69 protein-coding genes, 1 tRNA gene and 5 pseudogenes (2 of these 75 running past the window's edge) are annotated in these 115,343 nt (G+C 71.7%); 38 read left to right on the top strand and 37 right to left on the bottom strand.

The window, feature by feature from the left end; all coding sequences use genetic code 11:
- The 3 genes in view from BKA14_RS00975 to BKA14_RS00965 are tightly spaced (at most 29 nt apart) and all read right to left on the bottom strand, a layout consistent with a single transcriptional unit that may run on beyond the window.
- A protein-coding gene (locus tag BKA14_RS00975; RefSeq protein ID WP_184956479.1) for an OmpL47-type beta-barrel domain-containing protein crosses the window boundary here: on the bottom strand, nucleotides 1-394 show its start. It extends 1,094 nt beyond the left edge of the window; only the first 394 of its 1,488 coding nucleotides appear in the window; the start codon lies at nucleotides 392-394; the stop codon falls past the left edge of the window.
- Nucleotides 395-423: 29 nt separating this feature from the next.
- Nucleotides 424-4,323 carry a ThuA domain-containing protein gene (locus BKA14_RS00970; protein ID WP_239092840.1) on the bottom strand — a complete coding sequence of 1,300 codons (3,900 nt, stop codon included), beginning with the start codon at nucleotides 4,321-4,323 and terminating at the stop codon, nucleotides 424-426.
- Nucleotides 4,320-5,444: a multicopper oxidase domain-containing protein gene (locus BKA14_RS00965; protein ID WP_239092838.1), complete on the bottom strand. Its 1,125-nt coding sequence runs from the start codon at nucleotides 5,442-5,444 to the stop codon at nucleotides 4,320-4,322. Before BKA14_RS00965 ends, BKA14_RS00970 begins: the two co-directional genes overlap by 4 nt.
- Before the next feature lie 375 nt (nucleotides 5,445-5,819).
- Between BKA14_RS00965 and BKA14_RS00960 the strand changes: the two genes are divergently transcribed.
- From BKA14_RS00960 to BKA14_RS00930, 7 genes are all read left to right on the top strand, one after another.
- Entirely contained in the window at nucleotides 5,820-9,059 is a 3,240-nt protein-coding gene (locus tag BKA14_RS00960) for a GH92 family glycosyl hydrolase (RefSeq protein WP_184949049.1), read from the top strand.
- A gap of 307 nt (nucleotides 9,060-9,366) precedes the next feature.
- The gene (locus BKA14_RS00955) at nucleotides 9,367-9,534 is read left to right on the top strand and encodes a hypothetical protein (protein ID WP_184949048.1); all 168 of its coding nucleotides are present in this window, start codon (nucleotides 9,367-9,369) and stop codon (nucleotides 9,532-9,534) included.
- Nucleotides 9,515-10,348, top strand: coding sequence for a class I SAM-dependent methyltransferase (locus tag BKA14_RS00950; protein ID WP_203722296.1), 834 nt, complete (start codon nucleotides 9,515-9,517; stop codon nucleotides 10,346-10,348). Before BKA14_RS00955 ends, BKA14_RS00950 begins: the two co-directional genes overlap by 20 nt.
- Before the next feature lie 123 nt (nucleotides 10,349-10,471).
- On the top strand, nucleotides 10,472-11,971 hold the full coding sequence (locus tag BKA14_RS00945; protein WP_184949047.1) for a S8 family serine peptidase: 1,500 nt from the start codon (nucleotides 10,472-10,474) through the stop codon (nucleotides 11,969-11,971).
- Nucleotides 11,857-14,544, top strand: a complete 2,688-nt coding sequence (locus BKA14_RS00940) for a putative bifunctional diguanylate cyclase/phosphodiesterase (RefSeq protein ID WP_311776097.1) — start codon at nucleotides 11,857-11,859, stop codon at nucleotides 14,542-14,544. The genes BKA14_RS00945 and BKA14_RS00940 overlap by 115 nt, the downstream gene beginning before the upstream one ends.
- A 152-nt stretch (nucleotides 14,545-14,696) precedes the next feature.
- Nucleotides 14,697-17,021 (top strand): glycoside hydrolase family 31 protein, encoded by a 2,325-nt coding sequence (locus BKA14_RS00935; RefSeq protein WP_203722295.1) that lies wholly within the window; start codon nucleotides 14,697-14,699, stop codon nucleotides 17,019-17,021.
- Entirely contained in the window at nucleotides 17,021-19,753 is a 2,733-nt protein-coding gene (locus BKA14_RS00930) for an alpha-amylase family glycosyl hydrolase (protein WP_184949046.1), read from the top strand. The genes BKA14_RS00935 and BKA14_RS00930 overlap by 1 nt, the downstream gene beginning before the upstream one ends.
- 99 nt (nucleotides 19,754-19,852) lie before the next feature.
- On the opposite strand, the gene BKA14_RS00925 is transcribed toward BKA14_RS00930, so the two are convergent.
- The 8 genes from BKA14_RS00925 to BKA14_RS00890 all read right to left on the bottom strand — a co-directional run bounded on the left by BKA14_RS00925 (nucleotide 19,853) and on the right by BKA14_RS00890 (nucleotide 25,284).
- The gene (locus BKA14_RS00925; protein WP_184949045.1) at nucleotides 19,853-20,239 is read right to left on the bottom strand and encodes an Atu4866 domain-containing protein; all 387 of its coding nucleotides are present in this window, start codon (nucleotides 20,237-20,239) and stop codon (nucleotides 19,853-19,855) included.
- Between the two features lie 9 nt (nucleotides 20,240-20,248).
- Entirely contained in the window at nucleotides 20,249-20,428 is a 180-nt protein-coding gene (locus BKA14_RS44855; RefSeq protein WP_308441434.1) for a hypothetical protein, read from the bottom strand.
- Nucleotides 20,429-20,494: 66 nt separating this feature from the next.
- Nucleotides 20,495-21,043, bottom strand: a complete 549-nt coding sequence (locus tag BKA14_RS00915) for a hypothetical protein (RefSeq protein WP_184949044.1) — start codon at nucleotides 21,041-21,043, stop codon at nucleotides 20,495-20,497.
- 147 nt (nucleotides 21,044-21,190) lie between these two features.
- On the bottom strand, nucleotides 21,191-22,177 hold the full coding sequence (locus BKA14_RS00910) for a MerR family transcriptional regulator (protein WP_184949043.1): 987 nt from the start codon (nucleotides 22,175-22,177) through the stop codon (nucleotides 21,191-21,193).
- A complete protein-coding gene (locus BKA14_RS00905; RefSeq protein WP_184949042.1) occupies nucleotides 22,164-22,799 on the bottom strand; it encodes a HEAT repeat domain-containing protein in 636 nt (211 codons plus the stop codon). Before BKA14_RS00905 ends, BKA14_RS00910 begins: the two co-directional genes overlap by 14 nt.
- Nucleotides 22,800-22,888: 89 nt before the next feature.
- Nucleotides 22,889-23,665, bottom strand: coding sequence for an amino acid ABC transporter ATP-binding protein (locus tag BKA14_RS00900; protein WP_184949041.1), 777 nt, complete (start codon nucleotides 23,663-23,665; stop codon nucleotides 22,889-22,891).
- Nucleotides 23,666-23,670: 5 nt separating this feature from the next.
- Nucleotides 23,671-24,432, bottom strand: a complete 762-nt coding sequence (locus BKA14_RS00895; protein WP_239092836.1) for an amino acid ABC transporter permease — start codon at nucleotides 24,430-24,432, stop codon at nucleotides 23,671-23,673.
- 36 nt (nucleotides 24,433-24,468) lie between these two features.
- Nucleotides 24,469-25,284, bottom strand: coding sequence for a transporter substrate-binding domain-containing protein (locus BKA14_RS00890; protein ID WP_184949039.1), 816 nt, complete (start codon nucleotides 25,282-25,284; stop codon nucleotides 24,469-24,471).
- A gap of 287 nt (nucleotides 25,285-25,571) precedes the next feature.
- On the opposite strand from BKA14_RS00890, the gene BKA14_RS00885 reads away from it, so the two are divergent.
- The 5 genes from BKA14_RS00885 (at nucleotide 25,572) to BKA14_RS00865 (ending at nucleotide 33,987) form a co-directional block, all read left to right on the top strand.
- A complete protein-coding gene (locus BKA14_RS00885) occupies nucleotides 25,572-27,158 on the top strand; it encodes a lysyl oxidase family protein (RefSeq protein WP_184949038.1) in 1,587 nt (528 codons plus the stop codon).
- Between the two features lie 153 nt (nucleotides 27,159-27,311).
- Nucleotides 27,312-30,122 carry an ATP-binding protein gene (locus BKA14_RS00880; RefSeq protein WP_184949037.1) on the top strand — a complete coding sequence of 937 codons (2,811 nt, stop codon included), beginning with the start codon at nucleotides 27,312-27,314 and terminating at the stop codon, nucleotides 30,120-30,122.
- Between the two features lie 25 nt (nucleotides 30,123-30,147).
- The gene (locus tag BKA14_RS00875) at nucleotides 30,148-32,622 is read left to right on the top strand and encodes a caspase family protein (RefSeq protein ID WP_184949036.1); all 2,475 of its coding nucleotides are present in this window, start codon (nucleotides 30,148-30,150) and stop codon (nucleotides 32,620-32,622) included.
- Nucleotides 32,619-32,843 carry a hypothetical protein gene (locus BKA14_RS00870; protein WP_184949035.1) on the top strand — a complete coding sequence of 75 codons (225 nt, stop codon included), beginning with the start codon at nucleotides 32,619-32,621 and terminating at the stop codon, nucleotides 32,841-32,843. The genes BKA14_RS00875 and BKA14_RS00870 overlap by 4 nt, the downstream gene beginning before the upstream one ends.
- A 142-nt stretch (nucleotides 32,844-32,985) precedes the next feature.
- Entirely contained in the window at nucleotides 32,986-33,987 is a 1,002-nt protein-coding gene (locus BKA14_RS00865) for a hypothetical protein (RefSeq protein WP_184949034.1), read from the top strand.
- A gap of 46 nt (nucleotides 33,988-34,033) precedes the next feature.
- Here BKA14_RS00865 and BKA14_RS00860 read toward each other — a convergent pair whose 3' ends face one another.
- From BKA14_RS00860 to BKA14_RS45790, 4 genes and pseudogenes are all read right to left on the bottom strand, one after another.
- Nucleotides 34,034-35,575, bottom strand: coding sequence for a PIN-like domain-containing protein (locus tag BKA14_RS00860; protein WP_184949033.1), 1,542 nt, complete (start codon nucleotides 35,573-35,575; stop codon nucleotides 34,034-34,036).
- Nucleotides 35,572-37,500, bottom strand: a complete 1,929-nt coding sequence (locus BKA14_RS00855; RefSeq protein ID WP_184949032.1) for a GmrSD restriction endonuclease domain-containing protein — start codon at nucleotides 37,498-37,500, stop codon at nucleotides 35,572-35,574. Before BKA14_RS00855 ends, BKA14_RS00860 begins: the two co-directional genes overlap by 4 nt.
- Nucleotides 37,501-37,593: 93 nt before the next feature.
- Complete coding sequence (locus tag BKA14_RS00850) at nucleotides 37,594-37,899, bottom strand: putative quinol monooxygenase (protein ID WP_184949031.1); 306 nt, start codon at nucleotides 37,897-37,899, stop codon at nucleotides 37,594-37,596.
- Nucleotides 37,900-37,938: 39 nt separating this feature from the next.
- Nucleotides 37,939-38,983 (bottom strand): annotated as a pseudogene (locus tag BKA14_RS45790) (family 43 glycosylhydrolase); the annotation flags it as partial.
- 268 nt (nucleotides 38,984-39,251) lie between these two features.
- Between BKA14_RS45790 and BKA14_RS00840 the strand changes: the two are divergent.
- Genes BKA14_RS00840 through BKA14_RS00815 form a run of 6 tightly spaced genes read left to right on the top strand, consistent with a single transcriptional unit; the run spans nucleotide 39,252 to nucleotide 43,997 of the window.
- A complete protein-coding gene (locus BKA14_RS00840) occupies nucleotides 39,252-40,073 on the top strand; it encodes a vWA domain-containing protein (protein WP_184949030.1) in 822 nt (273 codons plus the stop codon).
- A 17-nt stretch (nucleotides 40,074-40,090) separates the two neighbouring features.
- Nucleotides 40,091-40,870 (top strand): PilN family protein, encoded by a 780-nt coding sequence (locus BKA14_RS00835; protein WP_184949029.1) that lies wholly within the window; start codon nucleotides 40,091-40,093, stop codon nucleotides 40,868-40,870.
- Between the two features lie 2 nt (nucleotides 40,871-40,872).
- Nucleotides 40,873-41,517, top strand: a complete 645-nt coding sequence (locus BKA14_RS00830) for a hypothetical protein (protein WP_184949028.1) — start codon at nucleotides 40,873-40,875, stop codon at nucleotides 41,515-41,517.
- A complete protein-coding gene (locus BKA14_RS00825) occupies nucleotides 41,507-42,325 on the top strand; it encodes a hypothetical protein (RefSeq protein ID WP_184949027.1) in 819 nt (272 codons plus the stop codon). The genes BKA14_RS00830 and BKA14_RS00825 overlap by 11 nt, the downstream gene beginning before the upstream one ends.
- Before the next feature lie 32 nt (nucleotides 42,326-42,357).
- Nucleotides 42,358-43,488, top strand: a complete 1,131-nt coding sequence (locus tag BKA14_RS00820; RefSeq protein WP_184949026.1) for an OmpA family protein — start codon at nucleotides 42,358-42,360, stop codon at nucleotides 43,486-43,488.
- Nucleotides 43,489-43,493: 5 nt separating this feature from the next.
- Nucleotides 43,494-43,997: a hypothetical protein gene (locus BKA14_RS00815; protein WP_184949025.1), complete on the top strand. Its 504-nt coding sequence runs from the start codon at nucleotides 43,494-43,496 to the stop codon at nucleotides 43,995-43,997.
- Between the two features lie 31 nt (nucleotides 43,998-44,028).
- Here BKA14_RS00815 and BKA14_RS00810 read toward each other — a convergent pair whose 3' ends face one another.
- Nucleotides 44,029-48,498: a tetratricopeptide repeat protein gene (locus BKA14_RS00810; RefSeq protein WP_184949024.1), complete on the bottom strand. Its 4,470-nt coding sequence runs from the start codon at nucleotides 48,496-48,498 to the stop codon at nucleotides 44,029-44,031.
- A 136-nt stretch (nucleotides 48,499-48,634) separates the two neighbouring features.
- On the opposite strand from BKA14_RS00810, the gene BKA14_RS00805 reads away from it, so the two are divergent.
- Nucleotides 48,635-51,202, top strand: coding sequence for a M48 family metalloprotease (locus BKA14_RS00805; RefSeq protein WP_184949023.1), 2,568 nt, complete (start codon nucleotides 48,635-48,637; stop codon nucleotides 51,200-51,202).
- Here BKA14_RS00805 and BKA14_RS00800 read toward each other — a convergent pair.
- The 5 genes from BKA14_RS00800 to aztB all read right to left on the bottom strand — a co-directional run bounded on the left by BKA14_RS00800 (nucleotide 51,195) and on the right by aztB (nucleotide 57,190).
- Nucleotides 51,195-51,914, bottom strand: coding sequence for a hypothetical protein (locus tag BKA14_RS00800; protein WP_184949022.1), 720 nt, complete (start codon nucleotides 51,912-51,914; stop codon nucleotides 51,195-51,197). The genes BKA14_RS00805 and BKA14_RS00800 overlap by 8 nt on opposite strands.
- A gap of 68 nt (nucleotides 51,915-51,982) precedes the next feature.
- Nucleotides 51,983-53,134 carry a zinc metallochaperone AztD gene (aztD, locus tag BKA14_RS00795; protein WP_239092834.1) on the bottom strand — a complete coding sequence of 384 codons (1,152 nt, stop codon included), beginning with the start codon at nucleotides 53,132-53,134 and terminating at the stop codon, nucleotides 51,983-51,985.
- Nucleotides 53,135-53,187: 53 nt separating this feature from the next.
- Complete coding sequence (gene aztC, locus BKA14_RS00790; RefSeq protein WP_184949020.1) at nucleotides 53,188-54,081, bottom strand: zinc ABC transporter substrate-binding protein AztC; 894 nt, start codon at nucleotides 54,079-54,081, stop codon at nucleotides 53,188-53,190.
- Nucleotides 54,078-55,205, bottom strand: coding sequence for a hypothetical protein (locus BKA14_RS00785; RefSeq protein ID WP_239092832.1), 1,128 nt, complete (start codon nucleotides 55,203-55,205; stop codon nucleotides 54,078-54,080). Before BKA14_RS00785 ends, aztC begins: the two co-directional genes overlap by 4 nt.
- A gap of 290 nt (nucleotides 55,206-55,495) precedes the next feature.
- Nucleotides 55,496-57,190 (bottom strand): zinc ABC transporter permease AztB, encoded by a 1,695-nt coding sequence (aztB, locus tag BKA14_RS43455; protein ID WP_260416344.1) that lies wholly within the window; start codon nucleotides 57,188-57,190, stop codon nucleotides 55,496-55,498.
- 51 nt (nucleotides 57,191-57,241) lie between these two features.
- On the opposite strand from aztB, the gene aztA reads away from it, so the two are divergent.
- From aztA to BKA14_RS00755, 5 genes are all read left to right on the top strand, one after another.
- Nucleotides 57,242-57,847, top strand: coding sequence for a zinc ABC transporter ATP-binding protein AztA (aztA, locus tag BKA14_RS00775; protein ID WP_239092829.1), 606 nt, complete (start codon nucleotides 57,242-57,244; stop codon nucleotides 57,845-57,847).
- 190 nt (nucleotides 57,848-58,037) lie between these two features.
- Nucleotides 58,038-58,739, top strand: a complete 702-nt coding sequence (locus BKA14_RS00770; RefSeq protein WP_184949017.1) for a class I SAM-dependent methyltransferase — start codon at nucleotides 58,038-58,040, stop codon at nucleotides 58,737-58,739.
- 91 nt (nucleotides 58,740-58,830) lie between these two features.
- Entirely contained in the window at nucleotides 58,831-59,544 is a 714-nt protein-coding gene (locus tag BKA14_RS00765; RefSeq protein WP_184949016.1) for a hypothetical protein, read from the top strand.
- A gap of 55 nt (nucleotides 59,545-59,599) precedes the next feature.
- Nucleotides 59,600-59,731: transfer RNA gene (locus BKA14_RS00760), tRNA-OTHER, on the top strand.
- Nucleotides 59,732-59,761: 30 nt separating this feature from the next.
- Nucleotides 59,762-61,921 (top strand): TerD family protein, encoded by a 2,160-nt coding sequence (locus BKA14_RS00755; RefSeq protein ID WP_184949015.1) that lies wholly within the window; start codon nucleotides 59,762-59,764, stop codon nucleotides 61,919-61,921.
- Between the two features lie 136 nt (nucleotides 61,922-62,057).
- Here the strand turns inward: BKA14_RS00755 and BKA14_RS43450 are convergent.
- The 3 genes and pseudogenes from BKA14_RS43450 to BKA14_RS00745 form a co-directional block, all read right to left on the bottom strand.
- Nucleotides 62,058-62,732 (bottom strand): annotated as a pseudogene (locus BKA14_RS43450) (M28 family metallopeptidase); the annotation flags it as partial.
- A 69-nt stretch (nucleotides 62,733-62,801) separates the two neighbouring features.
- Nucleotides 62,802-63,506: pseudogene (locus BKA14_RS43445) on the bottom strand (PA domain-containing protein); the annotation flags it as partial.
- Between the two features lie 110 nt (nucleotides 63,507-63,616).
- Nucleotides 63,617-63,811 (bottom strand): hypothetical protein, encoded by a 195-nt coding sequence (locus tag BKA14_RS00745; RefSeq protein ID WP_184949013.1) that lies wholly within the window; start codon nucleotides 63,809-63,811, stop codon nucleotides 63,617-63,619.
- A gap of 84 nt (nucleotides 63,812-63,895) precedes the next feature.
- Here BKA14_RS00745 and BKA14_RS00740 point away from each other — a divergent pair, with 84 nt between their 5' ends.
- The 10 genes from BKA14_RS00740 to BKA14_RS00695 all read left to right on the top strand — a co-directional run bounded on the left by BKA14_RS00740 (nucleotide 63,896) and on the right by BKA14_RS00695 (nucleotide 74,925).
- Complete coding sequence (locus BKA14_RS00740) at nucleotides 63,896-64,585, top strand: LppX_LprAFG lipoprotein (protein ID WP_184949012.1); 690 nt, start codon at nucleotides 63,896-63,898, stop codon at nucleotides 64,583-64,585.
- A complete protein-coding gene (locus BKA14_RS00735) occupies nucleotides 64,575-66,110 on the top strand; it encodes an MFS transporter (protein ID WP_203722289.1) in 1,536 nt (511 codons plus the stop codon). The genes BKA14_RS00740 and BKA14_RS00735 overlap by 11 nt, the downstream gene beginning before the upstream one ends.
- A gap of 647 nt (nucleotides 66,111-66,757) precedes the next feature.
- The gene (locus BKA14_RS00730) at nucleotides 66,758-67,906 is read left to right on the top strand and encodes a sensor histidine kinase (RefSeq protein WP_239092828.1); all 1,149 of its coding nucleotides are present in this window, start codon (nucleotides 66,758-66,760) and stop codon (nucleotides 67,904-67,906) included.
- Nucleotides 67,903-68,568 (top strand): response regulator transcription factor, encoded by a 666-nt coding sequence (locus BKA14_RS00725; protein WP_184949011.1) that lies wholly within the window; start codon nucleotides 67,903-67,905, stop codon nucleotides 68,566-68,568. The genes BKA14_RS00730 and BKA14_RS00725 overlap by 4 nt, the downstream gene beginning before the upstream one ends.
- Nucleotides 68,569-68,578: 10 nt before the next feature.
- Nucleotides 68,579-70,123, top strand: coding sequence for an MFS transporter (locus BKA14_RS00720; protein WP_239092826.1), 1,545 nt, complete (start codon nucleotides 68,579-68,581; stop codon nucleotides 70,121-70,123).
- 106 nt (nucleotides 70,124-70,229) lie between these two features.
- Entirely contained in the window at nucleotides 70,230-71,294 is a 1,065-nt protein-coding gene (locus BKA14_RS00715; RefSeq protein ID WP_184949010.1) for a S1 family peptidase, read from the top strand.
- Between the two features lie 150 nt (nucleotides 71,295-71,444).
- Nucleotides 71,445-72,341 (top strand): ABC transporter ATP-binding protein, encoded by an 897-nt coding sequence (locus tag BKA14_RS00710; protein ID WP_184949009.1) that lies wholly within the window; start codon nucleotides 71,445-71,447, stop codon nucleotides 72,339-72,341.
- Nucleotides 72,338-73,087 (top strand): ABC transporter permease, encoded by a 750-nt coding sequence (locus BKA14_RS00705; RefSeq protein ID WP_184949008.1) that lies wholly within the window; start codon nucleotides 72,338-72,340, stop codon nucleotides 73,085-73,087. The genes BKA14_RS00710 and BKA14_RS00705 overlap by 4 nt, the downstream gene beginning before the upstream one ends.
- A 24-nt stretch (nucleotides 73,088-73,111) precedes the next feature.
- Nucleotides 73,112-74,272 (top strand): sensor histidine kinase, encoded by a 1,161-nt coding sequence (locus BKA14_RS00700; protein WP_184949007.1) that lies wholly within the window; start codon nucleotides 73,112-73,114, stop codon nucleotides 74,270-74,272.
- Nucleotides 74,269-74,925, top strand: a complete 657-nt coding sequence (locus BKA14_RS00695) for a response regulator (RefSeq protein WP_184949006.1) — start codon at nucleotides 74,269-74,271, stop codon at nucleotides 74,923-74,925. The genes BKA14_RS00700 and BKA14_RS00695 overlap by 4 nt, the downstream gene beginning before the upstream one ends.
- Nucleotides 74,926-75,021: 96 nt before the next feature.
- On the opposite strand, the pseudogene BKA14_RS00690 reads toward BKA14_RS00695, so the two are convergent.
- Nucleotides 75,022-75,621, bottom strand: a pseudogene (locus BKA14_RS00690) (substrate-binding domain-containing protein); the annotation flags it as partial.
- Nucleotides 75,622-76,058: 437 nt separating this feature from the next.
- Here BKA14_RS00690 and BKA14_RS00685 point away from each other — a divergent pair.
- Nucleotides 76,059-76,517: a MarR family winged helix-turn-helix transcriptional regulator gene (locus BKA14_RS00685; RefSeq protein WP_203722287.1), complete on the top strand. Its 459-nt coding sequence runs from the start codon at nucleotides 76,059-76,061 to the stop codon at nucleotides 76,515-76,517.
- Here the strand turns inward: BKA14_RS00685 and BKA14_RS00680 are convergent.
- Together BKA14_RS00680 and BKA14_RS00675 are read right to left on the bottom strand one after the other, a co-directional pair.
- Nucleotides 76,463-77,968, bottom strand: a complete 1,506-nt coding sequence (locus BKA14_RS00680) for a MutS-related protein (RefSeq protein ID WP_184949005.1) — start codon at nucleotides 77,966-77,968, stop codon at nucleotides 76,463-76,465. The two genes, BKA14_RS00685 and BKA14_RS00680, sit on opposite strands and share 55 nt — an antisense overlap.
- Nucleotides 77,965-79,500 carry a MutS-related protein gene (locus tag BKA14_RS00675; protein ID WP_184949004.1) on the bottom strand — a complete coding sequence of 512 codons (1,536 nt, stop codon included), beginning with the start codon at nucleotides 79,498-79,500 and terminating at the stop codon, nucleotides 77,965-77,967. Before BKA14_RS00675 ends, BKA14_RS00680 begins: the two co-directional genes overlap by 4 nt.
- A gap of 100 nt (nucleotides 79,501-79,600) precedes the next feature.
- On the opposite strand from BKA14_RS00675, the gene BKA14_RS00670 reads away from it, so the two are divergent.
- Nucleotides 79,601-80,359, top strand: coding sequence for a MerR family transcriptional regulator (locus BKA14_RS00670; protein WP_203722285.1), 759 nt, complete (start codon nucleotides 79,601-79,603; stop codon nucleotides 80,357-80,359).
- A gap of 208 nt (nucleotides 80,360-80,567) precedes the next feature.
- On the opposite strand, the gene BKA14_RS00665 is transcribed toward BKA14_RS00670, so the two are convergent.
- Together BKA14_RS00665 and BKA14_RS00660 are read right to left on the bottom strand one after the other, a co-directional pair.
- Entirely contained in the window at nucleotides 80,568-80,966 is a 399-nt protein-coding gene (locus BKA14_RS00665) for a nuclear transport factor 2 family protein (protein WP_184949003.1), read from the bottom strand.
- Nucleotides 80,963-81,385, bottom strand: coding sequence for a cupin domain-containing protein (locus tag BKA14_RS00660; RefSeq protein WP_184949002.1), 423 nt, complete (start codon nucleotides 81,383-81,385; stop codon nucleotides 80,963-80,965). The genes BKA14_RS00665 and BKA14_RS00660 overlap by 4 nt, the downstream gene beginning before the upstream one ends.
- 159 nt (nucleotides 81,386-81,544) lie before the next feature.
- Here BKA14_RS00660 and BKA14_RS44840 point away from each other — a divergent pair, with 159 nt between their 5' ends.
- Nucleotides 81,545-84,259, top strand: a complete 2,715-nt coding sequence (locus BKA14_RS44840) for an ATP-binding protein (protein WP_184949001.1) — start codon at nucleotides 81,545-81,547, stop codon at nucleotides 84,257-84,259.
- Between the two features lie 172 nt (nucleotides 84,260-84,431).
- Here the strand turns inward: BKA14_RS44840 and BKA14_RS00650 are convergent, their stop codons facing one another.
- Both BKA14_RS00650 and BKA14_RS00645 read right to left on the bottom strand, forming a co-directional pair.
- Complete coding sequence (locus BKA14_RS00650) at nucleotides 84,432-85,193, bottom strand: thioesterase II family protein (protein ID WP_184949000.1); 762 nt, start codon at nucleotides 85,191-85,193, stop codon at nucleotides 84,432-84,434.
- Nucleotides 85,194-85,198: 5 nt separating this feature from the next.
- Nucleotides 85,199-85,393: a hypothetical protein gene (locus BKA14_RS00645; RefSeq protein WP_184948999.1), complete on the bottom strand. Its 195-nt coding sequence runs from the start codon at nucleotides 85,391-85,393 to the stop codon at nucleotides 85,199-85,201.
- Between the two features lie 171 nt (nucleotides 85,394-85,564).
- Here BKA14_RS00645 and BKA14_RS00640 point away from each other — a divergent pair, with 171 nt between their 5' ends.
- Complete coding sequence (locus BKA14_RS00640) at nucleotides 85,565-86,203, top strand: response regulator (protein ID WP_184948998.1); 639 nt, start codon at nucleotides 85,565-85,567, stop codon at nucleotides 86,201-86,203.
- A gap of 7 nt (nucleotides 86,204-86,210) precedes the next feature.
- Here BKA14_RS00640 and BKA14_RS00635 read toward each other — a convergent pair whose 3' ends face one another.
- The 6 genes and pseudogenes from BKA14_RS00635 to BKA14_RS00575 form a co-directional block, all read right to left on the bottom strand.
- The gene (locus BKA14_RS00635; RefSeq protein WP_184948997.1) at nucleotides 86,211-87,284 is read right to left on the bottom strand and encodes an HAD-IIIC family phosphatase; all 1,074 of its coding nucleotides are present in this window, start codon (nucleotides 87,282-87,284) and stop codon (nucleotides 86,211-86,213) included.
- A 9-nt stretch (nucleotides 87,285-87,293) separates the two neighbouring features.
- Entirely contained in the window at nucleotides 87,294-88,412 is a 1,119-nt protein-coding gene (locus BKA14_RS00630; RefSeq protein ID WP_184948996.1) for an acyl-CoA dehydrogenase family protein, read from the bottom strand.
- Complete coding sequence (locus BKA14_RS00625; RefSeq protein ID WP_184948995.1) at nucleotides 88,409-88,669, bottom strand: acyl carrier protein; 261 nt, start codon at nucleotides 88,667-88,669, stop codon at nucleotides 88,409-88,411. The genes BKA14_RS00630 and BKA14_RS00625 overlap by 4 nt, the downstream gene beginning before the upstream one ends.
- Nucleotides 88,669-89,556, bottom strand: a complete 888-nt coding sequence (locus BKA14_RS00620; protein ID WP_184948994.1) for a 3-hydroxyacyl-CoA dehydrogenase family protein — start codon at nucleotides 89,554-89,556, stop codon at nucleotides 88,669-88,671. The genes BKA14_RS00625 and BKA14_RS00620 overlap by 1 nt, the downstream gene beginning before the upstream one ends.
- Nucleotides 89,549-99,262 (bottom strand): annotated as a pseudogene (locus BKA14_RS43050) (SDR family NAD(P)-dependent oxidoreductase); the annotation flags it as partial. The pseudogene BKA14_RS43050 and the gene BKA14_RS00620, both read right to left, overlap by 8 nt.
- Before the next feature lie 164 nt (nucleotides 99,263-99,426).
- On the bottom strand, nucleotides 99,427-115,343 hold the 3' portion of the coding sequence (locus tag BKA14_RS00575; RefSeq protein ID WP_184948993.1) for a type I polyketide synthase. 6,499 nt of this gene lie beyond the right edge of the window; only the last 15,917 of its 22,416 coding nucleotides appear in the window; the start codon falls outside the window, past its right edge; its stop codon occupies nucleotides 99,427-99,429.

Genomic DNA, 115,343 nt, shown 5'->3' with positions numbered 1-115,343 from the left:
TCACCGTGGGCGGCGTCGTGTCGGGGTCGGGGCCGGGCCCGTCGGTGACCACGAACTCGCCGACCATCGTGCTGTGCCCCGGGATCGAGCAGAAGTACCGGTACCGGCCCGGGGTCAGCGTCACCGTGGCCTCGTGCCGCCCATTGCCGGCGTCGAACGGGTTGGCCAGGATGTTCAGGCTGACGTCGTGGTTGTAGCCCTCGGTCGACGTGTCGAAGGTCAGCGTGTGCGGCATGCCGGTCGTGTTGCCGGTGGCCGCGCTGTTCTCGAACACGATGGTGGTCGCGCCGGCCGTCGCCGTGGTCGGCGCCGACTTGTAGGCGGTGATCCCGTCGTCGGCCGTCCAGGTCAGGGTGCCGGCCGCGTACGCCGGGGCGGCCGGGGCCAGCAGCATCAGGGACGCCAGGATGAGAAGAAGCCGTTTCACAGGGCACGCACCCGGATGTCACGGAACTCGGCGATGTCGGCGTCGCCGTGGTTCTGCAGACCGATCAGCCCTTCCAGGAACTGCCGCTGGTCGGTCGGCGGGTCACCGGCCCGCGAGGACTGCTTGCCGGGCGTGTTGTCGAACTCGTTGATGACGACTCCGTTCCGAATGATCGTGTAGTGCTGGCCGACGACCTTGATCTCGTACCGGTTCCACACGTTCTTCGCCGTGGGCCGCGCGGCGCTCAGCGGGTTCGGGTCGAAGTTGTAGATCGAGCCGGTCTTCTGCGGCTCACCGGTCTCGCCGTCGTAGATCTGGATCTCGTGGCCGCAGTAGATGGCCACCCAGGCCTGCGAGGTGCGGGCCGAGCCGACGGTGCTGCAACCCTCGGGCCGCTGCTCGAGCGGGATCCGGGGGTCGGGGAAGCGGGTGAAGACGCCGGTGTTGGCGCGGCCGTCGCCGGGTGCGACGTCCTTGAACTGCAGCGTCAGCGAGAAGTCCCGGAACGGCTTGGTGTAGTACAGCATTCCGAGCCCGCCGCTGGGCCGCAGCGACCCGTCCGGCGTGATCGCGAACTGCCCGGTCGGCGCCTGCGCCCAGTCCTGCAGCGACTCCGGCGTGCCGTTGAAGATCGAGACGTAGCCGGTGTGCCCCTCGGTGCCGATCTTCGAGGACGCCGCCGCCCGGGTCAGGGCACCCGCCTCACGGTCGCTCACAAGACCCTTGAGCGACGCGGTCACCGCGGAGACGTGCCTGACGAACGCGTCGTGGGTCGACCAGGTGCTCTCGTCGTCGATCAGGTCGTCGATCGTGCAGCCCTCGCCGACGACCCGGTTGGCCACGCCGGTGTCCACGTCGTCCAGCCGTACGGTGGCCGAAGGGTCGGCGACGACGCAGCCCACGGTAACCGTGGTCGTCACGGTCGAGGTCGTGCCGCCCGCGTAGGTCACCACCAGCGTCGCCGTGTACTTGCCGACCTTGGCGTACGTGTGCGTCGGGTTGGCCTCGGTCGAGGTGCCGCCGTCGCCGAACGTCCACTTGTACGACAACCCGCCCGAGCGGGAACCGTTGAACGCGATCGTCAGCGGCTTGTTCTGCACCGCCGTCGACGTCGCGGCCGGCGCCGGGGTGGGCGCCCCACCGGAGTAGGTGATCCGGATCAGCTTCTGGTTGGGGTGCAGGCTGAAGAAGCCACCCGCGTAGTCGAGCATGTAGAGCGCGCCGTCCGGCCCGAACTTGGCGTCCATCCACGACTGCAGCTGGTTGGCTCCGCCGCCGGCCGGGATGAGGGCTCGCAGCGACTCGCCGAACGCCGGCGGCTTACCCGGCTCGGTGACGGTGACCGCGACCCGGTTGGCCGCGTTCGACTGGTCCCCGATGAGCCACTTGTCGTTCCAGTACGACGGCCACGCCACGGTCGACTTGGGGTCGACCAGGTCGCGGTGGTACGTCGGGCCCGACATCACGGCCTGGCCGCCGCCGCGCAGGTACGGCTGCGTGTACGTCGCGTCCGCGGCCTTGTACGTCGGGATGTCGCTGCCCTCGCGCTTCGGGAAAACCGGGCCGCCACCGTCGGGCGAGTACCAGATCATGTTGTCCTTGATCGGCGGCAGGTCGGTCAGGCCGGTGTTGCGCGGCGACTCGTTCTTCGGGGCGTCGCAGTCGTACCAGCCGGTGAGCACCTTGGCGTCGGTGTTGCTGCGGTCCCGGTACGGCTGCCGGTTGCCCATGCAGTACGGCCAGCCGTGGTTGCCCGCCTCGGTGATGATCGTGGCAGTCTCGTACTTGGCCGGGCCCAGCTCGGGGTTCGGCGAACCCGCGTCCGGTCCGACCCAGCCCGCGGTCAGCCACTGCTTCTTCTCGTCGATCTGCAGCCGGGCGATGTTGCGCACGCCCATCACGTAGATCTCCGGGCGGGTCTTCGCCGTCCCCGGCGGGAACAGGTTGCCCGACGGGATCGTGTAGGTGCCGTCCGCCTCCGGGTGAATACGGATGATCTTGCCGTTGAGGTCGTTCGTGTTGCCGGCCGTGCGGCGGGCGTCCTGGAACGACGTGCCCGCGTACTCGGCCGTCCAGTTGTTGCCGGAGTAGCCGTCCGAGCCCTGCGACGAGTTGCTGTCACCGGAACCGACGTACAGGTTGCCGTCGTCGTCGAACGCCATGCCACCACCCGCGTGGCAGCAGCTGTGGATCTGCACCGGCCACTTCAGCAGGTCCTTGCGGGTGCCCTGGTCGATGGTCTGGTTCGCGGCGGAGTAGGTGAACCGGGAGACCGTCCGCTGACCGATGCGCTTCTCGCGGTCGATCGACTCGTGCGGCATCCAGTAGACGTACAGGTGGCCGTTCTGCGCGAACGAGGGGTCGGGCACGATGCCGAGCAGCCCCTCCTCGTTCTTCTGCAGCTCGTCGCCGCTGCCCCGGTTGCCCATGACCTTCAAAGTGGTCAGCAGCTTGACTTGCTTGGTGGCCGGGTCGTAGGAGTGGATCGTGCCGCAGCCCAGGCCCACGTTGGGGTCGGTCCACGGGACGACGGGCCCGGTCGGGCAGGCCGCCTTGCCGACGTAGAACACCGTGCCGTCGGGCGCGATGGTCAGACCGTGCGGCTCGCCGATCTGGTCGAGCTGGCCGGTCTGGTTGGCCGCCGTGAGCCTCTCGACCTTGTAGTTCGAGGCGATCGTGGCCTGGCAGTCGCCGCGCGTGATGCCGCTGGTCCAGCCGAGTGCGCCGGTCAGGTGCTTGCGGAAGGCTTCCTCTCCGTACGAGCCCTCGGTGTGGCCCATGCCGGTGTAGAAGGAACGCCCGCCGTCGTAGTCACGGCACCACGAGATCGGGTGGAACGGGCCGTTGGCGCCCAGGCCCGGGTTGTAGTGCCGCTCCTCGACCTGGGCCAGGGTGTGCACCTGCCCGATCGGGTTCGTCTCCCAGTTGTACCAGCGGTCCTCGCGCGTCACGGTCAGCGGCAGGCCCGCGGTGGCGGGGTGCTGCCGGTCCAGGATGTCGACCACCGAGCGGGCCACCGCGGGCGGGGCCGGTGTCTCGGTGGTGCCGGTGAACAGCCGCAGGTCGGCCAGCTGGGTCAGCGGCTCGCCACTGTTGGCGGTGATGTTCAGCCGGTAGAACTTGTACTCGCCCGGGGTCGCCACGTCGAAGCGGCGGATCTGGAACCGGTCCGGGAACGTCTGTCCCGCGCGGGAGTCCACGTCGGTCCAGGCCTGCCCGTCGGCCGAGCCCTGCAGCTTCCAGTCCTTCGGGTCGCGCCCCGACGAGTCGTTGGCCGACGTCAGCGCGTACGCGGTGATCCGGGTCGGCGCGGCCAGCTCGAAGCGGGCCCAGCCGGTCGGCGTGCGCACCAGCCACTTGGTGTTGGCGTCACCGTCGATGAGCTTGGGCGCGGTCTCGTTGGGCGGGTTCTCGCCGCTGGCGGTGACCGCGGCGACCGGGTGGGCCACGGGGATCGCGCCGGCCGGGCGGGTGCCGATCAGGCCGGTGAACCAGGTCGAGTCGAGCTGGGCCCGGGCCGCGTCGCCGATGCCGAGGAATCCGCCGCCCGCGTTGACGAAGCTTTTCAGAGCGGTTTCCTGTACGCCGGTGAGCGTCACACCGTCGGCCGAGAGATACACGACGGCCCGGTACCGGGCCAGGCTGCTCGCGCTGAAGACTGCGGGATCGGTGCTGGCCGTGGCCTCGAGGCCCTGCGCGGTGGCCAGCTCCTGGATGGTCTGGGTCGCCTTGACCACCGGGTCCTGCTGGGCCGCGGCGGCGCCCGAGAAGACGAGCACGCCCGGCTTGGCCGGAGCGGCCGCGGCCGCCTGCTGGGCCGCGGCGTCTCGTGGTGGCGCGACTCCGATGGTCAGTACCGCGGCCAACCCCATGGCGGCGGCTTGTCTCAGCCTCATGAGCCAGTCCCTCCGTGGACGTGCGTTTGCGCTGATGCTTTGGCGGCGGCCGCGTGCTGGTGGCCGTTGAAGCGGTCGATCGCCTCCTGGGCGCCGGGCGGCATGGTGCCGTCGGCGTTGCGGACGAGGAAGATGCCGGCCATGCCGGTGTCCGAGTGGGACTGCACGTGGCAGTGGTACATCCACGCGCCGGGTCCCACGGAGTCGCCGGCCAGCACCTGGAAGCCGAACGAGTTGCCCGGGTTGAGGTCCTTGTTGTCGACGACGGGGCTGGGGTCGGACGGGCCTTCGAGATATCCCGTACGGTTGTCGGCCCAGCGGTGGGCGTGCAGGTGGAACGTGTGGAAGAAGTTGCCGTGGCCGATGGCGAGCCACTCGACACGCTGACCCAGGTTGGCCTCGAACATCGGCGTGTTCGGGGCGACCTTGTTGTTGATCTGCAGGTCGTTGAACACGACGGTGAACTGTTTGTCGGGCAGGATGTCGCCGCGCCGCCGCACGATCAGGGCGCCGTACAGGCCCTTGATGAGGCCCGCGGTCCCGTGGTCGGTGCCCATCGCGTGGTCGTGGTAGTGCCAGTAGCCGGCGCTGCCGGGCAGGAACCGCCGGCCGCTGGTGGCGGTCATCTCGTGCGAGCGCCACACGTACTTGCGGGTCTCGCCGGGGGCGTTGAACGAGTTGTTGAACGGCGCCCCGTCCGAGTCGGTGCTGTAGTCGACACCGTGCGGGTGGATCGAGAGCCGCTGGTTGGTCGTGTTGACCAGGGTGATCTCGAGCGTGTCGCCCTCGTACATCTCGAGGACCGGCCCGGGGATGGTCGCGGTGTCGGGGGTCAGGCCGTAGCCGAACTGGTTGCCGGGCAACGCGACGGCGTAGATCGTGATCCGCTTGGTGACGCCCTCGGCGGCCTGGGCCGGTTCGGACCGGGTCGTCGTCGCGACCGCGACCGCGCCGCCGGTGACACCGAGGACGCCCGCGGCCGCGAGCAGGGAGCGCCGGCGCAGCTGCTGCGGCTCGCCGCCCCCCTCGGCCGTTCGGCCGCCTGCGAGGTCATCGCGGTTCAATGTCATGCCCCGGCCCCACCTGCGCAGGGCCCGGCCGACAACGTTGTCATCGTTCATTCGCGTCCTCCCGCGCCGCCGGCCACGAAGGACCGGGACGCCCACGTCTGAAGAAGAGCGGGCAGGTGCGGACCCGGTCGGGGATCGCGCCCCGCCTGCCAAGGCACAGCACCGCTACGCCCGGACCGGGGCCGCCACCCAGCCGCCCGTGCGCGTGTTACGGACTTTTCTCAGAAGAATCAAAACTTCGGTCTGATGTGAGCAACTTATGACTCACATCGATGAAAGTAAAGGTTCCGGCGACGAAAGTGGACGATCGGAGCCGGTCGATCCCTATTCATTGACGCAGGTCCATGGCCGTGTTTACTATCCCGAAACTTGACAACGTTGTCACGGACCCCACCCGTGATCAGCATGCGAACGGCAGGTCACGCCATGCGCCCACGCCTCCTCCCCTGGCTCGCCACCCTCCTGCTGACCGCCGGCCTGGGCCTGACGGTCGCCGCCCCGCCGGCCGTCGCGGCCCCGGGCGACTTCGTGACCGGCTTCGAGACCGGCGATCCCGCACCCACCTGGCAGAACAGCGTCGAGAGCAGCGCCGGCGTCGGCGGCTACTGCTGCGGCCTGCCCGGCATGGAGAGCGCCCCGCGCAGCGAGACCGCGCACACCGGCGCCGCCGCGCTGATGTATTCGGGCAACGACACGAGCTCCACCGCGTCGTACTCGTACAACCGGCTCTTCGACGTCGACCTCCCCGTCACCGCGGCGACCACGCTGTCGTACTGGCTCTATCCGCAGTCCGGCGGCCACCTCGACGTCGCCGTCGATCTGGTCTTCACCGACGGCAGCCGCCTGCGCGACACGGGCGCGGTCGATCAGAACGGCGTCCGGCTGCACCCCGCGTACCAGGGGAACGGGTCCGTCCTCGGTTTCGACCGGTGGAACTTCGTGAGCTCGGCCATCGGGCAGTGGGCGGCGGGCAGGACGGTCGACCGGATCCTGATCGGCTACGACCAGCCGGCCAACACGGGCACGTTCCGGGGCTACCTCGACGATCTGGCCGTCACCGCCGACGTCCCCGCCACCCGCCTGTCCGATCTGGTCGACACCCGCCGCGGCTCGAACTCCGACGTCAGCTATTCGCGCGGCAACACGTTCCCGGGCACGACCGTGCCCAACGGCTTCAACTTCTGGACGCCCGTCACGAACGGCAACAGCGACAGCTGGCTCTACCAGTACAACGCGACAACCGTGCAGGGCTTCGCCGTCAGCCACGAACCCAGCCCCTGGATCGGCGACTATGCCCAGTTGCAGGTGATGCCGACGACCGGGTCCATCAAGACGACACCTGACGCGCGCAAATCCACGTTCAGCCACGGCAACGAGGTGGCCCGGGCGCACTACTACAAGACCCGGCTCGACACGTACGGGATCACGGCCGAGATGAGCCCCACCGACCACGCCGGCGTGATGCGCTTCCAGTACCCGGCCGGATCGGAGTCGGTCATCGTGTTCGACACCATCGACAAGGTGGGTGGGTCGATCACGGTCAATGCGGGCGCCCGCACGATCACCGGCTACCTCGACCACAAGGGGCCACGGCTGTATTTCTCGGCCACCGTGGACAAGGCCATCACCGCGACCGGCACCGTGAGCGGGCAGGGTGTGACGAGCTGGATCCGGTTCGCCACCGCGGCCGACGAGCAGGTGACGCTGAAAATGGCCACCTCGTACATCAGCGTCGCGCAGGCCACGGCCAACCTGTCGCAGGAGGTGGGGGCGAAAAGCTTCGATTCCGTACGCGAGGAGGCCGCGGCGCTCTGGGACTCCACACTCGGCAAGGTGCGCATCGACGGCGCCACGACCGACCGGCTGGTGACGTTCTACTCGAACATGTATCGAGCCTTCATGTACCCGAACAACATGTCGGAGACAGTGAACGGCGTGCGACGCTATTTCAGCCCGTACGACAACCAGGTGCACGACGGGCAGATGTACGTGAACAACGGCTTCTGGGACACGGCCCGGGCGGTCTGGCCGCTCTACACGCTGCTCTCCCCCACCCGTACGGGCGAAATGCTCGACGGATTCGTCAACGCCTACAAGAACGGCGGCTGGACACCCCGCTGGTCCGGCCCCGGCTACATCGACATCATGGTCGGCACCAACCAGGACCTGGCCTTCGCCGACGCGTACGTGAAGGGCGTGCGGAACTTCGACTACCGGGCCGCGTACGCCTCGATGGTGAAGAACGCAGCGGTCTACTCGTCGTCGGGGTCGCGCGGGCGCAAGGGTATCGAGGTGTCCACGTTCAAGCGGTACGTGCCCACCGACGTACGGGGAGAATCGGCCTCGTGGACGCTGGAGGACGCCAACAACAACTTCGGCCTCGCGCAGCTGGGTAAGGCGCTCGGATTCACCGAGGACGCCGCTTACTTCGAGAACCGGGCCCTCGACTACGCCAACCTGTATTCGGCGTCGACCGGGTTCTTCCGCGGCAAGCAGTCCAACGGCTCCTGGCGTACGGCGGACTCGGCCTTCAAACCGAACGAATGGGGCTACGAATTCACCGAGGGCGCGCCCTGGCACTACGTGACGCCGGCCCCGCAGGACCCGCAGGGAATGGCCAACCTGTACGGCGGGCGGGCCCAGCTGTCGGCGAAAATCGACTCGGTCCTCGCCGCCTCCCGCGAGTACCTGCCCGGCTCCTACGGCGGTGTCATCCACGAGATGCGCGAGGCCTACGACACCAACATGGGCCAATACGCCCACCCCAACGAGCCGATTCACCACATGCTCTACATGTACAACTACGCCGGCACGCCGGCGAAGACCCAGAATCGCGTACGGGATGTGCTGACCAAGCTTTACGGTTCCGGCGCGGGCAACGGCGGCGGCTATCTCGGCGACGAGGACAACGGTCAGATGTCGGCCTGGTACGTGTTCAGCGCGCTCGGTTTCTATCCGGCCCGGATGGGCAGCACCGACTACACGATCGGTGCTCCCCTGCACCCCTCGGCCACTGTCTCACTGGAGAACGGCCGCACCTTCACGGTTTCGGCGCCCGGGGTCAGCGACACGAACCGCTACATCCAGAGCGCCACGCTCAACGGCGTCCCGTACTCGAAGAACTACCTGACCCACGCCGATCTGCAGGCCGGCGGCACGCTCGCCTTCGTGATGGGCCCGTCGCCGTCCTCGTGGGGCACGGGCGCGAGCGACATCCCGCCCTCGCTGACCACCGGCACCGCGGCACCCCGCCCGCTCACCGACCGGGCGACCGGCGGCACGGTCACCGCCACCGGCGAGAACGCGCCCACCGAGACCGCGGCCAAGCTGGTCGACGACACGTCCCTGACGAAGTGGCTGACGTTCGCGAACACGGCCACGCTCGAATACCGCCTGCCCACCGCGGCCGCCGTCAAGCAGTACACCCTCACGTCGGCCGAGGACGTCCCCGAACGCGACCCCCGCAGCTGGGCGCTGCAAGGCTCCAACGACGGCACCACCTGGACCACGGTCGACACCCGGGCCGGCCTCGACTTCGCCGACCGGCGGCAGACGCGAGCCTTCGTCATCCCCAACACCACTGCCTACTCCCGCTACCGCCTGCAGATCACCGCCAACCACGGCGCCGCCGCCACCCAACTGGCCGAGTGGGAGCTGCTCGCCTGAGTGGCCGGAACCGGTTTCTGTGCTACGTTCTCGGAGGTCATTTCTTTCCAGTTCCGTCGACATCTTGTCGTCGTACGGACCGGAAAGACGCAGGGCTGCGAAAACGACGAGCTGACGGCAGATCAGCTCGCATGTCGGTTCCGATCGAGACGGCGCAGCCGCTCATCCGTCGTGCCGCTGCGGCACCGGCCGAGGCCAGTCGACCACCCACTCCGATCCACGCCCGCAGACGGCGTGCGATCCCCCGTTTCACCCGGTGGGCGCGAGGGAACACGGTCCGCGCCACACCGTTCGAGGAAGGCCCCACATGCCTGTCACCCCCACCCAGTTCCTCGCCCCGCGTCCCGCGGACGACGAACAGTCCGCCCCGCACACCGCCGACCGCGGCGAGGCGGCCATGCGGCAGCTGCGCGACCCGTTCGCGGTGGACACCGAGCCCCGCCACCCCGGCCACCGTGACCCCCACCCCGCCTGACCCCGGATACGGCGGCGCCGCCCGCTGGAACGGCCCCTCCGGTCAGGCCTGGGTCGAGACGCAGGCACTGATGGACGGGATGTACCGGCCGCTGGAGGAGCTGCTGGTGGACGCCGTGAGCGCCCGGCGGCCCACGCGCGTGCTCGACGTCGGCTGCGGCACCGGCGCCACGACGGTCGCCCTGGCGGCGCGCCTCGGACCCGGCGCCGCATGCGTGGGCGCCGACATCTCCGAGCCCATGCTGGAGGCCGCCCGGGCCCGCGGCGGCAGGGCGACGTTCCTCCGCGCCGACGTGCAGGAGCACGAGTTCGCCCCGGACACTTTCGACGCCGTCATGTCGCGCTTCGGGGTCATGTTCTTCGACGACCCCGTCCGCGCCTTCGCCAACCTGCGCCGCGCCGCCACTGCCGACGCGTCGCTGACGTTCGTGGCGTGGCGGAGCATCGAGGAGAACCCGTTCATGACGGCCGCCGAGCAAGCCGCCGCACCCCTGCTGCCCGCCATGCCCCCACGCCGGCCCACCGGCCCGGGCCAGTTCGGCCTGGCCGACGGCCCCCGCACCCACGGCATCCTCGCCGCCGCGGGCTGGACCGACATCAGCGTCGAGCCCCTCGACGTCCGGTGCACGTTCGCCGAAACCGACCTGATCGGCTACTTCACCCGGCTCGGCCCGGTCGGCCTGGCCCTGCCCGCCGTCGACGCCGAGACCCGCGCTCAGGTCATCGAGACGGTCCGGCCCGCGTTCGACCCCTACGTGCACGGCGCGGACGTACGCTTCACCGCCGCCTGCTGGCTGGTGACCGCGCGGGCCTGAGGCCTGCTCGCTGACGGGGACGGCTCTGTCGGCTCCGTCACGCGCGGATTTCTCTTCAGGCCGGCACCACCCGGCCGATGGAGTCGCTCAGCATCGAGAGACAGCGGGGTGGCCATGGGCCGGATGAGGAAGAGCAGCGCCTGGACGATGGCGCTGGCGCTCGGGGTCGGTTCGCTCGGCGGCGGAGCAGTCCCCGCCGCGGCGGCCGGACCGTCGAGCCGGTGGGCGAGCTGGCTGGGGTCGGCGGCCACCGTGCAGGCGACCACCCTCAAGCAGGTTCGCGCGATGATCGGGGCGGACACCGGCGCCGCGGCCACGCTGACCGGCAAGGGTGTCGGCGTCGCCCTGATCGACACGGGAGTGGCCCCGGTCAGCGGGCTGCCCGCCGCGCAGATCGTCAACGGCCCCGACCTGTCGATGGAGTCGCAGGCATCCGACTTGCGCTACCTCGACACGTTCGGGCACGGCACCCACATGGCCGGGATCATCGTCGGCAACGACACGGCCACCGGCACCAAGGGGCTCGCGCCGGGCGCCAAGCTCACCTCGATCAAGGTCGGCACCGCCAACGGGGCCGTGGACGTCACCCAGGTCATCGCGGCCGTGGACTGGGTCGTCAAGCACCGCAACGACGACCCGGCCAACCCGATCAAGGTCATCAACCTGTCGTACGGCTCCGGCGGCACGCCGAACACCTGGAACGATCCGCTCGGGTTCGCGGTGGAGAAGGCCTGGCAGGCCGGCATCGTCGTGGTCGCCGCGGCCGGCAACGACGGCAACGGCGCCGGTTCCCTGGCCAACCCGGCGTCGGACGACTACGTCCTCACGGTCGGCGCGGCCGACACCAAGGGCACCGTCAGCGCGGCCGACGACCAGCTGACCACGTTCACCAACCTGGGCGTCGGCGGCAAGCAGATCAACGTGCTCGCGCCCGGCGTCTCCATCCTGTCGTTGCGCGACCCCGGCTCGTACATCGACACCTACAACCCGGGTGCCCGCTCGGGCGAAACCCTGTTCCGGGGCAGCGGCACCTCGCAGGCGGCCGCGGTCACCTCGGCCGCCGTGGCCCTGCTGCTGCAGGCGAAGCCGTCCGCGACCCCCGACCAGATCAAGAACTGGCTGGTGAAGGGGTCGGTGCGGGTGCCCAACGGGCTCGCCGCCACCCTGGGGCTGCAGGAGATCAGTGTGAACGGCGCGTTGGCCCGCACCACCGTCGTGACCCCGGCCCAGGCCTGGACGCGCTCCAACGGCGCCGGCACGCTCGACAACTCCCGCGGCGACAGCCGGCTGATGATGGACAACGCGCCGCTGTCGGGCCAGCGCAGCGTCTGGGGCAACCTGCCCGGCACCACCTGGGCGGCCCGCAGCGCGAGCGGCACCTCCTGGGCGGGCGGCGTCTGGATGGGCAACCGGCTCGCCGGTGACGGCTGGACCGGTACCTCGTGGGCGTCCCGCACCTGGGCTGCGGCGGCCTGGTCGGACAGCGCGCCGTGGAGCGCGAACTCGGCGTGGAACGACTCGTCGTGGACCGGCCGCCGGTGGACCGGCCGGTCGTGGACGGCCGGGACGTGGTCGGGCCGTTCCTGGTCGAGCGACGACTGGTCGTCGGCCTCCTGGAGTTAGATCGGATCAGCCGGCCGGGACGGGATGCTCATTCCGTCCCGGCCGCTGCCGATGGGGAGGAGGCGGGCGAGCGACGAGGAGATCCGCCGATGACGGGTGTGTGGCGGCTGTCCGCGGCCGGCCGCACCGGCCTGCTCACGGCCGGTCTCACGCTCTTCACGACCCTGGTCGTGGTCATCCTGCTGCGTCAGCACCCGTGGGCCTCCGGGCAGAGCTGGCCGCAGCTGGCCGCCATCGCGATGCTGTTCGCCGTCACCGAACGGTTCACCGTCACCTTCCCGGTGCGGCGAGGGTCCCACACGATCAGCCTCAGTGAGATCCCCCTGGTGCTGGGCCTGGTCACGATGGCTCCGGCCGTGCTGGTGCTGGTGCGGGTGATCGGCGGCATCGCGGGCCTGACCGTGTTGAGCGGCCAGCGCGGCACCAAACTGGCCTTCAACACGGCCCTGTACGGCACCCAGGCCGCAGCCGCGGGACTGCTGTTCCACGTGCTCGCCGGTTCGGCCGATCCGCTGGGCCCGCGCGGCTGGCTGAGCTGTTTCGTGGCGACGCTGGCCGCCGACCTCATCTCCGTCGTCCTGATCAGCGCCGTGATCGCCTTGCACGACGACACCGAGGAGTGGCGCCGGTTGCTGAGCGCCGATCTGCGCAACGTCCTGCAACTCCCGCTGGTGGTCGTGACCACGACGCTCGGCCTGATCACCGCGATCGTGATCCGCGATCAGCTCGCCGCCGCGGTGCTGCTGGGCATCCTGGCCTTCGCCGTCTACCTGGTCTTCCGGCGTTACTCCCAGCAGACCCAGGGGCACGCGCAGGTGGAGGCGCTCTACCGCTTCACCCGGGCGGTCGGCGATGCCCACGACGCCACCGCGGTGACCCACGAGGTGCTGAGTCAGGTCCGCGATCTGGTCCGGGCCGAGACGGCGGAACTGATCGTGCCCGGTGACCACAGCCGTACCCGCATGTCGCTCACCGGCGAGCGCACGTACGAGACACGCACCGACGTGCCGGCGGACGCATGGTGGGAACCGGCCGTTCGCGGCGAGTCGATCATGCTGCCGGGCGGCCCGGACGACGCGATGGCCGCGCCCGTGCCCCTGGGCGCCACCGGGGCGGTGCTGGCCGTCACGCGGAGCCTGCCCGACATCGAGACGTTCGGCGGCGATCATTTGCGGCTGCTGGAAGCGCTGGCCGGGCACGCCGGCGTCGCGCTGACCAACGCCCAGCTGGTGCAGCAGCTCAGCCACAGCGCCCTGCACGACGCCCTGACCGGCCTGCCCAACCGCCGCAAGCTGCTCGCCGACCTCGGAGAGGCGCTGCGGGACCACCGCGACGCGGCCCTGCAGGTGGGTGTGGTCCTGCTGGATCTGGACCGGTTCAAGGAGATCAACGACGCCCTCGGGCACACGATCGGCGACGACGTTCTGCGCGAGGTCGGTCATCGGATCCAGGCCCGGCTGGGCGACCGGGCCCGCGTGGCCCGGCTCGGCGGCGACGAGTTCGGCCTGATCACCGCGGCGACCTCGGAGGCGGGCGTCCTGGCCCTGGCGGCCGAACTGCACGAGATGCTCGAGGAGCCGACCGCGGTGTCCGGCCTCGCCCTGCACACCCAGGCCGGCATCGGGGTGTGCCTCGCGCCGCGGCACGGCACCGACCCGGACCGGCTGCTGCAGCGCGCCGACGTCGCGATGTACGTGGCCAAGCAGGCCCGTGCGGGTGTGCACGTCTACGCTCCCGAGGACGACCAGGACACTCCACGACGGCTGGCCCTGCTGACCGACTTGCGCCTCGCCGTCGAGCAGAACCTCGTCCAGGCGGCCTATCAGCCCAAGATCGACGCGACGACCGGACAGGTGATCGGCGCCGAGGCGTTAGCGCGGTGGTCGCGGTCCGACGGTCCCGTACGCCCCGACGAGTTCATCCCGCTGGCCGAGCGCACCGGCCTCATCGCACCCCTGACCGAGCACATGCTCGACTCGGCCCTCACCGCGTGCGCCTCCTGGCGGCGAGCCGGCCATCAGCTGTCGGTGGCGGTCAACCTGTCACCCCAGATGCTCAGCGACCACACGGTGCTCCTCGACGTGGTCGAGCGGGCCCTGAGCCGCCACGACGTGCCCGCCACGGCCCTCACCCTGGAGATCACCGAGAGCGGCCTCATCGCCGACCCCACCGCCGGCGTACGGGTCCTGCACGCGCTGCGCGGCCTGGGTGTGCGCCTGTCGGTCGACGACTTCGGCACCGGCCAGTCGTCGCTGAGCCGGCTGACCGAGCTCCCGGTGCAAGAGCTCAAGATCGACAAGAGTTTCGTCGACGACCTCCCGCATCACCGCGGCAAACAGGCGGTGATCGCGGCCGCCCAGCAGCTGGGCCACGCCCTCGGCCTGCACGTGGTGGTCGAGGGCGTCGAAACCCGGGCCGAGTTCGACCACGTGCGCGACCTGGGCTGCGACTCGGTTCAGGGCTACTACGTCGCCCGGCCGCTGTCCTCGGAGGACTTCTCCGCCTGGCTGGCGTCCTGGCCCGAGACCCCGGCGGCGGGGCTGATCCTCACCGGCTCACGCCGGCCGCGCTGATCGACAGGATCGAACGGGTTCCCCGCCCACCGCCTCACCTTCCCGTTGCTGCTCGTGGCCGTGGCACCGATGCTGGTCACATCTTTCGATCAGCCGGCGTGCCGGCGGCGGCGCTGTTCAAGGCGCCCAGAGTCTCGAGGAGGTGAACCGACGTGACAGTTCGTCGGTGGCGCGAGGTCGGCCGGCGGCTTGCCGGCGGTCCGGTGATGCGTCCCGTAGCCGACCCGCGGGCCGTGGTCCAGGGTGATCGTTACCGGATCACCGTGCTGACCGACGGCCTGGTCCGCCTCGAATACGCCGGCGACGGTGTCTTCGAGGACCGCGCGTCCACGTTCGCCGTCCACCGCGAGCTGCCCGTGCCCGAGTTCCGGGTGCTCGACGGCGAGCACGAGCTCGAGGTGGTCACGTCGCGCTTCCGGCTCACGTACGACCGGGGGCCGTTCACCACCAGCGGGCTGAGCCTGGCGGTGGGCGGCGGCATCAGCAACTACCACTCGGTCTGGCGCTACGGGCAGGCCCCGGAGGACCTCGGAGGTACGGCCCGCACCCTGGACAACGCGGACGGGGCGATCCCCCTCGAACCGGGAGTCGTCTCGCGTACGGGCTATGCGGTGGTCGACGACTCGCGGTCGTTCCTCTTCGACGCCGAGGGCTGGGTCAGCGCCGACAACGTCAACCGCATCGACCTGTACGTGTTCGCGTACGGTCACGACTACGCGGAGGCACTGCGGGCGTTCTACGCCGTCTCCGGGCCGCAACCGGTCGTGCCCCGGTGGGCGCTGGGCAACTGGTGGAGCCGGTTCCACGCCTACTCCGACCAGGAATACCTGGCCCTGCTCGACCGGTTCCGCGACGAGGGGCTGCCGTTCTCGGTCGGCGTGATCGACATGGACTGGCACCTGACCGACGTGGACCCCCGGTACGGCAGCGGCTGGACGGGCTACACCTGGAACCGCTCGCTGTTCCCCGAGCCCGCGGAGTTCCTCGAGCGGGTGCACGACCGGGGGTTGCGCGTCACGCTCAACGTGCATCCGGCCGACGGCGTACGGGCGTACGAGGACGCCTATCCGGCCATGGCCGCGGCACTCGGCCGGGACCCGTCCACGGGCGAGCCGATCGCCTTCGACGTCACCGACCGGCGCTTCCTGACCGCCTACTTCGAGGTGCTGCACCGCGGGCTGGAGGCCGACGGGGTCGACTTCTGGTGGCTGGACTGGCAGTCCGGGCCGCACTCGCGGGTGGCCGGCATCGACCCGCTGTGGATGCTCAACCACTTCCACTTCCTCGACAACGGGTCGCTGACCTTCTCCCGGTACGCCGGGCCGGGCAGTCACCGCTACCCGGTGGGTTTCTCCGGCGACGCCGTCATCTCGTGGGCCTCGCTCGCCTTCCAGCCCCACTTCACGGCGACCGCGGCCAACATCGGGTACGGCTGGTGGAGTCACGACATCGGCGGGCACCTGGACGGCGTCCGCGACGACGAGCTGGCCACGCGGTGGGTGCAGTTCGGCTGCTTCTCGCCGATCCTGCGGCTGCACTCGACCCGCAACCCGTTCATCCACAAGGAGCCGTGGGCGTTCCCGTCGCCGGCGCGCGAGGTCATGACGGACTTCCTGCGGCTGCGGCACCGGCTCGTGCCGTACCTGCACACGATGAACGCGCAGGCCGGGCTGCCGCTGGTGCTGCCCATGTACTACCGGGCCCCCGCCACCGAGGCGGCGTACGAGGTTCCGAACCAGTACCAGTTCGGCTCGTCGCTGGTCGTTGCGGCCATCACCGCGCCCGCTGACCGCGCCACGGGTCTGGGCCGGGTCAGGGCGTGGCTGCCCGCGGGCACGTGGGTCGACGTGCTGACCGACCTCGTCTACGACGGCGACCGCACCCTCTATCTGCACCGCGACCTGAGCACCATCCCCGTGCTGGCCACGAGCGGGGCCATCGTGCCGCTGGACGGCGAGGCCGGGCCGGGCAACGACCCGGTCGAGCCCGCACACCTCGAGGTGCTGGTCGTGGCGGGTGCGGACGGCTCGTTCGACCTGATCGAGGACTCGGGCGTGACGCCGCTGCGCTGGCGGCAGGACGCCGGGGAGTTCGCGGCCGGGCCCGGACCGGCCGGCCGCACCTGGACAACCACCTTTCCGGCACTCACCGGCGTCGATCCGGTGGCGACCGTGGACGACCTGCCAGTCCCGGCGGAGATTCACCGCGGTGAAACTCGAACATCGATTACGGTACGAGACGTGCCTGCTACGGCCACGTTACGCATCACCGTCGGCGCCCGGCCCGGCCTGCGCCGCAACGACGTCCGCGGGTTGATCTTCGCGCTGCTCGACCGGGCGCAGATCGAGTACGCGACCAAGACCCGGGTGCTCGAGGCCGTCGAGTCGGCCCGGCCGCTGACGGTCCTGCAGTCCTTCGACCTGGACGACACCCTGCTCACCGCCCTCGGTGAGATCCTGCTCTCCCAGGAGAATTGATGTTCAGAAGACTTTCCTCAGCTCTCGTGGCCGTGCTGGCCGGCGGGATGATCAGCGCGCCCGCCGCCGCGTCCGGTGGCGGGCTGCCCGGCCGGCACTCCCTGCGGGCCCCGGTCACCGACGAGAACTTCTACTTCGTCATGGCCGACCGCTTCGACAACGGCAACACCGCTAACGACCAGGGCGGCCTCGGCGCCGACCCGCTGGTCTCGGGGTTCGACCCGGCCAAGAAGGGTTTCTACAACGGCGGCGACCTGGCCGGGCTGCTGCGCCGCATCGACTACATCAAAGGCCTGGGCACGACGTCGATCTGGCTCACGCCCAGCTTCAAGAACAAAGCCGTGCAGCTGGAGGACGGCCCGTCGGCCGGCTACCACGGCTACTGGATCACCGACTTCACCCAGATCGACCCCCACCTGGGCAGCAACGCCGAGCTCAAGTCGCTGATCGACGCGGCCCACCAGCGGGGAATGAAGGTCTACTTCGACATCATCACCAACCACACCGCCGACGTCATCGGCTACGAGTCGGGGGCGCGTCAGCCGTACGTCGCCAAGGACGTCGCGCCGTACAAGACGGCCTCGGGGCGCCCGTTCGACGACCGCGACTACGCGGGCAAGGCAACCTTCCCGAAGCTCGACCCGGCCGTGTCGTTCCCGTACCGGCCGGTGCTGGACGAGGCCGAGAAGAACCTCAAGGTGCCGGCCTGGCTCAACGACACCACGCTCTACCACAACCGGGGTGACACCACGTTCGCCGGCGAGAACTCGCTGTACGGCGACTTCTTCGGCCTGGACGACCTGTTCACCGAACACCCGCGCGTCGTCAACGGCATGATCGACGTCTACAAGCGGTGGATCGGTGACTTCGGCGTCGACGGCTTCCGGATCGACACCATGAAGCACGTCAACGACGAGTTCTGGCAGAAGTTCGGGCCGGAGGTGCTGTCCTACGCCCGTCAGCAGGGCAAATCCGAGTTCTTCATGTTCGGCGAGGTCTTCGACACCTCGAAGAGCTACACGTCGCAGTTCACCACCCGCAACAAGATGCAGGCGGTGCTCGACTTCCCGTTCCAGGAAGCGGCCCGCAACTACGCCTCCAAGGGACAGTCGGCGGCCGCGCTGGGGCAGTTCTTCGCCGGCGACGACTGGTACACCGACGCCGACTCCAACGTCTACCAGCTGCCCACGTTCCTCGGTAACCACGACATGGGCCGGATCGGCAGCTTCGTGCAGGCCGACAACCCGGGCGCCGGTGACGCCGTGTGGCTGGCCCGCGACCGGCTCGCCCACGAGCTGATGTACTTCGCACGCGGCAACCCGGTCGTCTACTACGGCGACGAGCAGGGCTTCACCGGCCCCGGCGGCGACCAGGACGCCCGCCAGACCATGTTCGCCAGCCGCGTGCCGGAGTATCTGGACGACGACCTGATCGGCACCGCGGCCACGCACAGTCAGGACAACTTCGTCACCGGCCATCCCCTGTACGCGGGGATCTCCGCCCTGGCCGCGCTGACCTCCCGATATCCGACGCTGCGGGACGGCGCGCATCAGCACCGGTACGCCGCCTCCGGTCCCGGCATCTACGCGTTCTCGCGCACCGGCCAGCGCGAGTTCGTGGTCGCCCTGAACAACAGCACGTCGGCTCAGACAGCGGCCGTACCCACCTACATCGCCCGGGGAAGCTTCTCTCGCATCTACGGCACCGGGCCGGCCACGGCCACATCGGCCGCCGACCGCACGCTCACCGTGACCGTGCCGCCGTTGTCGGCCGTCGTCTACGCCTCGGCGGGCCGGATCCCCGCCTCGCCGGCCGCCCCGGGCGTGTCGCTGGCCGCGCCGGCTCCCTCGGCCGAGTCGCGGGGCCGCATGCAGGTCTCGGCCACGCTTTCGAACGCCTCGTTCGCCGAGGTCACGTTCTACGCCCGTACGGGGAAGGGTGGTTGGACGCCGATCGGCACCGACGACAACGCGCCCTACCGGGTGTTCCACGACGTCTCCGGTCTGCGCGCCGGAACGCGGGTGGAGTACAAGGCCGTCGTGCTCGACAACGCCGGGCACTCCCGCGCCAGCTCGGCCCGCGACGCCCGCGTGCCGGCGCCGTCGCTGACCATCGAGGCCCCGGCCGAGAACGCCAACGTGCGCGGCCGGATCGAAGTGCGGGCGGTGGCCGACCCCGAGCGGGCCGGCCACGTGGTCCGCTTCCAGCGCAGCATCGCCGGCGGCGCCTGGACGACCATCGGCCGCGACGAATCGTCCCCGGCGTACACGGTGTTCGACGACCTGGCCCCGCTCAACCTGGCCGCGGGCACCCAGATCCGCTACCGGGCCGTGCTCAGCGACCCCGAAGTGGTGAGCCCGATCCGCACGGTCCGCTACGCCGGTCCCCCGCTGACCACGGCCACGGTGCACTACTACCGCCCGGCCGGCGACTACACCGGCTGGGGCCTGCACCTGTGGGGCGACGCCGTCGACCCGGCCGTGCAGGCCCAGATCGCGTGGGACAAGCCGTGGCCGGTCACCCGCGTCGAGGGCGGCTGGGCCACCTACGAGATCCCGCTGGCCGACGACACCAAGCCGGTCAACTTCATCATGCACCTGCCCAACGGCGACACCGTCCCGGCAACCCGCGAACCGGGCGGCGACCGCACCTTCACCCCGATCGACAACCCGCAGATCTGGCTCAAACAGGGCGACCCCGCCGTCTACACCGCCGCTCCCCCGACCAGCTGACCGCCGCGGGGTGACAGCCGCAACGACACACTGTCCGGCTGTCACCCCGTGGCTCGCAGATCGCCCGATCCGTCGTGCGGGTGGCTGCTAGGAGACGGTCTACCGTGAGGACTCTGCTGACGCCGTGCCGGGGCTTCCGGCGGCCCCACTGACCGCGTTTCGATGGGCCTCGCTTCCCTCGCGGTAGAACAGGTAACCGCCGTGATGGAGAACGTCGCCCTCGAAGCGGCCGTCGGCGGTGAAGCCGGAGTCGTCCCAGTAGTCGATGTGGTTGCCGTTCACCTCGTAGCGGCCCGTGTAGGCGCTGGCCCTGGTGCCGCGGGCCTCGTCGTAGCGGTTGTCCGGCAGCAGCTCCTGCCTGATGTGGTTGTCGGCGGTGACCCACATCCCCACGTACGGGTGGGTCCGGCCGGCCGGTGCGGTCTTGCTCGCGGCCAGCACCCCGGCGGTCGCGAGCAGCAGGGACGTGATCAGGAATTTGCGCATGCCCCCACGCTAGGTTCGCTCGCGCCCGCCGTTCAGGGTGTGCCGCACCCACCCAGTCAGCCCGAATGTGGCTGCCCGGGCCGGCGGGCTCAGCTCCTCGACCAGCTCGGCCAGGGTCTCCGGGCCGCGTGAGTTGCTGAGCACGACGGGGGAACCCGCCGCGACGACCAGCCGGGCCGAACCGGGCACCCGGGCCGCAGCAGAACTCGGCCGGCTGCGGTCCCGAGTGGCCGCCCGGAGGGAGAGCCGTCGTGGTCAGCCGGTCAGCCGGGCCAGGAAGCCCTTCTTGACCTCGCTCGCCCGTTGCTGCTCGCCGGCCAGCGAACTGACGACGATCAGCGCGCCCGTCAGCACCGGGACCACCCACTGCAACGCGGAAAGCTGCCGCTGCGCCTTCGAGACCTTCTCCGGAGTGCTGGCGGCGGGTTCGGTGCCGGCCAGCACGGGCACCGACTCCTGCTCGGCCACCTTACGACCGAGCAGCCGGCTGTACCCGGTCACGGCCAGCGCCGCCGCGGTCAGGCCCGTCTTGGCCAGCGCGGTCGAACCGGCCCCGCTCTGCACCGCCAGCCGTGACCGATTGCCGACGAGCTCGCCGACGCTGCCGACCAGGTGCGCGCCGATCGCCGCCGCGTTGACCGGCGTCCACTTGTTCCAGCCCGTGTTCGCCACACGTCCGCTGCCGTTCGCGGTGTCCGCCTCCGCGGACGCCGGGTTGAGGGCGACGGCGTTGGCCAGGGTGCCACCGAACCAGGCGGCCAGGCCGACGTCGTGCAACGAACGGGACAAGGTGTCTTTCGCCAAGGGGTCCTCCGTAACTCGTTTCCGACCCGCCCCGGCTACCCGGCCGCAGCGCGGCTACACCGCCCGAAGAGGTTCTCTCACCAGGTCTTTTGTTGAGCAGCAGCAGGTCACGCGCGGCCGGGTACGACCGGGCAGCGGCGTGCCGGGTCAACGCGGGGGCATCGTGAGGAAGGCCGTGGCGATCAGGGCCACCGAGTTGTCCTCGTCGCGGGCCAGCCGCCGCAGCAGGTCCTCGGTGCCGGGGATCTCGACCAGCGCCTGAGCCAGCCGGATCCGCACCGGGGCGTCCGCCTCCAACTCGGCGGTCAGCGCGTCGACGATCTCGCCGGCGTGGCCGTGCTCACGGGCCAGGATCGCCAGCGCCTCGGCCGCGTCGACGTCCTTCACCCCTTCGACGATCATCGTCACGAGCACGGGGACGGCCGCCGCCACTCCACGCGGGGCCAGAGCCAGAGCGGCGTTTCCCCGTACGAGGGAATCGTCGTCACCCAGGGCGTCGGCCAGCACGGCCGTGGCCTCGTCGCCGGGCAGACCGGCCACCGCGAGCACCGCGCGCCGCCGCACGTCGACGTGGCCGGACCGGACGCCCGCGGCCACCGACGGCAGCCCGTCCGCCCCGGCCCGGGCCAACGCCCAGCGCAGTGCGCCCGCCACGTTGGGGTCGGACTCGGTCAGCACCGCCCCGGCCAGCAACTCGACCGGCACCGGCACGTCCTCGGCCGGGGCCAGCACGGCCTGCTGGCGACGGGCCGCGTCGGACGAGCCCAGCCCGTGCATGAGCTCGACGATGCGGAGCACATCGGGCCAGCCCTCGGGCCGCGTGGCGTCGACCGCGCGCAGCCGCTGCAGCAGCTCCTGCTCGCGGTCGAGCCGTTCCTGCGTCCAGCGGATCAGGTCACCGACCAGCGCGGCCGGGGTGAACCCGGGATCCTCCAGCGCCCGGGCGATCTGCTTGAGCGACAACCCCAGCGACCGCAGGCTCTCCACGTGGAAGATCCGGCGGATGTCCTCCCCGGAGTACTCGCGGTAGTTGCCCACGGTGCGACCGGTCGGGCGCACCAGCCCGAGCCGGTCGTAGTGCCGCAGCATCCGCGTGCTCACCCCGGAGCGGCGGGCGACCTCACCGATCAGCATGCTGCGGGCCCAGCGCGACGATCCGCTTGGCCTCCTCGATCGCGGCGTCGAAGCCCGCCTCGGGGTCGCGCAGCAGCATCTCGGTGGCGCGAGCGTGCGCCTGCATCCCGGGGTCGGCCCGGACCCGCCGCAGCACCGGCACAACGACCTCGCCGCCCAGCGCGACCAGCGCGCGGCTCAGGCTGAGCTGCACGTTCCGGTCGCCCCGGCCGAGTTGTGCCGCCAGTTCCACCGCCAGCCCCTCCTGTTCGCCGTCGGGCACGAGCGCGACCGCCGTGCGCCACGCCGCCCGGGCCACCTCGTCATCGGGGTCGCGCAGCAGAGACGGGGTGAGCGCGGGCCAGGCCCGGCCGTCACCGACCTTGGACAGCGTATGCAACGCCTGGCTGCGGGCCTGCGCGACGGACGAACCGAGCTCGGCGACCAGCCGGGGCACGGTGAGCTCGGCCGGCAGCCGGGTCAGGGCCCAGGTCAGCATGTCGCGCACGAAGAAGTCGGGCTCGACGGCGCACCGGGCCACCAGCGCCTCCAGCAGCCCGGGGTCGGCCCTGGTGCCGACGGCCAGGGCCGCTTGCAGCCGCACGGACGACTCCTGGGCGCTCAGCGCAGAGACAAGGGTCATGGGAACCACCTCCAGCACCCCAGTGAAGACCTTGTCACAGTGTCAAGGTCAAGCCCGGGACGAGCTGGCTCGTACGGCGGATCCGGCGCTCAGTCCTTGGGGTGGGCGCCGATCTCCGTCTCGCTGACCCGGGTCGGTTCGAGCACGCGGTGCAGGAACTCGCGGGTGCGCTCCTCGCGGGGGCGGCCGAACACCTGGGCCGGCGGGCCCTGCTCGACGATCACGCCGGCGTCCATGAAGACCACCCGCGAGGCGACCTCCCGCGCGAACGCCATCTCGTGCGTGACCACCAGCATGGTCATGCCGTCGGCGGCCAGGCCCCGCATCACCGCGAGCACCTCGCCCACCAGTTCCGGGTCGAGCGCGCTGGTCGGCTCGTCGAACAGCATCAGCCGCGGATCCATGGCCAGCGCGCGGGCGATCGCGACGCGCTGCTGCTGACCACCGGAGAGCTGGGCCGGATAGGCGTCGGCCTTCTCGGACAGCCCGACCCGCTCCAGGTTCTCCGACGCGATCCGGTCGGCCTCGGCCCGGCCGCGCTTGAGCACGCGGCGCTGCGCGATCGTCACGTTCTCCCGTACGGTCAGATGGCCGAACAGGTTGAACTGCTGGAACACCATGCCGATGCCGCGCCGGACGGCGTCGATGTCGACGTCGGGGTCGGTCACCTCCGCCCCGGCCACCCGGATCCTGCCCGAGGTGGGCACCTCCAGCAGATTGACGCAGCGCAGCAGGGTCGACTTGCCGGAACCGGACGGGCCGATCACGCAGACCACCTCGCCCGGCTCGACGGACAGGTCGATGCCGCGCAGCACCTCCAGCCGGCCGAACGACTTGCGCAGACCGTCGATCTCGATCGTGGACATGCCGGTCACCTCTCCCTCGCCGCCCGGCGTTCCAGCCCCCGCACGACCTGGGACAGCGGAAGCGTGATGACCAGGTAGAGCAGCCCGGCCACGACCAGCGGGGTCGGGTTGACCCGCTGGTTGAGCGCGTCGCCGGCGAACTTGGTGAGCTCGATCGTCGACGACGTGACCCCCAGGACGTACACGAGGGAAGTGTCCTTGGTGAGCAGGATGATCTCGTTGGTCAACGGCGGGATCACGATGCGGAACGCCTGCGGCAGCACGATCGAGACCATCGCCCGCGCGTGCGACATGCCCAGCGTCCGGGCGGCCTCGAGCTGACCCTTGGGGACGGCTTGGATGCCCGCGCGCAGGGTCTCGGCCATGTAGGCGGCCGCGGTCAGGCCCAGCCCGACGGTGACCGAGCCGTAGACGCCACCCGGGATCTCACGGTCGGGAAAGGCCAGCGGCACGCCGTAGCCGACCATGAACAGCACCAGCAGGGCGGGCAGGCCGCGGAAGAGCTCGATGTAAGCGGTGGCGAACCAGCGGTACGGCAGGATCGACGACAACCGCATCAGGGCCAGGGCCAGCCCCACGGTCAGGCCGAAGGCGAAGGCGAGCAGCGTGTACGCGATCGTGTTGCGCAACGCGACAGTGATCGCCTCGGGGAACATGCTCCGGGCGACGTCGGACCGGAAGAACGCGTCGGACAGCCGGCCCCAGTCGGCGGCCGCGACCACGCCGACGATGACCAGGGCGAAGACGACATAGCCGGCGACGCGCAAGAGGCGTCGCCGGCGCCGTGGGGTCAGTTTCATGTGTTACGCGGCCGGCTTCTCGCCGATCCACTCCGCGTAGATCTTGTCGTACGTGCCGTCGGTGCGCGACGCCGAGATGGCGTCGTTGACCGCCTTGAGCAGCTCGGCGTTGCCCTTCTTGACGGCGAAACCGTACTGCTCGCCGGTGTCGAAGCCGGCCGTGACGACCGCCTTGCCCGGGTTGGCCTTGATGTAGTCGTTCCACACCGGCAGGTCGCCGACCGCCGCCGCCACCTGGTTGGTGGCCAGCGCCTGCTGCAGCGCGGCCAGGTCCTTGTAGGCCACCACCTCGAGGTCCAGGCTCTTCTCCTTGACCTGCGCCTTGATGTAGTCGTCGCCGGTGGTGCCGCCCTGCACGCCGATCCGCTTGCCCTTGAGCTCCTCCAGCGTCTTGACCTCTTTGCCGGGCAGCGTGTTGAGGGCCTGGGTGGCGTCGAAGTACGGGTCGGAGAAGTCGAGCACCTGCTTGCGCTCGTCGGTGATGGTCATGCCGGCCGCGGCCACGTCGCACTTGCCGGAGTTGAGGTCGGCGCCCGACTTGATGCCCTCGAACGGGGTGTCCACGATTTCCTGCGTGACGCTGAGCTTCTTGGCGACCAGGTCGATCAGCGCGACGTCGAACCCGACCACCTTGCCGGCGGCGTCCTTGGACTGGAACGGCGCGTACGGCAGGTGGGTGCAGGTGACGAGCGCGCCCGACTTGATCAGCTTGACGCCACCCTCGGTGGTGGTGCTCGTGTCGTCCTTGGCGCAGCCCGCGACGGCGCCGATCGCGAGCAGCGCCACGGCCGCCAGCCGGGCATGCTTGGCCAGGTTCATGCGTCTCTCCCCAAATCCCCGCGTGAGTCAGGACATGCTATTCCATTGCGTTCCCTCCCTATAGGCGACCGTACCGATAGGTGATCAAGGTCAAGCCGTCCACGCATCAGGCAGTCGGCGCATCTGACTTTCGGCTGATTTTTCGGCGGTGACCGTCTCGGCCGGAGGTGGGAACTTCTCCCGGGTTCGTGCCATCGCACAGAAACCTCACAGGATCCATACATCTCGACTCTTAGATGTGTCGGCAGCGGCCGCTCCACCGGTGGCCGCCCGACCGGAAGGACCCCATGACGGATCCGCTGAAGAAGCGACGCCGCCGCTCCCGCCTGATGACGTACGGCGCGGTGGCCGTGGCGCTCGGGCTGACCGCGGCCGGAGTGAGCGTGGCCCAGGCCGCAGCCACTCCGCCCACGCTGTCGTTCGTCGCCGCCACTTCCAAGGTGACCGCCGAGCGGTACAACTACGACGGCGAGATCTACTTCTCGTTCGACCTGGGCCTGCACGTGATCGCGGGCAAGGACCCGCTGGAGATCTGGGCCAAGCGCACCGGCTACGACAAGCCGATCGTGGCCGAGCGGACCGTGGTCAAGAACGGCAAGAAGACGAAGGTCGCGCTGCCGGCCGGGATGGTCACCGACTTCTCCGGCCTCAAGGACTTCACCACCATCAGCATCGCCGACCAGGCGGGCCGGGTGGTCACCGAGTACAAGACCTCCTTCTGCGGCAACACGTGGTCGTCCGGGCGCACCCGGCCCGACGCCCCCGCGGCGAACCCGTACCCGACCAGCTGCGGTGACTACAACCCGTTCACGCTGGGCGCCGTCTGGGGCGTGCAGGCGGGCTGGGACGCCGCCGTCGCCGACCAGCCGCGGCTCGCCGACGGACAGGAGTTCGACCTGCCGGTCGGCGAGTACACCGCCACCGCCACCGTCAACCCGGTCTACCGGGAGCTGTTCGGCATCCCCCAGAACCAGGCCACCGCCAAGGTCGAGGTGTCAGTGGTGGACGCCGAGACCGACCGGGCCGGCCTGGCCCGCGCGAAGGCGGCCGACGCCCGGGTGGCCGCGGTCGAGAAGCCGGACGAGCACTCGATCCACACCGCCGAGGGCGACGCCAAGCGGCAGGTCTCCGCGTACGTGCCCGAGCTGCGCGCGCCCGCGAAGCGCCCGACGCCGCTCAAGGCGACCCCGAAGGGTGGTCCGCGCCCCGACCTGCGGTCGCTGCCGGCGTGGGAGATCTCGCTGTCCACCGAGGACGGCAAGACGTACGTGAACTTCGGCGCCACGGTCTGGAACGCGGGCACGTCGCCGCTGCTGGTCGACGGTTTCCGCCGTACGGGAACCGATCTGATGGACGCGTACCAGTACTTCTTCGACGCCAAGGGCAACCAGGTGGGCAGCCGGCCGGCGGGCACGATGGAGTGGGACCCGCGGGAGGGCCACCTGCACTGGCACTTCACCGACTTCGCGCAGTACAACCTGCTCGACTCGACCCAGAAGCTGGCCGTGCGCAGCGGCAAGGAAGCGTTCTGCCTGGCCAACACCGACGCGGTCGACTTCACGATCCCGAACGCCAAGTGGCGGCCGGAGAACACCGACCTGTCGACGTCGTGCGGCGCCAACACCGTGATCGCCGTACGGGAGGTCCTCGACATCGGCAACGGCGACACCTACAGCCAGTACCGGCCGGGTCAGTCGTTCGAGATCACCGACCTGCCCAACGGCACCTACTACATCCAGACGCTGGCCAACCCGGAGAACAAGCTGGCCGAGCTGGACACCACCAACAACTCGTCGCTGCGGCAGATCATCCTCGGCGGCACCCCCGACAAGCGCACCCTGACCGTGCCCCCGGTCCACGGCATCAAGGGCTGACGTGAGCCGGCGCCCCGGTTCCTCCGCCAGGGGCCGGGGCGCCTCCGTAAGCGGAACGCATCGCCCGAAGCGACAGATCCGGTGACCGAGGGCGGTCCGGCCGTCGGCTGAGCGGTGGTTCAGGCGGCGCGCCGATTGCGCCATCGTGTGTCCATGCCCGACCGATCACCGGACCCGGCTGACTTCGTCGGCCGCGGGGCCGAGCTGAAGATGCTGGCCGAGCGCCTCGACCGGGTGCGGCAGGGCGCGGCCGCCACGGTGCTGATCGGCGGGGACGCCGGCATCGGCAAGAGCCGGCTGCTGAGCCGGTTCGCGGCCGACGCGCGCGAGGCGGGGGCGCGGGTGCTGACCGGCGCGTGCGAGGAGCACTTCGGTGACCCCATGCCGTACGGGCCGTTGCTGGAGATCCTGGAGGACTACAGCCGCGAGTTCGGGACCGGCGACGAGGCCTACCGCCGGTTGACCGGCTTCTTCGACCGCGGCGACCACATCTCCGGCCCGCAACAGGTGTTCGTCAACGTGCGGCGGATGCTGGAGGCCGTGGGCGAGCCGCTCGTGCTCATCATCGAGGACCTGCACTGGGCCGACCCGTCCACCCTCGATCTCGTGCGGCACCTGGCCCAGGCCCGGGCCGAGGGGCGCCGCCTGCTGCTGGTGTGCAGCCACCGCACGGCCGGTCCAGGCCCCGCCGACCCGCTGGGGCAGCTGCTGGCCAGCGCGAACTTCACCCGGCGGGTCGAGCGCGCCGAACTCGGCCCGTTCACCCTGGCCGAGGTGCGCGCGCTGCTCGACGACGGGCTGGACCCGGCGCTGATCGAACGGTGCCGCAAATGGTCGGAAGGCAACCCCTTCTACGCCGAGCAGCTGATCGCGTCGGGCGCGCTGAGCAGCCCCGAGAGCGTGCAGTTGTCGGCCGACCTGCAGTCGGTGCTGCTGGCCCGGGTCAACGATCTCAGCGCCGACGCGCTGCGGGTGCTGCGGGCCGCCGCGGTGGCCGGCCGCACGGTTAGCCGGCGACTGCTGCGCCTGGTCAGCAAGCTGGAGCCGGACGCGCTGGGCGCGTCGGTGCAGGAGTGCTTCAACCGGCAGATGCTGATCACCGGACGCGACGAGGACACGTACCGCTTCCGGCACGCGCTGTTGCGCGAGGCCGTCTACACCGCGACCGTCCGCGACATCCGTGTCGACCTGCACACCGCGATGGCCCGCGCGCTGTCCGGCGACGCGAGCCTGAGCCTGGCCGAAGGGTCGGCAGCGGCCGAACTGGCCCTCCACTGGTATCAGGCGGGCAGCTGGCCGGAGGCGTTCGCGTCGGCCGTGCGGGCGGGCGACGAGGCCATGCGCACCTTCGCCTTCACGTCGGCCGAGGTGCAGTTCGACCGGGCCCTCACGCTGTGGTCACGGGTCGCCGATCCGGGCGTGCCCCGCGTACGGCTGCTGGTCGCGGCGGCCGAGGCGGCCCGCTGGTCGGGTGGCGCCGACCGGGCCCTGAACCGCATCGAGGCGGCCATCGCCGAGGCCGGCCCCGACCGGCCCGACCTGATGGAGCGGCAGGCCACCTATCTGTGGGAGACGGGCCGCCGCCAGGAGGCGGAGCTGGTCTACCGCGCGGCGGCCGGGCTGCTCGACGGGTCACCGGCGTCGGCCGTCAAGGCACGGGTCCTGGCGGCTGTGGCGCTGGCCCAGCTGCACGCCGGGAAGTACGCCGAGGGCAAGGAGACGGCCGAAGGCGCGTTGCGGGTGGCGATCGAGGCGGGGGCGCGGGCCGAGGAGGGCCGGGCCCGCAACGTCTCCGGGCTCGCGCACGGCATGCTGGGCAACGTCGGCGAGGGCGTCGAACGGCTCAACCAGGCCATCACGATCGCCCGCGCCGAGAACCACCTGGAGGACCTGCTGCGGGCCTACGCCAACCTGGGCCTCATCCTGGAGACCGCCGGCGACCTGCGGGAAGCGGCCGAGGCGTCACAGACCGGCCTGGCCGAGGCGCGCAAGCTCGAACTCGGCAACACCACCCAGGCCATGATCCTGGCCAACAACGCCGGCGTAGCCCTGGTCATGCTGGGCGAATGGGACGCCGCGGAGACGATCCTGGCCGAGATGCTGCTGGACCGGTCGCCCGCCGAGAGCGTCTATCCGCGGCTGACCCTGGCCGAGGTCAAGGTGGCCCGCGGCGACTACGACCGGGCCCGTGAGCTGCTGGCCTCGATCGAGACGGTGGAGAACGGCGACCCCCGGTTCCTGGGCCCGCTGCACACCATCCGGGCCCTGCTCGCGCTCGGCTCCGGCGACCTGCCCGAGGCCGGACGCGAGGTCGCGCGGGGCGTAGCCGCCCTGCACGACGGGGAGAACAGCCTGGAACGGCTGCGGCTGTGCGCGGTGGGCCTGCGCTGCGCGGCCGACCTCGCCCGCAGCGACCGCAAGCTGGCCATGCAGGTCGGGGATCAGCTGGCCCGTGAGGGTTTCGAGGCCCGGCCGGCCGAGTCCACGCCGGAGACCGACCAGCTCGTCCGGCTGTGCCAGGCCGAACGGCAACGGCTGCGGGGCACCGGCACGGCCCTGATGTGGCAGCAGGTGGCCGAGGGCTGGGACCGGCTGGACCGGCCCTACGAGGCCGCCTACGCCCGCCTGCGCCAGGCCGCGGCCACCGGCGGCACCCGCGAGCCGCTGCTGGCGGCGCACCGGGAGGCCACCCGGCTGGGCGCGGAGCCCCTGCTGGCCGACGTGGTGCGGCTGGCCCGGGAGTTCCGCCTCGACTTGGCCGACCGGCCCTACGGGCTGACCGAGGCCGAGTTCGAGACCCTGCGGCTGCTCTACGACGGCGCCGACGCGGCCGGGATCGCCCGGGCCCGCGGGGTCTCCCAGCGCACCTCGGAAACCCAGATCCGCCGCGTCTACCAGAAGATGGATGTCCACAGCCAGGCACAGGCCATGGCCAAGGCGCGCGCGGACAACCTCTTCCCGTAGGCCGTCCCGTCCGTCAGAGGCAGGCATGACGCGAAAAGCCCTCCTGATCGGCTCCCAGACGAACGGCCTGGCCGGTGTGCTCAACGACGTCGAGGCGATGGCCGCGGCCCTGGAACCGCGGGGGTTCCACGTCACGCGGCTGGTCACGCCGGCCGCCACCCGCGAGGCCGTCCTCGACGCGTACGAGAAACTCATCGTGGACGCCCGCCCGGACGACGCGTTCGTCCTCTACTACAGCGGGCACGGCGGGCGGGCCCGGGCCGAGGACGGGCCCGGCCTGCCGTTCATCGTGCCCGACGACTTCGACGACACCGGCGACTTCCGGGGCATCACCGGCGTCGAACTGTCGATCCGGCTGGCCCGGCTGACCGAGGTGGCGGGCAACGCCACAGTTGTGCTCGACTGCTGCCACGCCGCGCACATGTCACGGCAGACCGAGATGCGGGTCAAGGCGCTGCTGCGGTCGCCGGAGGGCCAACTCGGCTACGACAAGGTCCGGCAGCACAACGCCCGCGTGGTGGCCGGTCTGCGAAGCGACCCGCGGTCGTTGATCAGCAACCCCTACGCCGTACGGGTGGTGGCCTGCTCGCCGTCCGAGTCGGCCTGGGAGACCACCAACCGCGACGGCGTCGAGATGGGGCTGCTCACCGACGCGCTGACCCGGGCCCTGCGCGGCCACCAGGGTCTGCGGGTGAGCTGGTCCACCCTGATCGACGCGGTCCGCCGGGAGGTGCAGGACTTGCAACCGGTGCAGCGGCCCGAGGCGGAGGGCCCGTCGGCGCGGGCCCTGTTCGAGACGGCCGACCTCGACGTGCTCAGCTCGCTGCCCGTGGTGGCCGTGACCCCCGACCGGATCCAGCTGCTCGGCGCGCCACTGCTCGGGGTCGAGCCGCACGACGAGTTCACGATCATGCCGGCCGCGGCGACGGGACCGCAAGACGGGCCCGCGCTCGGCACCGCCACGGTGACCAGCGTCCAGCCGACCTCGGCGACCGCGCGCCTGCAGCCGGCCCACCCCGACCGGGACCTGCCCGCCGACGCCCGCGCGCACCGCACCCGGGCCGCCGCCTCCGCGCTGCCGGTGCGGCTGCCCCTCGGCCACCCGGCGGCCGCCGAACTGACCCGGGCCATCGACCTGCGCCCGCTGCTGCGGCCCGACCCCGCGGCGGAGGTCGCCGTGGTCGCCGACGAGCAGGGCCGCCTGGTGGTGCACGACAAAGTGGGCCCGCTGCACCAGCCCTACCCCGCGACCGCGGTCGGGATCAGCACGATCATGGGTAACCTGCAGCGCATCGCCCAGGCCACCGCCGTACGGCGGCTCGCCGGTGACCCCGGGAAACCGCTGACGCACGACGTGCGGGTCGAGTGGGGGCGGGTGCGCGACGGGCGCGAGGAGCCGCTTCAGCCGGCCGGGTCGCTGCTGTTCGCGGACGACGACGAGCGCATCTACATCCGGCTGCGCAACGCCGGCGACCGGGCGATGTTCGTCTCGCTGCTCGACGTCGGCATCGCCGCGCGGATCGAACCGCTCACCGCGGCCGACCCCGGCGGCATCCGGCTGGCCGCGGGCGAGACCTACACGTACGGGTGGGACGACGACCGGCAAGTGCTCACCGGAGTCAGCGTGACCTGGCCCGACGGCATCGGGAAGGACGTCCCCCGGCCCGAGACGGTGCTGGTGCTGATCAGCGACGGGCCGGTCGACGTGGGGGTGCTGCGCCAGCAGGGCGTACGCTCGGCCGCCGCCCCGGAGTCCCCGCTGGAACGGGTGCTCGGCCAGATCGCCACCGGCGCCACCCGCGAGATCGGCGACGCCACCGCGTCCCGGGTCCGCTACGCCGTCGTGCCCATCGACTTCGTGGTCAGCCCGACCCCGCCACCCCGAGCCGAGACCGCGCCGTTCCTCGTCGACGACCGGCCCCAACAGCCCGTACGGCTGCTGTCGGCGCGCGGCGCGGCCCCGGGCCGGGTCGCCGTGCGCATCGGCGAGCTGATCGTGCACCGCAACCGGGCGCTGGGCAGCGCCGACATCCGGGTCGACGCGATGGTGCTGACCAACGGCACCGGCGGCGCCCCCGCCTACCACGCCGAGACGATGCGGTTCAGCAACGTGCACGACGGTGAGCGGCTGCCGCTCGACAACGCGCTGATCTACCACGGGCCCGCGGTCGACTTCCTCGACATCGCCGTGTGGGTCTCCCGCGACACCACCGGCAGCCTGGCCCTCAGCGCGCTGCTGGAACAGCGACTGACCAGCGGAGACCTCCAGGCCGCGGTCGTGGCCGTGCCCGTGCCGCAGGCCGCGGTGGCGGTGGCGGTGGCCGGGGCCACGGCGATGCTCGTCAACACGGCGTACGAGCTGCTGCTGGGCGTGGTCGGCCGCAGCGTCGGGCTCTACCGCACCTCGCTGCTGGCCCAGGAACAGTTCGGCCTCGGACGCCACCAGCGGCACCCCCAGGATTTCTCGTTCACCTTTTCGATCGAAGGAGTAGACGCATGACCAAGAAGCTCATCCTCGACGGCCGGGAATGGGGCATCGCCGACGCGGACGCCGACGGGGTGGCCCGCCTCGTGCGCGACGCGATGCTCAACCGCATCCCGGTCGAGCTGACCGTGTACGACGCCGACGAGAACGCGGTGACCTTGTTCCTCAACGGCGCAGCCACCCCGAGCGTGGTGCTCGACCTCAACGCGGGGCCCCGGCCCAGCCAGATGTCCTGATCAGACCCCTCGTACGTACGCGGCCGGCCCTCCCGCCGGCCGCGTACGTATTTCTGCGCAAGCGGCTCGCGACATCCGTATTCGATCTCCGCCGATCCCCATGCTCTGGGGCAGACGCCGAGATCGGATCAGAGGAGTTGTCGTGGCCGCTTCACGCTCGTCCCTGGAGGTCCGCCTGCTGGCCGGCCAGGGCCGCCTCACTGAGGAGTTCCGGACCGCGACCCTCGAGCGGCAGCGCTACCTGCGGGAGGGTGCCGGCGAGATCGTCCTGCCGCTGCTCTTCCTACGCGTCACCCGGCCGCTGGAGCACCGGCGCGGCCACTACCGCTGCGCCCGCGGGCTGAGCGGGCTGACCGCCGAATGCCTGGACCGCTTCCACCACGACCTCGACGCTGTGATCGACCACCTGTTCGCCCGGGCCGGCCGCACGCCCATCGGCAGTCTCGAAGCGTGGCTGACCGCCCGCCTGCACGCGGCCATGGTGGACGGCTACCGCCGGCGCCGGGGTGCGCTGGGCGCCGCCCAGCGCCCCCGCGTGCCGGCCTGGCTCGCCCTGGCCCTCGGCCACGACCGCTGGCTGTGCGAACTGGCCGTGGCGATCCTCGAGTGGGCCGGCACCGAAGCGACGGCGGGGTTCTCGCTGTGGCCCCTCACGTCGTGGGCCGACCGGCGGGCCACCCGCACCGGCGACCACACAGCGGGCGAGGCCGTCGTGGCCCGTGAGGTGGAGTTGGTGCTGGCCGCGATGCGCCGCCGCCCCACCTGGTTCGACAAGAACGTGGAACGCCCGCTGGGCCGCAAACAGGCGCCGGTCTGGACCCCCTCACGCAGTGCCGACGGCACCCACGCCGAGCCCGACCCGGTCGTCGCCGAGCCCCACGAGCGCGCCGACGCCCGGCTGAGCGAGTTCGCGGCCCGCGCCGTCGAACTCATCGTCAGGCGTCTCGCACGCGGCGAGGACCCGGCCACGGTCGTCTTCGAGGTGCTGCACACCGTGTTCGGCGACCCGTCCGCCGCGAGCGACCTGGACCAGCCCCCGGGCGCCGGCGAGAGCGGCCCGGACCAGGTGATCAGCCTGATCAACGACCCCGAGCACTTCGAACGAATCGTCGCCCGGGTGCTGGCAGTCGTATCGGCGGCCTGACCTATGGTCTCAGCTCCTTTCGGGCGAAGAGCCGCGACGCCCCGGTTCAGCGGCGGATGAAAAGGAGGCGCTCCGCGGCCAGGCTGACCTTGCTCGCCTTGAAGCCGGCCGCCGCGATGGCCTTGCCCAGCGAGTTCTGCGCCGAATACCAGTAGGGCAGATAGAGGCGGGCGGACGGGGCGAGCGGAGCGCCGACGATCTGCTCGACCTCTCCGAATGACAGGGTGACGGGTCCGTCCGGGGCCTGGTCGAGCAGCCAGCGGGTCAGCGGAGAGTACTTCGTACCGCCGATGCGTATGGCGTCCGTCTCCACCTCGGCCTCGTCGGACGCCTCCTCGATGATCCCCACCACCTCGGCCGGGACCCGCAGCGAAGTCAGCCGGGCGTCGTCGCGGTACACCGACGTCAGCATCGGCGTCACCGGCCCCGGAAGAATCCCTTCGCTTTCGAGATCGGCGGTGATCCGGGCGGTCGGCCGGGTGAAGCCGCGCAGCATGCGCTCGTCGTCGTACCCGCACAGCTGGTAGACCGCGTCCCGGGTGATCGTCCCGCCCAGGCGCGCGGCCTCGCCGATGACCGAGACCAGATCTCGCCGGCCCTCCCGCCCCAGCCTCGACAACAGCTCATCGACCGCCCGTGGCGTCCAGGACACCACCTCGGCCTGCGGGAACTCGCGGTCGGCGTCGTCCGGAGAGCTCGGATCGATCTGGACGTCGAGAGCCGAGGATCGCTTGAGCAGGTCGCTGGGCCGCAGCAGGAACAGGCGGCGCCCGCCGCTGAGCCTGTGGAACTCCTCGGTCATCTCCTGCCGGGGACCGATCGGCACTCCGCGGTTACGCCACCACCAATCCTCCTTCTCGTCGCCCGTGACGATGATGAGGTCCAGGCCGCGGCGTACGGCCTCCCGAACAGATTGCCAATACACGAGGAAGTCGCCGGCCGCACCCTCGGGAAGCTGGTCGGCTTTGCCCAGATCGAGGTAGCCCGGCGGAACCTGCTCCTCCGCCCGGGCCTGACCCTGGGCCACTAACGCGTTCCACTCCTCGTCCGGCGGCCTCGGCAGGACTCTGCCGGCCACCAGGGTGTTCAGCCGGCTCAGCACCCGGTCGTCGACGGCCGGGGTGGCCGCATGGACGTGTGCCGGTTCGGCTGCGTTCACCGCCTCGGTGAGGCGTGCGAAAACCTCTGTGACCTCGTCGCGCAGGCGCTGCAGCTCCGCATCACCCAACGCAACCTGCTTGGCCCACCCGTTGAGGGCCTGAGACGCCGAGGCCGCGCTCTTGACCAGTGCGTCCCGCACGTCCTTGGTCGCCTTCTCCGGGTTGCCGATGACGCCGAGGCGGTTGCGGTGGAACTCGCGCATGCTCTGGTGCGGCACGACCAGCCGGTCGCCGATCCGCTCGAAAACGGCCAACAGGTCCGTAGTGGTCTGGGCGTTGTAACGATAGAGGTTGAGCAGAACGTTCGCATCGATGGCGACCAGCGCGGACGTCAGCGCCGACTCCACTTCGCCGGCCGCCACGACCCGATAGCCCTCGAACCCGTCGAAGAGGCCGACCATGACCACGTCCAGCTGAGACGAGGTCATGCCGCGTTCTCCTCGTTGCGACGGTTGACGTAGCCCCGCAAAGCATCGATGGACGTGAAGACCTGATAGCCGAGCTCGGCCATCCGGGCGAAGTCGCTTCCGGCGTCCAGCTCCAGCACGACCGGACCGCCCTGACCAGGCTGAAGTCCGGCCGGCCAATAGGCCTCGGCGATCGCGAGCACCTTCGAGGTCTCGGGGTCGGAGATCTCGGCGTCCAGGTCTGGCGAAACACAGCCGAGCTCGGCCAGGTCAGCGATGAGCTCCTTGACCAGGCGGGCACGGTCGTCGTCCTCGACGTCCTCGTCGACCGCGACTGCCAGCAACGGCTGCCCTTCCGTCGCGGCCCGGACCCCGTCGCGAAGCTCGGCGAGGAAGTTGTTGGCCGCGCCGGCCAGCAGATCCCGCCGGGCGGCCAAGAAGTCCCGATAATTCTCGATTTTCCAGAGTTCGCGGTCCATGGGGATCCACTGCGACTCCAGCACACCGGGGTGCTTCGCGGCGACCTCAGCGAAGTAGTCCGACGGGGTTCGCTTGCCGATCGCCAGGTTGGTCTGCTGCGTCAGGAAACAGAAGTTCGCGACGGCGTTGACTTCGGCGCGGTCGTAGCCGTGCTTGTACAGCACTGCCTTGGGGAAGATGTGGTGCACCTGCAGGGAGGACAGGTTGCCGAGCATCTCGCTCTTCAAGGCGAGGCCGGAGCCGAAGTCACGCGCGCCCAGCACCCGGGTCAGCAGGTAGAGCAGTGGGTAGAAGCGCGAGCCGCGGCCGAAGCCCTCGAAATCCTCGCCCTCGATGGTCAGATCTCCGCCGCGCCATCGGGTCAGGTTGGCAATGAGCCCGTCGATGCCGCCGCGGCCCAAGGCCTCGTAGTCCTGGGTGAGGACCGTCTCGGTGGACCCCGCGAAGCGGCCCCACAAGGCGGACTGCACATACCAGAACAGCATCTTGTCGCGCTCTGCGGCGTCCTCGAACGCCCCGCCCTTGAGGTGGAGGAAACGCGAAACCACGGGAAAGGCGTACCGGCCCATAAGAACTCGATTGTGGTCCAACCCGAGCCGCCCGGACACGGCGTCGAGGAACGTCCCGATGTGCTTGCCGGAACTGGACAGCGAACCGGCGAACTTGTCCGAAGTGATGCCCTCGAGCGCATCGAACTGGGCCCGGCCGGTCGCGACGGCGTTGACATTGCGCAGAAGCCAGTCGAGATTGAAATCGAATCCGGCGAGCTTCCAGGCGCCCAGGTGGCTGCGCATCGTCGCGCGTGCCTCAGGCCAGTCGGCACAGATCTTGGCCAGCGCGAGGTCACCCTTCGACAGCTTGGTGCCGCCGGAGTTGACCTTGTTGAAGATCTCGACGACCGCGTCGATGCCTTTGTCAGCGCCGGTGATCTTCTCCTGGTGGAACTGACGTTCGAGAATCATCCGGAGCCGGCTCAGCCGTGCGATGTAGTCGGCGAACCGCGGCATGATCGACGGCTCCGAGTTCAGGATGGTGATCTGTTTCTCGAGGCCGTCCACGAACAGCGAAGTGACATCGATCCACCGCACATCACCGTGCATCTTGACCGGCGCGTAGAACTCGAAGGTCTCGTCCTCGACGTGGAAGCGCAGACCGCGAAAGGCCGAGGCGTCACCCTCGAAGAAGGCCGGCTCGTGGCCGCGAATGATGCCGTACAGCGAGGTGATGCGCTGCTGTCCGTCCAGCAGAAGCAGCTTGACTCCGCCGGCTTTGGTCTCCGCGCCCCGCACCGACCCTGGATCGGTCTCAGCCTCCCAGACGAGGAGAGCGCCGACCGGATAGCCCAGATACAACGACCGCATCAAGCCACGGACCTGATCACGGTTCCAGACGTATCCGCGTTGGAACTCCGGCAGGAGCATCGTTCCCGAGTCGATCTGGTTGAGGATGGCGCTCAGCTGGCTCACGGCCGCAGCTTAGGCAGGAGCCAGGCGGAACGCCTCGGGCGATCGGTCATCTATCCAGAAAGGCTCCGAGGTGCGCACCTCCCGAAATGGGGGTCAAGCCCGCGTCACGAGTGGGCCGCCCTCGAGGAACTCGACTCGTGTGCCGGTGAGCAGCGGCTCCTTCGCGTCGTGGAAGCGCTTGACATGGTCGGCGTCCTCGTGGGCCTGGAAGGCCTCACGGTCTCGATACACCTCGTAGAAGACTCGGGCCGGCGGCTCCCCCGCCACGGCGTGGGTGGCGTAGGTGAGCGTGCCCGGCTCGTGCTCCTCGATCGCCCTCACCACCTCGGCGGTCAGCTCGTCGAACCGTTCGGCCGCGGCGAGATCACGACAGTCGAACCTGACTACCAGTGCGAACATGCCTCGACTCTACGAGGCAGGGGCCATTGCTGGTTTGGGGCCGCTGCCGCAGGTGTACTGGATGACTTTGGCGCCGTCGGCGGTGGACGCGGTGGCCACGTCGAGCACCTTGCCACTGCCCCGGCCGGTGATCCGGTAGTAGGTGGGGGGGGTTGCCGGTGACCGTGCCCGCGGCGGCGTCGATCGCGATCGCGGGGGCCCAGGTCAGCGACATCAACGTGGTCGCGGGGAAGCTGATCGGCAGCCACACCTAGCGGGAGTCGTTGACCGGGCCCGACCAGGCGCCGGCCCAGCGGTCGCCCATGTAGAGGTACGCGCTGCCGACGTCGGTCCAGCCCCGCCAGGGGCCGCCGATACTGGTGGTGGTGGCGTACTCGGCTTGGTTGGGGGTTCCAGCCGGAGGTGCCCGAGGTGAGCATGAAGTAGACGCCGTTGCGTTTGAACGGCGCCGGGGCCTCCCGCGTGCCGTTGTCCCAGAAGTCGCCGACCAGCGCCGCGACCTGCCGGTAGTCGCTGGTCAGGCGATAGATCCGCAGGTCTTGATTCTCGTCGGCGGCCGAGATCATGTACGCGGTGCCACCCTTCTCGTACAGGGTGATGTCCCGCGACATGTGCTGGCGAGCGGCCGGAAGCCGCCGTGGAACATGTACGGGCCGTCGACCGTGCTCGTCGAGGCAACCGCCGCCCGCGCCTTACCGCAGTCGGTGTCGTTTTCCTTGTGTATCCACATCACGTACCGCCCGGTGACCGCGTTGTAGCCGACCTTGGGTCGGTCGATCTGGGCGTGGCCCAGCTCGGCGGCCGACGACGAGGTCAGCACGTCGGTGCGGAACTCCCACGTACGCTGGCCGGCGGAACGGTAGACGGAGACGGCCCGGAACGTGTCGTCGGCGTTGCGGTTCTCGCCGAACCAATACCAGTACGAGCCGGCCTCGAGCACCCCGCCGCCGTGCGCGTGCACCCCCGGCGCCACTCGTGTCGGTGAATGAATCCCGTTCGCGATCGTCACCGGCGCCGCCTGCACTGGCGCCGGGACCGACGCCACGACCAGCGCCGCCACCACAGTTGCCACGACGCTCCGCATGGCAAATCCATTAGATGTACGCCAAAGTCTGGCTATATCGGCCGTGTCGCGGCCCGGGTGGTCCTGTTGGTGATCCACCTCGGACGGTCGGCTGTCATCCGGGGAAGCCGATCGGCTGAGTTGAGCCGTCCGCCAGTACATGGCGTGGTCGCAGAACCCGCGATTTCCGCCGTCAGCACCGGAAAAAGGGCGTGATCACGCCATGAAAACGACAGATAACACCAGGACACTCAAACCGGACGGTTTACTGCCACTTGCCGGAGAGGCCATGACCCAGCGCGATGCCGATCTCAGAAAAAGCGTCTTTTCCCGTACGGCGATGGGGCGCGGCCCCTATGTGGCCCGTCCGCCGTACGTGATGCCGCGGTGGTTGCGCCGCGTCCTGCTCGGCCTCCTCGCCCTGCTGCTGGTGCTGCTCGCGCTCGTCGCCTGTCACGAGGAGCAGAAGCCCGAGACCCTGGCGCGCTCGAAGCTGACCGGTGCCCGGCTCACCACCGGCCCGATCTGCCTGGAGGAGGCGGTCGACGTCTCGTCCTCGATGCTCGCGTACACCGCGCAACGCGAACGGGCCGAGCGTGAGCTGTTCGGCTTCGCCAAGCGCGAGCTGCAGCCGACCGACTCGCTGACCACGGCGTTCTTCTCGGGCTCGGCCAAGGTGACGTTGCCGCCGACCAGTCTGCAGTCGCTGACCGCGCCGGCCCCGCCGCCGGGCGCCCTGGAGAACGGCACGCTGCTCACCCCGGCCGTGGTCGAGCTGGTCAAGTCGCGCTTGGTCAACCCGCAGCCGTGTGCCTCCCGGGCGCTGGTGATGATCACCGACGCCGAGCTGGGTGACGACCTGCCCCAGCTCGAGGCGGCCATCTACGCCGCCAGCTACACCCGTATCTACGCCGTGTCTCCGATCGGGGGACGCGGGTCGCTCAACGGGGGCCTCCTCGGGGCGATCAGCGTCTATGAGTTCCACGGCGGCGGCACTGCGGGGCGCATCGCGTCGGTGCTCGACGACGCCCGCCCGCTCGACGTGATCTTCGGCGACATCCTGGCCGACCTTACCGGTCAGCGCCTGACCAAAACCGAATCCGACTCCTAGAGAAGGTCATCTTCGCCATGAGCAAGAAAGAGGTGGAGCGGCGCAGCCGGCGCTGGACGCGACGCTCCGAGAAGCCCATCCGGTACGGTCCGCTGGCCCGCTGCGCCGACTGGTGGTGTGCGACCCGCGACGCCCGCAAGGGCCTGCCCGAGCTGCCCGCCGATGACCGCCGCACTCCGGACGCCGACATTCCCACCGGCACGCCGCACATGTCGTTCCTCGGGCAGCAGGGCATCGAGCGCAAGGCCAAGGAGTGGATCGTCTACCAGTCCGAGGTGGCCGACCCGATGGCCCATCGCAGCGACCTGGCGGCCCGGCACAAGGCCCTACGGGACGAGCTGGTGCTGGCCGAGCAGCGGTTCACGGCCCTCGATGAGGGTGCGCCCGACACCGGCAAGGTCGCCGGCGAGGACCGGACCGATCCCGGGGTCGCCGCCCAGCGCCGGGCCAAGGCGCACGCCGCCAAACGCGACGAGGCGAAGGCCAAGGTGGACCGGCTCACCGCGGAGCTCAACCGGATGAGCGCGGAGATCGCGCAGCTCGACGAGCAGATCGCTATTCAGAAGGAGATTCACGAACGGCGGGCCGACATCATCGAGGCCCACATCCGGCGCCGTCGGGCCGCGTACGAGACCCGGCTGGTCCGCAAGCACCCGCAGGGCCTGTTCCTCAACCGGCTGCTGCGCCCGGACTGGCCCGCCGTTCCCGACTGGGCCACCGCCGCGTCGGCCCGGATCCCCCGGACTCGCTCGGGTGACCTGCGGCCGGTTCTGGCCGCCCGGGACGAGGAGGGCTGATCGTGAGACGCATTCCCGGCTTCGGCCGCCGCCCGTACAGCTCCGGCAAGCGCGGCCGGGCCACGTTCGCGGGTCCGCCCACCCATCCGCTCGACCTGGTCAAGCCGCCCGACTACGAACTGGACGAGAGCTGGCGTGACGAGACCAAGACCGAGGTGGGCCGGCTGATCGACTCGCTCAAGCCGAACGCGCTCGACGCCGGCACCCGCGAGGTCGTGCACAACTTCATCAACGCGCGGGTGCTGCGCTCGCTGAAGGAGATCGAGTCGCTGCGGGCCGAGCGCCGGGCGATCGCGCGGGTGCTGGTCGGCATGGCCAACGAGGAGGTCTCGCGGCGGCTGCCCGGCTACGAGGTGGATTTCGCTCGCGTGTCGCACGCCCGGACGGCTGTGGCCGATGCCTACGAGAAGCTGACCGGCCGCTCGGCCGAGGAGTTCCTGGCGGCGGCTCCGGAACGGGCCGGTGGCCGGCCTCTGCACTCGACCGTCGGCGGCATCGACCTGCACCTGGACGACCCGCTGACCTGGTTGGAGAAGACCCGCGGCAAGCCCCGCAAGCAGGGCGCGCTGCGCGATCCGGACATGGATCTGCCCGCCGACCCCGACATGCCATCGCCTGAGCCCGAGGGAAACCGAGATGGAGACTGACACCACTGAGCCCAACCGCTGGTCCTATCAGGGATCGGCTGACCTCGGCGGCGCGACCGTGGGCGACCTGGCTCACAAGGGCGCCTTGCTGATGGCAGCCGCGGCCGACGCGGCCGCCTTCAGCGCAGTCGTATCGCTGATCATGAGTGACCACCAGCTGTGGGAGGTCTGGCTGATCGTCCTCGGCCTCACGGTGATCGCGTTGGCGCTGGCCCACTTCGCCGGCCGGATCGCCCGCGACGATGCGGCCGCTCACGGCAGGGTGCGCTGGCATGTCGTGCTGGTCTGCGGTATTCCGTGGCTGTTGCTCGGACTGGCCGCCGTATGGGTCCGCATGCGGATCGCCCCCAATACCGGCGGCCTGCTGAACGGCTCCTCGGGCCAGGTCGACAACAGGATGCCCAACGCGCTGTTGTTCCTCGTCCTTTACGTCGCCTCCGGGATGGTGGCCGGTATCGGTGAGTTCCTCACCCGCAACCCGCTGCGCAACGCCTACCGCAACCTGATGAAGACCTATCAGAAGGCCCAGCGCAAGCTCGCGAGGACACAGCCGCCGTTCGAGCGGGCGATGTTCGTCCGCGAGATCCACCGCGCGTCCTTCGAGGAGGACGACGAGGTGCTGCTGAACGCCAAGTTCGATCGGCTCGCGTACGGCGAGGAACTCAAGCAGTACGCCCAGATCACGATCGCCGCCCACCTGCAGGACCCCTCGGCCACCGACGGCATGACCGAGGCCGACTGGCGCCGCTCGCGCCTGCATGTGGTGCGCGACGACCCCGACAAGCAGCAGCCGGGCGCCGCCGCATGAACCCCTTCCGATCGCACAAAGGTGAACCGACCATGCGTTTCTCATCCGCCGGGCGCGCCCTGCTGGCCGCGGCGCTGTTGGCCACTGTCGCGGCCTGCGCCGAAGACAAGCCCGCCCCGTCCTGCCCTACCCAGGCCCAGCCCGGGCTGGCCGTCGCGGTCGGCGCCCGTGCCAACAGTCCCCAGCCGGCGCTCCCGAAGCAGGTCGAGGATTACCTGACGAGCGACGGGAACGTCAAGGGCGTCACGGTCGTCCGCGTCGACGGCGCGCCCAGCATCGCCTGTGGGCTCTCGTTCCAGGCCAAAGCGAAGAACGACACGGCGAAGAAGCAGGAGAAGCACGACTTCGGCCAGCTGGCCGTCGCGCAGATGCGGGCCGTACGATCCGAGCGCCCGGAGGCGGATCCGCTGGGCGCCCTGACCCTGGCCGCCGATTCCGCCGGGCCGGGCGGCCTCGTGGTGCTGGCCGACTCGGGGCTGCAGACGAAGGCGCCGCTCGACTTCCGCACCGAGGCGCTGCTGTTCCTGTCGCCCGACAAGATCGTCGAGCAGCTGCGCGCGAGCAACCTGCTGCCCGACACCGCCGGCAAGCGGGTCGTGCTGTCCGGCATCGGCTATGCCGCCGATCCGCAGAAGCAGCCGCACCCGGGCCTGCAACGCCGGCTCGTGGCCATCTGGACGGCCATCGCCAAGGCCGGCGGCAGCACCGACGTCCAGGTGGCCGAGCAGGCGAACACCGGCGCCGCGCTCACCGACAAGCCCGCGGTCAGCCCGGTCGCCCTGCCCGAGCCCGACCCCGTGACCGCCGCCTGCGGCTCGGTGATCGAACTCCCGGACGGCGGCGCGGTGGGCTTCCAGCCCGACCAGGCGGTCTACCGCGAACCCGCCCGGGCGCGGTCCACCCTGGTCACGGTGGCCGAGTTCCTCGACGAGAATCCGGCCGCGGACGCGTCGGCGACCGGGACCATCGCCCACTACGGCGCCGACGTGAAGGACGCCGGGCTGGCCCTGGACCGGGCCCGGACCGTCACCGGGACCCTGCGCGAGCTGGGCGTCAGCCCGGACCAGCTGACCGCCCACGGCGGCGGCTGGGGACCGTACGAGGGCACCGGCGACGCCGTCGATCAGCGCAACCGGCGCGTCGTCCTGCAGATCAGCTGCTGATGGCGATGCGACCGCCACGCAGCGTCCTGGCCCTGAGCGAGGAGATCATCGAGGACCGCACGCCACAGGACGTGCCGATCTTGTCCGTGGTGACGCAGGCCTTCTATGAGGTGCCGGCGGTACGGCGCAAGATGGCCGCGACGGTGGAGGCGGTCTACCGGATGCAGTCACCGACCGCCTTCGACGCCGCCGGCGGCTCGCTCGCACTGCAGCTGACCGTGGTCCTGCTGAACGGCGTGGCCGCGGACGCCTTCGATGACGCCACCGCCCAGCGGGGCCGGGTGGTGGCGGACTGGCTGGCCCGGCGCCGGTTGTCGTGGCGGCTGCGCCGGTGCCGGGCCGCCCAGGGCGCAGACACCCCGGTCCCGGTCGTCTCCCCGGATCTCGCGGCACAGATCGCCGGGCACGCCCGGCGGCTGGCGCACCGGTGCGGCCTGAACGGGCCCGAGGCCGAGGCGTACGCCGACCGCCTGGTCAGCGTCCTGACCCCGGCGCCTCTTCCGGAATGACTTTACGACGGCCGATGACTCACAACCGGCCTTACGGAGCCGGCCTGAGGAGAGCAGTGCCGGTGTCGTCGCCGGTCAGGGCCAGCATCACCGGCAGCACCGCGGGGTGCCGCCGGGCCACGGCCGCGCCCGCACGCAGCAGGTCGGCCACCGGGCCGGGGCGCCCGGCCAGGTTTGCGACGTCCGGCGCCAGGCCGGTGACCGCTTGCCCCACCGCCCGGTAGAAGTCGGCCGCCAGCCGCCCGCCGCCGGTGGCCGCCACGGCCGCGAGCACCTCGGCCACCGGTCCGATCGTGAGGTCGTCCTCGGCGCCGTCCAGCAACCGGACGAGGGTCGTCTCCGGGTCGGGCCGGTCGAGTGCGAGCAGGACAGGGCCGTGGGCCTCCCGGTCGGCCAGGTCCAGAACGGCGGCGCTGAGGGCGTCCCGGGTCGCGACGAGCGTACGGCCGGCCGGGTCGAGCAGGCCCGCGCGTTCCGCCTCGAGCAGCGCCCGCTTGCCGGCCGGGCTCGCGGCGACGAACCGCTCGGCCAGGTCACGGCTACGGCGGGCGCGACCGGCGGCGGCGATCCCGACGGCGGCGGCCTCGGCGCGCAGGCCGGCCATCTCTTCAGCCTCCTCGGGGGACAAGGCCCACATCGCCTCGCGCACGGCGAGGTCCGCCTCCGCGGCCAGCAGCCCGGGGTGCGCCTCCAGGACGGCCGACGAGCCGTCGAGCAGCCACTCGGTGGCCTGAGCGACCAGGCCGGCGTCGACCGTCAGCCAGCCGGGTGCGGGCTCGCCCCAGGCCCGGTCGAACGCGTCCGGGTCCGGCGCGCGATGCCGGCGGCCCTGCTCGTGCAGCACCGCGGTGCCGGCTCGGTCAAGACCCGGCCGTCCGGCCACGGCGGCGAGCCATTCAGCGGCCCGCAGGTCGCCCGGCTCGGCCGCCGACGCGCGGCTCAGCAACCCCCGTACGGGATCCCGATCGATCAGCCGCGCCCACAGGTCGCGCGCCGTCGCGTCTCCGCCCACCCGCTCGTACGCGGTCAGGGCCGCCGCGACGTCCTCGGCACCTCGGTCGATCGCTTCGCTCAGGGCCGTGGCCGCGGCGCCGGTCTGCCCCAGCCGCAGGTGGGCCTGCCCGGCCGCCGCCAGCGCGTCGGCCCGCACCGGCGAAGCCGAGCCGAGATCGGCGGCTTCCCGCGCCACGCTCAGCGCCCGCGCGGGCTGGTCAGCCTGCAGGCAGGCCCAGGCGAGACGGATCAGGGCCGGTCCGATCGCCGCGGGCGACCCGAGTTCCCGGTGCCGTTCAACCGCCTCGGCGGCCGTCTCGACCGCGGACCGGCTCCACCCATCCAGGTAGATCGCGGTCAGCCTGTCCAGGGCCGCCGCCAGACTGTCCAGGCCGACCGGACCGCGTGCGAGCCGGCGCCGCAGCCCGGCCGCCTCCTCCAGACCGGCGGTCGCGGCGTCGATCCGCCCGCAGTCGTGTTGGGCGACGGCCAGGTTGGTCAGCGCCGCGGCCAGCGCGGCCCGCCGGTCGGGCCGCTCGGCCACCGCCGCCCGCAGCAACGCGACCGCCTTCTCGGCGGCGGGCAGGGCGTGGCGGGGCCGGCCCCGCCGGCGGCGGATCGTCGCGAGCGCCGACCAGGCGTCGGCCCGGGTGTCGTCGGCGCCCACGGCCCGCTGGGCCAGCGTCTCGGCCTCGTCCAGATCGCCGTCGGCCCGCCGGCACGACGCCAGCCGCAGCAGCGCGTCGGCCCGGGCGGCCCGGCCGGACGCGCCGGGCACGGTTGCCAGCAGCTCAACGGCCTGCCGCGCGGCCGTTGTGGCGGGCGCGCCCGAAAGGGTGGCGCTGAGCAACGTGAGGGCCCGGCCCCAGTGCGGCCGGAAAGCGGGTTCCCGGGCCGCCACAGCCCTCAGCAGCGTCACCGCCTCCCGGGCCGGGGCGACCGCGGCGGCGGCCTGCCCGAGCGCCAGGTGACACTCGGCCAGCGCGGTCAGAGCGACGGCGAGCCGGGGCCGCGCCGCCGGGTCGACACCGGCGGCGGCCCGGCTGAGCCGCACCGCTTCCTCCGCGGCGGCGTGCGCCTCGCCCTGCCGGTCCAGCTGCCGCAGGCACTCGCTCAGCCCGCCCAGCGCGCTCGCCAGCCCGGCCTCGGCACCCGGACTCGACCGGTAGAGCCGCACCGCCTCGCGGACGGACTCGTGAGCGGAACCGATGTCGCCCGCCCGCCGCTGCGCGATCCCCACGTTGGTGAGGGTCATCGCGACCTCGGCGTGGTAGGCCGCGGTGCGGCCGGCCAGCTCCCGGAAGAGGCCGGCCGCCTCTGTCCCGGCGGCCACGGCGTCCGCGGCCGGCCCGGCCTCGGCCCGGCACACAGCCAGGTTGGTGAGGGCGCCGGCGAGATCGGCGGCCGACATCGGATCGTCGGAGCGCAGCCCTCGGAAGAGGGTGACCGCGCGGCTAGCCGCCTCGGCCGCCGGCTCCGGGCGGCCGGCGTCACGGTAGGTCACGGCCAGGTTGTCGAGCGCCGTGGCCAGGGCGTGCGGCTGCTCGGGCAGCGCGGAGGACAGGCGCACGGCGGCCTCCGCATGGGGGATGGCGGCGGTTCGGCGTCCCGCGGAGCGCAGCCGCGCCGCCCAGCCTGCCTCGGCCAGGGCCGCCCGCGAGCGCAGCGCGGGCGTCGACGAGGCCAGGTCGTGCAGCCGGCCGACCGCCAGGTCCCCCGCGTCGATCGCGTGCCGCCAGGCGTGGTCCCACAGGTAACCGGGCTCGGTGCCGGGTATGCCGCCCTCAAGGACCGCGCGGTAGCGTTCGAGGAGGGCCACCGCCACCGTCACCGCACGCGCCTCGCCGCCTTCGGACCCGTACGCGCCGAGTTCCCCGGCCAGCGTCTCGTGAGCCAGGCGATAAGCCACGACCCCGGCCGTACGGTCCTGGACCACGAGGTGCCCGAGCTGTCCGAGCAGCCATAGCAGGTCGTCACGGTCGACGGTGAGGCCGGCCGGCGCGGTGGCCGCGGCCACGACGATCCACTCCTGCTCCCCGAAGCCGGCGCCGTAGGACCACGCCAGCGTGGCCAGCAGGTGCCGTGCGAGCCCGCCGGGAGTCAGCCCGGGCGGCAGGGGCACCCGGTGCTCGGGCGGCTCGGCCGTGTCAAGGTCGGCCGCCAGCAGCGCATGCACCGATGCGGGCAGGTCGTGGCCGGCCCGCAGCTGCTCGGTCAGCCGGTGGGCCAGCAGGAACGTGGGTGCCCCGGCCGTCACCTCATCGGTCAGCCGGGCCGCTGCCCCGGGCTCCATCACTTCGGCCAGCCGTCCCAGCACGTACGCCCGCAGGTCCGCCCCGGCCTCAGCCACCTGCTCCGGCGCTTCGAGGTCGAGCAGCGCGACCGGATCGAGGACGGCGACGAGGTAGCCGATGTCCCGGGTGCCGACGATGACGCGGGCCCGGGTGGCCAGCGGGATCAGCACCTGTTCGGCGATCGCGCGGCTGTGCTCGCCGGCCTCGTCGAGCCCGTCCACCACGATCACCGGACACCCGGAGACCGGCAGCTGCCCTCGGATTTGATCGGGGGTGCGGCCGCGCGCGTCGACGAACACAGCCGCGGCCCGGCCCGCCGCGTGGGTCAGGATCGCCGTCTTACCCGAGGCGGGCGGCCCGGTCAGGACCCGCAGTCCCGGCTGGTCGGAGCCGGCCCACGACCGCACCACCTGGACGGCGCTCGCCCGGCCGATCAGGGTGCCGCGGTCACCGGCGACGATCCGGTCGACCGGGCGGGCCGGCTCACGCACAGCCGCGTCGTAGCTGGGATTGCGCAGCAGGCTCGCGGGCAGGCCGACCCGGGCGAAGAGCACGCGCTGAACCGGCCGGCCGTCGCGGCTCGGGGGCATGGCGACCTGCATCGCGTTGCCGATCGCGTCGCCGGTGACGTAGGCACCCGACCAGAACAGCCGCTGCGCCGGGTCGGTGGATCCCCGTCTCAGCACCCGGTGCAGGTGCCGGCCGAACAGACCGTCCACCGCGGATTCGCCGGGGCCGGCCGAGGCGAGCATCCCGGCCCACGGTTGCCCGCCCGCCCGCTCCTGGCTGAAGACCAGGGCCGCGGTCTGCAACGCCTTGAACGCGCCGGCGCCGGCGAAGCAGACGTCGATGATGCAGAGCAGCTGGCTGGTGCCGGACGCGGCGATGCTCAGCACCAGTTCGGAGAGCGGCAGGCCGGTACCCGGATGCCCGTCGCTCTCCGTCGTCAGCAGCCGGACCTCACCGTTGAAGACCTGACCGTGCCCGCTCCAGGCGAGAATGACCGGCTGCGCGCTGCCGGCCAGCCTGACCTGTTCGAGCAGCGCCCGCACGTCGTCGGCGGCCGGATCACCAAGGACCGTGCCGTCGACCTGGTCGGCCAGCAGCTCGTGCAGGCGTTCGGTCTCCCATCGGGCCGCCGGGAGCCGCCCGTGGCCGTGGCGGTAGTTCTCCACCCCGATCCCGACGAAACGCGGCCGCAGCCATGTGGACATTCCCGCCTCCGCTGCCTCGCCGGGCACCGATCGTCGCACGCTCGGCAGCCCGATCGAGGGACTGGGCGGCGGTTCCGTCCGAAGAGCTGAACCGTTCCGGGCCGCCGATCCCCGCGGCCGCAATAGCTTGTCCTACGTGTCCACGTCGCGCCTCGATCCGCTGTCCCTGCCCCCAGCCACCACCGGGCGTTTCCTGCTGCTCGGCGCGACCGGTGTGGCGGCGTCGGTGCAGGTCTACGGGTGGCTGGTGGCCCAGCTGTCCACGGTGAGCGTCGCCCCTGCGCGCTGCGTCGAAGCGGCCCGGCAGGTCACCGGTGCCCTGCCGCCGCACGACCTGATCGACTGGTATGCCGCATGCGAGGTGTGGGCGCAGGTCCGCGAGGCGCGTTTCGTGGTCCTGATGATCCTCGTCCTCGCCGCGGTCACGACGGCCATCTACCTCGCCGTGCCGGTGTGGGCGCGGCGCAGCATGATCCCGTTGCGGCGGTACGCCGGCGATCCCGTGCTCGGCCCGGTCGTGGCGCGGATCGAGCACCTCGCCGGTCCCCGCGTCCGTGTCTACGTGTCGGTTGCCGCGGGCGGGGGCGTGGACCGGGCGTTCGGGCGGTTCGGCCGCTACTCGATCGTGCTCGACAGCAGCCGCCTGGCCCAGGCTGCCCGCGCCCCCGCCCATCCGGCGCTGCTCAGCGTGTTGCGGCACGAACTGGCCCACCTGCGCAACCGCGACGTCGATCTCACCGGCCTCACGGTCGCGGTGTGGTGGGGTTTCCTCGTCGCAGTCGTGCTGCTCCCCTTGGCGTACGTGGCCTTCTCGGCGCCCGCGGCCGTCGGCGGCCTGTCCTGGCGGCTCGGTGTGCTGCTCTTTTTGTTCTGGCTGCTGCGCGCCTCGGTGCTGCGGGTCCGCGAGTTCTACGCTGACGTCTCCTCGGACGCCGGGGACGACCTGGTGCGCACGCTGCACGCGGCGCCGGGGCCGCACACGGGGTCGCGAGTCCGCGGCTGGTTCCGCTTCCACCCGTACGTGGCCGACCGGATCGCCATGCTGCGCGGCACCGACCGGTTGTTCGAGCTCGCCCCCGGGGTCGCGGCCGCCGTGGGCGCGCTCGTCGGCCTCGGCTATCCCCCGGCCCGCTACCTGGCCGGGTTGCTGCTGCCGGATCACGCCTACCTGCCCGGCTGGATCTGCGGACTGGTCTTCGGCTCGTTCGCGGCCACCGTGTTGGCCGGCGGGATGTGGCGGGCCGCGTTGTGGGCCGCCGCCGCGCCCGGCCGCAGCGTCCGGGTGTGGCCGTCCGCGCTCGCTTTCACGGCAGCGCTGGTGGGCGGGGTTGTGCTCACACCCGACCGGCCCGACACCGGCTCGTTCGGGTCGGTCGTCCTGGCCGCGCCGGGGGTCGCGGCCGTGGTGGGCCTCGCCCTGCTGGCGCTGATCTGGGTCTTCCTGCGCTGGACGCTGTTCTGCGCGGCCAGCCGGCTGCCGGTCGCCGGCAGGCCGCGGCGGGCCTACCGGTTCGGCGTGTTCCAAGCCGCGTTGGTGCTAGGCGTGTGGCTGACCGCCTGGTTCCACGTCGGCGACGTGCTGCCGACCGTGAGGGCCGGTGGAACCGTCCAGCTCGTCCTGGCCGCCTCGGTCCTGTTCGACCCGCTGATCGCGCTGTCGATGCTGTGGGTGTTCTGGTATCCCCTGGCCACCTGGCGGCCCCGTCGGCGCGTCCCGGTCTGGCGCGATCCCGCCGACCGCAGTCCGGTCCCCGGCGTACGCACCCCGCTCGGTCCGGTGCATTTGGCCGCGGCGGGCATCCTGACCGCGTACGGCGTAGCCCTGCTCCCCTTCTACCCGAGGCTGCGCACCGCGTTGGAGGCGCGGATGGACGATCTCACCCCGTCCGTCTCCGAACTGTTGCCCAGCACCCTGATCCTGGTGCTCCCCGCGCTGCTGGCGGCGATCGGCGGGCTGTACTTCCTCGGGCTGGCGACCGGCGGGCGGGGCCGGCTGGAACGCGCGGTGACCGCGGCCGGAGCGACCGTGCTGCCCATCGCGGCCGGTTTGCTGGTGTTGATGCTGCTCCACATCAGCCGAGCCTCGCCACGGGCCCGGGGCCTGCTGGAGCTTCTGGCCGGGCTGGCGCTGGGCGGCGGCTCGGCGGACGAGGACCGGCCCGCCTACGCCGCGCTGGGCCTGATGGTCCTGCTGCTCTGCGGTCTGCTGCTGGTGATCGGTCTGCCCGCGGCCGCAATGGGCAGCCTGGTGCGGTCGTTGCGACCGGGCGAGCCGGCGCGGCCTGCTCCGGACCGCCCGGCCTGGGCCGCGGCTCTGTTGCTGCTGCCGATGGTGCTGCTCGGCGGCGGGGTCACCTGGTTCGGCGCGACCGAATGGCGGGTGCCCGACACCGTCGTCTCCCCAGAGGCGATCGACGTCGGGCGGGTCGAGCTGGTTCTGGCCGAGCCGTGGCCGATGGACGTCGTCCTGGGCGAGGCGTGCGGCCGGATGGTGCACCTGGACCTGAGCCCGGCCACGGCCAGTGGTGGCTTCGACATCGTGCTGGCCCGGGCCGCCGCGAGCGCCCGCTCGGCGGCCGACCCGGCCCTGAGGGCCATGGGCGAGGGCGCCGTCGAGGCCTTGCGTCACGAACAACTGCGGCGGGCCCAGCTCGACGTGACCGCCGCCCTGCGCTACTGCGTCACTGCGTTGAACCTCAGCTGAGTCCGGCGCGGGCCTTGGCCACGGCGGCCTGCATCATCTTCTCGGTGACGGCGACGTCGGGTGAGGTCATCTGCATCAGGCTGAGCAGCACGACCAGGTTGCCGGCGCGCGCGGTGACCAGGTGGGCGTAGAGGGCGGCGCCGGCACCGGGCACGGTGGCCGTCATCCGATAGGAGACGGTGTCGTCACCGACGCGGGCCAGGGTCAGGTCGTCGATCGTGACCTTCATTGTGATGCCACCGGCCATCTGCCCGTCGAACTGGTGGCAGTTCTTCTTCACCGTACGCAGCCGGTCCATCAGGGCGGCGGCCCGCGCCGGTTCGGTGACGGTGATCGTCTCCACGACGAACGGCCCGACGGCCCCGCCCTGGTAGACCTGATGAGCACTCACCGCGCCGGTGTCCTCGGTGGCTTCGGCGCAATTGAGCAGGCTGGTGTTCATGCCGGTGGCCGGGTTGTTACCGGCCATCGCCGGGTTGACCGAGTAGCCGTCGCCCAGCTCGGCCGGGGTGAGCAGGGCAGCCGACACGGCGTTCCGGCCGGCCGGCCCGGTCGACGCGCCGCCGGACGATGCGGCGGGTGAGGCGGCGGGCGTGGCCGGGACGGCGGCCGACGGGATGGGGATTGGCGGCGGGTCGGAGCAGGCGGCGGTCAGGGCGACCACCACGAAAACCTGAACAATTCTCGACAGGGCGCGCAAAATGTCCTCCAAGGCCAGAAAGCTAGGCCAAGGGTGACAACGCGCTAGCCGGACTGCATCCTCCGACCCGGCGCCTCTTCTCAGTGGCCGGCCACCACCCCGCTGATCTCGTTCGGGACGCCGTCGACCGTGGCCGATGCGGTGATCTCGCCGCTGGTCAGGTTGAGCTGGTGGACCTTCCGGGCGGCGGGCTCGGTCACGTACGCGACGTCGCCGCGGACGAACAGTGCCGGGCGGGGCTGCTGCCAGTCGACGGGCTCCTGCCACGCCGCGACGACCGGCCACGACTTCGTGATCTTCGCGGTGGCCGGGTCGATGACGTGCAGCTTGCCGTCGGTGCCGAGGATCAGACCCTCGCCGCCGGGGCCGCGGTTGAGCGAGCGGAAGCTGTAGCTCACCCCGGACGGCATCGGCACGACCCGGAGCTTCGCGGTGGCCGTGTCGATCAGCGAGAAGTGGGTGGGGTTCTCCAGCTCGGCGTCGGGCTCGACCTTGTAGTCGCCGAGCAGCACCGGGGAGGCGTCGCTGCCCGCCTGGTTGCCGATCCGGCTGTACTCGCGCTCGCTCTGCACCTTGACGAACGCGCCGTCCTTGAAGAGCAGCACGCCGTCCTCGCAGCCGAGCCCGACCACGTCGCCCTGGGCCACGGCCTCGCCGTGCACGCCGGGGCATTTCTCGTTGCGGGCGATCTCCTTGCCCTGGGCGTCGAGGGCCATCGCGCCGGTGCGGGACTCCTCGGTGCCCAGGGTGACGATCAGGGTGCCGTCGGCCAGTTCCACCGCCACGCCGTGGTGGGGCACCGCCGTCTTGTACTGGCGGCCCTGCGGTTTGCCGTCCGCCAGCTCCTTGGGGTCGAAGCTGTGAACTTCGCCGGTGCCGTCGGTGAACAGGATGGTGCGGTCGCCATGACGTACGACGTGGCCGGGTTTCTCGCCGGGGTAGGCGATGTCGGTCATGGTGCCGTTCACGGCGTCGAGCACCTGGAAGCCGGCGCTGGTGGACACGAAGAGGTGGCTGTCGTCGCCGGCCGGGTTGATCCGGTTGAAGCCGTCCAGGGCGATGGTCCGCTGCACGTCGAGCGTCTCGCCGTCGAGCACGTGGAGGCCGCCGTCGTAGGTGATCGCCACCGGGTCCTTGATCGCGACCGGCGGCGCCGAGGCCGGGGCTTCGTTGCCACAGGCGGCCAGCGACCCCGTGGTCAGCACGGCCAGGGCGAAAATGGTGCGTCGCATTGCTTCCCCTTCGACTGTAATGAGATTCATTTTCGTTAAGCGAACAAAAAAATTTAGAGGCCGCCGATGATCGCCTCCGCGTTGAAGCGCATCATCGCCAGATAACTCGCGGCCTCCCCGTCCGCCTCGCTCAGCGACTCCGAGTACAACCCGACCACCCGTACGGTCAGCCCCGCCTCGTCCGCCAGCACCTCGGCCAGGCGCGCCGGTTGGGCGGTGTCGGCGAAGATCGCCCGTACGTGATGGGTCTCGATCGCCGTGACCAGCTCGGCCAGGTCGGCGGCACTGGGCGAGGCGAGCGTGGTCCCGCTGGGCAGCACGGCCCCGATCACCCGCAGGTCGTAACGGCCGGCCAGGTAGCCGAACACGTGATGGTTGGTCACGAGGACACGACGCTCCGCGGGAATGCGCGCGAAGCGTGCAGCCAGTTCCCCGTCGAGAGCCGACACTTCCTTCCCGTACGCCGAAGCGCGCTCACGCACCACGTCGGCGTCCACCCCGCCGACGTGGGCCACGATCTCGTCGGCCAGCAGCCGGGACGCCGTCACCACGCGGGCCGGGTCGGTCCAGAAGTGCGGATCGGGCCGCCCCGCCGCGTCGCCCTCCCGGTACTCGATGGGCTCGACCCGCGCGCCCACCTCCACGACCCGTACGCCCTGGGCCCGGGCCGCCTCGACGTGGTGCAGCACGCCCTCCTCCAGCCCCAGGCCGTTGAAGACGACCAGATCGGCGGTCTGCAACGCATTCGCCTCGCGAGCCGAGATGGCGAACGAGTGCGGGTCGGCGTCCGGCTTCATCAGCACGGTCACCTTCGCCTGGTCGCCGGCGATCCGCTCCACGACGTCGCCCAGGATGTTGGTCGTCACCACGATGCGCGCGTCGTCGGCGGTCGTGCAGGCGGCGGTGCCCCCGGCGAGCAGCAGCAGAACTGTGAGGAGCCGCCTCACCGCCCGACCTCCACAGCCAGATCCGGGCGCTGCGAGGCGGAGAACGTACGGGCGGTTCGCAGCCGGTCCCGATAATCGATCTCGACGATGGCTTGGGCCTGCGGCTGTGTCACGTAGGCCCGGTTGATGTCGAGCATCACCGTCGCGGCCCGCAACGGGGCCTCGGCGATCGTCCGCCCCGTCGTCAAGTCATAGCTGACCAGCGTGCCCGCGTCGTCGAGGGCAAGCACCGAACGCCCGTCGGCCGGCGAGACGGCAGCCATCAACTTGCGTCCGCCCACGGGCAGTTGTCGCAGGGTGGCCTTGGACGCGTTGACCGACCAGATCCCCCCGGAGTGCGCCGTGGCCGCCTCGTTGCTGCGCGGCCGAAACCCGAAGCCCGTCACCCGTTTCCCTTCGGCGCCGAGCACCTCGGCCTCGTCATTCTTGACGCGCACCACCGAGCCCTGGCAGGCGAACACCACGCCACCCCGCAGAACCGCCGCACCTTGCGGCTGCACACAGGGCACGTCGAGCCCGTCCGTCGCCCGGCCGTCGAAACCCATCGCCACAATCCGATCCGCCGCCCGGTTCCGCTGGTCCCCCACCGCCACCAAAAGCGTTTCCCCGTACGGCACCGCCAGCCCGGTGGCGCTGCCGGAATCCACGGTTCCCACCTCGGACAGCACGCCGTCCGCCAGCTTGCGCCGATCCAGCACCGTGACCCGCCCATCGGCGGTGCCGATCGCGGTGTGCGCCTCCGACCCGACCACCGACGCCACCGGGGCATCGAGGACAACCGACCCGACCGTCCGGGCGGGGGCCCGGTAATAGTGGACGTGATCGGTGTGGTCGACGGTCCACACACCGGTGTCCACGATCTGCACCGTGCGCTCCCCGTCACCGGCGTAGACGAACCGCCCGTCCTCGGTCAGTGTCTCCACCCCGATCGCCAGCCCGACCCGCTTCTCCTCCCCCGTCGCCAGATCGAGCAGACTCAGCTCCCGCGCCCCTCGCGCCGCATACGCGATGGCCACCTGAGCCTCCGGCAGCTCCGCGGCCCCCGCCACATACCCATGCGGCTTCACCTCGGCCGCCTCCTCCCCCGAGGCGCACCCCGCAACCGCCACGACAAGGCTCAACACAGCGCCGGCCCTCCTCAACACAACAAGTCCCTTCCGTTCCTCAGCCCTCACCACGAAGTCACAGCCGGCCGTGTCCGTCCCAGCACGACGCCTCCAGCCGCCCCGGCCCGCACTTCGGGTGGGAGCCCGCCTCGCCTTCCACCACAGATCGATGCCCACCGCCGCCCGCAAAGCGCAGACCAAAACGTCCTCCTGGTCACGGCGTCTCCCCCCAAAGCGAGGGATCGGCATCACGCCGCGCCGCGAGCCGAGTCACGGCACCACAATCCGGACACGACACGGCGACGGAGTCACGCCGCACCGAGCCGACCGGATTCGGAGTGCGACGAGGCGGCACGCGCCCGAAGCAACGACGCCATGGAGTCCGCGCCCGGCGAACGGACAGCGTCGTACTCCTGCAAGCCAGCCGATCCCGACCGTATCGGGGCAGCGGGGCCCGGACGCGGCACGTCGGCGGTGTCGCGGCACAGCGGAACAACAGGATCCGATCCCGGCACGGCGGCACGGTCAGGGCGCGACGAGGCGGCAGGTTCGCGGAGCAACGACGCCGGGGAGTCCCCGCGCGGCGAACGGGCAGGGCCGGACCTGTGCGATTCAGGCGGCAGCGGGGCAGCGGGGTCCGGCCGGGGCACGTCGGTGAAGTCGCGGGGCAGTACGACGGGCTGGGAGCCCGACGAGGCAACAGCGTCGCGGAGCGGTGAACCAGAGGCGGCAACGTCAAGCCGCGATGAGACGGCAGGCTCCCCAACTGATCCCGATTCGGCGTCACGACGCGAAGCGGTGGCGGAATCCGAACCCGGCGAAACGGTGGCGGCATCGTGGCGCGGCAGCGGGGTCGGCGCGGCGGCAGCGTCGTGGCGCGGCAGCGCGGTCGGCGCGGCGGCGGCAGCGTCGTGGCGCGGCAGCGCGGTCGGCGCGGCGGCAGCGTCGCGGCACGGCAGCGCGGTGGGCGAGGCGGCGGCGTCGCGGCGCGGCAGCGCGGTGGGCGAGGCGGCGGCGTCGCGGCACGGCAGCGCGGTGGGCGAGGCGGCGGCGTCGGCGTAGGGCGGCAGCGAGGCGGCGGCACGATGCGGCGGCTGAACCGGCGAGACGGTGACCGCGGCGGCGCGAAGCGGCGGCCGGGTGGGCGGCGCGGCAGGGGCACGGTGTGGTGGGGCGGCGGGCCCGCGCAGAGAAAGAGTGAGGCGGCGGGCGGCCAGGAGAAGGAAGAAGATCAGGACGGCCACGGCGGCGATGGTGGGGCCGGCTGCGGTGGCGGCGTGCCAGGAGAGCCAGAGGCCGGCCACGGTAGCTGCTGAGCCGATGACGAAGCTGGTCAGCATCACGGCCGGGAGGCGGCGGGTGACCAGCATGGCCGCGGCGGACGGGGCGATCAGCATGCCGAAGGCCAGCAGGGTGCCGACCACGCTGAAGGCGACGGCCATGGCCACGGTCAGCAGGATCATCATCACGGCGTTGGTCAGGGCGGGGCGCAGGCCCAGCGTGCGGGCTTTGCGCGGGTCGAAGGTGAGCGCGAGGAAAGGCCGGTGGAACACGGCCGACACCGCCGCCAGGGCGATCAGGGTTGCGGCGAGCAGCAGCAGGTCGGTGTGGTCGATGGCGAGGACGTCGCCGAACAGGAACGCGGTCAGGTCGGTGGCGAACGAGCGGGAGTGCGACACGACGATGACCCCGATTGCCAGCATGCCGACGAACAGCAGGCCGATGCTGGTGTCGCGGCCGAATTCGCGGCTGCCGCGCAGCGCGGTGACGCCGGCCGACATGGCGAGGGCGCTCACCGCGGCGCCGGCGACGAGGTTGACGCCGAGGATCGAGGCCAGGGCGACCCCGGGCAGCATGCCGTGGCTCATGGCTTCGCCCAGGAAGGTCATGCCGCGGGCGATCACCCATACGCCCACCAGGGCGCACACCGCGGCCAGCAGCACCCCGCCGAGCAGGGCGCGCAGGACGAAATTGACGGTGAAGGGCTCGACCAGCGACGACATGCTCAGGACCCTATACTGAAACTGAAAATCATTACTAATAAGAGGATGGGCATGAGTGCGCTGCTGACCGCCGAGAACCTGAGCTTCCGGTACGCCGGCACCCCGGTGCTGCAGGACGTGAACGTGCGCGCCGAGGCGGCGTCCATGCTGGCCGTGACCGGCCCCAACGGCTCGGGCAAGAGCACCCTGCTGCACCTGCTGGCAGGAGTGGAAAAGCCGTGGGCGGGTCACGTCAGCCGCGCCCCCGAAGTCCGTGTCGCCCTGCTGCCGCAGCGCACCGGTGACATCGACGCGCTGCCGCTCACCGTCACCGAATGCGTCCGCATCGGACGTTTCGCCCGGCGGCGCCTGACCCGGGCCGACCACGCCGCGGTGCACGACCTGATGGAACGGCTGGAGATCGCCCACCTGGGCCGCCGCCGCCTGCGGGAGCTCTCCGGCGGTCAGCGGCAGCGCACCCTGCTGGCTCAGACCTTCGTACAGGAGGCCGAGGTCTACCTGCTCGACGAGCCCACGGCCGCCCTCGACACGGCCACCCGCGGCCGCGTCCACGAGCTGCTCACCGAGAAGGTGCGGGGCGGGGCGGCCGTCGTCCTCGCCAGCCACGACAGGGAAGAATCGGCCCTGGCCGGTCGGGCGGTGACGCTGGGGCGGTGAACGGCGCGACCAAGGCCTGCCACATGACTGGGTCCTGCCGCAGCCCCGTTCCGGCTATAAGACAGGCCTTAGCATGGATAGTCCGGTTCGAAGGGCATTTTCCCGGTCCGTCGCCCGGCCGCGCGACAGTTACCAGACATTGACTTCGGACTAACTTGCAGCGCCCTCGGACCGCCCCAATAATGCGGTGGTGGACAGCGCGGAGATCCAGAAGTTGGTCGCTCTCGAGGATCGCCATTGGTGGTACAGGGAACGGAGGGCGCTGCTCGGCCGTCACCTCCGCCGTCTGGCCGGTCCGGCCGGCACGGCGCTCGACATCGGCGCGGCCGGCGGCGGCAACACCCGGGTCCTGCAGCAGCACGGCTGGAAGCCGGTCGCCGTCGAGTACGGTCACGACGGCGCGACGGCCGCCAAGCAGCGAAAACTCCCCACCGTGCGGGGTGACGGCCGCCGGCTGCCGATCAAGTCGGGCTCGATCGACCTGGTGCTCGCCTTCGACGTGCTCGAGCACATCGACGACGACGAGGGGGTCGTGGCCGAGATGAACCGGGTGCTGCGGCCCGGCGGCAGTGCGCTGATCACCGTGCCGTGCGACATGAAGCTGTGGTCGGCCCACGACGTGGCGGTCGGCCACCTGCGGCGTTACACGCGGGACAGCCTGCGCACGGCGATCGAGAACGGCGGCCTGCACATCGAGCGGCTGTGGAGCTGGAACGTGCTGCTGCGCCCGGCTGCGGCCACCGTACGCAAGCGCTCCACCAGCAGCGACCTGCGCAAGATGAACCCGATCGTCAACGCCGCCCTGAGCGCCGTGATCGTCAGTGAGCGTTTCCTGCCGGTGCAGTCCCTGCCGGGTGTGTCGTTGATGGTCCAGGCGGTTCGCGGGAAGTAGATCGGGACCTGCAGGTCAGGCCCTTACCGCCACCGTTGCCATCAAGGTGACGTGACCTCCGGCCGCGGCACGGATGTTCTACTGTGGCCGCGTGTCACGCCACTTGAGGCTCGCCGTGCTGGCGACGGCCCTGCTCACGGGCTGCACCAGCGCGCCGAAGGCCGAGCCCCCGGCGGGCCCCACCGTCGCGCCCGCACCCACCGAGGCGTCGCCCACCGAGGTGGTGCAGGCCGCTTTGCAACGCCTCACCACCACGCCGTACAGCTTCGCGATCAGCGGCGAGGGGCAGGGCCTCAAGTACGTCGCCTCCGGCGCCCACGATCCGAAGGCGCGCAAACACCGCTGGAAGTTCACGGTTTCCCGCAAGCAGCGTTCGACATCGCACCAGGTGATCGTGATCGGCGGCATCGGCTACCTGAACCGCGGCGGTTCCGGTCGCTGGGCCCGCACCGACCTCACCCGCCTCGAGCCGACGAGCCTGAGCCGTTACGCCGACCCGGCTGACCCCAGTGGCCTGATCCGCTTCGCCCGGGCGGTCCAATCGGTGCGGCGCCTCGGCCCGGCCACGTACGAGGGCGACGCCCGGCTGGAAGCGGCCCCTGAGGTGATTTCGTACGTGCCGCCGGGCGCGCCGCTCGTCCGTTTCCCGCAGGGTGCCCCCTGGGTCGCCTTCACCTTGACCACCGACGCCAAGGGCAACCCGGCCACGCTCAAGACGGTCTTCGAGTTCGGCGCGAGCGAGGTCGTGACCAACCGCACCACCTTCCGGGAGCTCGGCCGGCCGGTCCGGATCAGCAAGCCCTGAACGGCGGCGAAACTCGATCGCGGGTCCGGGCGGGCCGTGTGATGATCGAACGCGAGGGTCGCTAGCTCAACGGCAGAGCGTCCGGCTGATCAGCATGTCCGCCCACCGCTCGCGCGGCCATGGACACGCTTCCTTCTCATTCTTGTGGGACCGGAAGGTTCGGGGGTTCGAGTCCCCCGGCGACCCCCTCACCGACGACCGTGGAACGGGGGACCGCGTGCTCGAAACGAAGATCATCCAGAGGACCCGGCGTGTCCCCGCGAGCGCGGGCGCGGCCGGCGACGGCGCGGCCGTGGCCCGGCAGCTGGACGCCGTGCTGCTCGACGTCGGTTTCTCGGCCTCGCGGGCCCTGCTCGAACACGTGGGCGCGCTGGCCCCGGCCCCGGCCATGGACCTCGCCGCCACCGTCGTGTCCGCGGTCCGCGAGCTGGTCGGCGACCATGTGCGCCACAACGCGTACTTCATCGGCTTCCCGCACGACGTGCCCGACACCGTCGAGTTCTGGGTCGAGCGGCTGCGCGCGGCAGTGCTCACCGGCGGCGGCACGGCCACCGACGAGCAGCTGCGCGACGCGGTCGTCGCGGGCGCGGTCAACCTGCTCGACCTGCCCGGCTACGGCACCTACCAGCACACGTACGCCGACCTGCTGGCCGCGCACGACGACCTGATCGCCGCGGCCGGTGACCGGCTCACCGTGCTGCACCTGGGCGACCCGGCCGAGGTCGAAGCGGCGCGGCTCTACCTGGCCCTGGCCGGCAGCACGACGCCGCTCGGCGAGGCCGACCTGACGCTGCTGGGTGAGCTGGCGGTGGCCTGCGCCGACGACACCCAGCCGGAGCTGATCCCCGTACGGGAGAACCGGGCTGTCCTCAACGGAGTGCGCCTCGCGCTGGGCCGGCCGCTGGTCGCCGTCGACACCACCACCGACGTGCTGCGTCTGGCCTGCCAGGTGTCCGGCGGCGACGTGTCGCTGCGCACGCCCACGCGGTTCCGCGCGTTCCGGCGGCCCGAGCGGCGGATCCTGCTGGCCGCGCTGGACGAGGTCGTGCGGGCCGACCGGGCCAAGCTGGGCGACGTCGCGGCGTACGGGGAACGCTGGAAGCGGCTCGGTGAACGGCTGCATCCGCACGAGTACGACCAGTGGCCGTACGCGGGAGAGGTTTTCGCGGCGGCGCGGGGCGACCTGCGGGTGCGCAGCCTGGCCGGCCGGGCCGAGGCGGCTTTCGGGTCGGGTGACATCGGCACGGCCACGTCGGTGCTGTCGGCGGCCCCGGGCCAGTTGCTGCGCTCGGCGGATCGGCTGCTGCGCCGGGCCGACTCCTCGGAACGCGCGCGGGTGGTCGAGGCCGTCACGCGGGCGCTCGACACCGCGTCGGGCCGGGTGCTGTGTTCGCTGCGCGAGCACGTCGGCAACCGGCTGACGCCCGCGTCGGCCCGGATCTACGCAAGCCGTTCGCGCAACTCGCACGTGGGACCGGACCGGCGTGCGCCGCTGCCGGCCGAGCTGGTGGCCGAGTTGTCGGGCCGGCTCGACGCCGCGATCGGCGCCCGGCTGCCCCGGTGGGATCGTCCGCTGCTGGTCGACCCGGCCGTGCTCGACGTCGCGCTGCCGCTGTCGGGCACGTCGGCCGAGGCGGGCTTCGCGGTGCTGCCCCGCGGCTCGCGGGCCGCGGTGACGGGTGAGCTGCTGCGGTTCTTCACGTACTGGCGGCAGACCAGCCGCCGCACCGACTACGACCTGTCGGTGCTGCTGCTCGACGACGACTTCCGCTCGGCGGGCCAGGTGTCGTGGACGAACTACAAGCACGGCGGCGTCGTGCACTCGGGCGACATCACCGACGCGCCCGAGGGTGCCACCGAGTTCATCGACGTGCCCCTGGACCTGCCCGGCCGGTACGTGGTGCCGCAGGTGAACATCTACTCCGGTGAGTCGTTCGACGAGGTCGCGGAGTCGATGTTCGGCTACCAGACGCGGCAGGCCGGTCAGCGCGGCGCCCCGTTCGACGCCCGTACGGTGCGGGCCCGCTCGGCGATGCGCGGACCGGGCCGGGTCGCGCTGCCGATGGTGTTCGCGCGTGGTGCGGGCGGCTGGCAGGCGGTGTGGCTGCACCTCTACCTGACCGGCCACCCCCTGTTCAACCGGGTCGAGGGCAACACGTTCACCACGTCGGACCGCGTACGGGCCCTGCTGGAGCGGCGCTACCTGACCGTCTCCTACCTGGTCGACCGGTGGCGGGCCGGCACCGAAGTCGTGCTCTGGGACGGTAAGCCGCCGGACGGGCCGGTCACGTTCATCGGCCTCGACGCCCCCGAGCACCTGCCCGACGGATCGGAGACCTACTCCCTGGACCGGCTGCACGAGCTGGTCCCGGCCTAGACCGCCGGGGCCGAGGTCATACGAGCGCTTCCTTCTCACTTCACTCCCCCGCCCCGCGGGGGACTGGCAACCACAGCGCTCGTGCTCTCCTCGGCCCCGGCCCTCTGATCGGTCAGGGAATGGCTTTGGTGTTGAAGGCGAACCGGGCCACCGAGTCGGCGATGGCGTCGGCGTTGACGTCGAGCGCGGTCAGGTTGACGTTGGTGATGGTGTCGCAGGCCTGGTGGTAGCAGACGTCGTAGGCGACGCCCGCGGTGCCGCCGAACAGCGCCTGCTCCTCGGCCGTCTTGAGGCCCTCGGCGCCGGTGAAGATGCCGCCCGCGGGGATGCCGACCGCGATGAACGGGCCGTAGTCGGAGCGGCCGTCGAAGTCCGTGCCGACGTGGCCGAGGCCGCGGCGGTCGAAGAAGTTCGCGAGCTGCCGTTCGATCTGCGCCGAGCCGGGCGGTCCGGCCGGCGAGCCCTCGGCGTCGGAGTCGTCGCCGTCGTAGAGCTTGTAGGCGTAGTTGGGCGAGGCGACCATGTCGAAGTTGAGGTACAGCTTGATCCGGTCCCGCTCGGCGGCGGACAGTCCCTCGACGTACTGGTCGGAGCCGAGCAGCCCGATCTCCTCGGCGGCCCAGAACGCGAAGCGGACCTTGTTGCGCACCGGGTAGTGCCGCATCTGCAGCGCGGTTTCGAGGATCGCCGCGGTGCCCGAGCCGTTGTCGTTGATGCCGGGGCCTTCGGGCACGCTGTCGAGGTGGGCGCCGGCCATCACGACGTTCTTCGGGTTGCCGAGGCGTGTCTCGGCGATCACGTTGTGGTCGGTGCCCAGGGTCAGCGTGGCGTCGACCTTGAGCCGTACGGTGGCGCCGGCCGCGGCCGCGAGCTCGTTGCCCACGGCGAAGTCGGCGAAGACCATCGGGATCCCGGCCCGCCACTCCCCGATGTCGACGGTGAAGGCGTCGGTGCGGCCGGGCTGGCCCTCGTTGAAGATGATGACCCCGGAGGCGCCGGCGAGACCCGCGTTGCGCACCTTGGTGGCGTACGGGCAGGTGCCGCGCTGGATGAGCGCGATCCGCCCGGCCACGAAACCGGTGAAGTCGGCCGTCTCGCATCCGCTGGTCGAGCTCGGCACCGGGGTCGGCGGCAGGGTGAGGTCGACCGTCTGCACCTGCGCGGTCACGTCACCGGCGGGCGACGGCGGGAAGGTGAAGAAATCCTCGTTGGCCACGTAGACCTTGCTGTTCGGCGCGGTCTGGTTGAGCGTGGGTGGGCTGTTCTCGACCCAGTTCTGCACGAAGTTGATCGGGTCGAGCGTGACCTTGTAGCCGGCTTTGCGCAGCTTGTTGGCGACATAGTCGCGCGAGGCCCGGTAGCCGGATGTCCCGGCCGCGCGGTTGCCGCCGTTGGCGGTGGCGATCGCTTGCAGGGCGGTCAGGTGTTCCTTGGCGTGGGCGCCGGTCACCTGCTTGACCAGCAGCTTGGCGAAAACGTCGTCGGGCGGCGTGGCGCCGGCCGGCACCGGCTGGGCGAGCACCAGGACCACTGTCGCGGCGGTCGCGACGAAACCGGTGGCCGCACGGCGCAGATTGATATGCATGATCCCCCCGAATCACTTGATCGATAGACTCTCGTGATTGCGCTTGGTGTTGGGACAGTAACCCGCCGGCCGAGCGGGCCGGGATGGCCCGATCGGCTGGCCGTGTCCACTCAGCCGGTCACCGGAAAGGACCAGACGGCGGCGATCGACGGGTCGCGGTTGCGGCCCTCGGCGCCCGCCTGGAACCGACCCCCGAGCTCCCCGTCCGCGGTCGGACGGGCCCGGCCGGCCAGCACCCGGAAGGTGGCCGCACTCTGGTCGTGAAACGTTTCACCCGGATCGGTGCCGCGATCGCACGGTGCCATTCGATGTCTGCCCGTCCTGGGCGTATCTGACGACGGGCGGAGAGGCCGACGACACGATTTGCGGGCCCGTCTAGCATTCGCGATATGTTCCGACTCCGCGCCGCCCTCGCGCTGTCCGCCGCTCTTTTCTCGCTGGTCGCGTGCACGTCCGACAAGACCGAGACCAGCGCGGGCAAACCCCCGGCGGAAACCCTGCCGGCCGGTGACACCCTGGTCAAAGACTCCGCCGCGGCGATGCGGGCGATCAAGACCACGCAGTTCCTGATCGAGGCCGACGGCGAGATCGCCGGGCTCAGCCTGCGCCGGGCCGAGGGCACGCTGACCAAGGAGGGCAGCGCCAAGGGCACCGCCCAGATCGAGCAGTCCGGCCAGCCCGTCGAGCTCGCATTCGTGATCGTCGGCGACAAGATCTACTTGAAGGGCCCCACCGGCGGCTACCAGGCGCTGCCGCTCACGCTGGCCGCCTCCGTCTACGACCCGTCGGCCATCCTCGACCCCAGCCGCGGCATCGCCAAGGTGCTGAGCTCGGCCACCGGCGCCACCACCGAGGCCAAGGAGGCGGTCGACGGCAAGGACGCCTGGCGCGTCACCGCCACCACCACCGGCGGAGACCTCAAAGGCCTGATCCCCGGCGTCACCGGCAGCATCCCGGCCGAACTGTGGATCGCCGACGCCGACAAGCGCCTGCTCAAGTCGACCTTCACGCTGCCCGGCGGCACGGTGACCGTGACGTTCCAGAAGTTCGACGAACCGGTGACGATCAGTGCTCCGTAGCGCGCCCGTCCTGGCCCGCCGGCGCCTGGCCATCGGCGTCGGCGGGGCCACCGTCCTGCTGGCCGCGCTCGACGCGTACGTCGTGGTCACGGTCCTGACCGACATCCTGCGCGACGTGCACATCCCGCTCAACCACCTCGAGCGGGCCACCCCGATCGTCACCGGCTTCCTGCTCGGCTACGTGGCCGGCATGCCGCTGCTGGGCTCGCTCTCCGACCGGCTCGGCCGCCGCGCCGTCATCATCGCCTGCCTGGCCGGTTTCGCCCTGGGCTCGGCCATCACCGCGGCCTCCGGCGAGTCGCTGCACTGGCTGATCACCGGTCGCGTCGTCCAAGGCCTGGCCGGCGGCGCCCTGCTTCCCGTGACGACGGCCCTGGCCGGCGACTTGTGGACCGAGCAGCACCGCCGGGCCGTCGCCCTGGGGGCGGTCGGCGCCGCGCAGGAACTGGGCAGCGTGCTCGGCCCGCTCTACGGCGGCGCGCTGGCCGCCCTGATCGGCTGGCGGGGCATCTTCTGGGTCAACATCCCGCTCGCCGCGCTGGCCGCCGTGGCCGTCTGGTTCGCGCTGCCCCGCGACACCACCGCCCGCGCGGAACGCCCCGGCGTCGACGTGCTCGGCGGCAGCCTGCTCGCCACCGGTCTGGCCCTGCTCGTGGCCGGCCTCTACAACCCCGACCCCGAACGGGCCGTGCTGCCGTCGTGGGGCCTGCCCACCATCGCCGCCGGTGTGGTCGCGCTGGTGCTTTTCGGGCTGTGGGAACGCCGCGCCCGCACCAAGCTGTTCGACCCTTCCGGCGTACGGATGAAGCCGTTCCTGGCCGCCCTCGGCGCGAGCTTCTGCACCGGCGCCGCGCTCATGGTCACACTCGTCGACGTCCAGCTGGTCGCCCAGACGCTGCTCGGCCGGGACGCGTTCGGCGGCACCCTGCTGCTCAGCCGCTTCCTCATCGCGCTACCGGCCGGCGCCGTCCTGGGCGGTCTGGTGCTCACCCGCCTGGGCGAGCGCGTGGTCACCCTGATCGGCCTGCTCACTGCGGCTTTCGCGTACGGCCTCATCGCGTACTGGCCCACCGACGTGCTGGCGGCCCGTCACCTGGGGTTCCTGCCCCGCCTCGACACCGACCTGGCCCTCGCCGGCTTCGGCCTGGGCCTGGTCATCGCCCCGCTCTCCGCCGCCGTGCTGCGCGTGACACCCCCCGACCGCCACGGCGTCGCCTCAGCCGCCGCGGTCGTTTCCCGCATGGTCGGCATGCTGGTCGGCGTGGCCGCCCTGACGGCGTGGGGCCTGCACCGCTTCCAGGAACTCACCGCCACCCTCAACACGCCGCTCCCGTTCGGCGTCGAAGAGGCGGAGTACCAGGCCCGCCTGGCCACCTACGAGGCAGCCGTCAAGGCCGCACTGCAAACCGAGTACAAGGAGATCTTCCTGATCACGGCCGCCCTCTGCGTGGTGGGTGCCCTGCTCGGCCTCCTCCTGTCCGGCCGGGCCGCCGCGGAAAACGGGCCGCCCTCAGTGCGGACCTGACCCCCGGAACAGCCCTCCGAACCGAAACGCCCGTTCTCACCGGTCATCCCAACGCTCGGCGGACGCCCCCACTCCGCGCCGCCGAGTCGTGGTCGCCCTGGTCGTCGCGGCAACCGGCCCGTGCGCCCCGGAGCGCCGTCAAACGGCTCCGAGTATCCGGTGAGCGCGCTCGGCCTCCCTTCCACGACCGGCGGCAGTGTGACTCGGTGCCGGCGCCCCTCGCCCGCCACTACCGCCACCCCGGCGAACAACCCCCGGCCGTACGCCGAAGGTCGTGGCCACCGCGCTCGTGGCCGGCGAACCGAGCAGCACCGCGGCGCGCCGACACCGCCGACGCTGATGCACAGGCCGAGGTCAACGGTCCCGACCCGGTCGATCTCCCACAGTGAGACGCCGGTCCTGGCCAGGGTTTGCTCGACCTGCCGGTCACGCGGACGTGCAACTCCGCCTTCCGCGGCCACACCGAGCCCGGCGCGGAACACCGTTGCGTCTCGTTGCAGTGTCCGAACGGGAACATCGGAGCGCCCACGACCCGGCCGTGGTCGTCCTCGGGCGGATTCGTGGAGGCTGACACCGAGCCGTGGCCCGAGGTAGGGCGTGAAGCCGTGGTGCCGGTGTCTGCTCGGGGAGCCGCTATAACAGAGAGCGTGCCGGAGCCAGGAATCGGAGAGTGGCGCCGTGGGCTGAGGCGGGATCTGCTGATCGCCGGGCTTTCGGTCGCGGGCGCGGTGGTGCTGACGGTCGGGGCGTTCGACGGGCCCGCCGGGCTGCGGTGGCGGCTGCTCGGCGTGGCGGTCGTGGCCGCGGTGGCGGCTGGGCTGGTACGAACGCGGCCGGTCACCGGTGTGCTGGTCGGCGGGGCCGCCGTGCTGGTCGATCAGGTGATCGGGCCGTCGCTGGCCACCGTGCTGATCTACACCCAGGTGCTGTACGACGCGGGCGTGCACGGGCCGCGGCGGCTGGCTCGGGTGTTGCTGTGGGCGGGGGCGATGCTGACCGTGGCGGTCACGGTGCTGCATCTGGCCGGCGGCCGGGGGCAGGACGCGGCGGTCAACGGGGTGCTGGTCGCGCTGATTTTGATCGTGCCGGTGACCACCGGGATGTCGGTGCGGGAGTGGCGCGACCGGAGCGCGGCCGACCGGCGGCACGCCGAGCAGGTGGCCCGGCTGGCCGCGATGGACGACCGGCGGGCCGTGGCGGCCGAGCGCACCCGGATGGCCCGCGAGCTGCACGACGTGGTGGCCAATCACCTGAGCGTGGTGGCGATCCACTCCACCGGCGCGCTGGCCGCCGCTGATCCGGCGCTCCGGGAGCGCGCGCTGACCGTGATCCGGGACCATGCCGTACAGGGGCTGGCCGAGCTGCGGGAGTCGATCCGGGTGCTGCGTCTGGACGAGACCGCGCTGCCCGGTGTCGAGGTGGGCCTGGACGAGGTGCCCGCGCTGGCTGAGCGGGTCCGGCGGACCGGCCTGGACGTGCGGGTCACCACCACGGGGGCGCGGCGGCCGTTGCCGATCGCGGTGGACATGGCGGCTTACCGGATCGTGCAGGAGAGCCTGACCAACGCGGTCAAGCACGGCGGGGACACGGTGACGCTCGGGATCACGTACGGGCCGGGAGTTTTGACTGTGACGGTGAGCAACCCGGTCGGCGTGTCCTCGCCCGACGGTTCGGGGGCCGGCCTGATCGGCATGCGGGAACGCGCGTCGCTGCTGGGCGGCACGTTCGACGCGGGTGCCGCCGACGGCGTTTTCCTCGTACGGGTGAGCCTGCCCACTCCGAAGGTCAGCGCGTGACGACGGTGCTGGTGGTGGACGACAACGAGGCTGTACGGGCCGGTCTGGTTCTGATCCTCGCGTCGGCGCCCGATCTGGCCGTGGTCGGTGAGGCCGCCGACGGGGTGGAGGCTTTGGCCCGGGCCCGGGAGCTGCGGCCCGACGTGGTGCTGATGGACGTGCGGATGCCCCGGATGGACGGCATCGCCGCGACCCGCGCCCTGGCCGGGCTGACCGACGTGCTGGTGCTGACCACTTTCGACCACGACGAGTACGTGTACGGGGCGTTGCGGGCCGGGGCGGCCGGGTTCCTGCTGAAGAACACCGACGCGGGCGCGCTGGTCGACGCGGTCCGCACGGTGGCTCGCGGTGAGGGGCTGATCGCGCCCGAGGTGACCCGGCGGGTGATCACCGCGTTCGCCGGCCGTACCACCACGACGGCGCCGCCCGGCCTGGGCGAGCTGACCGGCCGCGAACGCGAGGTGCTCACCCAGCTCGGCCTGGGCCGTTCCAACCAGGAGATCGCGGCCGCCCTGGGCACCACCGCGGCCACCACCAAGACGCATGTGAGCCGGATCCTGACCAAGCTGGGCGTGCGCAGCCGCGTCCAGGCCGCGATCGTGGCCCGCGAATCCGGCCTCGTACATCCTTTGGCCGACGACGGTGGGCGGCCCGGCCCGTAGCGTCACCGCGGTGGAGGCCAAGCTGCGCGAGTCCCGCACGATGCTGTCCGCGGCGATCGCCAACGGGCCGCGGGAGTTGCTCGACTTCCTGCTGCCGCTGTGGGCCGGCGCCGCGTTGGGGGCGAGCGCCCCGCAGGTCGGCCTCCTGGTGGCGGCGGAACTGGCGGTTTCGGTGCTGGCGCGGCCGGTCGCGGGGCGGCTGGCCGACACGTACGACCGGCGCCGGGTCGCCGCCGCCGGCGCGCTGCTGTACGCGTTGTCCTGCGCCGGATACGCCGTCGCGGGTCACCTCGGGATCGCGTACGCCGCGGCGGCCGCCGGCGGTGTGGGTGGCGCGTTGCTCTGGGTCGCGGTCCGGGCCATGGCCGGTGAACGGCTCGCCGAGGACAGTGCCGTCTATCCCCGCCTGACCGCGGCCGCGGAGACCGGCTCGTGGATCGCGTTCGTGGCCGGGCTGTCCGTGCTGGGCGCGGCCGGTTACCGGGCCGTCTTCCTGGGCTGCGCGGCCGCCTGCGTGGTCGCGGCCGGGGTGTTGCTGGCCGCGCCGGCCCGGGTGGTGCCGCCCGCCCCGCCGCTGCCCGGCAGCGTGCTGCGCCGGCTGCGCCCGATGCTGCTGGCTGTGGTGCTCACGACGGCCGCCGAGTCCGCTGTCGGGCTGCTGTTGTTGCTGCACCTGCAGCGCCGCTTCGACCTGGAGGTCGTGCAGATCGCGTACGTGTTCCTGCCCGGCGCCGTCGCGATGGGCCTGCTGCCGGCGTACCTGCACGGATTCGTGCTGCGCCACGGCCGGGCCCGGGTGCTGGCCGTGGCCTCGGTGTCGTCCGCGCTGTTCGCGGCGAGCCTGGCCCTGGCCCCGAACCCGTGGGTGATCGCCGCGTTGTGGGTGCTCAGCGGCGTCGCGTGGGCCGCGGTGATCCCGATCCAGCAGGCGGTGATCGCCGAGGCCTCGGGCGCGCTGGTCGGCCGGGGCATGGGCCTGTACGAGGCCGCCGTCCTGCTGGGCGGTCTGGTGGGCGCGCTGACCGCCGGTTTCCTGTACGACGCGGGGCCGTGGGCGCTGGCTTGCTTGCTGTCGGCCGCGGTGATCCTGTCCGGCGCGGTCCTGGTGCCGTGGTCGGTCCGCGCGGTCGGCGTCCCCGACCATCCCGCGGCCCCCGTCCCCGCTCCCGCGCGTGCCGCCACGCCCGGCGCAAAACCCGCGATGCCCGCCACGCCCGAGTCAGCGACCGACACGCCCGGCCCCATCCCGGACACGCCCGGACGAAAGAGCGACATGCCCGACGCCGATCCGCCCCAGGCCACCACATCGCCCTACCGCCGCCTGGCCGAGCACGCGATCCTCTACGCCGCCGCCCAGGTCCTGCTGCTCATCCTCGACCAGTCCTGGCTGCTCGACCTGGCCACCGGCCGCGTCGACCTGATGACCGGCCACCGCGACACCGATCGGGGTCAGGGCCCGTCGTTCCTCTACGGCGCCGGCCGCATCTGGACCATCGTCATAGTCATCGACGCGGTGTGGACAGTCATCACCGCCAACCGCCGCCGAGGCGGCTGAACGAGCTGCGCACCCGAGACCCGGCCGCTCCGGGCTGCGCAGTGAACGGAAAATATATGGCCGCCGCCTAGCTTCCTCGCGACAGCGCAAGCATCGAGGAGGCGCAATGCGCAGAAGTAGTCTGGCCACCCGGGTCGTGGTGGCAGCCGGCCTGCTGATCGCCGGCACGGCCCTGGCCCCGTCCGGCGCCGTCGCGGCGGTCGGCACGATGAGCGCGGACGGCGCGGTCGCGGCGACGGACCGTCTGGGCGACACCCGTACGGGCGGCGCCTACATCGACGCCACGGGCCGGGCCGTCGTCACCGTGACCGACGCCGCGGCCGCCGCATCCGTCCGTGCCGCGGGCGGCACCGCGCAGCTGGTGAAGTACAGCACGGCCCAGCTCACGTCGGTCGCGTCCGCGCTTGACGCGGGCGCCCGGATCCCCGGCACCTCGTGGGGTGTCGACCCGTCCACCAACAAGGTGTCGGTGGAGATCGACAGCACGGTCACCGGGGCCGAGCTGGCCCGGCTGGAGAGCATCACGAAGCGCTACGGCGACGCCGTGCAGGTCGACCGGATCGGCGGCAAGATCGAGAAGACCGCGGCGTTCACGTCGGGCGGGCAGGGCATCCAGGGCACCGGCACCAAGTGCTCGCTCGGTTTCAACGTCCGCACCCCCGAGGGCCGCTTCTTCCTGACCGCCGGGCACTGCAAGCCCAACTCGTGGGAGAAGGCGGCCGACGGCACGTACCTGGGCAAGGTCGTCTACCGGGTGTGGCCGAACAAGGACTTCGCCCTCGTGGAGTACGACAACAGCGACGTGACGGCGTACGGGACCGTCTGGGTCAACGGCGCGCAGAAGCAGATCGCCTCCTCCCGCTATCCCCGTGACGGCGAGTCGGTGTCCCGGGTCGGCACCACCAGCAGCGACCTGGTCGGCGCGGTCCTGCTGACCAGCACGACGGTCACCTACGACACCGGGGAGACCGTGACCGGCGTCATCAAGACCTCCAACTGCACCCGCCGCGGCGACAGCGGTGGCGCGCTGTTCAGCGGCTCGGTCGCGCTCGGCATCACGTCCGGCGGCAACTTCGTCGACGCCGGGTGCAGCGACGCGGTCAGCGACCGCCGCTCGTACTACCAGCCCGTGCAGGAGGTTCTGACCGCCTTGGGCCAGGAAGTCTACTGACCTCCGACCGCCCCGGCCGCGTTCGCCGGCCGGGGCGCACCGGGCGGTACCACCGGACGCCGACCGGGTGTACCCGGGTACCAGTGGCTGCCGCGAAGTGCCGCCCGCAGTACCACGATCTTGGGGTTCCGGATTCCTACCGTTGAGCCCATGATTCAGGTACGCGAAGTAACCAAGCGGTACGGCGCGAAGACCGTCGTCGACCACCTGTCGTTCACCGCGAAGCCCGGTCAGGTCACCGGCTTCCTCGGGCCCAACGGCGCCGGCAAGTCGACCACCATGCGCATGATCGTCGGCCTCGACCGCCCCAACTCGGGCGACGTGCTGGTCAACGGCAAGCCGTACGCGTCGGCCAAGGCCCCGCTGCACGAGATCGGTGTGCTGCTCGAGGCCAAGGCCGTACACCCGGGCCGCACCGCGGTCAGCCACCTGCTCGCGATGGCCCGTACGCACGGCATCCCCCGCTCGCGGGTGAACGAGGTGCTCGACCTGGCCGGTCTGGGCGCCGTCGCCCACAAGCGGGTGGGCGCCTTCTCCCTCGGCATGGGCCAGCGGCTCGGCATCGCCGCCGCGCTGCTCGGCGACCCGGCCGTGGTGATGCTGGACGAGCCGGTCAACGGTCTCGACCCGGAGGGTGTGCTCTGGGTGCGCAACCTGCTCTCCGGCCTGGCCGCCGAGGGCCGCACCGTGATGCTCTCCTCGCACCTGATGAGCGAGGTCTCGCTGATCGCGGACCAGCTGGTGATCGTCGGGCGGGGCAAACTGCTGGCCGACACCAGCGTGGCCGACTTCGTCACCTCCGAGGGCGTACGGGTCGTCACCGCCGCTCCGGACGCCCTGCGCACGGTCATCAACGCCCCGGGCGTCACGGTCACCTCGACCGGCGCCGAGGAACTGTTCGTCACCGGGGCCTCCGCCCGCGAGATCGGGCTGGCCGCCGCCACCCGCGGCATCCCGCTGTTCGAGCTCACCCCGCAGAACACCTCGCTGGAAGAGGCGTTCATGAACCTGACCCGCCACGCTGTCGAATACGAGGCCGCCCGATGAAGATCACTGCTGGTGGCGTCGTCGCCGCCGAATGGACCAAGTTCTCCTCCCTGCGCTCCACCTGGATCACGACCGGCATCTCGGTCCTGCTGCTGATCGCGTTCGGCGCGATCGCCTCGGCCTCCTTCACCGGCGACAACCTGTCGGCGGTCGACCTGGCCCTGTCCGGCAGCACCCTGGCCGCCCTGACCGTCGGCGTGCTGGGCGCGCTGCTGGGGGCGAGCGAGTACACCACCGGCATGATCCGGGCCACCTTGGCCGCGGTGCCGCACCGGCTGCCGGTGCTGTGGTCGAAGAGCCTCGTGGCCGGCCTGGCCTCCGTCGTCGTGATGACGGCGGGCGCGTTCGCCGCGTTCGCGGTGAGCTCGGCCGTGCTCAACGACGACGTGGCCGGCGTGGCCCTGGGTGACGACGGGGTGCTGCGCGCCCTGATCGGGGCCGGGCTCTACCTGGGCCTGGTCGCGGTGCTCGGGGTGGCGCTGGGCATGCTCGTGCGGTCCAGCGCGGGCGCCATCGCGATCCTGGCCGGTCTGCTGCTGATCGTGCCCGGCCTGGCCGCGCTGCTCCCGGACTCGATCTCCGACGCGATCAACCCGTATCTGCCCAGCAACGCCGGCAACGCCGTGATGACCCTGACCCATGGCGACGGCACACTGGCCCCGTGGACCGGTCTCGCGGTGTTCGCGGGCTACGTCGTCGTGATCCTGGCCGCCGCGGCCTACCGGCTCAAGAAGACCGACGCCTGAGATCGGGTACGGGAGAATGATCCGATGAGCACGCAGGGATGGCTGGTGGACCGGCAGGCGCGGGTGCGCGCGTTCGACCGGCGCCACCCGTGGGTGATGGACACCCTCGCCGCCATCCCTTTCGTGCTGATCAGCATCCCCGACCTGATCGAGAGGCCCGTCCCGGCCACGGTCGCGACGCTGGCGTTCCTGCCCGCGCTGTACTGGCGGCGGCCGCACCCGTTCCCGGCGTTCCTGGCCGTCGCGGTCATCGAGACGATCCAGGCCCTGAGCGGCGTCAGCGTCAACGCCGGGTCGGTCATTCTCGTCATGCTGTTCGGGGTGGCCTCGCGGGGTTCGTGGCGAGCGCTGTCCTGGGCCTCGGGGATCACGCTGGCCCTGCTGATCTCCGAGATCTACTGGCTCAACCCGGTGAGCGGCAACCGCACCATCACGCTGTTCCTGGTGATCGGCACGTCGGCCGCCGCGGTCGCGTCCGGCGTCGCCGTGCGCACCCGCCGGGCGTACCTGATCGCCCTGGAGGACCGGGCCGAACGGCTGGAGGTCGAGCGTGACCAGCGGGCCCGGCTGGCCGTGGCCGACGAGCGGGCCCGGGTGGCCCGCGAGATGCACGACATCGTCGGCCACCACGTGTCGGTGATCGTGGGCCTGGCCGACGGCGGCGCCGCGCTGGCCCGGTCGCGGGCCGAGACGACGGGCCTGGCCGAGCCGCTGCACCTGATCGGCGAGACCGGCCGGCAGGCACTGGCCGAGCTGCGGCGGGTGCTGGGGGTGCTGCGCGACGAGGACGCCGATCCGCAGCTGACGCCGCAGCCCGGCATCGAGGACCTCGACCGCCTGCTGCCGACGGTGCGGGCGGCCGGGCTGCCGGTCACCTACTCCACCTCGGGTGAACTGCACAAGCTGGGCCGGGGTGTGCAGCTCGCGGTCTACCGCATCGTGCAGGAAGCACTCACCAACACCCTCAAGCACGCCGGGCGCGGCGCCGTCGCCGAGGTCTCGCTGGCCGCCGCCGAGGGCGAGGTGCGGGTGCGCGTACGGGACAACGGCCGCGGCGCCCCCGCCGCCCCTCACCACGGTCTGGTCGGCATGCGGGAACGGGCCGCCATGTACGGCGGTTCCGTCTCCGCGGGGCCGGCCGGGCACGGCTGGCTCGTCGACGTCGTCCTCAAGGAGCCCGCATGACCACCGTTCTGATCGCCGACGACCAGCCGTTGCAGCGCATGGGGTTCAAGATGCTGCTCGACGGCACCCCCGGCATGGTCGTGGTGGGCGAGGCCGCGTCCGGGGCCGAGGCCGTGCGGATGGCCGGCCAGACCCGTCCCGACGTGGTGCTGATGGACGTGCGCATGCCCGGCATGGACGGCATCGAGGCCACCCGCCGGATCACCGCCGTCGGCTCGCGCACCCACGTGCTCATCCTGACCACCTTCGACCTCGACGAGTACGTCTACGCCGGGCTGCGCGCCGGGGCCAGCGGCTTCCTGCTCAAGGACGCCCGGCCCGAGGAACTCATCGCCGGCATCCGGGCCGTGGCGGGTGGCGATTCCGTGGTGGCGCCCAGCCTGACCCGCAAGCTGATGGACGCCTACCTGCAGGATCCTCTTCAGCTGCCGCGGGTGGACCCGTTGCTGGCCACCCTGAGCGAACGCGAGCGCGAGGTGCTGGAGGCGATCGGCCACGGCGCGACCAATCTGGAGATCGCCGAGCGCTTCACGCTGACCGAGTCGACGGTGAAGAAACACGTGGGCCGGGTGCTGGCCAAGATCGGCGCCCGCGACCGCATCCAGGCCGTCATTTTCGCGTACGACAACGGCCTGGTCCGCCCGCGCCCGTGAGGGCGTGACGGCTCGGCTTGACCGTGTTGCGTGCACACGGTTTCCACTGGTGGCACCAGGGAGGGCAGCGTTCGTGCTGCTCGGCCGGGGAAACCGTCACGAGCCCGAGGGGACTGCGATGTCCTGCAGCCGCACTGTCATCAACGTCGTCCTTCTGGCCGCGGTCGTGCTCACCCAGGACGCGTGCGACGCCGACCGGTTGACCGCATCGACAACGACCCGGCTCCCGCACAGCCCGGCCGCTGATCGGCTATCCCCGGCGGCGGCGGTCGACTCCCGTACCACCAGGTTCGGGTGGATCACGTGCCGTGAGACACGTTCGCCGGTCGTGATGCGCTCGGCCGGCATCCGGAAACCGACCCGGCCCATCTCCACGGAGTCCGTCCAGACCCTGGTCAGCGGGGGCGCGAAGTGGCGGGCGGCGGGCATGTCGTCCACCCCGGCGATCGAGTAGTCGGCCGGCGCCACCGACCCCGGCCGGGTAACGCGTTCATGGAGGACCAGCGTCATCTGGTCGTTACCGGTGAAGTCGCCGGGTTCGACGCGGGTGCCGATGTCGTAGCCGGACCGGGCCGACCAGTCCCCGGGCGGCACAGGCAGGAGTGCCGCGGCCACCTCGGCCAGGGCGTCCCGGTAGCCGTTCTCCCGGTCCCGGGCCTCGTTGATCTGCTCCGGCCCGGCCCGGTGCAGGATGCGCCGGTGCCCGAGCGTCGTGGGCGGCTCGGGGGCTGCGAGCCGAGCCCGGCCCGTTCGCTTCGCCTCCCCGGCGGGTCAGGGGTGCCTGGCGGTGGCCGGCCATGGCCAACGTGCCCGATCCCCAGACTGCACGCGGTGTCCGGCCGCATCGACGCCGGGACCGCGGGCGCCGATCGCTCCCGGCGGCACGGGGCCGGGCGGATGTCGCCCGGCGGCCGCAGCCTCGTGCATGCCGACGGCGCACCGACGCAGCTCGTCGCCGGCACCGGGTGGGCGCCGGCTGGCTCGACTTCCGGTGATGCCGGACCGCCCACGGCGGCGACCACGGGCCCGAACGGGTGGCCGACCCGCGGTGCGAGCAGCCGGCGAGGCGATGACGCCGGTCCGGGCGAACTATGGGGGTGACACGTCAACTGGGCTTCGGTAGGGTCGGCCGGGTGGCGGACGGTGCGCACTCACTCGATGCACGGCAGTTGCGGGCGTGGCGGGTCTTCGTCCAGATGCAGGAGCATCTGCGGTCGCGCATCGAGCAGCAGCTTCAGGCAGCGAGCGGGCTGTCGATGGCCGACTATTCGGTGCTGGCCGTGCTGGCCGGCGCGGGGCCGGGCCGGCTCCGCGCCCACGAGCTCGGCAACCTGCTGGGCTGGGAGAAGAGCCGGCTGCACCATCAGCTCACCCGTATGACGGGTCGCGGGCTCGTGCGCCGTCAGGCCGGTCAGTCGCGGGCCGTGCACATCGAGCTCACCGGCCCGGGGTGGGCCGCCCTGACCGAGGCCGCGCCGCGGCACAGCGAGCACATCCACGACCTGGTCATGGCGCCGCTCAGCGACGAGGAGGTCGATCAGCTGGCCGGCCTGTCCGCCAAGATTCTCGCCAACATGCGCTCCCTCGACTGACCCCACAGGTCGGCGCCGTGGCTCGTGGCTTCCGGGGCCGCTTCCCGCAGCCGGAACGACCGCTCCCGCTCGGCGCGCAGGAACGTCGCGGGGAAGCGCTCGCGGTCGTCGTAGCAGCCCTGCGCCAGCTCGTGCAGGTGGGTGACGAAGACGACGGTGACGCCGGCCTCGGTCAGGGCGTCGACGATGCGGCGCGCGATGTCGGAGCCCTCACGCTCGTTGGTCGACTGGAACGACTCGTTGCACAGCAGCACGCCCCTCGGTCCGATCGCGTCGGCCACCTGCGACATGCGCCGCAGCTCCTCGTCGAACTTGCCGCTGACCAGCGCGTCGTCCTCGTCGGTGGTGAAGTGGGTGTACACGCCGGACCGGGCCGCGGTGGTGAACGCTCCGGCCGCGACGAAACCGCCGGCCGCCGCCATCAGCTGGGCCAGGCCCACGCTGCGCAGGAAGGTGGATTTGCCGCCCCGGTTGGCCCCGGTGACCATGATCAGCGTTCGGCCGCCGGCGTCCAGGTCGTTGGCGGTGGCCGGCTGGTCCAGGCGCAGCTGCAGGCCCGGGTCGTACAGACCCCGGAAGGCGAACTCCCGCGCCGCGGAGTCGTGTACCGCCGGCACACAGACCGCGGCCCCACGCCGGGTCAGCGCCTCGCGCAGGTTGAGACAGCCCAGATAGAAGGCCACCTCGGTGCGCAGCGTGTCGAAGAACGCCAGCACGTGCCGCGCGGACCGGTCGGCGGCGCCGGCCAGCCCGGCCAGGGCCTGGTCCCGCAGCGAACCGAGCGCCCGGCTGGCCGCCTCATCACCGTACGGGAGCTTGTATGTGGCTTTCGGCGTGCCGCTGCGGCGGAACAAGCTGCGGGCCGGGCGCTGCGACTGGCGCATCGTCAAGCCCTCGCTCTGGTTGCCCGTGCCCAGGCGGGCCGAGACGAGCAGGTTGCCGTCGAGCCGCAGCTGGTCGATGCGGATCGTGGCCTGTTCCAGATAGGCCTCGCCGAACTGGTCGTCCACCATCGCGAAGAACTGGTGGCAGCCCGCCGACGACACCCGGGGCCGATACCGGTCGGCCAGCGCCCGCAACTCGCGCAGCAGCTGCACGTACGCGGTGAGCGTCACGATCGACCGGTTGAGCACCGTTTCCGGCGAGTCGAAGTAGACGGTCCTGGCCGCGCTGCGCTGTGCCTCCAGGGCGCGGCCGGTCAGCTGATAGAGCTCGCGGCTCAGCTCCGGCTCCCGCTGGAGGTCACCCAGGACGGCCTGCCGGTAGGCGACGTCCTCGGGGCCCGGCGACGCGGCCAGCAGCACAGCCCGGGCGGTCTCGGCCAGGAAGTCGTCGCCGGCGGCCATCGCGTCGATCACCGTGGCCAGTCCGAGGTCCTCCGCGACCCGGTCGGCCAGGGGCTGCTGCGGCGCGGGCGCGGACCCGTCGGCGAAGAGCAGTGCCGGTCTCATGCGCGGGCCTCGATCCGGGTGCGGAGCTGGTCCCGGGTCAGGCCGTACTTGGTGGCCAGGGCGAGGGCGTGGGCCTCGCCGTCGGCGCGGCCCCGGGTGACCTCGAACGTGCGTCTGGTCGCGTCCCGCTCGTCGATTCCCGTGGTCAAGGAGACGACGCGGGGGTCGAGACGGGACAGTTCGTCGATGAAGGTGACGCACACGCCGACCGCGCCCGCCTCGAGGACGTCGCGCAGAACGTCGATGCTCATCGTCCGCGCGTCGACGAACGTGGTCGAGCTGAACATCTCGTTGAGGATCACCACCGACCGGCCGGTGACGTGCGGCAGCAGCTGCGTCATGCGCTGCACCTCGTCCTCGAGCCGGCTGCGCAGGTCAGCGGCGCGGTCCCCGCGGTCGAAGTGGGTCAGGATCGCATCCGGCACGTGCAGGGCAGCGGACCGGCCCGGGACCGGCAGGCCCAGGGCGGCCAGGTGATAGAGCTGGCCGACCGTACGGGCGAAGGTCGTCTTGCCGCCCTGGTTGGGCCCGGTGACGACGAGCACCCGCTCGTCGCCGTGGAGCGCGACGCCGTTGGTGACCGGGGCCCGGCCGTCCGCGGCCAGCGTGCGCGCCAGCATCACGTCGAAGGTGCCGGTGACCTGCAGCCCGGCGTCCCCGTGCAGCTCCGGTAGGCAGAACCGCAGCCCGGCCGCCCGTACGGCATCGGTGAAGTCCAGCCAGGCCAGCGCGAACTGCAGCTCGCGCTCCACTGTGCCGATCACCGGGGGCCGGACCGCGGGGTGCCGGTCGACGAAGCGCGCGACCCGGTCGAACACGTCCGGGAACAGCTTCACCACCAGGTCGAGGACCGCCGCGTGGAGCTCGTTCATCTCGGCCCCGGCCCGCAGGTCGAACTCGTGCGGCGTCAGCTCGTCCTCCGCGAACCGCTCGAAGGTGGCGAGCGTGCCGGCGTTCAGGTCCTCCTGGTCGGCGAACGGACTGGCCACGATCTCGTCCCCGGCGATCGACAGGGTGTACCGGAGGCCACCGAGCTCGGTGAGCAGCGCCCTCGCCTGGCCGGCCAGCGCGGTGAACTCGGGGCCGGACCGGTAGGCGCGCAGCCAGGCCGACCAGGACCGCAGCCCCGCTGACGACGGCGTGGCCCGGTCGAGGGCGGCGCCGGCCGCGTCGACGACGTTCACGTACGAGGTCAGGGCGTTCAGTCGCCACCGCTGCGCCTGCCGGGGGTGGCGGACCTGCGACGCCGCCTCGAACTGCCGCGCGCAGCGGGTCAGGCCGTCGCAGAACGCCCGCGCCGCCGCCCGCAACTGCTCGTCCGCCAGGTCGGCGAACACGGCCTGCCGCGCCTCGACGGCGGCCGCGTCGGTCAGCCGTACGGAGAAAGCGGGTTTGAGGTTGTGCCGCTCCCGGCCTGCCGTGACCGCCTCGACGAGCTGGTCGAGCTGCAGATCAGCGAAGTAGCCGGGCTCCGGGGCCTGCTGGGGCAGCTGCGCCTCGGCCGTCGCGAAGAGGCCGGTGAACCCGCTCATGAAGTGACCGCCCGTTCGCCAGTTGATCTGTCACCCCAGCCTACTTCGTCGCACACATGAAATCTTGAGGTGCTAGCGTGCGTGCCGGTAGCTGTTCCGCGTGATCCAGGAGGTGGCCGACGTGGCCTGGAGCACCCGGGAACTCGCCGAGCTGGCCGGCACCACGGTCAACACCATCCGGCACTATCACCGGCTCGGTCTGCTCGAGGATCCCGAGCGCCGCTACAACGGGTACAAGCAGTACGGCGTGCCCCATCTGGTCTGCCTGCTGCGCATCCGCCGGCTGGTCGAGCTGGGGGTGCCGCTGTCCGAGATCGGCACGGCCCGGACCAACGGCGACGTCCCGCCCGAGGTGCTGCGCCAGGTCGACACACAGCTCGCAGCCGAGATCGAGCGTCTGCAGCGGGCCCGCGCCGACATCGCCGTCGTGCTGCGCGACGGGGCGCCGGCCGACACCCCGGCGGGCTTCGAGTCGGTCGCGCCGCACCTGTCCGCCGCCGACACCTCGCTGATCCACGTCTACACCCGGCTCTACGACGGCGACGCCATGAAGGACCTGCAGCGCATGGCCGAGGCCGACCACGACCACCCGGTCAACGCGGAGCTGGACGCGCTGCCGGCGGACGCGGACGAGGCCACCCGGCAGAGCATCGCGGAACGGCTGGCGCCGATCATCGCGCGCAACCTCACCGACTACCCGTGGCTCAACGATCCGTCGGCCCACCTGTCCCAGGGTGAGCAGGCCACCACGCAGACGTTCGTCGACGCCGTGGTCGCGCTCTACAACGCCGCCCAGGTCGACGTGCTGGGCCGGGCCGCCAAGCTCGCCATCGAGCAGGTCCGCCGCTCAGATCCCTAGCGCCGCCCGCTCCGGGCCGTCGCGGGCGCCGACCGCTGTCCGGGACGGCCCGGGCCACGGGCTCGACGGTGGCCGGCTGGGCGGGCAGCGCCCGTCCGCGGCGCACCGGCGTTGACGACCAGGCCGGCCTCGACCTCGCGGCCGCCGGCGGAAACCCCGCGGACGCGGTCACGCCCGCGCAGGACACCGCCGGTCGGCCCGGCGCCGATCACCGCGGTGTGCTTCGTTCCGCGCGGACTCCGGGCATCGGATGCGGGACCGCCGCGTCGTCGACCTCCTCCATGTAGAAGCGCGACTCGACGATCTCGTCCCCGCGTACCTTGATGACGATCACGCCGCGCATGTCAGCCGCCCCCGGCCGCACATAGTGGAACTCGCCCCAGAACTCGTCAGCCGACACGGCCGACCCGGTCACCGCGATCCGGATGTCCGGGAACTGCGCGAAGATGAACTCCCAGTTCTTGCGCACCGGGCCGGGGCCGTCGAAGGATCGGGCCGGATGGGCGGGCCACGAGCTGGTGAAATCCTCGGCGAAGGTGGCCGTGAGGGCATCGAGGTCGTGCGCGTTGACGGCGTCGATCAGGCGCTGGACGACGGGGAACATCATGCCCCTGCCGCCAGCGTGAAGTCGGCGAAGTCGAACCCGGGGGCGACCACGCAGCTCACCAGCACCGCTTCCGCCCCCGTGGGGACGGCCGCCTGCCAGACCCCGGCCGGGATCAGCACCTGCGGGTTCCCGGCGCCCAGCACCTCGGTCGCCGTCGGCTCGGGCTTCTCGCCGGCGCCGCCCAGGCTGAGTTCGAGGTCGCCGCCGGAGTGCCAGAACCACAGCTCGTCGGAGCGCACCACGTGCCAGGCCGACCGCTCCCCCGGGTTGAGCAAGAAGTAGATGGCGGTCGCGGCGGCCCGCGGACCCGGATAACCGTCCGGAGTGATCGTGGTGGACGACCGGAAGGTCTCCCGGAACCAGCCGCCCTCCGGGTGCGGTTGCAGGTCGAACTGCTCGGCGAGGGGTGGACGGGTCATTCGATCCTCCGGGAGGGGGTGCGCGCGAACATCAACTGTCGTCGAGCCACAAGTTGTAGCGCAGCCTGAGTGAAGACTGTGTTCCCGCCACACGGTCAAGACCTGTCGTGATCAAGTGTCATGCCGCATAGTGGTAGGCCGAGGATGGGATTGCCGCTGTTGGAACGCGTTGGGTTTGTCGTCGATGCCGCGCTGCTCGAACGGTTGGCACACTGGGGTGGCAACGTGTCGGCGCTGCACCGGGAGATGGTGGCGAACGCCGGCGGCGCACGTGTGCCCAGCCTGGCGACACTGCACCGGGCCGTGGCGCAGGCGCTCGCGGCGTCGCTTGCCCGCGAAGGCGGTCCGGAACTCCCCGATCCCGGGGCGGCGATGACGATGGACGAGCTGACCGAACGGCTCTCCGCGCTCAAGGCCTGGGCCGGCGACCCCTCGTACGCGCGGATCACGTCCCTGGTCAACGCCGCGTGGCGCCGAGCCGGGCGGCCGAGAAGCGAACTGGTCGGCCGCACCACTGTCGGCGACTGCTTCCGGCCCGGCCGCCGCCGGCTCAGCGCGGAGCTGGTCACGGCGATCGTCCAGGTGCTGCACCCCGACCCGGGCTACCTGGCGCAATGGCAGCAGGCCCTGCAATCCGTCGCGGGCCAGCGGTGGGCGGCCGCCCAGGTCCGGGTGCACGGCACTCTGCCACCGGCGCTGGCGCTGTTCACCGGCCGTACGGCGGAACTGCGCGACCTGCGGGAGACGCTCACCGCGGACGGGCCGGTCGTGGTGGCCGCGATCCAGGGCATGGCCGGGGTCGGCAAGACCCAATTGGCCGTACGGGCGGCGCACCAGCTCCCGTACGACCGGACGCTGTTCGTCAGCCTGCGCGGGTTCGACCCCGACCCGGCTCACCCGCCCGCCGACCCGGTCGCGGTGCTCGACGGCTTCCTGCGGCAGCTCGGCGTCCCCGGCTCCAACGTCCCGCACGACCTCGCGGCCGGCCGGCGGCTCTACAACGAGCGGCTTTCCGGGACCCGTACGCTCGTCGTGCTGGACAACGCCGCCGACGCCGAACAGGTGCGGCCGTTGCTGCCGGCCACGCCCGGCTGCGCGGCCCTCGTCACCAGCCGGCGCAGCCTCGACGCGCTCGACCCGGCCGTCTCGCTGAGGCTGGACGTGTTCGGCGAGCCCGAGGCGCTGCGGTTCCTGACCGACGAGGTGGGTGCGGCGGCCGTCCGCGACGACCCGGGCGCCGCGGCCCGCATCACCGCACTCTGCGGCCGCCTGCCGCTCGCCCTGGGCCTGGTCGCGGCGCAGGTGCGGGCCAGACCGGGCTGGTCGCTGACCGACCACGCGGACCGCCTCGACGAGCGCCGCCGCACCGGCCGGCTGGACGACGGGGTGGCCCTCGCCCTCGACCGGTCCTACCAGGACCTGGACGCCGAGCGGCAGCGCCTGCTCCGGCTGGTGGCGCTGCACCCGGCGGACGACTTCGACTCGTACGCGGCGGCCGCACTGACCGGCGGCGACCTGGAAGCGGTCCGTACCGGGCTGCGACAGCTGCACCAGGACCACCTGGTCACGCTCGCGGGCGACGACCGTTACACCATGCACGACCTGATCCGCTTGCACGCGGCCGAACGCGCTCACGAGCAGGAACGCCCCGCCGCCCGCCGGGCCGCCCTGACCGGTCTGCTCGACCACTACCTGGCCGGCGCCGTGACCGCCATGAAGGTCCTCTACCCCACGGGCGCCGAACGCCGGCCCGCGGCCCCGCCGGCAACCACGCCCGTACGGGATCTGACCGGCCCGGACGCCGCCTCGGCGTGGCTGAGCGCCGAGCATTCCACGCTGCTGACCGTGGCCGCGTTCGCCGCGGACCACGGGTGGCCGGCCCACACCACCCGCCTCGCGGAAGTGCTGTTCTCCTACCTGCTCTACACGAGCTATCGCGACCTGCTGGCCGTCAACGACCGGGCGGCCGCGGCGGCCCGGACGCTCGGCGACGCCCGGGCCGAAGCCAAAGCCCTGTCCGCGCAGGGTGTCGCCTGCACCAACCTGGGCCGGCCGGAGCGGGCCGCCGACCGGCTCGAACGGTCGGCCGAGCTGTTCCGGAGCATCAGCGACGTCCGCGGGCAGGCCCACGCCCTGATGAACCTGGCCAACCTCGACTTCTACCACCGCGGGCCCGCCGCGGCCAAGGTGCACTACGAGAAGGCGTACGCCCTCTACCTCGAGGCCGACGACCGGATCGGTGAAGGCCGGTCGCTGCACAATCTGGGCTACAACGAAGGAACGCTGGGCAACTTCGACGAGGCGGTCGACTACCTGACCCGGGCGCTCGCGATCCACCGGGAACTGGCCGACCTCGACAGCGCGGCCAAGGCCCTGAGCAACATGGCCGACATCGAGACCCGCTGCGGCCGGCTGGACGAGGCTCGCGAACACGCCCGGGAGGCGCTGGACCTGAGCCGCCGGCTCGGCAACCGCAACTTCGAGGCGGACGCCCTGGACGCCCTGGGCCGGGTCCACACCCGGCTCGGCGACCCGCAGCAGGCCATCGACTTCCACGAACAGGCCCTGACCATCAAACGCGAGGTCGGCGACCGGATCTCCGAGGCCGACATCCTCAACGGGCTCGGCGAGGCCTCGTTGGCCGCCGGCCGGCTGGAATCATCGATCGCCCATTTCGAGGCGGCTCTGGCCGTCACCGGCGAGCACGGCCTGGCCGAGCAGCGGGCCCGGGCCTACACAGGCCTCGGCCACACTCTCGACCGGCGGGGCGACCCGGCCGCCGCCCGCGCGTCCTTCGAGCGTGCGTTACACCTCTACACCGAACACGACATGCACGAGGCCGAGGCCCTGCGCGCTTTGCTGGCCGACCGGTAGAGCGGAACAGACGGCCCAACGACGACGGCCCAGCGCCATCGCTCCCCCGTTCGACCACCCGTTACCGCTCGTCCCGCTAGATGCTGGCGGCCCGGGCCGGCGGAGCGACGAAACCCGACCAAGTCCGACCGTTTCTCACCAGCGGCCGGAGCCGGTCTCCGGGTCCCGGCGGTTACCGGGCCGGCGCGCTGAAGGCGGTGATGGCGTCGTGTATCGCTGCCGCCACCTCGGCCCACTGAGTGGTCAGGTAGAAGTGACCGCCCGGGAAGGTGCGCAGGTCGAACCCGCCGGTGGTGTGCCGGTCCCAGGCGCGGACGTGATCGAGGGCCGCCCGCGGGTCGCTGTCGCCGGTCAGGGCGGTGATCGGGCAGGTCAGTCCGGCTCCGGGGCGATGCTGGTAGGTCTCGATCGCGCGGTAGTCGGCCCGCAGCGCCGGGAGGATCATCTGCACCACCTCCTCGTCGTCGAGCAGGGCGGCCGCGGTGCCGCTGAGCTGGCGTACCTCGGCCAGCAAAGCCCGGTCGCCGCGGAGGTGCACGGTCTCCTCAAGCCGCACCGACGGGGCGCGGCGACCCGAGACGATCACGCCCAGCGGGCGGGCGCCGTCGCTCTCCAGCCGGCGCGCCACCTCGTACGCGAGAACGGCGCCCATGCTGTGGCCGAAGAGGATCAGCGGCGAGCCGGCCGGGGAGGCGAGCTCGGCGTGGATCCGGTCGGCCATCTCGCCGAGATCGGTGAACGGCTTCTCGGTGCGCCGTTCCTGCCGTCCGGGATATTGCACCGCGAGCACCTCGGCCCCGGCCGTCTTGACCGCGAGCGGGTGGTAGAACGACGCCGAGCCACCGGCGTGCGGGAAGCACACCAGCCGCGGGCCACCGGCCCGGGTGACGCCGAACGGCTGAATCCACTGGCCGGTGCGGGGAGCCCGCGACATGCCGGTCACTCGACTTCCTGCGAGCGTGTGCCCCAGGCGAATCCGGCCGACACTTCCGTGCTGTGCCGGCGGAACTCACCGATGAGCGTGAACACGTCGTCGCCGGTGCCGCAGCTGAACTCCAGCCGCCCGCCGAGATCGGCCATGTCGCCCAGCTTCCCGTCCTCGGAAAGCCCGGTCAGGCCACCGAGTAGAGTCACTTTCACAGTTTCCACGCCTCAGCCTCTCTCGCACGTCCGATCGATCGTCCACTGTGTCGAAGCTCGATTCGACGCTATCGGCCGGTCCTGCGGCGGGCACCCCTTGCCTGCCCCTAAGACCGTGGCCGGCCCCGGTCCGGCCCGGCGCCCCTCGCGTATGGTGAGCGGGCCATGACTGACATCACGCTGCTGCTAGTCGATGACCATCCCGTCGTCCGTGACGGGTTGCGCGGCATGTTCGCCTCGGCTCCCGGTTTCACCGTCCTGGGCGAGGCGTCCAGCGGCGCCGAGGCCGTCGAGATGGTCTTCCGGATCGACCCCGACGTCGTCCTGATGGACCTGCGGATGCCCGGTGGCAACGGTGTCGACGCCATCGCCGAGCTGACCCGCCGCGGGGCGCGGGCCCGGGTCCTGGTGCTCACCACGTACGACACGGACACCGACACGTTCCCGGCGATCGAGGCCGGCGCCACCGGTTACCTGCTCAAGGACGCACCGCGGGAGGAACTGCTGGACGCCGTGCGCGCCGCCGCCGAGGGGCGGACCGTGTTGTCCACGGCGGTCGCGTCGCGACTGTTCAACGCGGTCCGAGCCCCGGCCCCGGTGGACAAGACACTGTCCGGGCGCGAGCGTGAGGTGCTCACGCTGGTGGCCCGGGGCATGTCGAACCGGGAGATCGCGGCGCGGTTGTTCATCAGCGAGGCCACCGTGAAGACGCATCTGACTCACATCTACAGCAATCTGGGCGTCAGGGACCGGGCGGCGGCGGTCGCCGCCGGCTACGACCGCGGGATCCTCGGCCGGCCCTGACCGCCCCTCACCGCCCGAGCCGGGGCGCGATGACGCGCATGGTGGTGGGCGCGGGCCGGGCCTCGGCGACCAGGTGCCGGAACTCGATGCCCGCGCGGTCGCCGCCGGCCGGCAGCACGGCGAGGCAGTCGCAGGTGTCGCCGGTGAAACCGGCGAACCGGTAGGCGATCTCCATCATCCGGTTGCGGTCGGTCTGCCGGAAGTCCGCGGCCACGTGCACGCCGGCCCTGGCGGCCGCGTCGATCAGCCAGTTGAGCAGGACGGAGCCCGCACCGAAGGAGACCACGCGGCACGAGGTGGCCAGCAGCTTCAGGTGCCAGACCCGCTCGTGACAGTTGAGCAGCAGCACCCCGACCGCGCCGTGCGGCCCCAGCCGGTCGGTGAGGGTGACGGTGAGCACCTCGTGGGCCGGGTCGGCGAGCAGGGCGCGCAGGTCGGCGTCGGAGTAGTGCACGCCGGTCGCGTTCATCTGGCTGGTGCGCAGCGTGAGTTCCTCGACCCGGGTCAGGTCGTTCTCGTCGGCCCGCTTGATCTCCATGACGAGTTCCAGTGACCGCAGGAACTCCTCGTCCGGGCCGGAGAAGCTCTCGCGTTCGGCGGTGCGCCGGAAGCCGGCCTGATACATCTCCCGGCGGCGCCGGGCGTCGCTGGTGACAGCCGGGCTGAACTCGGGCCGGCCGGCCAGCGCGAGCACCTCGGCGGCGTCGTAGCAGCGGACCTCCGGGTGGTGGTAGGCGACCTCGGCGCGTTCGGCGGGCTGGTCGTCGATGAAGGCGATCGCCGACAGCGCGAAGTTCAGCTGGTCCGCGATCTCCTTCACGGACTGGGACTTCGCGTGCCAGCCGATCTGCGGGAGCACGAAGTAGTCGGCGACGCCGAGGGCGGTCAGCCGCTGCCAGGCGTGGTCGTGGTCGTTCTTGCTGGCCACTGACTGCAGGATGCCGCGGTCGTCGAGTTCGACGATGAGGCGGTGGATCTCGGGCGGCAGGACCACCTCGCCGTCCTCCAGCAGCGTGCCTTGCCACAGGGTGTTGTCGAGGTCCCACACCAGGCATTTGACGACGGCGGGCGCATCGGACACGGTCGCTCCTTAGGGCGTGACGATGGTGTCGAGGGCGTGCCGGGCCAGGATCAGCTGCGAGATCTCAGTGCTTCCCTCGATAAGTTCCATGGCTTTGGCGTCGCGGTAGGCGCGGGCCACCACGTGGGAGTCGGTGAAGCCGCGGGAGGCGAGCACTTGGACGGCCGTCGCGGCGCCACGGGCGGCATGGGTCGCGGCGACCTGCTTGGCCAGCACGGCCGCCACGCCCGCGTCGGCCGCACCCCGGCTCCACTGGTCCGCGGCGTGCCGGCAGACCTGGGTGACGATCCGTTCGGCGGTGTAGAGCTCGGCGAGATGCCGGGCGACGAGTTGATGCCCGGCGATCGCGGTGCCGCCCTGCTGCCGCGAGCGGGCGTCGGCGGTGGCGGCGGCCAGGCAGGCCCGCAGAATGCCGGCACAGCCCCAGGCGACCGACATCCGGCCGTACGACAGGGCGGCGGTGAACAGCAGCGACAGGGGCTGCCCGCCGCCACCGAGGACCGCGCCGGCGGGCACCCGCACGTCGTCCAGGACGACCCGGCAGTGGGTGGCCGCGCGGCAGCCCAGCGGGTCCCGTACGGGTTCGATCAGCACGCCCGGCGCGCCGGCCGGGACCATCGCGGCCGCTCCGGAAAGACCGTCGCCGTACCGCCCGAAGACCAGGACATGATCCGCGTACGCGGCCCCGGTGATCCACGTCTTCTCGCCCGAGACGAGGACGTCGCCGCTGCCGTCGCCGGTCCGGCGCAGCCGGGTGGACATGCCGCTGAGGTCGGATCCCGCGCCCGGCTCGCTGAACGCGACGCAGGCCAGGTCGCCGCCGGTCAGCCGGGCGAGGTAGTGGCGGCGCTGCTCGCGGTCGCCGAACCGGAGCACGGTGGCGGCGGCCATCCCCTGCACCGTCATGATGCTGCGCAGCGAGCTGCACAACGCGCCGACGTGGGCGGTCAGCTCGCCGTTGGCCAGGCCGTCGGCGCCCGGCCCACCGAACCGGGCCGGCACCTCGGCGGCCAGCACACCCATCTCGCCGAGCTTGCGCAGCAGATCCACCGGGATGCGACCGGCGGCGTCCCAGGCGGCCGGGCCGTCGCCGACGAGCGCGTCGATCACGGCCGTGTCCGCGGTCATACGCCCGGCCCGCCGGCGCCGTCCGCCCGCAGCCGCTGCACCATCGCGGACATGGCCCGTACGCTGCTGAAATTCTCGCGCGCGAGGTCGGGGCCGATGATCTCGACGTCGTACTCGTCCTCGAGGTGGACCACCAGCTGCAGGGCGAACATCGAGGAGATGACGCCGCTGGCGAAAAGGTCCTGATCGGCGGCGGGTTCACAGCCGGTGCGCTCGGCGAGGTAGGCGGTCAACTCCTTCTCGACGGTCTCGGTCATCAGATACGCCCTTCCGTGGCGGATTGGTAGTCGTAGAACCCACGGCCGGTCTTGCTGCCGTGATGCCCGTCGCGGACCTTCTGCAGCATCAGGTCGCAGGGTTCGCACTCCGGGTCACCGGTGCGTTCGTGGAGCACCCGCAGCGAGTCGACGAGGTTGTCGATACCGATCAGGTCGGCCGTGCGCAGCGGCCCGGTGGTGTGGCCGAGGCAACCCTCGAGCAGGCCGTCCACGGTCTCCGCGGAGGCCACCCCGTCCTGCACGAGCATCGCCGCGCGGTTGATCAGCGGATGCAGCAACCGGTTGATGACGAAACCGGGAGCGTCGTTGACGACCAGCGCCTCCCGGTTCAGGGCGCCGAGCAGGCGGCCGACGGCGGTCATCGTGGCGTCGCCGGTGGCGGATCCACGGATCACCTCGACCATCCGGATCAAGTAGGAGGGGTTCATGAAATGCACCCCGACCAGGTCCTCGCCCCGGACGACCCAGGCGGCCATCTCGTCGACCGGGACGCAGGACGTGTTGGAGATCAGCAGGGTGCCGGGCGCCACAGTGGCCGAGACCTCGGCCAGCACCTTGCGTTTGACCTCGGCGATCTCGACGACGGCCTCGATGACGGTGGTGGCGCCGGCCACGTCGGACAGCGACGTGGTGGTGGTCAGGGCGCCGTGCGGACGGCCCGCGGGCAACGCGTCGAGCAGCTGGGCGTGTTTGAGCTTGTGCCGGATCGTACGGCGGGCCGCGGTCAGGGTCTCGTCGTCGACGTCGACGAGCGTGACGTCCAGGCCGTGCCCGAGGGCGAGGACGGCGATGTTGGTGCCCATCACGCCGGCGCCGACGACGGCGAGACGGTGCACGGTGGCCTGCTCGGTCGGTATGTCAGTCATCGTCCCCGTCCTCGGTGGGCGTGAAGTGGGTGGCCAGCCAGGTCTCGACTACCTGGGCGGTGGTGCCGGCCTCGGAGCCGATCATCGAGAAGTGGTCGCCCGGCACGGCGGCCGCGGTGATGTCGTCGGCGAGGGCCCACGGCGTCCCGGCGTGCCCGGCGTGCCGGACCACCAGGGTCGGCAGCGCCGCGACGGGCGGCAGGTGGCCACGCCAGTCGAAGGAGTAGTAGTGCGCGAACGCGGTCAGCCAGTCGTCGCTGCCGACACCGGTGTCATGGTCGTTGTTGGCCAGCACCGCCGCCGGAAGGCCGGCGAGCAGGTCGTCGGGCACCCCCGCCTGCTCCGGGACGAACGTGTCCAGCAGCACCAGACCCGCCGGCGGGCGGCCGCGGGCAGCCAGACGGGCGGCCAGCGCGTGCGCGGTCAGCCCGCCGGACGAGTAGCCGACCAGCACGAACGGCTTCCCGGCGGTGTCCCCGACGGTGTCGGCGTAAAGGTCCAGCAGGGCGTCCGGACCGGCCGCGAGGGGTTCGCCCGGGCGGTAGCCGGGGACCGTGGCGGCGATGATCCGCCGGTCGCCGCGGAAGGCGTGGGCCAGCCGCGCGAACTCCTGGGCATCGGCGGTGGCCCCGAACGACGGCAGGCAGATCAGCGCCGGACCGGCCGTGCCGCGGGTCAGCGGGACCAGGGCCGGAACGGTGACCAGCTGGGCCGGATCGGTGAAGGACTCGCGGAACGCGGCCAGACTGGTGATCATCCGCATCACGTCGGCGCCCCGGCCGGTCCGGTGGGCTCGCAGATACAGCGGGGTCAACGAGTCCATTACCGGGGCGGTATCGGCCGGCCCGTCGAGGGCGAAGCGCCGGGCCGGCCGGTCCTCGCCCCCGGTGTCCGCGGCGAGCCGTTCGCGCAGATGCGCGGCCGTCTCCAGCGGGGTCGGGTGCTGGAACACCAGCGGCCCGGTCAGGTGCAGGCCGGTGACGCGGGCGAGCCGGTTGCGGACCTCCACGGCGGACAGTGAGTTGAAGCCCTGCTCGAGGAACGTGACGTCGGGCTGGACCGCCTCCGGGCCCGGGTGGCCGAGGACCGCCGCGGCGTGCTCGCGGACCACCTCGAGCAGGACAGCCTCCTGCTCGAAGGTGGACGGCGCCGCGGCCAGCCGGCCCCGCAACGCGGTGGTCTCCGGGCTGGTGTAGGCGGAGCCGGGCTCGGTGTCGGTCTGCTGGGCGCGGACGGCCTCGGGGAGGCTGGACAGAAGCGGGCTCGGACGATGCAACGTATACGTCGCAACAAACCGCTCCCAATCGACATCCGCCACCACCAACCGATCCTGACCCTCATCCAACACCACCGCCAACCCCTCAATACCCCGCTCCGGCGACATCGGACGCACCCCGAAACCAGCCACCCAATCACCACCATCACCGGCACCCATCCCACCGCCACCCCACAAACCCCACGCCACCGACGACCCCACCAAACCCGCACCACGACGCCGCGCCACCAACGCCTCCAACCCCGCATTCGCCGCCGCATAACCCCCCAGCAACCCAGAACCCCACACCGCCGCACCCGACGAGAACACGACAAACGCATCCAGCTCCAGGCCCCGCTCCACCGTCAGCTCGTGCAAATTCACCGCCCCGGCAACCTTCACCGACGAAGCCTCGGCCAGTCCTTGCGCCGTCAACTCCATCAGCGGCGCCCCGTGGTCGACCCCGGCCGAATGGACCACCGCCGAAACGCCGCCGGCCCAGTCCAACAGGGCGCCGACCGGCTCCCGCTCCGAGACGTCACACGACACCACCTCCACCGCGGTGCCCAGGGCGGCAACCGACGCCGCCAGACCCGCCACCCCGGCCGCCCCCGGGCCCGACCGCGACACCAGCACCACCCGCTGCGCCCCACGCTCGGCGAACAGCCGCGCCGTGCAGCCACCGATCAGTCCCGTGCCACCCGTCACCAGGACCGCGCCGGACGGTACGAACTTTTTCGCCGCCGGACCCGCCGTCCGGTCCGCGCGCACCAGGCGCCGGCCGAAGACCCCCGACTCCCGCAGCGCCACCTGGTCCTCGGCGACGGCACCGGACAAGACCGCGATCAGCCCGTCGGGCAGCACCGCACAATCCGCCGGCACGTCCACCAGGCCGCCCCACACGCCCGGCAGCTCCAGGCCCGCCACCTGGCCCAGACCCCATACCTGCGCTCCGGCGACACTCGGCACCTCGTCCGGGCCGACCGCGACGGCGCCGCGCGTCATCACCCACACCGGAACGTCCACCACCGCCTGCACCAGTTCCGCGACGCTCAGAACACCCGCCGGGACCGTCGGACAGTCCGGCACCGGGCCCTCGTCGAGCCCCAGCAGCGACACCACCCCGGAGACCCCGCTCACCACCCCCGCCAGCTGTCCCGGATCCGTCGCCGTCACCTCGGCCACGCGGACCTCGACGCCCGCACTCGCCAACACGCGGGCCACCTCAGGCGCCAGCCCCGCGCCCGCCGACGACGTCAGCACCAGCCACACGCCCTTGAGGCCCGGCAGGTCCGGCGGCGCCGTCACGGGCTCCCACTCCACTCGATAACGCCACCCCTCGACGCCCGCCTCGGCCCGGGGCGTCTCCGGATACACCGGCCAGAAACGGCGGTGCTGGAACGCGTACGTCGGCAGGGTGACCGGGCCCGCGGGCACGGCCGGCAGCACGCCGGCCCAGTCCACCGGCAGGCCGCCGGCCCACGCCGCGCCCAGTGACCGCAGCAGCCGGTCCGCGCCGCCGTCGTCGCGGCGCAGCGTGTCGATCAGCACCGGGTCGGGCAGGTCGGCCCGCGGCGCCAGCACCTCCTCGACGGCGGTCAGCAGCACCGGGTGGGCCGACACCTCGACGAAGCTGCGATGCCCGGCGGCGGCCAGCGCCTCGACCGCCTCGCTGAACCGCACGCCGTGCCGCACGTTGGCGTACCAGTAGTCCGGGCCGAGCTCGGTGCCGTCGATCAGACGGGCCTCGACGGTGGAGAAGAAGGCGACCGAACCGGGCTGCGGGCGGATACCGGTCAGGGCTGCGGGCAGCGGACCGGCCAGCGGCTCGCACAGTTGCGAATGGGCGACGAAACCGTTCGCCGGTACCCGCCAGCGCATCACCCGGCGCACCCGCAGTTCCCGCTCGAACTCCAGCAGTGCGCCCGGCTCGCCGGACACCACTGTGGCCCGCGGGGAGTTCCGCGCCGCCACGGCGAGCCGGCCGCCCCAGCGGACCAGCAGCCGCTCGACCTCGTCCGGCGGGAGCACGACGGACACCATGCCACCGTCGACGTCGAGACCGGCCAGCATCCGGGCCCGGACCGCGACGACCCGCGCCGCGTCGTCCCGGGACAGGATGCCGGCGACGGTCGCCGCCGCCACCTCGCCCTGTGAATGGCCGATCACCACGTCGGGGCGCACACCGGCGGCCCGCCACACCTCGGCCAGCGCCACCATCACGGCCCACAGCATCGGCTGCAGGACGACGGTGTCCTCGACCGAGGGCGCGCCGGGGTCCTGCCGCAGGACGGCATCCGGGTCCCAGTCGATGTGCGGAGCGAGGGCGGCCGTGCAGCGCGTGAACTCGGCCGCGAACACCGGCGACTCGCTCAGCAGCTGCCGGCCCATCCCGGCCCACTGCGAGCCCTGGCCGGGGAAGACGAACACGGTGCGGCCGGGCCCGCCGGCCGGGACCGCGCCGACGGCGACCGCGTTGTCCGGGCGGCCCTCGGCGACGGCGGCGAGCCGGTCGGCGAACGCGGCGGGGGTGGCGCCGACCACCACGGCGCGGTGCCGGAACTGGCTGCGGCCGGTGGCCAGGGCACGGGCGACGGCCATCGGGTCGCCGGCCTGCTCGCCGTGCGCGACCGGGATCATCCGCCCGGCCTGGGCGGCCAGCGCCTCGGGGACCCGCGCGGACAGCGGCCAGGCGGTCACGTCCAGGCCGGCGGTCAGCAGCGCCGGACCCTCGCCCGGTGCGGCGACGGCGGGCGGCTCGCCGGGCGGTTCCTCGATGATGACGTGGGCGTTGGTGCCACTGATGCCGAAACCGGAGATGCCCGCACGGCGCGGCCCGTGCTCGGTGGCGGGCCACGGCCGGGCCTCGGTCAGCAGCCGGACCTGACCGGACTCCCAGTCGATCTCGGTGGAGGGCTGATCGGCGTGCAGGGTCCGCGGCATCATGCCGTGCCGCATGGCCAGCACCATCTTCATGATCCCGGCGACACCGGCCGCACCCTGCGCGTGGCCGATGTTCGACTTGATCGACCCGAGCCAGAGCGGCCGGTCGGCGGGGCGCTGCCGGCCGTACGTGGCGAGCAGCGCGCCCGCCTCGATCGGATCGCCCAGGACGGTGCCGGTGCCGTGCGCCTCGACCACGTCGACCTGGTCCGGCCGCAGCCCACCGGCGGCGAGCGCGTCGCGGATGACCCGCTGCTGGGAGCGGCCGCTGGGGGCGGTGAAGCCGTTGGACGCGCCGTCCTGGTTGACCGCGGCGCTGCGCACCACGGCGAGGACCGGGTGTCCCCGTCGGCGGGCGTCGGAGAGTCGTTCCACGGCGAGGATGCCGGCGCCCTCGCCCATGCCCATGCCGTCGGCGGAGGCGGAGAACGCCTTGCTGCGCCCGTTCTCGGCCAGACCGAGTGCCGAGCCGAACGCGAACGCGCCCGGGGCGGCCATCACCGTGACCCCGCCGGCCAACGCGAGGTCGCACTCGCCCGCGCGCAACGCCTGGCAGGCCAGGTGCAGGGCGGCCAGTGAGGCGGAGCAGGCCGTGTCGATGGTGAGCGAGGGCCCTTCCAGGCCGAGCACGTACGAGACGCGGCCGGACAGCACCGCGCCACCGTCGCTGACCGGGGTGGCCAGGTCGACGCCGTCGACGCTGCCGATGAGCGCCTGGCTGTACATCTGCATCCAGCCGCCGACGAACACGCCGGTGCGGGAGCCGCGCAGGGTGGTCGGGTCGATGCCGGCGCGCTCCAGCGCCTCCCAGGAGGTCTCCAGCAGCAGCCGTTGCTGGGGGTCCATGGCCATGGCCTCCTTGGGCCCGATGCCGAAGAAGGGCGCGTCGAAATCGGCGGCCTCCTGCAGGAAGCCGCCCTCCTGGCCGAATGTGGTCTGCAGGTCCCAGCCCCGGTAGCCGGGGTAGGCGTTGATGGCGTCGGTGCCGTCGGCGAGCAGCTGCCAAAGGCGCTCGGGGGTGTCGGCGCCGCCCGGGAAGCGGCAGCCCATGCCGACGATGACGATCGGATCGTCGAGGCCGGCGGCGGGTGACACCGCACGGCCGTCGCCGGCCGCTTCGGTGCCGGCGCCGCCGAACAGGGCGCCGTGCAGCATCTCGGTCAGCTGCGCGACGGACGGGTGGTCGAAGACCAGAGTGGACGGCAGTCGCAGCGCGGTCGCCTCGCTGAGCCGGTCGCGCAACGCCACCGCCATGACGGAGTCGAAACCCATGTCGCGGAACGCCTGGTGCGGGTCGACCTCTTCGACGTCGGCGTGGCCGAGCGTGGCGGCCGCCTCGGCGCGCACCGCGGCTTCGAGCGCCTGGCGGCGGTCGGCCGGCGGCAGCGCGGTCAGGCGGCGGACCAGTGCGGTGCTGTCCGCGACGGCCGGGGTGCCGGACTCGGTGTCGGCCTGCCGGACCCGGACGACCTCGGGGAGGCTGGACAGAAGCGGGCTCGGACGATGCAACGTATACGTCGCAACAAACCGCTCCCAATCGACATCCGCCACCACCAACCGATCCTGACCCTCATCCAACACCACCGCCAACCCCTCAATACCCCGCTCCGGCGACATCGGACGCACCCCGAAACCAGCCACCCAATCACCACCATCACCGGCACCCATCCCACCGCCACCCCACAAACCCCACGCCACCGACGACCCCACCAAACCCGCACCACGACGCCGCGCCACCAACGCCTCCAACCCCGCATTCGCCGCCGCATAACCCCCCAGCAACCCAGAACCCCACACCGCCGCACCCGACGAGAACACGACAAACGCATCCAGCTCCAGGCCCCGCTCCACCGTCAGCTCGTGCAAATTCACCGCCCCGGCAACCTTCACCGACGAAGCCTCGGCCAGTCCTTGCGCCGTCAACTCCATCAGCGGCGCCCCGTGGTCGACCCCGGCCGAATGGACCACCGCCGAAACGCCGCCGGCCCAGTCCAACAGGGCGCCGACCGGCTCCCGCTCCGAGACGTCACACGACACCACCTCCACCGCGGTGCCCAGGGCGGCAACCGACGCCGCCAGACCCGCCACCCCGGCCGCCCCCGGGCCCGACCGCGACACCAGCACCACCCGCTGCGCCCCACGCTCGGCGAACAGCCGCGCCGTGCAGCCACCGATCAGTCCCGTGCCACCCGTCACCAGGACCGCGCCGGACGGTACGAACTTTTTCGCCGCCGGACCCGCCGTCCGGTCCGCGCGCACCAGGCGCCGGCCGAAGACCCCCGACTCCCGCAGCGCCACCTGGTCCTCGGCGACGGCACCGGACAAGACCGCGATCAGCCCGTCGGGCAGCACCGCACAATCCGCCGGCACGTCCACCAGGCCGCCCCACACACTCGGCAGCTCCAGGCCCGCCACCTGGCCCAGACCCCATACCTGCGCCCCCACCACGCCCGGCACCTCGTCCGGACCCACCGCGACGCCGCCCCGGGTCACGGCCCACACCGGAACGTCCAGCCCCGCGTCCACCACCGCCTGCACCAGCCCGGCCACTCCGGCCACGCCCACCGAGACCAACGGGCTGCCCGCCACGGGACCCTCGTCGAGCCCCAGCAGCGACACCACCCCGGAGACCCCGCTTACGACGCCCGCCAACACACCCCGGTCGACCGACTCCACCTCGGCCACGCGCACCTCAGCGCCCGCGGACGCCAGCACCCGGGCCACGTCGGAGGCCAGCCCCGCGCCCGCTGGTGACGTCACCACCAACCACACACCCGACAACGCCGGCACCCCGGCCGGCACCGTCACCGGTGCCCACTCCACCCGATAACGCCAGCCCTCGACGCCCATCTCCCTCTTGGGCGCCTCCGGGAACACCGGCCAGAAACGACGGCGCTGGAACGCGTACGTCGGCAGGTCCGCGACGGCGCCGGCGCCGAGCAACCCGGCCCAATCCACCGGGACACCCTGCACGTACGCCTCGGCGAACGAGGTCAGCAGGCGCAGCGCGCCGCCGTCCTCGCGGCGCAGCGAACCGACCGTGACAAGCCGCTGCGGCTGGTCGTCGAGCCCGGCGACGGCCGGTGTCAGGACCGGGTGTGGGGACACCTCGACGAATGTGCCGTGGCCGGAACCGGCCAGGACCCGCACGGCCCGGTCGAATTCGACGGTCCGGCGCAGACTCTCGTACCAGTATTCGGGGTCGAGCTCCGGCCCGGCGATGAGGTCGCCGCTCATCGCGGAGACCATCGCGATGCCGGCCGTCGTCGGGGTGATGCCGGCCAGGGCGGCGAGCACGTCGTCGCGCAGCTCGGCCACCTGCGGGCTGTGCGAGGCGTAGTCCACCGGAATCATCCGGGTCCGCACCGACTCGCCGTACGCGTTCTGCAGCGCTCGCAAAGCGTCAGGCTCGCCGGAGACCACGGTGGCGGACGGGCCGTTGACCGCGGCGATCGACAGCCGGTCGCCGTACGTGGTGAGCCGTGCCCGCACCGCGGCGGCCGGCTCGGCGACGGACAGCATCCCGCCCCGGCCGGCCAGGACCTTCAGGGCCCGGCTGCGCAGCGCGACGACCTTCGCCGCGTCCTGGAGCGTCAGGGCGCCGGCCACCGCGGCCGCCGCGATCTCGCCCTGCGAGTGGCCGACGACCGCGTCCGGCCGTACGCCGGCCGCCTGCCAGACCTCAGCCAGCGACACCATGACCGCCCACAGGGCCGGCTGCACCACGTCGGCGGCCTCGAAGCCGTGCCGCCCGGCCAGCACGTCGTCCAGTTCCCAGCCGACGTACGGGGCGAGCGCACGCGAACACTCGGCCAGCTTCGCCGCGAACACCGGGGAGTCCGCCGCCAGTTCCCGGCCCATGCCGACCCACTGCGAGCCCTGGCCCGGGAACACGAAGACCGTCTTGCCCTCACCGGGCACCTCGGATCCGGTCACCACGCCGGGTGCGGGCCGGCCGGTCGCGACCGCCGCCAGCCCGGCCAGCAGGCCGTCACGGCCGGCGCCGAGCACGACGGCCCGGTGCTCGAACGCGCTGCGGGTGGTGACCAGCGCCCGGGCCACGGCGGCAGGCTCCAGCCCGGGCTGCATCAACGCGTGCACCCGCAGCCGTTCGGCCTGGTCGGCCAGCGCGGCCGCGGACCGGCCGGTGACCGCGTACGGCATCACCTCGAGGTCCGGGCGCAGCACCGGCATCGGCTCGCCGTCGCCGGCCGCGGCGGGTTCCTCGGCCGGGGCCTCCTCGAGGATGAGGTGGGCGTTGGTGCCGCTGATCCCGAACGCGGACACGCCCGCGCGGCGCGGCTGATCGCCGGCGGGCCAGGCCACCGGCTCCTGCAGCAGGCTCACGTGACCGGTGGACCAGTCGACGTGCGGGGTGGGCTCGGCCGCGTGCAGGGTGGCCGGGAGCACGCCGTGCTGCATCGCGAGAACCATCTTGATGATGCCGGCCACGCCCGCCGCCTGCTGGGTGTGCCCGATGTTCGACTTGATCGACCCCAGCCGGAGCGGCCGGTCGGCCGGATGTCCCTGGCCGTACGTCGCCAGCAGCGCCTGCGCCTCGATCGGGTCGCCCAGCGTCGTGCCGGTGCCGTGCGCCTCGACCACGTCCACGTCGGCCGCGGTGAGCCGGGCGTTGGCCAGCGCGGCCCGGATCACCCGCCGCTGCGAGGGGCCGTTGGGCGCGGACAGGCCGTTGGACGCGCCGTCCTGGTTGTATGCCCCGCCGCGGATGACGGCCAGCACGCGGTGACCCTTGCGGCGGGCCTCGGAGAGCCGTTCGAGGACGAGCACGCCCACGCCCTCGGCGATGCCCATGCCGTCGGCGGACGCACCGAAGGCCTTGCATCGCCCGTCCGCGGCCAGCGCGTTCTGCGCCGAGAAGCCGACGAACTCGCCCGGGCCGACGATGACGGTCACCCCGCCCGCCAGCGCCATCGAGCACTCGCCGGAGCGCAGAGCCTGGGCCGCCAGGTGGACGGCCACGAGCGAGGACGAGCAGGCCGTGTCCACCGACACGGCCGGGCCGACCAGGCCCAGCGTGTACGAGACCCGGCCCGACAGCACGCTCATCGCCGTACCGGTGATCAGGTGTGCCTCGGAGCCGGAGATGTCGCCCTCGGCGGGATAACCGGACGGCGCGGCGCCCGCGAACACCCCGGTGTCCGAACCCTTGAGCGAGGCCGGGTCGATACCGGCCCGCTCGATCGCCTCCCACGAGGTCTCCAGCAGCAGGCGCTGCTGCGGATCCATGGCCAGCGCCTCCCGCGGGCTGATCCCGAAGAACCCGGCGTCGAATTCGGCCGCCCCGCTCATGAAGCCGGCCTGGGCCACGTCACTGGTGAAAACGGCCTCCGGGTCGGGGTCGAAGAGGGCGCCGAGGTCCCAGCCGCGGTCCGTGGGGAAGTCCCCGACCGCGTCCCCGCCGGCGGCGAGCAACTCCCACAGCGCCTCCGGGTCGCTGACCCCGCCCGGGAACCGGCACGCCATACCGACGATGGCGATCGGTTCCCGCTCCCGCTCCGTCACCTCGCGCAGCCGCGCCCGCGTCGTCCGGAGCTTCGCGGTGGTCTGCTTGAGGTAATCGAGGAGTTTTTCGTCGTTCTCCATAGCCCTCTGCCCTTCGGCCTGCTTCGAGAGTGGGTGGCGCACCGCAACGTCAGTGACCGACAAGGTCAGTCGAGGTCGGGATCGTCGAGCTCGTCCTCCAGGAGGGCGAACAATTCGTCCGCGGTGGCCTTCTCCAGGACGCGCTGCTGCTCCGCTTCGGTGGCCACGGCGTCCGGGCCGGACCGCAGCCGCCGGAACCGCTGTGTCAGTGCCTCCAGCCGGGCCACGATCTCAGCCCGGGCCGCGTCGTCCGGCGGGGTGAGCCCGGCGGCCAGGCGTTCGAATTCGTCCAGTACGGCGCTGTGCCCCACCAGTTCCTCCTGGAACAGCTCGGCGAGGATCTGTTCGGCCAGGGCCGCGGGGCTCGGGTGGTCGAACACCGCAGCGGACGGCAGCCGCACCCCCGCCGCCGTATTGAGCCGGTTCCTCAGCTCGACCGCGGTCAGCGAGTCGAACCCGACATCACGGAACGCCCGCTCGGCCGGGATCTCCTCGACGGTGCCGAGGCCGAGGACGGCGGTGGCGTGCGAACGGACCAGCTCGATCGCCGCGCGCCGCCGGTCGGCCGGGGCCAGCCCGGCCAGACGGGCGGCATAGTCGTTGCGGCCGGCCGTCTCGGCCGTGGGGGCCGGGCCGACGTCCTCACGGGCTTCAGGGATGGTGTCGAGGAGAGGCCGCGGGCGGGCGGCACGGAACACCGGCGCGAAGCGATCCCACTCCACATCGGCGACGGCGATGAACGTCTCGTCCTCGGCCAGAATCTCACCCAACGCCGCCAGAGCACGGTCGGTCCGCAGGAAGTTCATGCCCTGCTTCCGCAGCCGGCTCGGCGTGACAGCCCCCGCACCCTGCTCCATCGCCGCGTCGACCGCAGCCCAATCGCGGGTGTCCCACACACCCCACGCGATCGACGTCGCCGGCAAACCCCGAGCCCGCCGCTGCTCAGCGAACCCGTCCAGGAACGCGTTCCCCGCCGCATACGCGCCGTGATCGTTACTGCCCCACGTGGCCGAGATCGACGAGAACAACACGAACTCGTCCAGATCCAAACCCGCCGTGGCCTGATCCAGATGTACGGCGCCCAGGGCTTTCGCCCCCAGCGCGGCGGCCAAGCCTTCGCGTTCGGTGTTCTCCACCCACGCCAGGTACGGCAGGTTCGCCGAATGCAACACCGTCGACAAGCCGGGGCCGGTGTTCTCGATCCAGCCCACCATGCCGGCGACCTGCTCCGGGGAGCCGAGGTCGCAGCTGAGGACCTCGACCCCGGAACCGCCCGTCGCGACCGAGGCGGCCAACGTGGCGACACCGGGCGCGGAGGGCCCCGACCGCGATGTCAGGACCACCCGCTGCGCACCCCGCTCGGCCAGCCATTCGCCGACACTGACACCGATCGAACCGGTGCCACCGGTCAGCAGGACCGTGCCCCGCGGCGTCCACGACCTCACCGGGCCCCGCGCCTGCGCATGCACCAGACGGCGGACGAACACACCATCAGGGCGCAGCGCAGCTTGATCCTCGACCGTCTGGGCCAGCACCGACACCACACCGTCACCGGCGTGGGCGTCGAACTCGGCAGGTAGATCGATCAGACCGCCCCACAACCCCGGACGTTCCAGACCCACCGCCCGGCCCAGACCCCACACCGCCGTCTGCGCCGGGCTCGTGGTCCGGTCATCCGCACCGGTCTGCACAGCGCCGCGGGTCAGCAGCCAGACGGGCACCTCGAGCCCCGACTGCTGGACCGTACGAACCAGATCCACCGTGCTCGCCAAACCGGACTGCACCCACGGGAACTCGGTATCCGGAGTCTCGTCCAACGCCAGCAGCGACACCACACCCGCCGCGCCGGCCAGGACGGAACCCAAGCCGTGGACATCGGTGGTGACGACCTCGGCGCCTCCACGGGTCAGTGCCTCGGTGACTGCGGGGGCCTCGGGCGCGTCCCCTACCAGCAGCCACGTGCCGTGAAGCGGACCGGCAGGAAGATCGGCCGGCTGCCAGGTGATCCGATACCGCCAGTCGTCCAGCGACGTGCTCGCAACCTCCGGCAGCTCGGGCCAGAACCGGCGTCGCTGGAACGCGTACGTCGGCAGGTCCACCGTCGTGCCGTGGCTCAGCACGCTTCCCCAGTCGACGCCGACCCCGGCCACGTACGCCTCGGCCAACGAGCTCAGCAACCGCTGAGCACCGCCGTCATCGCGGCGCAGGCTGCCCACCGTGATCTGGTCCTCGATCACCGGGATCAGCACCGGATGCGGGGACACTTCCACGAACACGCCGTGCCCGGACTCGGCCAGCACCCGCACGGCACGGTCGAACTCCACCGGCTCGCGCAGCGACGCGTACCAGTAGCTGGCGTCCATCTCAGGACCGGAAAGCCACTGACCGGTCAACGCCGACACCATGGGGATGTCCGCCGCGCGCGGGGTGATGCCGTCCAGCACCGCCAGGATCTCGGCGCGCAGTTCTTCCACCTGCGGACCGTGCGACGCGTAATCCACCGGGATCAACCGGGTGCGCACCGCATCACCGCAGGCGTCCTGCAGCTCCCGCAGCGCCTCGGTTTCGCCCGAGACCACCGTGGCGGACGGGCCGTTGACCGCCGCCACCGCCAACCGATCACCAAAACCGGCGATCCGTTCCCGCACCACGCCGACCGGCTCCGCGACCGACAGCATCCCGCCCCGGCCCGCCAAAGCACCCAAAGCCTTACTCCGCAACGCGACCACACGCGCCGCGTCGTCCAGCGACAGAATCCCGGCCACCGCAGCCGCCGCGATCTCACCCTGCGAATGACCCACCACCGCGTCCGGCTTGACACCGGCCGCCTGCCACACCGCGGCCAGCGACACCATCACCGCCCACAACGCCGGCTGCACCACGTCAGCGGCCTCGAACCCGTGCCGTCCCGCCAGGACGTCGTCGAGGTCCCATTCCACGTACGGAGCCAAAGCCGCCGCACACTCCGCCAGGCGGGCCGCGAACACCGGCGACGACTCCGCCAGCTCCCGGCCCATACCGACCCACTGACTGCCCTGACCGGGGAACACGAACACCGTTCGGCCGATCCCGCCGGGAGCCACCTGACTGCTCACCACACCCGGGGCGGGCTGCCCAGTCGCCACCGAGGCCAGACCGGCCAGCAGATCCCCACCCAGCACCACCGCGCGGTGCTCGAACACCGACCGGGTGGTAGCCAGCGACCAGGCCACGTCAGCGGGATCAAGGTCCGGCCGGGCGATGACATGCTCGCGCAGCCGGCCCGCTTGACCGGCCAGGGCCGCCGCGCTGTGACCCGACACCAGCCACGCCGGAACACCGGGCAGCACCGGCGTGGACGCCGGAACCGGCACCTCAGCCGCGGCCGGGGCCTCTTCCAGAATGACGTGGACGTTGGTGCCGCTCACCCCGAACGCCGACACACCAGCCCGGCGCGGCTGACCGGTGTCGGGCCAGTCCCGCGCCTCCTGCAAGAGTTTGACGTTGCCCGCCGACCAGTCCACGTGCGACGACGGAGTGTCCGCGTGCAGGGTTTGTGGCAGATGGCCGTGCTGCAACGCCAACACCATCTTGATCACACCCGCTACACCCGCGGCGGTCTGCAGATGACCGATGTTCGACTTCACCGAACCCAGCCACAACGGCCGATCCTCACGACGCTCCCGGCCGTACGTAGCCAGCAGCGCACCGGCCTCGATCGGATCACCCAGCGACGTACCCGTGCCGTGCGCCTCGACGGCATCAACGTCAGCCGCGGTCAACTGCGCATTCGCGAGCGCCGCACGGATCACCCGCCGCTGCGACGGACCGTTCGGCGCGGACAGGCCGTTGGAGGCGCCGTCCTGGTTGACCGCGCTGCCCCGGATCACCGCCAGCACCTGGTGCCCGTTGCGCTGAGCGTCCGACAGCCGCTCCAGCAAAATCATTCCGGCGCCTTCGCCCCAGCCGATCCCGTCAGCCGAGTCGGAGAACGCTTTGCAGCGGCCACTTGAGCCCATACCACCTTGCTCGGCGAACTCCATGAACGCGCCCGGCGACGTCATCACCGCCACACCACCCGCGAGGGCCATCGTGCACTCACCGCCCCGCAAGGCGGAAACGGCTTGATGCAGGGCGACCAGCGACGATGAACACGCCGTGTCGACAGTCAGGGCCGGGCCGGTCAGCCCCAGCACGTACGAGATCCGGCCGGACGCCACCGACGACACCGAACCCGTCAGCCGGTAACCGTGCAGGGAATGGTCGTCGACCGGCAGGCTGGTGTCGTAGCCGGAGTGGCTGGCCCCGATGAACACGCCGGTCGCCGAACCGTGCAAGGACGACGGGGCCAGACCGGCCCGCTCGATGGCCTCCCACGCCGTCTCCAGCAGCAGCCGCTGCTGCGGATCCATCGCCAGCGCCTCGCGCGGGTTGATCCCGAAGAAGCCGGGGTCGAAGTCGGCCACGTCGTAGATGAAGCCGCCTTCGCGCACGTAGTTCCGTCCGGCTGCGAACTCCGCCTCGAACGCCTCCCAGCCCCGGTCCGCCGGGAACCCGGAGATGGCGTCCGTGCCGCTGGTCAGCAGCTCCCAGAACTGCTCCGGGCCCCGCACGTCACCCGGATAACGGCAGCCCATACCCACGATTGCGATCGGCTCACCACCGGCCGCCGCCACCACCTGCACCGCGCTGTCGGCGGCACCGGTACCGACCAGCTCGCCCCGGATGAACTCGGCCAAAGCGGCCGCGTTCGGGTAGTCGAACACCAGCGTTGACGGCAGCCGCACCCCCACCGCGGCCGACAGGCGGTTGCGCAGCTCTACCGCCCCGACCGAGTCGAAGCCCAGATCCTTGAACGCCCGCTGCGGCAACACCGCCTCAGCCGACTCATGGCCCAGCACCGCCGCCGCATGAGCGCGGACGCTGTCCGTGAGCACCTGCCGCTGCTCGCCCGGCGACATACCCCGCAGCCGGCTGACCAGCTCGGACCCGGCGGGCTCCTCCGCCGGCCGCTGCTCGGCCTCGAGGATCGCGCGGACCTCGGGCAGACCCGACAACAACGAACTCGGCCGCCGCAACGTGTACGTCGGCACAAACGACGGCCAGTCGAACCCGGCCACCGCGACCGTCCCCTCACCGGCATCCAAGATCTGACCGAGAGCGCGCATACCCCGCTCCGCGTCGATGCCTTCCATCCCGAAGTCCAGCAGCCGATCACCACCCTCACCGGCCGCCATACCCACACCGGCCCACAACCCCCACACCACCGAGGTCGCGACCAAACCCCGAGCCCGGCGGCTCTCACACAACGCGTCAAGGTGGGCGTTGGCCGCCGCGTACGCGCTGAGCCCTCCGCTCCCCCAGGTTCCGGCTCCCGAGGAGTAGAGAACGAACGCGTCCAGGTCCCGGTCGGCGGTCAGCTCGTCGAGCAGCGCCGCGCCGCCGACCTTCCCCGACAACACATACGCCAGATCGTCGGCGGTCACCTGCTCGACCGGTGTCCGGGAACCCACGCCGGCCGCATGGAACACCGACGACAACTCCGGACCGACCCAGTCCAGCAGAGCCGTAACGGAGGCGCGGTCGGCGATGTCGCACGCCACCACCTCCACCGCGGCTCCGGCCGCCGCGATCGACGCCGCCACCTCGGCCACCCCACCGGCGGCCGGGCCGGACCGGCTCGTCAACACCACCCGCCCGGCGCCACGCTCGACCACCCAACCAGCGGTGATCGCACCCACCCCGCCCGTGCCCCCGGTCACCAGCACCGATCCTCGAGGTGTCCACGAGCGTCCCGTCACCGGCCGAGGCGCACGCTCCAGCCGCCGACCCACCATTCCAGCCGGGCGGATCGCGACCTGATCCTCACCGTTACCGGCCAGCACCGACACCAACCGGGACGCCGCCCGCGCGTCCAGCACCGCGGGCAAATCGATCAGGCCACCCCACCGATCGGCCAGCTCCAGACCAGCAACGACACCAAGACCCCACACCTGTGCCTGGACCGGATCCACCGCAGCATCGACAGCCGCACCACCCCGGGTCAGGACCCACAACGGTGCCACACCGTCCAACGTCCGCAGCAGATCCAGAGTCGCCAGCACGCCCGCCGAAACGACATCCGAACCGCCGGACAGCCCGCCGTTCAACGCGGCTGTCGACACCACCCCGGCCAGACCGGAGCCATCGATGCCGGCAAGCTGCTCCACCCCGGACACACCGACCACCTCGGCACCGCGCTCGGCCAGCACCGAACCGATCCCCTCGGTGTCGTCACCGACCACCAGCCACCGGCCGGTCAGCACCGCCTCCGTGTCGGCGACCGCAGCCCAGGTGACCCGATAACGCCAATCAGCCACCGACGCATCCCCACGCTCCCGGCGGCGCCAATCAGCCAGCGCATCCACCCCGATCTCGGACGGATCCACACCCAGCAACTGCGCCAACGCGCCCGCGTCACCCTGCTCCACCGCGGCCCAGAAACCCGCCTCCACCGACGAACCCGACCACGCCTGCACCACCCGCTCAACCGGCCGCGGCCAGAAATGCCGCCGCTGGAAGGCGTACGTCGGCAGCGCGACCGTCCTCCCGCCACCCAGCACAGCCCGCCAGTCAACCTCCACCCCAGCCACAAACGCCTCAGCCAACGAGCTCAGCAACCGCTGGACGCCACCCTCGTCCCGCCGTAGCGTGCCGATTGTGACCAGGCCCTCGATCACCGGGATCAGCACCGGATGCGGGGAAACCTCCACGAACACGCCATGACCGGCCTGACTCAACACCTGAACCGCACGGTCGAACTCCACCGGCTCGCGCAACGACGCGAACCAGTAGCCGGCATCCATCTCCACGCCGGTCAGCCAACGACCGGTCAACGCCGACACCATCGGGATGTCCGCCTCGCGCGGGGTGATGCCGTTGAGAGCGGCCAAGATCTCGGCGCGCAATTCCTCCACCTGCGGACCGTGCGACGCGTAATCCACCGGGATCAACCGGGTCCGCACCACATCACCACAGGCGTCCTGCAGCTCCCGCAGCGCCGACGGCTCACCGGAAACCACCGTGGCGGACGGGCCGTTGATAGCGGCGATCGACAGCCGGTCACCGAAACCGGCGATCCGTTCCCGCACCACGCCGACCGGCTCCGCGATCGACACCATCCCGCCCCGGCCCGCCAACGCACCCAAAGCCTTACTGCGCAACGCGACCACACGCGCCGCATCCTCCAGCGATAGGATCCCGGCCACCGCAGCCGCCGCGATCTCACCCTGCGAATGACCCACCACCGCGTCCGGCTTGACACCGGCCGCCTGCCAGACAGCGGCCAGCGACACCATCACCGCCCACAACGCCGGCTGCACCACGTCAGCGGCCTCAAAACCGTGCCGACCCGCCAGAACGTCGTCCAATTCCCATTCCACGTACGGGGCCAAAGCACGACCGCACTCCGCCAGCCGGGCCGCGAACACCGGCGACGCCCCCGCCAACTCCCGGCCCATACCGACCCACTGACTGCCCTGACCAGGGAACACGAACACCGTCCGGCCCGCACCCGCCGGCACCTCACCGGTGATCACCCCGGCCGCCGGCCGGCCCGTAGCCACCGACAGCAGACCCAGCACCGGATCCGCACCCAGCACGACCGCCCGATGGTCGAACACCGACCGAGTGGTGGCCAACGACCAGGCCACATCAGCGGGGTTGAGGTCGGGCCGGGCGAGCAGGTGCTCGCGCAGCCGACCCGCCTGACCCGCCAACGCGGCCGCGGTGCGGCCCGACAACAACCAGGCCGGCCTGTCGGAGGCCAGCACCGGAAGGCTGACAGGGGCCGGGGCCGGTGGCGCCTGGTCTGCCGCGGGCGCCTCTTCGAGGACGATGTGGGCGTTGGTGCCGCTGATGCCGAAGGCCGAGACGCCAGCCCGGCGCGTCCGGTCGCCGGCCGACCAGTCGCGGGCCTGCTGCAACAGCCGAACGGTGCCCGCACTCCAGTCGACGTGTGACGACGGCGTCTCGGCGTACAGGGTCTGCGGCAGCTTGCCATGACCTAGAGCGAGGACCATTTTGATCACACCGGCGATACCCGCGGCCTGCTGCGCGTGCCCGATGTTCGACTTGATCGACCCGACCCACAACGGCTCGCCCGCAGGCCGGTCCTCGCCATAGGTGGCCAGCAGCGCGCCGGCCTCGATCGGGTCACCCAGCTCGGTCCCGGTCCCGTGCGCCTCGACCACGTCGACATCGGCCGCGGAGAGGCGGGCGTTGGCGAGGGCGGCGCGGATCACCCGCTGCTGCGACGGACCGTTCGGCGCCGACAGGCCATTCGACGCACCGTCCTGGTTCACCGCGCTGCCCCGGATGACTGCCAGCACCTCGTGGCCGTTGCGGCGGGCGTCGGAGAGGCGTTCCAGCATGACCATGCCGGCCCCCTCAGCGATGCCCATGCCGTCCGAACCCTCGGCGAACGCCTTGCACCGGCCGTCGGAAGCCAGCACCCGCATGCGGGAGAACCCGACGAACTCCATCGGGTCGGCCATCACCATCACGCCGCCGGCCAGGGCCATCGAGCACTCACCACCACGCAGCGCCGTCACCGCTTGGTGAAGAGCCACCAGCGACGAGGAACAGGCGGTGTCCACCGACACCGCCGGGCCGACCAGCCCCAAGGTGTAGGAGATCCGGCCCGACAGAACACTCAGCGCATTGCCGGTGATCAGGTGTGCCTGAGCGTCCGCGTCCGTGCTGGCCGCGTCGAGGTAGCCGGAAGTGGCCGCGCCGACGAAGACGCCGATCCCGGCGCCCTTCAGTTCGACCGGGTCGATACCGGCACGTTCGATGGCCTCCCACGAGGTTTCCAGCAGGAGCCGCTGCTGCGGGTCCATGGCCAACGCCTCACGCGGGCTGATCCCGAAGAAGTCGGCGTCGAACTCGGCCACCCCGGTGATGAAGCCGCCCTCGGTGACATAGGTGGAGCCTTCGGCGTCGGGGTCCGGGTCGAACAGTCCCTCCACGTCCCAGCCCCGGTCGGTGGGGAACCCGGAGATCGCGTCGCCCCCGTTGGCCAGCAGGTCCCACAGCTCTTCCGGGCTGCGCACGCCGCCGGGGTAGCGGCAGGCCATACCCACGATCGCGATGGGTTCGGTCGGTGCCTGCACCACCACCGAAGTCACCTGCCGGGCATCCGAACCCAGCAGCCGGGTAATGATCTCCTCAGCCAGCGCTTTCGGGCTCGGATGGTCGAACACCACCGTCGAGGGCAACCGCACCCCCGCCGCGGTGTTGAGCCGGTTCCGCAACTCGACCGCGGTCAACGAATCGAAGCCGACATCACGAAACGCCCGCTCGGCCGGGATCTCCTCCGCCGACTCGAAACCCAGCACCGCCGTCGCGTGCGACCGGACCAGGTCGATCACCGTCCGCAGACGCTCCGCAACCGGCATGGCCGCCAGCTCTGACGCATACCCGCCGCGTTCGGTCGTCGCAGTCGCCGGGGCCGGCTCGGCTTCCTCCCGCGCCTCGGGAATCGTGTCCAGCAGCGGCCGCGGCCGGGCGGCCCGGAACACCGGCGCGAACCGATCCCACTCCACATCAGCGACCGCGATGAACGTCTCGTCCTCGGCCAGAATCTCACCCAACGCCGCCAGAGCACGGTCGGTCCGCAGGAAATTCATGCCCTGCTTGCGCAACCGGCTCGGCGTGACAGCACCCGCACCCTGCTCCATCGCCGCATCCACGGCGTCCCAGTCACGGGTATTCCACACGCCCCAGGCGATGGACGTTGTGGGCAGGCCCCGGCCGCGCCGCTGTTCAGCGAACCCGTCCAAAAACGCGTTCCCCGCCGCATACGCGCCGTGATCATTACTGCCCCACGTGGCCGAGATCGACGAGAACAACACGAACTCGTCCAAGTCGAGACCGCTGGTGGCCTGATCCAGATGCACCGCACCCAACGCTTTCGCGCCCAGCGCGGCGGCCAAGCCCTCACGTTCGGTGTTCTCCACCCACGCCAGATACGGCAGATTCGCCGAATGCAGGACCGTCGACAAGCCCGGACCCGAGTCCTCGATCCAGTCGACCATGCCCGCGACTTGTTCCGGGGAGCCGAGGTCGCAGCTCAACACCTCGACCCCGGAACCGCCCGTCGCGACCGAGGCGGCCAACGTGGCGACACCCGGCGCGGACGGACCCGACCGCGACGTCAGGACCACCCGCTGCGCACCCCGACCGGCCAGCCATTCGCCGACACTGACACCGATCGAACCGGTGCCACCGGTCAGCAGGACCGTGCCCCGCGGCGTCCACGACCTCACCGGGCCCCGCGCCTGCGCATGCACCAGACGGCGAACAAACACACCATCAGGGCGCAACGCAGCCTGATCCTCGACCCTCTGCGCCAGCACCGACACCAAACCATCACCAGCACGGGCGTCGAACTCCACCGGCAGATCGATCAGCCCACCCCACAACCCCGGACGTTCCAGACCCACCGCCCGGCCCAGACCCCACACCGCCGTCTGCGCCGGACTGGTCGTCACCTCACCAGCACCGGTCTCCACCGGACTGGACGTCACCTCACCAGTACCGGTCTGTACCGGACCGGTCGTGACCTCACCAGCACCGGCCTGCACCGCGCCGCGGGTCAGCAACCAGACGGGCACCTCGAGCCCCGACTGCTGGACCGTACGAACCAGATCCACCGTGCTCGCCAAACCGGACTGCACCCACGGGAACTCGGCATCCGGAGTCTCGTCCAGCGCCAGCAGCGACACCACACCCGCCGCGCCGGCCAGGACAGAATCCAGGCCGTCGACACCGGTGGTGACGACCTCGGCGCCACGACGGGTCAGCGCTTCGGCGATCGCCGGGGCGGACGGGTCGTCCCCGACCAGCAGCCACGTGCCGTTAAGCGGACCGGCGGGCATGTCGGCCGGCTGCCAGGTGATGCGGTACCGCCAGTCGTCCAGCGACGTGCTCGCAACCTCCGGCAGCTCGGGCCAGAACCGGCGTCGCTGGAACGCGTACGTCGGCAACGCGACCGTTTCCCCGCCACCCAGAATCAGCGACCAGTCGACGCTCACACCGGCCACGAACGCCTCAGCGAACGAGGTCAGCAGACGCTGGGCACCGCCGTCGTCACGGCGCAGCGTGCCGATCGTGATCTGGTCCTCGATCACCGGGATCAGCACCGGATGCGGGGACGCCTCCACGAACACGCCGTGCCCGGACTCGGCCAGCACCCGCACGGCACGGTCGAACTCCACCGGCTCGCGCAACGACGCGTACCAGTAGCCGGCGTCCATCTCCGGACCGGACAACCACTCTCCGGTCAACGCCGACACCATCGGAATGTCAGCGGGGCGGGGAGCGACACCCGCCAGCACGCCCAGGATCTCCGCGCGCAGTTCTTCCACCTGCGGACCGTGCGACGCATAGTCCACCGGAATCAACCGCGTCCGCACCGCATCACCGCAGGCGTCCTGCAGCTCCCGCAGCGCCTCGGTTTCGCCCGAGACCACCGTCGACGACGGGCCGTTAACCGCCGCCACCGCCAACCGATCACCAAAACCGGAAAGACGAGAACGCACCGCCTCAACCGGCTCCGCGACCGACAACATCCCGCCCCGGCCCGCGAGCGCGGACAGCGAACGGCTGCGGAGGACCACCACCCTTGCGGCATCGTCCAGCGACAGAATGCCCGCCACGGTAGCGGCCGCGATTTCACCCTGCGAGTGACCGACAACAGCATCCGGCTGCACACCGGCCGCCTGCCAGACCGCGGCCAATGACACCATCACGGCCCACAACGCGGGCTGCACGACACTCGCGGCCTCGAACCCGTGCTGACCCGCCAGGACCTCGTCGAGTTCCCATTCCACGTACGGGGCCAAAGCACGACCGCACTCCGCCAATCGGGCCGCGAACACCGGCGACGACTCCGCCAGCTCCCGGCCCATACCGACCCACTGACTGCCCTGACCGGGGAACACGAACACTGTCCGGCCGATCCCGCCGGGAGCCACCTGACCCGTGACCACACCCGGAGCGGGCTGGCCCGTCGCCAAGGAAGCCAGACCGGCCGGCAGATCTCCGCCCAGCACGACCGCGCGGTGCTCGAACACCGACCGGGTGGTAGCCAGCGACCAGGCCACGTCAGCGGGATCAAGGTCCGGCCGGGCGATGATGTGCTCGCGCAGCCGGCCCGCTTGACCGGCCAGGGCGGCCGCGTTGTGACCCGAGACCAGCCACGCCGGAACACCGGGCACGACCGGCTCGACCACCGCCACCGGCACCTCAGCCGCGGCCGGCGCCTCTTCCAGAATGACGTGCACGTTGGTGCCGCTCACCCCGAACGCCGACACACCAGCCCGGCGCGGCCGATCCCCGGCCGGCCATTCCTGCGAACGTTGCAGTAGCTGTACGTTGCCCGCCGACCAGTCCACGTGCGACGACGGAGTGTCCGCGTGCAACGTCCGCGGCAAATGGCCGTGCTGCAACGCCAACACCATCTTGATCACACCGGCCACACCCGCGGCGGTCTGCAAATGACCGATGTTCGACTTCACCGAACCCAGCCACAACGGGTGGTCGTCCGGCCGGCCCTGCCCGTACGTGGCCAGCAGTGCCTGCGCCTCGATCGGATCACCCAGCGAGGTGCCCGTGCCGTGCGCCTCGACCGCGTCGATGTCGTTGGCGGTCAGCTGCGCGTTGGCCAGCGCGGCGCGGATCACCCGCCGCTGCGACGGACCGTTCGGCGCGGACAGGCCGTTGGAGGCGCCGTCCTGGTTGACCGCACTACCCCGGATCACCGCCAAAACCTGGTGCCCGTTGCGCTGAGCGTCCGACAGCCGCTCCAGCAACACCATCCCGGCGCCCTCACCCCAGCCGATCCCGTCCGCCGAGTCCGAGAACGCCTTACAACGCCCGCTCGAGCCCATACCACCCTGCTCGGCGAACTCCATGAACGCGCCCGGCGACGTCATCACCGCCACACCACCCGCGAGGGCCATCGTGCACTCACCGCCGCGCAGTGCCGACACGGCCTGGTGCAGGGCAACCAACGACGACGAACACGCCGTATCAACCGTCAAGGCCGGACCGGTCAACCCCAGCACGTACGAGATCCGGCCGGACGCCACCGACGACACCGAACCCGTCAGCCGATAACCGTCCAGACTCGCGTCGTCGACCGGCAAGTTGCTGTCGTAGCCGGAGTGACTCGCACCGATGAACACACCCGTCGCCGAACCGTGCAGCGACGACGGGGCCAGACCGGCCCGCTCGATGGCCTCCCACGCGGTTTCCAGCAACAACCGCTGCTGCGGATCCATGGCCAGCGCCTCACGCGGGTTGATCCCGAAGAAACTGGGGTCGAAGTCAGCGACGTCGTAAATGAAGCCGCCCTCACGGACGTAAGCGCGGCCGGACCCGAACTCCGCCTCGAACGCCTCCCAGCCCCGGTCCGCCGGGAACCCGGAGATGGCGTCCGTGCCGCTGGTCAGCAGCTCCCAGAACTGCTCCGGGCCCCGCACGTCACCCGGATAACGGCAGCCCATACCCACGATTGCGATCGGCTCACCACCGGCCGCCGCCACCACCTGCACCGCGCTGTCGGCGGCACCGGTACCGACCAGCTCGCCCCGGATGAACTCGGCCAAAGCGGCCGCGTTCGGGTAGTCGAACACCAGCGTTGACGGCAGCCGCACCCCCACCGCGGCCGACAGGCGGTTGCGCAGCTCTACCGCCCCGACCGAGTCGAAGCCCAGATCCTTGAACGCCCGCTGCGGCAACACCGCCTCAGCCGACTCATGGCCCAGCACCGCCGCCGCATGAGCGCGGACGCTGTCCGTGAGCACCTGCCGCTGCTCGCCCGGCGACATACCCCGCAGCCGGCTGACCAGCTCGGACCCGGCGGGCTCCTCCGCCGGCCGCTGCTCGGCCTCGAGGATCGCGCGGACCTCGGGCAGACCCGACAACAACGAACTCGGCCGCCGCAACGTGTACGTCGGCACAAACGACGGCCAGTCGAACCCGGCCACCGCGACCGTCCCCTCACCGGCATCCAAGATCTGACCGAGAGCGCGCATACCCCGCTCCGCGTCGATGCCTTCCATCCCGAAGTCCAGCAGCCGATCACCACCCTCACCGGCCGCCATACCCACACCGGCCCACAACCCCCACACCACCGAGGTCGCGACCAAACCCCGAGCCCGGCGGCTCTCACACAACGCGTCCAGATAGGCGTTCGCCGCCCCGTACGCACTCAACCCCCCACTACCCCAAGTACCAGCACCCGAGGAATAGAGAACGAACGCGTCCAGCTGACGATCAGCCGTGAGCTCATCGAGCAGCGCCGCACCACCGGCCTTACCCGCCAGCACATACGCCAAGTCCTCCGCGGTCACCTGCTCCACCGGCCGCTGCAAACCCACGCCGGCCGCATGGAAGACCGACGACAACTCCGGACCGACCCACTCCAGCAGACCCGAGACCGCGCCCCGGTCGGCGATATCGGCGGCCACCACATCCACCCCGGTGCCCGCCCCGGCGATCGACGCCACCAGCTCAGCCACCCCACCGGCGGCCGGACCGGACCGGCTCGTCAACACCACCCGCCCGGCGCCACGCTCAGCCACCCAACCAGCGGTGATCGCACCCACCCCGCCCGTGCCCCCGGTCACCAGCACCGAGCCGGCGGGTGTCCATGACCCCTTGCTCGACGGCCGGGGTACACGCTCCAGCCGCCGGCCCATGATTCCGGCCGGGCGGATCGCGACCTGATCCTCACCATTACCGGCCAGCACCGACACCAACCGGTCCCCCGCCTTGCCGTCCAGCACCGCAGGCAGATCGATCAAACCACCCCACCGATCGGCCAGCTCCAGACCAGCCACCACGCCGAGACCCCACACCTGCGCCTGCACCGCACTGAGCACCGGATCACCGGCACCAGTACCGACCGCACCCCGGGTCAGCACCCACACCGGCGCCGACAACCCCGCCCGCAACACGCCCAGAGTCGCCACCAAACCCGAACCACTGTCCAACGCCGCCGTCGACACCACCCCGGCCACACCGGAACCATCAATACCGGCAAGCTGCTCCACCCCGGACACACCAACCACCTCGGCGCCCCGCCCGGCCAGCACCGAACCGACCCCCTCGACGTCGACGCCCACCACCAGCCACCGGCCCGACAACACCGCCCTGGAGTCCGCGACCGGGGCCCACGACACCCGATAACGCCAGTCGGCCACCGCCGCGTCGGCCTGACTGCGCCGCCGGTAGTCGGCCAGCGCGGGCAGCAGGTCGCTCAGGCCACCGCCGTCGATGTTCAGCGTGGCGGCCAGCTCGTCCGGGTCGCCGCCCTCGACCGCGGCCCAGAACTCGGCATCACCGGCCGAGACCTCCCGGACGCCCACGGGTTGCCCCTCCGGCCAGTAGGAGCGCCGCTGGAACGCGTACGTGGGAAGGTCGACGGCGCGCCCGCCGTGCAGGACGGCCGGCCAGTCCAGGGTCACCCCGGCTACGTGCGCCTCGGCGAAGGACGTCAACAGCCGCAGCCCACCACCGTCATCACGGCGCAGCGTGCCGATCGTGATGTGGTCCTCGATCACCGGGATCAGCACCGGATGCGGAGACACCTCCACGAACACACCGTGCCCGGACTCGGCCAGCACCCGGACCGCCCGGTCGAACTCCACCGGCTCCCGCAACGACGCGTACCAGTAGCCGGCATCCATCTCGGGACCGGACAACCACTCTCCGGTCAACGCCGACACCATCGGAATGTCCGCGGGGCGGGGAGCGACACCCGCCAGCACGCCCAGGATCTCCGCGCGCAGCTCCTCGACCTGCGGGCCGTGCGACGCGTAATCCACCGGGATGAGCCGGGTGCGCACCACGTCACCACAGGCGTCCTGCAGCTCCCGCAGTGCTGACGGCTCACCGGAAACCACCGTGGCGGACGGGCCGTTGACCGCAGCCACCGCCAACCGATCACCAAAAC

The organism is Paractinoplanes abujensis (assembly GCF_014204895.1).
Taxonomy (GTDB): Bacteria; Actinomycetota; Actinomycetes; order Mycobacteriales; family Micromonosporaceae; genus Actinoplanes; species Actinoplanes abujensis.
This window is presented reverse-complemented; position numbering and strand designations above follow the sequence as displayed.

Bases quoted from the DNA above. Each gene is read 5' to 3' on its own strand.
- BKA14_RS00660 (WP_184949002.1), bottom strand. From the start codon at position 81,385: ATGACCCGTCCACCCCTCGCCGAGCAGTTCGACCTGCAACCGCACCCG.
- BKA14_RS00870 (WP_184949035.1), top strand. From the start codon at position 32,619: ATGACCAAGAAGCTCATCCTCGACGGCCGGGAATGGGGCATCGCCGAC.
- BKA14_RS00960 (WP_184949049.1), top strand. From the start codon at position 5,820: ATGCGCCCACGCCTCCTCCCCTGGCTCGCCACCCTCCTGCTGACCGCC.
- BKA14_RS00675 (WP_184949004.1), bottom strand. From the start codon at position 79,500: ATGAGCGGGTTCACCGGCCTCTTCGCGACGGCCGAGGCGCAGCTGCCC.
- BKA14_RS00955 (WP_184949048.1), top strand. From the start codon at position 9,367: ATGCCTGTCACCCCCACCCAGTTCCTCGCCCCGCGTCCCGCGGACGAC.
- BKA14_RS00905 (WP_184949042.1), bottom strand. From the start codon at position 22,799: ATGACCCTTGTCTCTGCGCTGAGCGCCCAGGAGTCGTCCGTGCGGCTG.
- BKA14_RS00700 (WP_184949007.1), top strand. From the start codon at position 73,112: ATGAGCACGCAGGGATGGCTGGTGGACCGGCAGGCGCGGGTGCGCGCG.
- BKA14_RS00860 (WP_184949033.1), bottom strand. From the start codon at position 35,575: ATGACCTCGTCTCAGCTGGACGTGGTCATGGTCGGCCTCTTCGACGGG.
- BKA14_RS00625 (WP_184948995.1), bottom strand. From the start codon at position 88,669: ATGACCGAGACCGTCGAGAAGGAGTTGACCGCCTACCTCGCCGAGCGC.
- BKA14_RS00885 (WP_184949038.1), top strand. From the start codon at position 25,572: ATGACGGATCCGCTGAAGAAGCGACGCCGCCGCTCCCGCCTGATGACG.
- BKA14_RS00705 (WP_184949008.1), top strand. From the start codon at position 72,338: ATGAAGATCACTGCTGGTGGCGTCGTCGCCGCCGAATGGACCAAGTTC.
- BKA14_RS00925 (WP_184949045.1), bottom strand. From the start codon at position 20,239: ATGCGCAAATTCCTGATCACGTCCCTGCTGCTCGCGACCGCCGGGGTG.
- BKA14_RS00820 (WP_184949026.1), top strand. From the start codon at position 42,358: ATGCGTTTCTCATCCGCCGGGCGCGCCCTGCTGGCCGCGGCGCTGTTG.
- aztA (WP_239092829.1), top strand. From the start codon at position 57,242: ATGAGTGCGCTGCTGACCGCCGAGAACCTGAGCTTCCGGTACGCCGGC.
- BKA14_RS00695 (WP_184949006.1), top strand. From the start codon at position 74,269: ATGACCACCGTTCTGATCGCCGACGACCAGCCGTTGCAGCGCATGGGG.
- BKA14_RS00710 (WP_184949009.1), top strand. From the start codon at position 71,445: ATGATTCAGGTACGCGAAGTAACCAAGCGGTACGGCGCGAAGACCGTC.
- aztD (WP_239092834.1), bottom strand. From the start codon at position 53,134: ATGCGACGCACCATTTTCGCCCTGGCCGTGCTGACCACGGGGTCGCTG.
- BKA14_RS00640 (WP_184948998.1), top strand. From the start codon at position 85,565: ATGACTGACATCACGCTGCTGCTAGTCGATGACCATCCCGTCGTCCGT.
- BKA14_RS00620 (WP_184948994.1), bottom strand. From the start codon at position 89,556: ATGACTGACATACCGACCGAGCAGGCCACCGTGCACCGTCTCGCCGTC.
- BKA14_RS00965 (WP_239092838.1), bottom strand. From the start codon at position 5,444: ATGAACGATGACAACGTTGTCGGCCGGGCCCTGCGCAGGTGGGGCCGG.
- BKA14_RS00835 (WP_184949029.1), top strand. From the start codon at position 40,091: ATGAGCAAGAAAGAGGTGGAGCGGCGCAGCCGGCGCTGGACGCGACGC.
- BKA14_RS00900 (WP_184949041.1), bottom strand. From the start codon at position 23,665: ATGTCCACGATCGAGATCGACGGTCTGCGCAAGTCGTTCGGCCGGCTG.
- BKA14_RS00650 (WP_184949000.1), bottom strand. From the start codon at position 85,193: ATGTCGCGGGCTCCCCGCACCGGCCAGTGGATTCAGCCGTTCGGCGTC.
- BKA14_RS00910 (WP_184949043.1), bottom strand. From the start codon at position 22,177: ATGCTGATCGGTGAGGTCGCCCGCCGCTCCGGGGTGAGCACGCGGATG.
- BKA14_RS00945 (WP_184949047.1), top strand. From the start codon at position 10,472: ATGAGGAAGAGCAGCGCCTGGACGATGGCGCTGGCGCTCGGGGTCGGT.
- BKA14_RS00665 (WP_184949003.1), bottom strand. From the start codon at position 80,966: ATGATGTTCCCCGTCGTCCAGCGCCTGATCGACGCCGTCAACGCGCAC.
- BKA14_RS00715 (WP_184949010.1), top strand. From the start codon at position 70,230: ATGCGCAGAAGTAGTCTGGCCACCCGGGTCGTGGTGGCAGCCGGCCTG.
- BKA14_RS00815 (WP_184949025.1), top strand. From the start codon at position 43,494: ATGCGACCGCCACGCAGCGTCCTGGCCCTGAGCGAGGAGATCATCGAG.
- BKA14_RS00825 (WP_184949027.1), top strand. From the start codon at position 41,507: ATGGAGACTGACACCACTGAGCCCAACCGCTGGTCCTATCAGGGATCG.
- BKA14_RS00970 (WP_239092840.1), bottom strand. From the start codon at position 4,323: ATGAGGCTGAGACAAGCCGCCGCCATGGGGTTGGCCGCGGTACTGACC.
- BKA14_RS00890 (WP_184949039.1), bottom strand. From the start codon at position 25,284: ATGAACCTGGCCAAGCATGCCCGGCTGGCGGCCGTGGCGCTGCTCGCG.
- BKA14_RS00850 (WP_184949031.1), bottom strand. From the start codon at position 37,899: ATGTTCGCACTGGTAGTCAGGTTCGACTGTCGTGATCTCGCCGCGGCC.
- BKA14_RS00930 (WP_184949046.1), top strand. From the start codon at position 17,021: ATGTTCAGAAGACTTTCCTCAGCTCTCGTGGCCGTGCTGGCCGGCGGG.
- BKA14_RS00880 (WP_184949037.1), top strand. From the start codon at position 27,312: ATGCCCGACCGATCACCGGACCCGGCTGACTTCGTCGGCCGCGGGGCC.
- BKA14_RS00740 (WP_184949012.1), top strand. From the start codon at position 63,896: ATGTTCCGACTCCGCGCCGCCCTCGCGCTGTCCGCCGCTCTTTTCTCG.
- BKA14_RS00810 (WP_184949024.1), bottom strand. From the start codon at position 48,498: ATGTCCACATGGCTGCGGCCGCGTTTCGTCGGGATCGGGGTGGAGAAC.
- aztB (WP_260416344.1), bottom strand. From the start codon at position 57,190: ATGTCGTCGCTGGTCGAGCCCTTCACCGTCAATTTCGTCCTGCGCGCC.
- BKA14_RS00680 (WP_184949005.1), bottom strand. From the start codon at position 77,968: ATGAGACCGGCACTGCTCTTCGCCGACGGGTCCGCGCCCGCGCCGCAG.
- BKA14_RS00875 (WP_184949036.1), top strand. From the start codon at position 30,148: ATGACGCGAAAAGCCCTCCTGATCGGCTCCCAGACGAACGGCCTGGCC.
- BKA14_RS00840 (WP_184949030.1), top strand. From the start codon at position 39,252: ATGACCCAGCGCGATGCCGATCTCAGAAAAAGCGTCTTTTCCCGTACG.
- BKA14_RS00630 (WP_184948996.1), bottom strand. From the start codon at position 88,412: ATGACCGCGGACACGGCCGTGATCGACGCGCTCGTCGGCGACGGCCCG.
- BKA14_RS00745 (WP_184949013.1), bottom strand. From the start codon at position 63,811: ATGGCACCGTGCGATCGCGGCACCGATCCGGGTGAAACGTTTCACGAC.